Origin of the sequence: Pedobacter sp. AK013 (assembly GCF_014205835.1) — a bacterium.
Lineage (GTDB): Bacteria > Bacteroidota > Bacteroidia > Sphingobacteriales > Sphingobacteriaceae > Pedobacter.
On record NZ_JACHCQ010000027.1, the window covers coordinates 1 to 101,016 of the forward strand.

Annotated in this window: 93 protein-coding genes; 62 read left to right on the plus strand and 31 right to left on the minus strand. The window is 38.6% G+C overall.

Annotated features, from left to right (window positions below; translation table 11 throughout):
- The 7 genes from HDC90_RS17370 to hemB form a co-directional block, all read left to right on the plus strand.
- The coding region (locus HDC90_RS17370; RefSeq protein ID WP_221451883.1) for an RHS repeat domain-containing protein at positions 1–1,501 on the plus strand (1,501 nt) is incomplete at its 5' end.
- Between the two features lie 2 nt (positions 1,502–1,503).
- A complete protein-coding gene (locus HDC90_RS17375) occupies positions 1,504–1,800 on the plus strand; it encodes an immunity 53 family protein (protein WP_184468635.1) in 297 nt (98 codons plus the stop codon).
- A gap of 219 nt (positions 1,801–2,019) precedes the next feature.
- Complete coding sequence (locus tag HDC90_RS17380) at positions 2,020–2,535, plus strand: hypothetical protein (protein WP_184468637.1); 516 nt, start codon at positions 2,020–2,022, stop codon at positions 2,533–2,535.
- Positions 2,536–2,787: 252 nt separating this feature from the next.
- Positions 2,788–3,057, plus strand: a complete 270-nt coding sequence (locus tag HDC90_RS17385; protein ID WP_184468639.1) for a hypothetical protein — start codon at positions 2,788–2,790, stop codon at positions 3,055–3,057.
- A gap of 269 nt (positions 3,058–3,326) precedes the next feature.
- Complete coding sequence (locus HDC90_RS25770; RefSeq protein ID WP_370576643.1) at positions 3,327–4,235, plus strand: RHS repeat-associated core domain-containing protein; 909 nt, start codon at positions 3,327–3,329, stop codon at positions 4,233–4,235.
- Positions 4,232–4,678, plus strand: coding sequence for a hypothetical protein (locus HDC90_RS17395; protein ID WP_184468641.1), 447 nt, complete (start codon positions 4,232–4,234; stop codon positions 4,676–4,678). Before HDC90_RS25770 ends, HDC90_RS17395 begins: the two co-directional genes overlap by 4 nt.
- Positions 4,679–5,253: 575 nt before the next feature.
- The gene (gene hemB / locus HDC90_RS17400) at positions 5,254–6,243 is read left to right on the plus strand and encodes a porphobilinogen synthase (protein WP_184468643.1); all 990 of its coding nucleotides are present in this window, start codon (positions 5,254–5,256) and stop codon (positions 6,241–6,243) included.
- A 107-nt stretch (positions 6,244–6,350) separates the two neighbouring features.
- Here the strand turns inward: hemB and HDC90_RS17405 are convergent, their stop codons facing one another.
- Complete coding sequence (locus HDC90_RS17405) at positions 6,351–6,770, minus strand: helix-turn-helix domain-containing protein (protein ID WP_304622238.1); 420 nt, start codon at positions 6,768–6,770, stop codon at positions 6,351–6,353.
- 278 nt (positions 6,771–7,048) lie between these two features.
- On the opposite strand from HDC90_RS17405, the gene HDC90_RS17410 reads away from it, so the two are divergent.
- The 16 genes from HDC90_RS17410 to HDC90_RS17485 all read left to right on the plus strand — a co-directional run bounded on the left by HDC90_RS17410 (position 7,049) and on the right by HDC90_RS17485 (position 21,549).
- Positions 7,049–7,984 (plus strand): aromatic alcohol reductase, encoded by a 936-nt coding sequence (locus HDC90_RS17410; protein WP_184468645.1) that lies wholly within the window; start codon positions 7,049–7,051, stop codon positions 7,982–7,984.
- Positions 7,985–8,392: 408 nt separating this feature from the next.
- Positions 8,393–9,259, plus strand: a complete 867-nt coding sequence (locus HDC90_RS17415; RefSeq protein ID WP_184468647.1) for a helix-turn-helix transcriptional regulator — start codon at positions 8,393–8,395, stop codon at positions 9,257–9,259.
- Between the two features lie 69 nt (positions 9,260–9,328).
- Positions 9,329–10,384 carry a hypothetical protein gene (locus tag HDC90_RS17420; protein ID WP_184468649.1) on the plus strand — a complete coding sequence of 352 codons (1,056 nt, stop codon included), beginning with the start codon at positions 9,329–9,331 and terminating at the stop codon, positions 10,382–10,384.
- Between the two features lie 12 nt (positions 10,385–10,396).
- Complete coding sequence (locus HDC90_RS17425) at positions 10,397–10,798, plus strand: DUF4345 domain-containing protein (RefSeq protein WP_184468651.1); 402 nt, start codon at positions 10,397–10,399, stop codon at positions 10,796–10,798.
- A 69-nt stretch (positions 10,799–10,867) separates the two neighbouring features.
- Positions 10,868–11,353, plus strand: a complete 486-nt coding sequence (locus tag HDC90_RS17430; protein WP_184468653.1) for a hypothetical protein — start codon at positions 10,868–10,870, stop codon at positions 11,351–11,353.
- A 209-nt stretch (positions 11,354–11,562) separates the two neighbouring features.
- Positions 11,563–12,327: a hypothetical protein gene (locus HDC90_RS17435; protein WP_184468655.1), complete on the plus strand. Its 765-nt coding sequence runs from the start codon at positions 11,563–11,565 to the stop codon at positions 12,325–12,327.
- 494 nt (positions 12,328–12,821) lie between these two features.
- Complete coding sequence (locus HDC90_RS17440) at positions 12,822–14,459, plus strand: hypothetical protein (RefSeq protein WP_184468657.1); 1,638 nt, start codon at positions 12,822–12,824, stop codon at positions 14,457–14,459.
- Positions 14,460–14,604: 145 nt separating this feature from the next.
- Complete coding sequence (locus HDC90_RS17445) at positions 14,605–15,282, plus strand: response regulator transcription factor (protein ID WP_184468659.1); 678 nt, start codon at positions 14,605–14,607, stop codon at positions 15,280–15,282.
- Positions 15,279–16,532 carry a cell wall metabolism sensor histidine kinase WalK gene (locus HDC90_RS17450; RefSeq protein WP_184468661.1) on the plus strand — a complete coding sequence of 418 codons (1,254 nt, stop codon included), beginning with the start codon at positions 15,279–15,281 and terminating at the stop codon, positions 16,530–16,532. The genes HDC90_RS17445 and HDC90_RS17450 overlap by 4 nt, the downstream gene beginning before the upstream one ends.
- 1 nt (position 16,533) lies before the next feature.
- Positions 16,534–17,196 carry a cytochrome b/b6 domain-containing protein gene (locus HDC90_RS17455; RefSeq protein ID WP_184468663.1) on the plus strand — a complete coding sequence of 221 codons (663 nt, stop codon included), beginning with the start codon at positions 16,534–16,536 and terminating at the stop codon, positions 17,194–17,196.
- Positions 17,197–17,232: 36 nt separating this feature from the next.
- Positions 17,233–17,925, plus strand: coding sequence for a VIT1/CCC1 transporter family protein (locus HDC90_RS17460; RefSeq protein WP_184468665.1), 693 nt, complete (start codon positions 17,233–17,235; stop codon positions 17,923–17,925).
- Positions 17,926–18,195: 270 nt separating this feature from the next.
- A complete protein-coding gene (locus HDC90_RS17465; RefSeq protein ID WP_184468667.1) occupies positions 18,196–18,621 on the plus strand; it encodes a ubiquinol-cytochrome c reductase iron-sulfur subunit in 426 nt (141 codons plus the stop codon).
- Between the two features lie 4 nt (positions 18,622–18,625).
- Positions 18,626–19,054, plus strand: coding sequence for a thioredoxin family protein (locus HDC90_RS17470; protein WP_184468669.1), 429 nt, complete (start codon positions 18,626–18,628; stop codon positions 19,052–19,054).
- Positions 19,055–19,103: 49 nt separating this feature from the next.
- Positions 19,104–19,997 carry an FAD:protein FMN transferase gene (locus HDC90_RS17475; protein ID WP_255497735.1) on the plus strand — a complete coding sequence of 298 codons (894 nt, stop codon included), beginning with the start codon at positions 19,104–19,106 and terminating at the stop codon, positions 19,995–19,997.
- Between the two features lie 94 nt (positions 19,998–20,091).
- The gene (locus tag HDC90_RS17480; protein WP_184468674.1) at positions 20,092–20,322 is read left to right on the plus strand and encodes a DUF4266 domain-containing protein; all 231 of its coding nucleotides are present in this window, start codon (positions 20,092–20,094) and stop codon (positions 20,320–20,322) included.
- A gap of 15 nt (positions 20,323–20,337) precedes the next feature.
- Positions 20,338–21,549 (plus strand): DUF3570 domain-containing protein, encoded by a 1,212-nt coding sequence (locus tag HDC90_RS17485; protein WP_184468675.1) that lies wholly within the window; start codon positions 20,338–20,340, stop codon positions 21,547–21,549.
- Between the two features lie 264 nt (positions 21,550–21,813).
- Here HDC90_RS17485 and HDC90_RS17490 read toward each other — a convergent pair whose 3' ends face one another.
- Positions 21,814–22,167, minus strand: a complete 354-nt coding sequence (locus HDC90_RS17490; RefSeq protein WP_184468677.1) for a helix-turn-helix domain-containing protein — start codon at positions 22,165–22,167, stop codon at positions 21,814–21,816.
- Positions 22,168–22,263: 96 nt separating this feature from the next.
- Here HDC90_RS17490 and HDC90_RS17495 point away from each other — a divergent pair, with 96 nt between their 5' ends.
- Together HDC90_RS17495 and HDC90_RS17500 are read left to right on the plus strand one after the other, a co-directional pair.
- Positions 22,264–22,794, plus strand: coding sequence for an NAD(P)H-dependent oxidoreductase (locus HDC90_RS17495; RefSeq protein ID WP_184468679.1), 531 nt, complete (start codon positions 22,264–22,266; stop codon positions 22,792–22,794).
- 334 nt (positions 22,795–23,128) lie between these two features.
- Complete coding sequence (locus tag HDC90_RS17500) at positions 23,129–25,903, plus strand: outer membrane beta-barrel protein (protein WP_184468681.1); 2,775 nt, start codon at positions 23,129–23,131, stop codon at positions 25,901–25,903.
- Between the two features lie 248 nt (positions 25,904–26,151).
- Here the strand turns inward: HDC90_RS17500 and HDC90_RS17505 are convergent, their stop codons facing one another.
- From HDC90_RS17505 to HDC90_RS17520, 4 genes are all read right to left on the minus strand, one after another.
- On the minus strand, positions 26,152–27,162 hold the full coding sequence (locus HDC90_RS17505) for an NAD-dependent epimerase/dehydratase family protein (RefSeq protein WP_184468683.1): 1,011 nt from the start codon (positions 27,160–27,162) through the stop codon (positions 26,152–26,154).
- Positions 27,163–27,226: 64 nt separating this feature from the next.
- The gene (locus tag HDC90_RS17510) at positions 27,227–27,802 is read right to left on the minus strand and encodes a Crp/Fnr family transcriptional regulator (protein ID WP_184468685.1); all 576 of its coding nucleotides are present in this window, start codon (positions 27,800–27,802) and stop codon (positions 27,227–27,229) included.
- A gap of 88 nt (positions 27,803–27,890) precedes the next feature.
- Complete coding sequence (locus HDC90_RS17515) at positions 27,891–28,829, minus strand: DMT family transporter (RefSeq protein WP_184468687.1); 939 nt, start codon at positions 28,827–28,829, stop codon at positions 27,891–27,893.
- Positions 28,829–29,374 (minus strand): GNAT family N-acetyltransferase, encoded by a 546-nt coding sequence (locus HDC90_RS17520; protein ID WP_184468689.1) that lies wholly within the window; start codon positions 29,372–29,374, stop codon positions 28,829–28,831. Before HDC90_RS17520 ends, HDC90_RS17515 begins: the two co-directional genes overlap by 1 nt.
- A 72-nt stretch (positions 29,375–29,446) precedes the next feature.
- Here HDC90_RS17520 and HDC90_RS17525 point away from each other — a divergent pair, with 72 nt between their 5' ends.
- The gene (locus HDC90_RS17525; protein WP_184468691.1) at positions 29,447–30,313 is read left to right on the plus strand and encodes a LysR family transcriptional regulator; all 867 of its coding nucleotides are present in this window, start codon (positions 29,447–29,449) and stop codon (positions 30,311–30,313) included.
- Positions 30,314–30,426: 113 nt separating this feature from the next.
- On the opposite strand, the gene HDC90_RS17530 is transcribed toward HDC90_RS17525, so the two are convergent.
- The gene (locus HDC90_RS17530; protein WP_184468694.1) at positions 30,427–30,972 is read right to left on the minus strand and encodes a hypothetical protein; all 546 of its coding nucleotides are present in this window, start codon (positions 30,970–30,972) and stop codon (positions 30,427–30,429) included.
- Between the two features lie 209 nt (positions 30,973–31,181).
- On the opposite strand from HDC90_RS17530, the gene HDC90_RS17535 reads away from it, so the two are divergent.
- From HDC90_RS17535 to HDC90_RS17575, 9 genes are all read left to right on the plus strand, one after another.
- The gene (locus HDC90_RS17535) at positions 31,182–32,093 is read left to right on the plus strand and encodes a helix-turn-helix domain-containing protein (RefSeq protein ID WP_184468696.1); all 912 of its coding nucleotides are present in this window, start codon (positions 31,182–31,184) and stop codon (positions 32,091–32,093) included.
- 113 nt (positions 32,094–32,206) lie between these two features.
- Entirely contained in the window at positions 32,207–33,076 is an 870-nt protein-coding gene (locus HDC90_RS17540; protein WP_370576644.1) for an alpha/beta hydrolase, read from the plus strand.
- A gap of 210 nt (positions 33,077–33,286) precedes the next feature.
- Positions 33,287–33,667, plus strand: coding sequence for a transmembrane 220 family protein (locus HDC90_RS17545; protein ID WP_167293666.1), 381 nt, complete (start codon positions 33,287–33,289; stop codon positions 33,665–33,667).
- 21 nt (positions 33,668–33,688) lie between these two features.
- The gene (locus tag HDC90_RS17550) at positions 33,689–34,546 is read left to right on the plus strand and encodes an EboA domain-containing protein (RefSeq protein WP_184468700.1); all 858 of its coding nucleotides are present in this window, start codon (positions 33,689–33,691) and stop codon (positions 34,544–34,546) included.
- Positions 34,547–34,572: 26 nt separating this feature from the next.
- Positions 34,573–35,559, plus strand: a complete 987-nt coding sequence (locus HDC90_RS17555) for a TatD family hydrolase (RefSeq protein WP_184468702.1) — start codon at positions 34,573–34,575, stop codon at positions 35,557–35,559.
- Between the two features lie 4 nt (positions 35,560–35,563).
- Positions 35,564–36,448 (plus strand): UbiA-like protein EboC, encoded by an 885-nt coding sequence (eboC, locus tag HDC90_RS17560; protein ID WP_255497737.1) that lies wholly within the window; start codon positions 35,564–35,566, stop codon positions 36,446–36,448.
- 26 nt (positions 36,449–36,474) lie between these two features.
- Positions 36,475–37,638: a 3-dehydroquinate synthase gene (locus HDC90_RS17565; RefSeq protein WP_184468703.1), complete on the plus strand. Its 1,164-nt coding sequence runs from the start codon at positions 36,475–36,477 to the stop codon at positions 37,636–37,638.
- A gap of 3 nt (positions 37,639–37,641) precedes the next feature.
- Positions 37,642–38,814, plus strand: a complete 1,173-nt coding sequence (gene eboE, locus HDC90_RS17570; RefSeq protein ID WP_184468705.1) for a metabolite traffic protein EboE — start codon at positions 37,642–37,644, stop codon at positions 38,812–38,814.
- Between the two features lie 3 nt (positions 38,815–38,817).
- Positions 38,818–40,167, plus strand: coding sequence for an alkaline phosphatase family protein (locus tag HDC90_RS17575; RefSeq protein WP_184468707.1), 1,350 nt, complete (start codon positions 38,818–38,820; stop codon positions 40,165–40,167).
- A gap of 375 nt (positions 40,168–40,542) precedes the next feature.
- Here HDC90_RS17575 and HDC90_RS17580 read toward each other — a convergent pair whose 3' ends face one another.
- From HDC90_RS17580 to HDC90_RS17590, 3 genes are all read right to left on the minus strand, one after another.
- Entirely contained in the window at positions 40,543–40,941 is a 399-nt protein-coding gene (locus tag HDC90_RS17580; RefSeq protein WP_184468709.1) for a hypothetical protein, read from the minus strand.
- Between the two features lie 64 nt (positions 40,942–41,005).
- Complete coding sequence (locus HDC90_RS17585; protein WP_184468711.1) at positions 41,006–41,929, minus strand: AraC family transcriptional regulator; 924 nt, start codon at positions 41,927–41,929, stop codon at positions 41,006–41,008.
- Positions 41,930–41,988: 59 nt separating this feature from the next.
- On the minus strand, positions 41,989–42,849 hold the full coding sequence (locus HDC90_RS17590) for an SDR family NAD(P)-dependent oxidoreductase (RefSeq protein ID WP_184468713.1): 861 nt from the start codon (positions 42,847–42,849) through the stop codon (positions 41,989–41,991).
- 170 nt (positions 42,850–43,019) lie between these two features.
- Here HDC90_RS17590 and HDC90_RS17595 point away from each other — a divergent pair, with 170 nt between their 5' ends.
- Genes HDC90_RS17595 through HDC90_RS17610 form a run of 4 tightly spaced genes read left to right on the plus strand, consistent with a single transcriptional unit; the run spans position 43,020 to position 45,460 of the window.
- On the plus strand, positions 43,020–43,604 hold the full coding sequence (locus HDC90_RS17595; RefSeq protein ID WP_184468715.1) for a TetR/AcrR family transcriptional regulator: 585 nt from the start codon (positions 43,020–43,022) through the stop codon (positions 43,602–43,604).
- Between the two features lie 50 nt (positions 43,605–43,654).
- On the plus strand, positions 43,655–44,119 hold the full coding sequence (locus HDC90_RS17600; protein ID WP_184468718.1) for a hypothetical protein: 465 nt from the start codon (positions 43,655–43,657) through the stop codon (positions 44,117–44,119).
- A 12-nt stretch (positions 44,120–44,131) separates the two neighbouring features.
- On the plus strand, positions 44,132–44,467 hold the full coding sequence (locus HDC90_RS17605; RefSeq protein WP_184468720.1) for a DUF3817 domain-containing protein: 336 nt from the start codon (positions 44,132–44,134) through the stop codon (positions 44,465–44,467).
- A 9-nt stretch (positions 44,468–44,476) separates the two neighbouring features.
- A complete protein-coding gene (locus tag HDC90_RS17610) occupies positions 44,477–45,460 on the plus strand; it encodes a hypothetical protein (protein WP_184468722.1) in 984 nt (327 codons plus the stop codon).
- 751 nt (positions 45,461–46,211) lie between these two features.
- Here HDC90_RS17610 and HDC90_RS17615 read toward each other — a convergent pair.
- The 8 genes from HDC90_RS17615 to fucP all read right to left on the minus strand — a co-directional run bounded on the left by HDC90_RS17615 (position 46,212) and on the right by fucP (position 58,157).
- Positions 46,212–49,340 (minus strand): efflux RND transporter permease subunit, encoded by a 3,129-nt coding sequence (locus tag HDC90_RS17615; RefSeq protein WP_184468724.1) that lies wholly within the window; start codon positions 49,338–49,340, stop codon positions 46,212–46,214.
- A 28-nt stretch (positions 49,341–49,368) separates the two neighbouring features.
- Entirely contained in the window at positions 49,369–50,457 is a 1,089-nt protein-coding gene (locus HDC90_RS17620; RefSeq protein ID WP_184468726.1) for an efflux RND transporter periplasmic adaptor subunit, read from the minus strand.
- A gap of 5 nt (positions 50,458–50,462) precedes the next feature.
- Positions 50,463–51,728 (minus strand): TolC family protein, encoded by a 1,266-nt coding sequence (locus HDC90_RS17625; RefSeq protein ID WP_184468728.1) that lies wholly within the window; start codon positions 51,726–51,728, stop codon positions 50,463–50,465.
- A gap of 221 nt (positions 51,729–51,949) precedes the next feature.
- The gene (locus HDC90_RS17630) at positions 51,950–53,302 is read right to left on the minus strand and encodes a HAMP domain-containing sensor histidine kinase (protein WP_184468730.1); all 1,353 of its coding nucleotides are present in this window, start codon (positions 53,300–53,302) and stop codon (positions 51,950–51,952) included.
- Positions 53,303–53,980, minus strand: coding sequence for a response regulator transcription factor (locus HDC90_RS17635; RefSeq protein WP_184468732.1), 678 nt, complete (start codon positions 53,978–53,980; stop codon positions 53,303–53,305). It lies immediately after the preceding gene.
- A 219-nt stretch (positions 53,981–54,199) separates the two neighbouring features.
- Positions 54,200–54,982, minus strand: a complete 783-nt coding sequence (locus tag HDC90_RS17640; protein WP_184468734.1) for an SDR family oxidoreductase — start codon at positions 54,980–54,982, stop codon at positions 54,200–54,202.
- A gap of 219 nt (positions 54,983–55,201) precedes the next feature.
- Entirely contained in the window at positions 55,202–56,839 is a 1,638-nt protein-coding gene (locus HDC90_RS17645) for a UxaA family hydrolase (protein WP_184468736.1), read from the minus strand.
- Positions 56,840–56,846: 7 nt separating this feature from the next.
- Positions 56,847–58,157 carry an L-fucose:H+ symporter permease gene (gene fucP / locus HDC90_RS17650; protein ID WP_184468738.1) on the minus strand — a complete coding sequence of 437 codons (1,311 nt, stop codon included), beginning with the start codon at positions 58,155–58,157 and terminating at the stop codon, positions 56,847–56,849.
- 349 nt (positions 58,158–58,506) lie between these two features.
- Here fucP and HDC90_RS17655 point away from each other — a divergent pair, with 349 nt between their 5' ends.
- Positions 58,507–59,376, plus strand: a complete 870-nt coding sequence (locus tag HDC90_RS17655) for an AraC family transcriptional regulator (protein ID WP_184468740.1) — start codon at positions 58,507–58,509, stop codon at positions 59,374–59,376.
- Positions 59,377–59,583: 207 nt separating this feature from the next.
- Here the strand turns inward: HDC90_RS17655 and HDC90_RS17660 are convergent, their stop codons facing one another.
- A complete protein-coding gene (locus HDC90_RS17660) occupies positions 59,584–60,543 on the minus strand; it encodes a GlxA family transcriptional regulator (RefSeq protein WP_184468742.1) in 960 nt (319 codons plus the stop codon).
- A 134-nt stretch (positions 60,544–60,677) separates the two neighbouring features.
- Between HDC90_RS17660 and HDC90_RS17665 the strand changes: the two genes are divergently transcribed.
- The 14 genes from HDC90_RS17665 (at position 60,678) to HDC90_RS17730 (ending at position 70,692) form a co-directional block, all read left to right on the plus strand.
- Positions 60,678–61,172, plus strand: coding sequence for a DinB family protein (locus HDC90_RS17665; protein WP_184468744.1), 495 nt, complete (start codon positions 60,678–60,680; stop codon positions 61,170–61,172).
- Positions 61,173–61,175: 3 nt separating this feature from the next.
- Positions 61,176–61,682: a DinB family protein gene (locus tag HDC90_RS17670; protein WP_184468747.1), complete on the plus strand. Its 507-nt coding sequence runs from the start codon at positions 61,176–61,178 to the stop codon at positions 61,680–61,682.
- 14 nt (positions 61,683–61,696) lie between these two features.
- Entirely contained in the window at positions 61,697–62,110 is a 414-nt protein-coding gene (locus tag HDC90_RS17675) for a hypothetical protein (protein ID WP_184468749.1), read from the plus strand.
- Between the two features lie 212 nt (positions 62,111–62,322).
- Positions 62,323–62,745: a VOC family protein gene (locus tag HDC90_RS17680; RefSeq protein WP_184468751.1), complete on the plus strand. Its 423-nt coding sequence runs from the start codon at positions 62,323–62,325 to the stop codon at positions 62,743–62,745.
- A gap of 153 nt (positions 62,746–62,898) precedes the next feature.
- Positions 62,899–63,279, plus strand: a complete 381-nt coding sequence (locus tag HDC90_RS17685) for a DoxX family membrane protein (RefSeq protein ID WP_184468753.1) — start codon at positions 62,899–62,901, stop codon at positions 63,277–63,279.
- A gap of 100 nt (positions 63,280–63,379) precedes the next feature.
- Entirely contained in the window at positions 63,380–63,811 is a 432-nt protein-coding gene (locus HDC90_RS17690; protein WP_184468755.1) for a DUF2147 domain-containing protein, read from the plus strand.
- Between the two features lie 7 nt (positions 63,812–63,818).
- Positions 63,819–64,838, plus strand: coding sequence for a YCF48-related protein (locus tag HDC90_RS17695; RefSeq protein WP_184468757.1), 1,020 nt, complete (start codon positions 63,819–63,821; stop codon positions 64,836–64,838).
- A 151-nt stretch (positions 64,839–64,989) separates the two neighbouring features.
- Entirely contained in the window at positions 64,990–65,805 is an 816-nt protein-coding gene (locus HDC90_RS17700; protein ID WP_184468759.1) for a DUF475 domain-containing protein, read from the plus strand.
- Between the two features lie 89 nt (positions 65,806–65,894).
- Positions 65,895–66,599, plus strand: a complete 705-nt coding sequence (locus tag HDC90_RS17705) for an HAD family hydrolase (protein WP_184468761.1) — start codon at positions 65,895–65,897, stop codon at positions 66,597–66,599.
- Entirely contained in the window at positions 66,586–67,422 is an 837-nt protein-coding gene (locus HDC90_RS17710) for a phosphoribosyltransferase family protein (RefSeq protein ID WP_184468763.1), read from the plus strand. The genes HDC90_RS17705 and HDC90_RS17710 overlap by 14 nt, the downstream gene beginning before the upstream one ends.
- Before the next feature lie 2 nt (positions 67,423–67,424).
- On the plus strand, positions 67,425–67,979 hold the full coding sequence (locus tag HDC90_RS17715; protein ID WP_184468765.1) for a TerD family protein: 555 nt from the start codon (positions 67,425–67,427) through the stop codon (positions 67,977–67,979).
- A 4-nt stretch (positions 67,980–67,983) separates the two neighbouring features.
- Complete coding sequence (locus tag HDC90_RS17720; RefSeq protein WP_184468767.1) at positions 67,984–68,598, plus strand: TerD family protein; 615 nt, start codon at positions 67,984–67,986, stop codon at positions 68,596–68,598.
- Between the two features lie 26 nt (positions 68,599–68,624).
- Positions 68,625–69,722, plus strand: coding sequence for a toxic anion resistance protein (locus tag HDC90_RS17725; protein ID WP_184468769.1), 1,098 nt, complete (start codon positions 68,625–68,627; stop codon positions 69,720–69,722).
- A 7-nt stretch (positions 69,723–69,729) separates the two neighbouring features.
- Positions 69,730–70,692 carry a hypothetical protein gene (locus HDC90_RS17730; protein WP_184468771.1) on the plus strand — a complete coding sequence of 321 codons (963 nt, stop codon included), beginning with the start codon at positions 69,730–69,732 and terminating at the stop codon, positions 70,690–70,692.
- Positions 70,693–71,030: 338 nt separating this feature from the next.
- On the opposite strand, the gene HDC90_RS17735 is transcribed toward HDC90_RS17730, so the two are convergent.
- From HDC90_RS17735 to HDC90_RS17755, 5 genes are all read right to left on the minus strand, one after another.
- Positions 71,031–71,336, minus strand: coding sequence for a GIY-YIG nuclease family protein (locus tag HDC90_RS17735; protein WP_184468773.1), 306 nt, complete (start codon positions 71,334–71,336; stop codon positions 71,031–71,033).
- Positions 71,337–71,576: 240 nt separating this feature from the next.
- Entirely contained in the window at positions 71,577–72,440 is an 864-nt protein-coding gene (locus HDC90_RS17740) for a dienelactone hydrolase family protein (RefSeq protein ID WP_184468775.1), read from the minus strand.
- Positions 72,441–72,503: 63 nt separating this feature from the next.
- Positions 72,504–73,508: a phosphotransferase gene (locus HDC90_RS17745; RefSeq protein WP_184468776.1), complete on the minus strand. Its 1,005-nt coding sequence runs from the start codon at positions 73,506–73,508 to the stop codon at positions 72,504–72,506.
- 178 nt (positions 73,509–73,686) lie between these two features.
- Complete coding sequence (locus HDC90_RS17750; protein WP_184468778.1) at positions 73,687–74,415, minus strand: LytTR family DNA-binding domain-containing protein; 729 nt, start codon at positions 74,413–74,415, stop codon at positions 73,687–73,689.
- Positions 74,412–75,899, minus strand: coding sequence for a sensor histidine kinase (locus HDC90_RS17755; protein WP_184468780.1), 1,488 nt, complete (start codon positions 75,897–75,899; stop codon positions 74,412–74,414). Before HDC90_RS17755 ends, HDC90_RS17750 begins: the two co-directional genes overlap by 4 nt.
- A 321-nt stretch (positions 75,900–76,220) precedes the next feature.
- Between HDC90_RS17755 and HDC90_RS17760 the strand changes: the two genes are divergently transcribed.
- Both HDC90_RS17760 and HDC90_RS17765 read left to right on the plus strand, forming a co-directional pair.
- Positions 76,221–77,120: an ABC transporter ATP-binding protein gene (locus HDC90_RS17760; protein ID WP_184468782.1), complete on the plus strand. Its 900-nt coding sequence runs from the start codon at positions 76,221–76,223 to the stop codon at positions 77,118–77,120.
- Positions 77,117–80,635 carry a M1 family aminopeptidase gene (locus HDC90_RS17765; RefSeq protein ID WP_184468784.1) on the plus strand — a complete coding sequence of 1,173 codons (3,519 nt, stop codon included), beginning with the start codon at positions 77,117–77,119 and terminating at the stop codon, positions 80,633–80,635. Before HDC90_RS17760 ends, HDC90_RS17765 begins: the two co-directional genes overlap by 4 nt.
- A gap of 216 nt (positions 80,636–80,851) precedes the next feature.
- Here the strand turns inward: HDC90_RS17765 and HDC90_RS17770 are convergent, their stop codons facing one another.
- From HDC90_RS17770 to HDC90_RS17800, 7 genes are all read right to left on the minus strand, one after another.
- Positions 80,852–81,793 (minus strand): AraC family transcriptional regulator, encoded by a 942-nt coding sequence (locus tag HDC90_RS17770; protein ID WP_184468786.1) that lies wholly within the window; start codon positions 81,791–81,793, stop codon positions 80,852–80,854.
- A gap of 26 nt (positions 81,794–81,819) precedes the next feature.
- Positions 81,820–82,920, minus strand: a complete 1,101-nt coding sequence (locus HDC90_RS17775; protein WP_184468788.1) for an efflux RND transporter periplasmic adaptor subunit — start codon at positions 82,918–82,920, stop codon at positions 81,820–81,822.
- Between the two features lie 13 nt (positions 82,921–82,933).
- Positions 82,934–86,218, minus strand: a complete 3,285-nt coding sequence (locus HDC90_RS17780) for an efflux RND transporter permease subunit (protein ID WP_184468790.1) — start codon at positions 86,216–86,218, stop codon at positions 82,934–82,936.
- Positions 86,219–86,231: 13 nt separating this feature from the next.
- Positions 86,232–87,623 carry a TolC family protein gene (locus tag HDC90_RS17785; protein WP_184468792.1) on the minus strand — a complete coding sequence of 464 codons (1,392 nt, stop codon included), beginning with the start codon at positions 87,621–87,623 and terminating at the stop codon, positions 86,232–86,234.
- A gap of 319 nt (positions 87,624–87,942) precedes the next feature.
- The gene (locus HDC90_RS17790; protein WP_184468794.1) at positions 87,943–88,362 is read right to left on the minus strand and encodes an SRPBCC family protein; all 420 of its coding nucleotides are present in this window, start codon (positions 88,360–88,362) and stop codon (positions 87,943–87,945) included.
- Positions 88,363–88,576: 214 nt separating this feature from the next.
- Entirely contained in the window at positions 88,577–88,828 is a 252-nt protein-coding gene (locus HDC90_RS17795; RefSeq protein WP_184468796.1) for a CPCC family cysteine-rich protein, read from the minus strand.
- Positions 88,829–89,350: 522 nt separating this feature from the next.
- Positions 89,351–90,442 carry an AI-2E family transporter gene (locus HDC90_RS17800; RefSeq protein WP_184468799.1) on the minus strand — a complete coding sequence of 364 codons (1,092 nt, stop codon included), beginning with the start codon at positions 90,440–90,442 and terminating at the stop codon, positions 89,351–89,353.
- Between the two features lie 183 nt (positions 90,443–90,625).
- On the opposite strand from HDC90_RS17800, the gene HDC90_RS17805 reads away from it, so the two are divergent.
- The 6 genes from HDC90_RS17805 to HDC90_RS17830 all read left to right on the plus strand — a co-directional run bounded on the left by HDC90_RS17805 (position 90,626) and on the right by HDC90_RS17830 (position 100,355).
- Positions 90,626–91,444: an alpha/beta hydrolase family protein gene (locus HDC90_RS17805; RefSeq protein ID WP_184468800.1), complete on the plus strand. Its 819-nt coding sequence runs from the start codon at positions 90,626–90,628 to the stop codon at positions 91,442–91,444.
- 246 nt (positions 91,445–91,690) lie between these two features.
- Complete coding sequence (locus tag HDC90_RS17810; RefSeq protein ID WP_184468802.1) at positions 91,691–91,945, plus strand: hypothetical protein; 255 nt, start codon at positions 91,691–91,693, stop codon at positions 91,943–91,945.
- 727 nt (positions 91,946–92,672) lie between these two features.
- A complete protein-coding gene (locus HDC90_RS17815; protein WP_221451884.1) occupies positions 92,673–95,912 on the plus strand; it encodes a TonB-dependent receptor in 3,240 nt (1,079 codons plus the stop codon).
- 17 nt (positions 95,913–95,929) lie between these two features.
- The gene (locus tag HDC90_RS17820; protein ID WP_184468805.1) at positions 95,930–97,876 is read left to right on the plus strand and encodes a RagB/SusD family nutrient uptake outer membrane protein; all 1,947 of its coding nucleotides are present in this window, start codon (positions 95,930–95,932) and stop codon (positions 97,874–97,876) included.
- A 22-nt stretch (positions 97,877–97,898) separates the two neighbouring features.
- On the plus strand, positions 97,899–99,101 hold the full coding sequence (locus HDC90_RS17825) for a DUF4959 domain-containing protein (protein ID WP_184468807.1): 1,203 nt from the start codon (positions 97,899–97,901) through the stop codon (positions 99,099–99,101).
- Positions 99,102–99,131: 30 nt separating this feature from the next.
- Positions 99,132–100,355: a DUF4998 domain-containing protein gene (locus tag HDC90_RS17830; protein ID WP_184468809.1), complete on the plus strand. Its 1,224-nt coding sequence runs from the start codon at positions 99,132–99,134 to the stop codon at positions 100,353–100,355.
- The last annotated feature ends 661 nt before the right edge of the window (positions 100,356–101,016 follow it).

The window sequence follows — 101,016 nt, forward strand, 5'->3', positions numbered from 1 at the left end:
TAGCCAGGCCACTACCTTTGCCTACAACGAGCGTGGCTGGATGAAGAACAGTACCTCCGATCAGTTCAGTATGGAATTGAAATATAACGATGGTACCCTTGCGCAGTTCAATGGCAATATCTCTGGCCAGAGTTATACCAACGGTACGGCCAATACATTCAGTTATAGTTACGACAGGCTGAACCGTTTGACCAATGCCACAGCAGGCAACAACCTTGGCGAAGCCATTAGTTACGATATAATGGGCAATATTGCCAGTTTAACCCGAGATGGTTTTAGTACCAACAGCTATACCGGTTATGATGGTAACCGATTAACAGCTATCAATGGTTTTATCAACAGCAGTTATGGTTACGATGCCAATGGCAACCTCACCAGCGATAGCCAGAAGAACATCACTCTGGGATACAACTTCCTTAATCTGCCGCAAACGATAAGTGGGAGTCAGAATTTAAGCTATACTTACAGTGCTGCTGGCGAAAAACTACAAAAACAGGCAGGTGGTACTACCACTAATTATATTGATGGTATCCAGTATACGAATAACAGCATTGATTTTATTCAGACGGAAGAAGGGATTGCAAGAAACAGTTCAGGAAATTACAGCTATGAATATAATCTAAGTGATCATTTGGGCAATATAAGGGTTACTTTTTATAAAAACCCCAATACAAACCAGTTAGAGGTATTGCAGCGTGATGATTACTATGCATTTGGCTTAAGAAAAGTTGCAACTGGGGGAACAAATAAATATCTTTACAATGGCAAGGAGTTGCAGGAAGAGTTGGGACAGTATGATTACGGTGCTAGGTTCTATGACCCGGTGATTGGGAGGTGGAATGTGGTGGATCCGTTGGCGGAATCTGATCGAATGACAACACCATATGCTTATGCCTTTGATAACCCAATACGCCATACAGATCCAGATGGAATGTTCGGTGAAGATGTTGTGGAAGATCTTGATGGGCCAAAGCCAAAACCAAAACAGACAGCATCAGTGCCTGGAGTGTTAACTGTTGGAGGAACAATTCTAAAAACATTAGCGACAGCAATTGAAGGTGTAGAAATTGTAGGAACGGCAGTATCAACTGCAGTTGCAGGTGTTGTTGTAGGTGTTTTTCTGCCTCAAAATGGTAATGATAGCGGTGTTGATGATATAAACAATTGGAATCTTAAACCGGTACTTCCACCCCCAATAATCCCTAAAAGCGCAGAAAAGGAAACGAAAGTTGATAAAAGTGTCAAGAATAAACTAGAACCAGACAAAGATGCTGAAGGCGATCATTCGGCACTCAAAAGGGATAAAGATGGAAAGATTACCGGAACAGCTACATACGAAAGGAATACTAAAAATCCGACCGGATGGGATGAGAAGAAAAGAGTAGATGTTGAGGGAAAACCTCACTATGATAAAAAAAGTGGTAAAAGCATTCCGACACCGCATGTAAAAGAGGGGAAAAATGTTAGGCCAGCAAAACCAGATGAACTACCTAAACAATAAAAATGGAAATATTAAAATGGCTTACAGATTGGTATAAATCAAACTGTGATGGAGATTGGGAACATAGCTATGGTGTTAAGATAGATACCCTGGATAATCCAGGATGGTTTGTTAATATAGATTTAATTGATACCAAACAAGATGGAAAAATGATTTCTATAAAAGTTGAGAATACTGATGATGATTGGTATTCAATTAAATCAGATGGGAGTGTTTTTGAAGCCTATGGTGATTTTAGTAAACTACCCTTTTTAATATCAAAATTCAAAGAATTTGTAGAGTCCACAAATGTTCCCTAAGCTGGCGTACGCGTGTCGCGTGTGCGAAATGCCATAATTATAGCGCAAGCCCAGCAATATAAAATTTGTTGGGCTTGCTGTTTTATTTAGCGAAAGCTTTTTGGTCTTGGAGTTCTGTATGTAGGTATCGATTACGTTGAACAGGACAGATTGTGTATCTGCATCCATCACCTTATAATTATGGTTTTGATATCCGATTAATTTACTGATCCGTATGGGATGTGGCCAGACCCGATGTTTGGTTCGCTTCTTCCTAGCTTGTTCGTTGCAGTGTCAGCTAAAGTACAATTAATTGTTAATCATGTTAGCAATACCGCTCTGAAAATGGAGAAGCCTCAAAGTACATGGACGGGGCAAGATATTTTAAGAGTTGGGGCTGGAGGAAAAGCTGAACATAAGTTAGCTGGAGCAAAGGTTGAAGCAGGGGTTAGTTCAGCAATAAACTCAAAGAAGAGACTTGTTACTGGAGCTGGAGTTTCTGGAGAAATAAAGAATGTTGTAAAAGGAGAATTATCTGGTAAAGTCTATCAAGATCAAACGACTGGCGAAACAAAATTTGAAGGAAAAGCCGATCTTAAGATTGGAAAAGCAAATGAACGCAAGGTCATTCAACCAAGCGAGGAACGTACAATTACAGGAGATGGTGTTTCTGTAACGGGGAATGTTAAAGAACTTGGGCGCACCTTTTCGGATGCTGTTGATGGAGTGAAAAAATATAAAGGCAGAGGTCGATGATATCAAAAAAACAATTAAATATGGAAGCAATTAATAAATTAAATAATATCCGGTATCTGTCTGATAATCAGTGGTATTTATAGTTTGTTTTTTTTAGGCATTGTCTTAATTCAAAATAATATTGATGGCATTTTTTGGATATCGATGCCCTTATGTATAGGTGCTGTAGTGATAACAATTATAAACAACTATAAAATACTTAAGTCATTATCAAGAATAAACAAGAATAATCTTTTGATAAATATTGTTATAATGGCACTTCAAGTTATAAATGTTTCTTTAAATGGATTCCAGTTTAAATATAACCAAGGCTTGGAAATTGTTGTTTATGCGAATATGGAAAATATAAGTAGAAAAGTTAACTGTGGTGCTTATGTTTCAAACTTTAATTACTTTTTAAATGAAAAGTTTATAGAATCAGATTATTCAGTCATTGGTTTAAATCTGTTAGCTCTGGCTTTATTCTTGTTTTACCTATATCAGTATAAGGCAAAACTAGCAGTGGACTTTGGAGTATCTTGAACACTAACCTTCACTGGTACATGCTTGTGGCGTTGAGAAATGAATTACATCAAAGTCTAGCAGTTTAAAACTGTTGGACTTCGTTATTTCTGTAGGAGTTCGAGTTTAAGCAATCCGGCTTTTATTGCTCCATAAATACGGGAATGTAGTTTAGTGAGTTCGGTAATCTTGATGTCCTCGGTAAAACGTTGGGGGACAAGCTATTTTAGTGGTAATAATGACTTTGGAGATGCTGCTCCGAGCAATTTAGGAGCTATCTGTTCGTAGTCTTGAGCCTGAGAGTAAAGAGTAAGGAGACTACGTACCAATTAATAGAAGAGCATTTTGGGTTGAGGAAAGTGCCCGTTGCCAAAGCTGGGCTTAACAAGTATCTTTACAATGGTAAGGAGTTGGGGCAGTATGATTACGGCGCTAGGTTCTATGATCCGGTGATTGGAAGGTGGAATGTAATAGACCCGCTGGTGGAGAAGATGAGAAGGTATTCTCCTTATACTTTTGTATTCAATAACCCGATTAGGTTTGTGGATCCCGATGGAATGGAAGGTACAGATTGGGTGATGGGTAAGAATAAAAAACCTTATTGGGACGAAAAAGCCACTTCTCAAGAAACAACAAAAGCAGGCGAAACATATCTAGGTAAATCGGTTCAATATGAAACTAAAGAAGGATATGGTGTAAGCTTAAACCCAGATAAAAGCTGGAACTATCAACTTGCAGATGTGACTGATAAAACACCTGTTGGTTCTAGATGGAGTGATTTTCAAAGTGCCCTTGGTGGTATGCTTCCAGCGCTTAAAGCAGCAGAGGTTGGAGGAGAAATAGGTGCTGCATTTGCCTCGGGAGGTATTGCTGCAGGAGAGATTGGCGGGAGCTACCTTTTGGGACAGGCTGCCAGAAGGGCTGACTTGTTAAGCTCTCTATCCGAAATCAGTTTTTCTACAGGAAGAACTGTCGCCACAACACTTACAGAACAACTATCTATGGCTGAAGTAACATCCAATCCTACAATAGGAAAAGTAGTAATGAACTCTATGAAAGACACAAGATGGTTAGGCTGGGATAAAATGCAATACACTCATGAAGCATTGGATGGTGGCAAAACAACGATTCATTATGTAGGTAAATGGATTGATGGTGTACTAAAGGCTGTTGATGACTTTAAATTTATGGGGAAATGAAAGTAAAATGTATATATAACACAGGCATGGATTTACGCTCTTATGAGAATAAACCTATGTTGGATGAACAATTGGGACGATTTGGTGCAAGCGGACTTTCTCAATATGGAGAGATAAGTATTGGTAAAGAGTATTTTGTAATGGGCATTGTTGTTTTCGAAACCTACCAAGCTTATTTAATTGATGACGGATTAATTTCTGTCTGTCCTTGTCAATTGTTTGATATAATTGATGCAAAGGTAAGTGCTAATTGGGATGTTAGAACGATTGAGAAAGATGAAAATATTTATCCCTATATACAAATGATGATTGGTTATCCTGAATTTTGTTCTGATAAAATGGCTTATGAAAAATTAATTGTAGAAAAAGAGGAAGAAGCACAACGAATTTACTTTAGGAGAAAAATTGAATTGGAGCGAGAGTTGTTAGACAAATGGGAATGACCCTATTTAGTCTTAGCGAGACGCTAAGACTAAATGTAACTTAGATAACAAAGCCTGGCAGTTTAAAAGCTTGCCGGGCTTTGTTATTTCTGTAGGTGTCCAAGTTTGATTAGCCTTGCTTTGATGGCTCCATAGGTTCTGGAGTGTAGTTTGGCGAGTTGTGTAATCTTGGTGCCTTCTGCAAAGCGTTGGGAAAGCAATTCATCTCCTTGTTCACTCCAGGCTAAACCTTGATTTCCTTTTTCGTTTACGGTTTAAGCAATAAAAAGCGTTTTGAATGTTCAAAGTATTACCGCTGATTCTCATTTTTTGGACATTATAAGCGGGCATTCTTTGAACCAAATTATTGCATTTTTATTTATCTCGATCGGTATAACATAAATTCCCCTTAATATAAATGTTTTGGGCATACGTTTTCATACCGAGTTTATTTATTGTATTTTTTGTCATTTTATGAATTCCTTTCCTTTTGAACTCTACTTATTGGGCAATTTGATTTAATTGACTCGGCGATAACTTTTTTTTATATGGGTTATAGTAGATTCGCGCTAAATTTTGTTCAAAAGTATTCCAAGATGATATATTCAAGAAATAGAAGGCTGAGAGTAAACGAATCTATGAGAAGTCTGGTAAAAGAATGCACGCTTACCACCAATGATTTTGTGATGCCGATTTTCGTAATGGAAGGCGAAAATAAGCAAGAACCGATCCTGTCTATGCCTGGAATTTTCAGGAGAAGCATCGATCTGACGGTTAAGGAGTGTAAGGAGTTGTTTGCTTTGGGCATAAAAGCAGTAAATCTTTATATGAAGGTTTCGGATGACTTGAAAGACAATACAGGCAAAGAGGCATGGAATAAAGACGGACTAATGCAGAATACCATCAGGGCCATCAAAGACGCAGTTCCTGAAATCATCATCATGTCTGATGTGGCACTTGATCCGTATTCGATGTATGGCCATGATGGAATTATTGAAAATGGGAAGATCGTAAATGACGCCACCAATGAGGCATTGGCTAGGATGTCTGTTTCACACGCAGAAGCAGGCGCTGACGTTGTGGCGCCCAGCGATATGATGGACGGGAGGGTTAAGATTATCCGCGAGGCACTTGAAGAAAATGGATTTATCAACGTCGGTATACTGAGCTATGCGGCAAAGTATGCCAGCTCATTCTACGGACCGTTTAGAAGTGCCCTGGACAGCGCTCCAAAAGACGACATGGAAATTCCGAAAGATAAAAAGACCTATCAGATGGACTTCCACAATTCTAGGGAAGCCATGAACGAAGTGTTTAAAGACATTGAAGAAGGAGCGGACATCATTATGATCAAACCGGGACTTCCTTACCTTGATATTGTTACTAAAGTTCGTGAAGCGATTGACCTTCCAGTTGCGGTATATAACGTAAGTGGGGAATATGCGATGGTAAAAGCCGCCGCAAAGGAAGGATGGCTGGATAATGATAAAACGATCATTGAAAGTTTAACCTGCATCAAAAGAGCTGGAGCAGACATGATTTTTACTTATTTCGCCAAAGAAGCCGCCATGATTCTAAACAGATAGTTAGCAAAGCTGGCTAGCTACATCATGAGGAATGAAGCTAACACCCCCGGTCAAATTGTTAATTGCATTAAAACTGCTGGCTGGGCAGCTAAACTTATAAAGGTGTTTTACTGCATCCCTCTGGATTTTGCGTATTCTTCCCTTGCATTTTTAAGTTCATCAGCATGTTTAGCAATCCAAAACCAAAGCGGAGTAACCTGCACCAATAAGCCCCTTCCTAAAGATGTGAGTTCATATTCAACTTTTGGTGGAACTTCGGCATATACAGCTCTTGAAACCAGACCGTCTCTTTCCAATTCCCGCAAACATTTAGTTAACATCCGCTGACTAATTCCATTAACATGGCTTTCTAAATTTGAAAAGCGCATTTTGCCATCTATTCCCCAAGCGTGAATCACAAACAACGACCATTTATTACCGATATGACTCAATATATCACCTTTAAGCTCATCCTGATCTTTGTTCAGGACTTTGCAGATATCAGACCAAGCTGCTGTGATTTCGGCATCTGTCATCAGTCTTTCCATATATTATAAATCATATTATTGATGTATAAAGATATGTCTTTCTGACAAATGGGCTTGTATAGATAAGGTGATTTTTGGTTATTCTCTCCCAAGCTATGTTAAATATTTGTAATTATTATAATCAATGAGGTTCAAAATCAAAAAACTAACACGCAGGTTAGTAACCCACACGCAGCTGCCTCATTGATTCCGCAGACTGCACGCATTAACTTTGTTCAAAATACAGGACCTAATTTTAGCAGTTTACATGAGGGGTCCGAAATTTAAATGACTTGAAAATGGAAAAGACATCAATATTAATTTTAGGAGCGGGTGAATTAGGTATGCCTGTCATTCTAAATCTGGCAAAAAAAACTAAGGATTACAGTAGTGTAATGGTTACGGTTCTGTTGAGAGAAGCGACAATTCATTCTGAAGATACCGATAAAAAAAAGAATATCACAGAGATTAGGGAAGCGGGAGTGGAATTGCTTGCGGGTGACCTTTCTGCTCCATCTTCTGAACTTATTGCTATTTTCAAAAACTACGATGCCATTGTTTCCTGCACAGGTTATGGAAGTGGTGCCGGGGGCTTTCAGCTTAAATTGGCAAATGCTGTGCTGGATGCCGGGGTTAAAAGATATTTCCCTTGGCAATTTGGAGTGGATTTTGAAGTTATAGGACGAGGAAGCGCGCAGGATCTCTTTGATGAACAGCTTGATGTAAGGGAGCTTTTGAGGTCGCAAACGCTCACAAAATGGGTCATTATTTCAACTGGGATGTTTACTAGTTATCTTTTTGAACCTTTCTTTGGTGTTTTGGATATGGAAAAAAAGGCAATAAATGCTATTGGCGGCTGGGATACTGCAGTTACAGTAACCACACCAGAAGATATCGGTAAGTTAACGGCTGAGATATTTTTTGCAGAACCACCTATTGAGAATGAGATCGTGTATATAGGCGGTGACACGATTACCTATGAGCAATTAGCTGATATTGCAGAGGAGTTGTCAGGACAAAAGTATGAGCGTACGCTTTCTGATATGACAGAGATAACTAATGATCTTAAAAATGATCCCACTAACTTTGTTAAAAAGTACCGTTCAATATTCGGAGCAGGCCGAGGCGTCTCCTGGCCGATGGAAACAACCTTTAATTTAAAAAATGGTATCACCACAACTTCTGCCAAACAATGGGCAAGAGATAATATTGACTGGAAATCTATGAACAAATAGTGTAGCTGTCGGATTTTTGGTGCGAGAATTATGTCTTATATTATTTTGGAAGTATCATAGGAAATTGTTCCTTTACTTTAAAGATCAATAGTGAAATTTTTTACAGTTGCCAACTTTTTGTTCCATTATAATCTGGTCAAGGTGGTTTAATTAAAAATCACCTTGAATTTAGCCTTGGGCTTAAATGATTTTTTCCCTTTTCCAAATCTTCGATTATAAGCGCTTATGGCAATTATTTGCTGCATTTAAGCAAAAGCTCATCTGCAGTTTTATAATCAAGGTTTGTATTTGAGTCCAGTCGGTACATGCTCCTTTAAATTGCCAGTGCATGTTTGTAGACTTCCTGGCAGTCTAGGTTTTCTAAGTCGTCTGTATTAACTTTAGCGCGAGAAGAAATTGTAAAAAGAAATGGCAGCAGCTCCAAAAATTAGTACTTATCATTTTCTCCCATATAAATATGGTTCGGAACTGTTATTGGATATTGGACGTATTGAAACATTGAATCATTATGTATTAGATCGTACGTTACATCAACTTAGTTTTTACGAAATTATTTTCATCGAAAAAGGAGCGGGCACTTTTACATTAGACGAAAATAAGACATCAATAACACCACGAACTATCATTTTCACAAGTCCCGGACAGGTGCGCTGTTGGGAAATTGAGCAGGATGTAAGTGGTTATGTATTGTTCTTTGAAAAAGACTTTCTCCATCTTTTTTTTTCAGACGAACTATTCCTATATCGGTTTCAATATTTTCATCAATATTCACGCCCAAACGATATGCAGCTATCCGAGATGCCATTTGTAAAATGTTTGGAGCTTTTATATGGAATAGAAGGAGAGTTCGGACAGCTTCAGAATGATAGCAATCATTTGATCAGGGCACTTTTATATCAATTGCTTGTACTGCTCAATCGATATTATGCGGGTGTCTACAACGTTCAAAGAGATACTTTTGTTCATCCAGATTTTTATAGGTTTCGATCTTTGCTGGAGAAGAAATTTGCGAATGACCAGCGTGTTGAAGCCTATACAAAAATGCTTAATGTCAGCTCAGGATTCCTTAATAAAATCTGCAGGCAATTTAGCGGATTATCTGCTCAACAAATGATCCACTACAAGCTGATTTCAGAAATAAAGAAACAACTTTATCAAAACAAATCTGCAAAAGAGATTTCCTACGCGTTTGGTTTTTCAGACCCGTCTAATTTTAACCGTTTCTTCAAAAAATTTACAGGTACCACACCTCAGGAATACCGAAGGAAGATTTAAATGACCATTTTAAAGGTAAAATGACCATTTTAATAGGATAGGCATGTTCTAATTTTACAAAAAAAGAACATGATAAAATATACATTTAGTCTTCTCCTATTCATAATAAGCGTACTGGTTGCACAGGCAGAACAATTATATGTTAACCCTCAGGCCGGTAATGACACAAACTCAGGAATAAAGACACATCCCCTAAAGACAATTATTGAGGCAGCTAAGCGCGTAAACTTAAACAAAGAGCAGGGAGCGACCACAATCTTCCTATCAGCAGGTGTACACTTGCTAACCCAAACCGTTGTATTCAACAATGACAAGTATACCTTTAAAAACCGTCTTGTCATTTGTGCGGATGTTATGCCTGACGATGCAGACTGGACCCCTCAAAAAATGCCTGTTGTGGTAACAGCAGTACCGCTTGTACCAGGTGTTGGCGGAGAGGAATCGAAAGGCATACAACCAGAGGTTAATCATGTGACCATTGAAGGCCTGAGATTTACCGGCAGTCCGGATTACACCTATATAGATGGAAATAATTTACGTCGTTCCTATCCAATATGGCGTGATGGAAAAAGATTGGACGATTTACTTGTGACACAATGCCTGTTTGCCGGAGATGTTGATGTATTGCCATTACATGTGGGGGTTATAGCCAATGGTTATGGCCTGGTTATCGATCATTGTGTTTTCTTCAACTGTAAAATTCCAGTTGTTTTTTGGAAAAACGATGGTGAGGCTGGCAGTCGTAGTGCAATGCGTTATTCGCTGGTATATGGGGGCTATTTCTGTGGCGTTTGGACTACCCTGGGTACCAATGGAGACGATTTCGACTTTCACCATAACATCATAGCAAACACCACTACCATATGGATCAGAGAAAAAGGAAGTAAAATCCGATATAAAGTTTCTGATTGCATTTTTACCAACTATACCAAACTGGCAGGATACGGAAGTGGCCCGTTAAGCGACAGTAATGCAACTTCGACAGATTTTCTGGAAATGAAAAACGTACAAACTACCGGAACTGTAAAAATTGAAAAAGATCAGCGTAAACGCAATTACCTGCAATTAGCAGAAGGTTCGATAGGTTCGAACATACAGGCAGGACTTTTTAAAAAGAACCGATAGTTTAAATTAATCATGAATACACAGAAAATCATCAAGATCGGTAGTCAAATTTATATTGGTCTTTCAATTTTCAGTATAGCTTATGTTAGTGTTTTGTCGGTATATAGTCCTCAGGCAACTATGGATTTGGTCGCTACGCGATTATCTAATACAGATGCAATAAGTTCTATAAGAGGTATATACGGTGGCGTTGGTTTAGTGATCTGCTTTTCTTTAGTTTACCTTTTATTAAACGACGTAAAAAAAGCACTCATTTTCCTTTCACTGTTTTGGCTAGCCTATTCTATCTCTAGATTGATAACAATTTTAGTTGATGGCCCTTTGGGCGAATTTGGTTTGCAATGGTTAGTGATAGAGTCTACCTTAGGCATTTTGGCTTTAGTGTTATTACTGCTTTATAGGCGCTTTAGATAATGGGTTAACATGCTTCTACTACAAATGAAAAACAATTAAATAATAACAAATTTTAAATGAAAAACAATTATGAAATCAATCTCGAAAAAATCTTTATTAACAGTTATGGTCATATCACTAGGTATTTTGTTTTTAGCATCGTGTAAGAAGCCTAACGATAACCCAGATAACAATAAAATTTCAATGAAAATAACTGTTACAGTAACTGGAGCTAATCAAAATGATCAGGTAGATTTTCAGGTAAGTGCCGGAAACCACGATGCCAGTCAGTACGGGGCTCCTGTTTGGAAAATAAATGGCACATCACAAGGTAATCAAGACAATATTATTATAGATGAGGGAGGTTTTACAGGCACCACAAAAACTTATGTGTTCGAAACCGTAAAACCATTTGATTTTGGTGAATTGAGCATTAATGTTGTTAATTTAGAAGGTGGGCCAATAACTGCTAGCTATAAAACCGAAGTTAATGGTAAGGTAGAGACGAATGAAAATGTGGTGGTTGCAGTAGATCAATCTTACAGTAAAATGTTCACATATAGATCAAATAAATAAGTCTAACTGATAAATTCGGCTCATCGATTAAAAGGGTTTGTAGCATAAATCATGACCAGGTGCCTTTTTGCCTTTGTTTTTGGTTGATTTTTAACCTTATAAGTTTTGTGTATTTCAGTAAAAGAACGGGAAACTACTTTTTAGCGGGATTGAAAAACAACCCTTATCATACTAGTTGTAAACAAGAATTTTTTAAAATCAAATATCTTATGAAGATACTCATGTTCGTTACCACATTTTTTTTCTCTTGTACCTGCGTTTCTGCCATTGAAACAAAAATAATAATAAGAGCAAAAGCAAAAGATGCAAAGTTCATCGGTAGCTCTCTCGGCGGTGCTTACGTAATCATCAGGAACAAGGTAAATCAACAGATTTTAGCTGAGGGTAAGACCACTGGCAGCACGGGTAATACAGATCTGATCATGAAAGGACCAAAAATGAGAGGAAGTTCCATTGTAGATGCCCAAACAGCGGGTTTCCTGGCGAATATTGATATTGACGAACCCACATTCATTAACATCGAGGTGGTCTCTCCAATTAATCATAAACAAGCTCAAGCAAAAGTAAGCACAGAGTTATGGTTAATTCCCGGACGGGATATTTTAGGAGAAGGAATTATTTTAGAAATACCGGGGTTTATTATCGACATATTGAAACCGCGAACCCACCAATATATAGCCCTGAATGCCATTAAAGATAAGCTACTCGAAATTCAGGCTAATGTTGTAATGATGTGCGGATGCGTTATTGATAAAGGTGGGATTTGGAATGCTGATGAAATCGAGGTGAAAGGCATACTTAAAAAAGACGGAAAATATATTAAGGACATTAAAATGTCATTAATCTTGACAAATCTATTTGAGGGCAGTTACCTAATTGACGCTGCCGGAAACTACGAACTGATCTTGTATGCTTATCATGAAAAAACAGGTAATACAGGTGTTGATAAGGTAAACTATGTGATTTATGAGTAGCGAAAGATTATTCAGGCCTGTAAAAATCTAATTAGTTTTGTTGGGGCATCTTGTTTATTAACAAGATTCAATAGTTTCTGCAAAACGTTTAAATGAATTTTTTCCCCTTTTCAAATCCTCAATTATAGGCCCAATAAGCAATAAAAAGCGATTTAACTGTTCAAAGTATTCCTGCTGATCGGTATACAAGCAGATAGAGTGTATTTTCTGACACCCCATCTGCTTTTTTTGTTTTTTACTGTGCTGTTAATCTGGTAAACAGGTAAAAATGTTTCGTTCGTTTTTACCGTTCCATTATCAACCTCACCTGCATCTTTTAGACTGGTATCCTTTAGTGCTGCCGCTAGTTTATCTAACCTTTTTCCAGCCTTTTATACCTCGTAAATAAATCAAACATATATTGAGCAAGTTGTTGAAAACGAAGAAAAACTGTATTCATTATTTCACGCTGCAACAATTGGCCATTTTTGCAGTCTTATGGTTTTAGACTAAATATGATACGCAGCTATTTCTCATTTCTTTTGATATTTCTGATTCTATTATTCTCGTCCGGTGTTTTTGCTTTTACCTATGGTGAGCATAAAAGGCTGGGAGACGAGGCTTTCTTGCATTTTCGTAGCGCTATGGCCGGTCTTTCCGGAGGTGATTTCTTTTTCAATTCACTCACTGCGCGAGAAAGTCAGGTATTTGGTTTTCTTTCGCCGAAGGGTGGTAACACAATCAGTTACGGGGTGCTGAACGGATTGAGCGGGGATCATGAAGACGACCCCTTGCTTTTGGAAAAAGCGCTGACAGACAAAGCCTCGATTGTGCAGCAGATCATCAGTATGCATGAGGAATTTATCGCTAAGGGTTTTTCTGCTGCGCCGGATAGCAAATTGGCCGGTCTGAACTTTAGGTATGCGCTATTGGCTATGGTTAATATGTCTCATTTTTATGTATACGGAAAAGACCTGCACAGTCAATTGAACAGTTTTGACCCAAGCTGGATCAAGAAACTACAGGACCCTTCAAAGACCAAAGAACTTTTTAAAAAACTGAGCCGTACTAATGCATTGACCATCTACACTACGGTTCACTTATTGGCTGTGGATCTGGCACGCGAAGCAGGAGAAATAAAAGCTACCGATCCGCCGAAAGCGGAAACTTTGATTCGCCATGCCGTGCTGTTCAATGGTTTTGCAGATCATTTCTTAGAAGATGCCTTTTCTTCAGGGCATTTGGTGGTAAACAGGAGTCCTTTGGCTTCTTTTACGAATAATAAGGCATTGCATGATTTTTATTCTGCGCACGGAAGTGTAGTGGTTAACAGGCAAGGAGAGGTATGGAGGGCTTACGGTGATGGAAAGTTGGATCAAAGTGAACCAGACAGGATCGTTTTGGCTGTGGCCCTGTCTTTGCAGGAAGTGTTTGAAGCCTACGCTGGCGCTAAGCCATTGAAAATGGATACCCAATCGCTGCTTGATGGGATAAAGCCTTTATCCCTGATCCCAATTCCCTATAATACCGATTTGAAAAAAGGGGTACTTGCCGATAGCTTGATAAACACAGAAGCGGAAAAAGCCAGCCAGATCTTGCCCCTACGTAATTTCGTGCGAAGCCGCGTAGGAAACTCTATGGTGTTTGGTTTCAATTCCAGGGCTTTTCGAGGACAGTATTTAGATGGCGGGGAGTTTAGGCTAAAGTTTGGCCTCTTTGGACAACGTTATGAATACAATAACCAAGGAACTAAACGCGGTATGCTGGACAGATGGAATGGCTATACGCTAAGTTATGGTTTTGGAACAGTTGGCAGGTTTGCAGAAAAAGACTACAGGAGCGATGTGTATTTGTTAAAAGGAGGGATCAGGAGTAATTTTGACTATTGGATTTCTGATAGCCGTTTTTTGGGGTTTACGAGTTATATGGAGGCTGGTTTGCAGTTTTCTAATGGCAAAAGCTCACCGGTTTTTGTACCTTCGGCTGGCCTCCAGTTGGGACCATTGTTCAAGGTCAATTACTACAATATGCCCCTGTGGTTGAGGATTCCTGCACAGTTATTTTTACCACTGGAGGTCAGAATAGGGAGCGTTATAGATGGAAAGTCTAAGCCTGCTTTTTTCTCGGGGCTAGACCTAACTTATGCTTTTTAATATTCCACTCCTACAATTTTATATTGTTCACTATCAGGGTGTTATTGGATGTGTATTTTGGGCGGGACGGCAATTGAAATTGTTCTTTCCATTTTATGCCAAAACTTCAACATGTCTTCAGTATCTTATACCATATTTGTTTATCATGAAGATTCTAATTATTGAAGACGAAGCTGGTTTGCAACGAAGCATTGCGCAATACCTGATGTCAGAAGGTAACCAGTGTAGCATGGCCTCCACTTATGCGCAGGCACTTGAGCGGCTCGGAGCATATGATTACGATTGCATACTGCTCGATCTTACTCTTCCTGATGGAGAAGGTCTTCAATTGTTAAACTATTTGAAACGGTTGAACAGAACAGAAGGGGTAATCATTATTTCAGCAAGAAATTCGATTGATCAAAAAATAGAAGGATTAAGTCTTGGTGCGGATGATTATCTAATAAAACCTTTTCATCTTTCAGAACTCAATGCAAGAATATTAGCTGTTGTACGCCGGAAAAGTGCACGGGGCGAGCGCCATATCGAATTCAAAGAAATCCGGATTGATTTGGACGCAAAAGAAGTTCTGGTAAATGGTAAGTTAGTTTACATGACCAAAAAAGAATTTGATCTCCTGCTTTATTTCGTTTCCAATAAAGGTAAGGTAATTTCTAAGTCTGCAGCGGTAGAGCATATCTGGGGAGATAATTCTGATATGGCCGATAGTTTTGATTTTATTTATACACATATTAAGAACATCAGGAAAAAACTGACTGATGCGGGGAGCGATGATTACTTTCAATCTGTATATGGCATTGGGTATAAATTTACCGAAGTATGAAGGTATTTACCAGATATAACAGGATACTCGTGATTATCAGTCTTTTCGGGCTACTGCTGATCGGTTTTCTTTTTTATCAAATGCTGGCCTATTATCTCGATCAGCAGATCGACCATGATCTGGTAGAAGAGATCATGGAAGTAAAAGAATACGCTTCAAAAGGGAATTTTTATCAGCCACATGAATTTGAGGATCTTATTGTTCAATACAAAAAGATAGAAAAGGCCTTTCCTTCCAGCAACTACGCTGATACGATATTCTATAACCCTATAAAGCACCGTAAGGAGACCGCAAGATACCTTAAAACAGAACTCGAACTTGTAGGGCAGCCCTACCAGGTGTTGGTTATCGCCTCAAAACTTGAACGTCAGGAACAAATTCGGAACATCTGCTTGATTATTCTGATTCCTGTAATGCTGCTTTTTGCTTTGGTTCTTCTGGTGAACCGGATTTTGCTTAGAAAAATCTGGACACCCTTCGAGCAGCTCCTGAAAAATATTACCGCATTCAATATTAATCATGAAAGGCCCTACGAACCTGTTGAAATGCCTGTTTCAGAATTCAGGCAACTTAACCAGGTATTGGTTGAGCTTTCTGGTAAAGTCAAATCTGACTATAACGAGATTAAGCTATTTACTGAAAATGCATCGCATGAGATGATGACACCCCTCGCGGTGATCAATTCAAAGCTTGATAATATGCTCCAGTCAAATGTTCTGAGTAAAGAGGATGGAGAAACATTGATTGAACTGTATAAGGCTACTTCACGCTTAACTAAACTTAATCAGTCGCTATTGCTCTTGGTTAAAATCGATAATAATTTATTGCAAGATGAAGAAAATATCAATCTAAAGGCACTTGTTGAAGAAAAAAGTGTTTACTTCCAAGAGCTTATAAATGAACGGAATATAAATGTAGAATCTGTTCTAGCCGATGTAACCATTTCTGCAAGCCGGCAACTTTTAGAAATACTGATCAATAATTTATTTAGTAATGTTATCCGACATAATTATGATGGCGGAAAGATAGAGATTAGTTTAGATGCAGAGAAAATTGTATTTGCCAATACCGGCCATAACCCAGCGCTTGATCCTGAACGAATATTTGATCGTTTTTATAAGGACAATGCTTCTGAAGGTACAGGTTTAGGGCTTGCCATACTTAAACAGATCTGTAACCGTCAGCATTACTGGCTAAATTATGCCTATCATCACGATTTGCACACTTTCACCATAACATTTAAACATTAACATGGCCATTATCGAACCTACCAATCATGAAATAGGAGAAATCAAAAAAGGGAAGAAATATGCCTCTTCTACACGTTTCTGGCACTGGGTAAATTTCATTGTCATCTCCGGATCGCTATTCACTGTGCTCATTAATTCAACGCTGTTTGATCGTGCCCAGCGTAGTTTTGTAAAGAATGAACTGATGAATGCAGGGGCATCTGTAAGCGATAAGCAGGCAGGTGCGGTAACCCATGGACTGGAGGATCAGGTTTGGGGTATACATATTTATTTTGGTTATGCCCTTGCTGTACTTTTTCTTTTTAGGTTGGTTGCAGAATTTTTTCTTCCTCCTGCACAAAGAATAATGCCGAAGATAAAAAAAGCTTACCAGGCTTATTTTATATTAAAAAAAGCGCGCGAGGAAGCAAAGCACGAATTGGTAGTAAAAGGGCTTTATCTTATTTTTTATCTTTTGTTATTAATTATGGTTGTTACCGGTTTATTGCTTGCCTTCGAAGATTATACTGGTATCCCTAGAAATATTAACCACAGTATAAAAGAATTCCATGGTTTTTGCATGTACCTGATACTTGGCTTTATTATGCTCCATTTAGCTGGGGTTTTCCTGGCCGAACGGAAAGATGGTAAAGGAATTGTTTCGGATATGATTAATGGGGGCTGAACAGAAATAAGGCATTAATTTATTCAATGATAAAAAATGAGCAAGTTCCATAAAGAAGAGCACCTGAAAAGCTCAGCGTTTATTTCAGATACAGTAATTGGAATGAGCGACGGATTAACAGTTCCCTTTGCACTTGCCGCAGGCCTTAGTGCCGCTGTGAGCAGCAATTCGATTATTATTACCGCGGGCATTGCCGAGATCATTGCAGGTTGTATTGCCATGGGATTGGGTGGCTATCTTGCAGGAAAGACCGAACAGGAACATTACGAAAGTGAGCTGAAAAGGGAATACCTAGAGGTTGAAAATGTACCTGAGCTGGAAAAAGAAGAGGTGAAGGGAATTTTTGCCGAATATGGGCTAGACCGTAATGCACAAGATCTCCTAGTTGATCAACTGAGTAAGAATAAAGACCATTGGGTAGATTTTATGATGAAATTTGAACTGGGCTTGGAAAAACCAGACATCAACAGGGCGCGCAACAGTGCACTTACCATAGGGTTTTCTTACTGTGTGGGTGGTATGCTACCCCTTTCGGCATATTTTTTCACTTCAATGCCGCAGGATGGGCTGGTGCTCTCTGCGGTGCTAACCACTATCTGTCTGTTTGTATTTGGCTATTTCAAAAGCAAGGTAACGGGGCAGCCCCCGGTAAAGGGTGCTTTAAAAGTTACTGCTACCGGGCTTATTGCAGCGGGGGCGGCATTCCTGATCGCTAGATTGATTGCTTAATGAGTATTCTTTCTATGTTTTTTAACTAAACTGTTTAACAAATATTTAACAAATTTTCTTTTAAAACTTCAGAATGTCTTCAGACTTGATCAATAGTTTTGTTACAATCAGTCTTTCAATTAAATGAAGATTGTGAACCAGAAAACTTTAGCCCTTTTTATAGATAGAATTTTACACAGATTTTTTTAGCATTTCCCCGTCAATACTAAGTGCTTGTACATCGGGGCATTGTCTGAATATTTCATTGCTCATTTTAACTATAAAAAGAACATGGACAGAAAAGATTTTCTTAACAGTATTGGGATGAGTGCTGCGGCCTTTGCGCTTATCAATTGTATCGGTTGCAAAAAAAACGATGGCAGCAATTCTGCCGATACTACAGGGCCAACAGGTATAAATTTCTCGCTCGATTTAAGCTTAGCTGCAAATGCAGCATTACTCAGCAATGGAGGATCTTTAATATCAAATGGAGTTATTGTAGCCAGAACGAAGACAGGAGCTTATATTGCTGTGCAACGTTCATGCACTCATGAAAGTTATACACTAACTTATCAATCTGCAAATAGTCGCTTTTATTGCCCTAATCATGGTGCAACTTTTTCTGAAAGCGGAGCAGTAACCAATGGTCTGGTTTCTAGGTCTTTAACCGTGTATAATACCCAGCTTACTGGCACTACTTTAAAAGTTTATTCTTAAGATTATGAAACTACTTTTTGTTGCCCTATTGGGGCTATTTACTATTCCTGCATCGTGGATGGGAAATTTTACAGAAGCACAAAAACAAGCAAAAGCCACACATAAACAGATCCTGATTAATTTTTCAGGTTCAGACTGGTGTGGTCCATGTATTCGTCTACGGAAAGAAATCCTAGAATCTGAAAGCTTTGAGCAGTATGCCACGACCAATCTTATATTGGTAAGGGCAGATTTTCCAAGACAGAAAAAAAACCAGCTAACAAAAGAACAGATTAAGCTTAATGAATCATTAGCAGAGGTATATAACAAGGATGGTAAGTTTCCATACACCCTTCTTGTTGATGAAAATGGGAAGGTGCTTAAAACCTGGGATGGATTCCCTGATGAAAGTCCTTTGACCTTTGTATCTGAACTCAATAAACTAAAAAAATAACCTTAACAAGATGGCCAAACCTGTTTCTGTAAACCGGATACTAAAACTTATGGGAAACCGGTTTGAGTTTACTGTGATCGCTGAGAATGAACAGGAAGGGAATGCGGCGATAGATTCGGCAATAGAAGAGGTGAGACGGATAGAATATCTGCTCACTACTTTCAGCGATCTTAGCCAAACAAGCGTGATAAACGAAAATGCAGGTTTGCAACCTGTAAAAGTTGATGAGGAAGTGATTAGCCTAATTGAGCGCTCCATTAGGATATCAGAAATTACGGATGGGGCTTTTGACATTACCTATGGTTCGATAGATAAACGCCTTTGGAACTTTGATGCGAATATGACGAGCTTACCTGATGAACAAACTGCATTGGCATCTGTTGGACTGATAGATTATAGGAATGTAATATTGAACAAAGAGCAGTCTACTGTTCTACTCAAAAATAAAGGCATGAGGATTGGCTTTGGTGGAATTGGAAAGGGTTACGCTGCCGATAAGGCAAAATTAACGCTACAGCAGTTGGGGATTAAAAGTGGAATTGTAAATGCAGCTGGTGATTTGGTTACCTGGGGCACTCAGATAGGCGGCCATGCATGGACAGTAGGTATTGCCGATCCGGAACAAACTGATAGGCCATTTTCTGCGCTGAAGATCAGTGATATGGCCATTGCAACTTCGGGCAGTTATGAGAAATATGTTACCATTGGAGGGAAACGCTATTCGCATACGATAGACCCCAAAACCGGACTTCCGGTAAGGGGGGTAAAAAGTGTTAGCATTATTTGCCCCAGTGCAGAATTAGCCGATGCCCTGGCTACACCAGTAGTAGTGATGGGTGTAAAAGTAGGGCTGGAGCTGATCAACCAGATTAAACAGGTAGCCTGTATAATCATAGATGATTATGATCGGGTATTTACCACAAACAATATTAATGTGATATAATTATGAAACCATCATGATTTTACCAAAACCCGCAGGGGAATAAATATTTAAAATCATGATCGCTTCATCACCTTTAAAAACAAATAATATATAGATGAAAACTTCCAGAACAATTTTCCTTTCGATGGTTACCGCATTTTCATTAACCAGCATGCTTAGTGCTTGTAGTAGCGTAAAACCTTATCAAAAAAACAAGATTAATGATGCTGATATGATTCTTTCGGCCAGAAAGGTCCAGAAATTTGAACAGAGTTTTCAGCTTTACCGCGAAGGCGCTTCAGGTGCGAACGGAGGCAAAAGTGGTGGTGGTTGTGGCTGTAATTAATTTAAGCATCAAAAAATGAGAAAAATATATCTCCATGTGCTTTTTATGTATTTCGGTATATTGAGCACATACGCACAAACTAAACCAGAACCTGCAAAAATAGATAGCAGCAAATACCAGTCGAGGAAGCTAAAAATTGATGAAATTAACCTGGTTTCAGCTTATTATCATCAGAATGGTAATAATTCTGCAGTGACGGGCGGTATTGGCACCGAGAAACTGAGCGATTTTGCGAACACGATTGATCTTCAGCTGTCTAAGTTCAATAAAAGAGGTAAAAAAAATACCTTTCTTTTTGAGCTTGGTGTTGATCATTACACTTCTGCCTCTTCAGATAAGATTGATCCAAGTACTATCTCCTCAGCTTCTTCAGCAGATACACGTATTTATCCTTCACTAAACTGGACGCACTCCAATGAAGAGACTGGTAATTCTTTTGGCTTTACAGGATCGTATTCAACAGAATTTGATTACCAGTCGATAGGAGCTGCCTTTAATTTAACCCGTTTATCAAAAGACAAAAATACCCAGTTTGACTTTAAGCTTCAGGCATTTTTAGATCAGTGGACAGTGATTCTGCCAATAGAACTGCGAACGGGCAATACAGGCAAGGGGCACGAACAATATGATACCGCACCAAGAAATTCATTTAGTGCATCCTTCTCGTTATCGCAGGTTATTACCCAAAAGTTTCAGGCAGCGCTGATCCTGGAGCCGTCTTATCAGAAGGGCTTGCTGGCCACGAAATACCAGCGCGATTATTTTACCGATGGTTCACTACGTTCGGAAACATTACCCGATAAACGGTATAAGCTTCCCATTGGGCTGCGGATGAACTACTTTTTGGACGACCATTTTGTAATTCGTACTTTTTACCGTTACTACATGGATAATTGGGGCATTAGGGCGCACACCGCAGAACTTGAAATTCCAGTTAAGATCAATTCATTCTTTTCGGTCAGTCCTTTCTATCGCTATAACAATCAGGTGGGGACTAAATATTTTGCACCTTATGGACAGCATTCGCCATCAGAACAATATTTTACAAGTGATTATGATTTATCTACGCTTACCAGTGATTTTTATGGGGCAGGTATCCGGTTTTCTCCGCCCAAAGGCGTTTTTGGTTGGCAAAGATTAAATATGCTCGAATTGAGGTATGGCCATTATTCACGGTCGACAAGCTTGGTTTCCAATATTGTCTCATTAAACCTTAAATTTAAATAAGATTGTTTAATTATTCAGATCACTAATCAAAAATACAATTTACCATATATGGCAACTTTTTTGTTCCAGATATAACTTGGCCAAGGTAACCTAATCAAAAATCACTTTGTTTTTGATACATATTTAAATTTCTTGGGGAAATTATTAAAGAGACTGCGAATTATATTTGCAGTCTCTTTAGTTTGATCTTTAAACAGAATTCATATTTTTATTACCCCTTGTGTTTCCTTATCAAAGGCCAGTATTCAAAATGGATATAAGAAATTAAAGTGCCTTGTGTTTTTTACCCCACTTTTCCAGTTCTTTAATAATTGGTTTCAAATCATCCCCGATCGGTGTTAGCTCGTATTCAACACGGGGAGGCACTTCGGCATAAACCGTACGTTTTACAATTTTGTTTTCTTCCAGTTTTCGGAGTTGCAGTGTAAGCATCCGCTCAGTGATATTTGGCAGACACTTTTTCAGTTCTCCAAATCGGCGCTTTCCGTTTATCAGATAACAGCAAATAGCCAATGCCCACTGGCCGCCGATGATATTGGAAGCATAAACCTCTAAACAGTCATTGGCTAATGCCTGCTTATTCACATAGTTTGTGGAGGCTTCTTTTATCTTGGTCATTACTTACATTTTTTATAGTACCATACAATGGGTAGCTAACATGCAAAATTAATGTTTCGTCAATACTTTTGTGCAACGATTTTAAATTTACTTGATATGAAAACATTGGTGATTGTTGTTCACCCCGATATGGAGGGTTCAGTAATTAATAAAAGATGGATACAGGAATTGAATAAACACCCTAATCAATATCACGTCCATCAATTACACGCTGTTTATCCCGATGAGAAAATTGATGTGGTTGCAGAGCAAAAATTGATTGAGCAATATGGCAAAATTGTATTTCAATTTCCATTTTATTGGTTCAATTGCCCACCGTTACTTAAGAAATGGCTGGATAATGTTCTTACCTATGGGTGGGCGTATGGAAGCAATAGCGGTTATAAAATTTCGGGTAAGAAAATTGCCCTGGCCATGTCTGTAGGAATAGATGAAGACCAATACGAACCAATGGGAAAGTATAAATATACTTTGGCCGAATTAACCCGGCCGTTTGAACTAACTTTTGAATATGTGAAGGCTGACTACAGGCCGTTTTTTGCTTACTACGGCATTGAGCGGAACAGTTCAAAGCAATGGATTGAAAAAAGTATAGTTCCTTTTATGGATTTCATGGATAGTTTATAAAAGCTTGCTCCATTAGTGAAACAATTGTAATGGACAAATAATGATCTGGTTTTTATTGGTTAATGATGTAGCCTGGTGTTTTTTACCTGGCCGACCAGCCGTCTGGCTACTGCGCGCCTTATGCTTCAGTTGGCCCCGGTAATTAATGCTTTTTTCATCATTTTAAAAGGGGTTATGCTATGTGACATTTTGATTGAATTTCTACTCCCAAAGATTGAAATTAACAATTCTATTCAGTTCGAGTTTTTTGAAGGTACCTGTTCAAAGTATCTCTATTATGCAACTTTTATTAAAACAAGGGGTCTTTTAGAACAGAAAACTTTAACCAAACCGAATGAAACTATCTCTACTTATTTTAATATTTTGTACGTTATTCATTTTTTCAAAGGCCCAAAGTCAAAGGGCAATCATACAAGGGGTATTAATAGATGCCAAAACAGCGCAAGCCATGCCATATGCTACGGTAAGTATTTTCAGGGCTAGCGATACTACACTGATAAGCTATCGCTTAAGCGATGAAAAAGGCGGTTTTAAGGTTGCCGCCGTACCTGTTGGCATAAAATTGCGGATTATAATTACGTATATGGGTTTCACCATTTATCGTAAAGCGCTCGAAGTACAAAACGGTCAGCAATTATTAGACTTGGGGAAACTATCTTTGATAACATCAGCTGTTGATCTGACAGAGGTGACGATAAACGCAGAACGGCCACCAGTTGTAGTACGAAAAGACACTATTGAATTTAATGCGGCTGCTTTTAAGACCCTGCCTGATGCATTGGTAGAAGACCTGCTTCGAAAATTACCCGGGGTGCATGTAGACAAGGATGGGAATATTATGGTAAATGGCCGTAAGGTAACAACCATTTATGTGGATGGGAAAGAGTTTTTTGGGGGTGATGTGCATATTGCGTCTAAAAATCTGCCTGCCAATACCATTGATAAAATACAGGTAACAAATGATAAAGAGGCGCTTAAATTTAATCCTTTAATGCCGGAGGCTGATATACCACAAGTAATAAACCTGAAACTAAAGCCTGGTATTAAGAAAGGCATGTTTGGTAAGGTTTATGCAGGTGCCGGTGTTAAAAATAAAGGGGAAGCTGGCGCTTTACTTAATTTTTTCAGAGACACCACACAGATAAGCATTTTGGGTTACGGAAACAATTTAAACAAATCTTCTTTCTCTTTTACAGATATCCGGTCGGTTGGCGGGTTTAACAGAAGTGGTTGGGGCAATGCCAATGGCAACGGTAATGGTGGGCTTTCTATCGATAAAGTATCTTTTGGTGGTTATGGTAACGGGATAATGACATCAAGTGGTGGCGGTGGCAATTTCAACACCATCATCAACAAAAAAGTAGATTTTAGCCTTAACTATTTTTATGGCGCGGTAGTTTCTGATTATGACGAACTGCGCAACACACAGCAATTGTACAGCGATACTGTATTAACCAGCCTACAAAATACAAACCAGCATAATAACCAATATGCGCATTTAATAGGTACCAGAATAGGGTTTGATATTGCCCCAAAACTGCATATAGATTTTAAGCCACAGCTAATTTTTGTAAAAGAAAATAACGACCAGTTTTTTAACCTTAATACCAGCTCCAGCATTAAAGGTACATTAAGCACAAGCGACAATAAGCAGGATGAACGCAATAATTCTACAACCTTTATGTCGTGGTTAAAGGTTATACCAACTTTTACTAAAAAGGGGCGCAGTATGTTTTTTGTTGACGCTTTAACGGTTGATAACTCAAAAAATAACCTCTATAATTTAATCCAGAACTCGTTTTTTCAGCCGCCTGCGCAAAGCACTGTCAACCAATTGCGTAAAAATGATGTGGTAGATACCCGCAATTTTATAATGTTGGTTTATTCAGATCTGCTTGCTCCGTCGTTGAATTTCAGCGCAAACGTGACGTCTAACTATTTTAAAAATAAGAACGATCTGGACACTTTTTTTCCTGATCTGTTTGACCAGTACGTTATTGGTGTACCTGCCCTTACACAGGATTATGAACGTACTGGGCACCGTGCAGATGCAACAGCCGGCCTAAAATGGAAATTAAATAAATGGAGCTTTGGGCCGGGTATAACATTGGCCGTTTTTGATGCTAAAAACGTTTTCTCTACCGGTAGCCCTGTTAACCAGCATTATCGCCTTTTATTACCTAGTTTTGATTTGGGTTACAATATTTTCAACCTAACTTACAAACGCAATTTCAGCGAGCCTGCACTGGCAAACATACAGCCTATCATTAACAATACTAACTCTTTATTTATTCGTAACGGTAACCCCAACCTTAAACCAGCAGTTAGTAATTCATTAAGCCTGGGGGTGCGTAAATACGATACCAAAAACCTGCTTACCTACAATTTTAATGTTAGCGGTACTGTTATAGACGACGCAACCATTTTATCCAGAACCATTAATGGCGCAGCCGTGCAAACCACCATTCCCATTAATGCTAACGGAATCTGGACGCTAAGCAACAATTTGGGCTTTCAAAAAGATTGGAAGATGGAGAATAACCGCCAGGTATCTTTTATAGCATCCAATAGCAGTTCGTTAAATAGTTCGTTCGTAATGCTTAATGGGATGAAAAGCGGGTTCAGGACACTAAATATCCGCCCAGCGGCTGAGGTAAGGGTTAACCTGAACGATAAGTTTGAACTCAATCAATCATACACTTTTACCCATTACCATAGTAATTATGAAAGCACTGAATTTAGTAGCCAGACACTAAATTATCACGATGCACGGAGCGAGGTAATATATCGCCTTGGGCAGCATTGGGTTTGGGAAACACAGTTAGATTATCGTTATAACCCTAATGCTGTACCGGGCCTGCTGCAAAGCTATTATAAGTGGAACGCTGCAATGACCTATGTGTTTTTGAAAGGCAACAGGGGGCAGTTAAAATTTGCTGTAAATGATATCCTTGATCAAAATGTTTTAGCTTCACGGATGATCCGCGAAAACCTTATTGAGGACATGCAGGGGAGCACCATCAGGCGATACGGACTGCTTACATTTACTTACAATATCCGCAGTTTCGGAGATAAAATTGGCGGAAGAAATCAGTTGTTTAAATTTTAAAAAGAGCCAATTCAGGTAATAGTAACTGTTATTTAAAAACCTGGTATAATGATAAATTTATGTCCGTCCGGCAAATGATAACCTAATTTTGGAAAGGTTATAATATTCTTGAGCACCATTAAAATAATAACTAAAAAAACTCAAACGCCATTGCTTTTAATCGGTTTCCGGGTTTTTATGGGAAAAGTAGGTTAGAAGACATGCAAATTCGTGCTCACTCATCTGCATGCCTTATTATCTGTTAAATTTTACAAAAGTTCCTTGTGCTCCATCAGATAAGCCATTGCTTCTTTTACTGCCTGTTCTGGTTTTATTGGATTAAAGCCCAATTCAGTCCTTGATTTGGAAATATCAAAATCCTGTTGAAGCCCCGAAAACATAGCAATATCTTTTGTGGTGATAATAGGTGGTGCCCCTTTTATTTTGGCTGAAAATTCCATCAAACCTGCTATTACATATAATAGAAATTTAGGGACTGTACCAGGCACTTTGAGTTTCAATTCCGGATAAAGTGTTTGCGCTAACTTGGTGGTATCTGTTATGGTCATGCATTTTTCATTGGCCAGGATATAACGTTCACCTGAACGGCCTTTTTGTGCCGCAAGATAGCAGCCTTCGGCAACATCTTTCACATCTACCCAATTGAGTGTAATTTTGGTGTCTATTGGAATTTGCTTATTCAAAATCAATTTCAATATGCCATAAGAAACATTCAAAGGAAAAAACGCTTCACCGCCTATCATGGCACTGGGCATTACTGAAATTAATTCGACACCTAATCTTTCAGCTAATTGAAAAGCAAGCTTTTCACCATCATTTTTAGAATTGTAATACATATCCCTGCGGTTAGGGTTATAGCCATTACTTTCTTTTGTGGGGAGATGGGTATAATCCAGCGCTGCAATAGAACTCACATAAACAATCTTTTTTACGCCAGCTTCTGCTGCGGCTTCTATTGTATTACGCGTTCCCTGCATATTTACATCGTAAATTTCTTTTTTCGGGTCTTTGGCCCACAATTTAAAAGCTGCACCTACTGCATAAAATATATCAACGCCTTCTAAGGCTTTAACAAATGAAGCTTTATCGGTAATATCTGCTTGCACAACTTCACAATCCAGACCTTTAAAGCAGTCTTTATTTTTTATGTTGCGAACGGATGCGCGAACCCTAAACCCTTTATTTATTAATAATCTTACCAGATTGTTGCCCAAGTGTCCGTTAGCACCAGACACGAGTACTAAATTTTTATTTACCATATCCATCGATTTTAAATGATGATGCAAAATTCAATTTTGCCCATTTAAAACCACTTCACAAATGTTACCTAATGATTTGTTTTCGGATACGGCTCAAACTTTTTGCGTTCATTCCCAGAAAAGAAGCGATATACTGCATCGGTACATTTTGTAGCACTTCGGGGTGTTCATTCAGCAGTTTTAAATATCGTTGTTCTGCACTAAGCGTTGCCAGTTCCCTGGAACGTTTTTCATTGTAAGACAAAGATTGCTGAAATACAAAAAAACTGAACGCCTTAAATGCAGGACTTTGTTGTACAAGCCAGTCAAGATCAATTTTGTTAATACGTAAAAGCTCACATGCTGTAATGCATTCCATGTTTTCGTCAGATTTACATTGGTTTGCAAAATTAGAATACGAAGTAATGAAGCCCGGAGGGCAATTGATATGTGTTGTTACCTCATCGCCTTTGTCATTATAATGAAATAAACGTACAAAACCCGATACGACAAAATATAGATAAGCCGGGATTTTTCCTTCCTCTTCAACTATCCTGGTTTTCGGATACAACACCGGTTCGAAGTATTGAATGCATAGGTCTTTTTCCGAATCAGAAATTTTCACATTTTGTGCAATAAGTTGAATAAGGTGGTTATGCATGTTGCAAACTTAAAAAAATATAGTCCTGCAACATCATAACTGTTTTATTAAATATATTTATTCAAACACTTTCAGCTTGAGTGATGGGTTAATTTTTTAATTTGAAAAAGCGTGTTGGGTTAGATCTAATATTTTTTTCTTTCGATATCTTAAGTATTGCAAATTGGTTTGGCATTTTCCACTTAAGTTCAGAGATAAGCGTTGCCAAAAATATCATTCCACCCCCAATCAATAACCTTGATGTAATTTCCTCTCCCAAAATAAAGTGGGCGGCAAATGCTCCGAATATGGGTTCGAAAAGATAGATGATAGATACCCTTTCGGCACTAATGTACTTCTGAGAAATATTTGATATGGTGTACATGTAGGCCGTTGAAAATAGTGCGCAAAAAATAATGCCAATCCAAAACGTTTCTTCCTGAGGAATCCAGGTAGGGTTTCCTTGGATAAATGTTAACAAGAAGGTTAGTATGGCACAAGTGGCAAACATAGGTACAATGGTGGGGATAATATTGCCCGCTGTTGATTCCTTTTCAACCTGGATTAAATATATTGCAAAACAAAAAGCACCTATAATAGTGTATAAATCGCCGGTTCCAATGCTCAATTTATCGGTAACTGATATTACAAAAAGCCCAATTAACGCCGTGAACGCGGCAATCCATATTTTAAGTGCTGCAGTTTTCCGGTAAATAAGAAGTTTAATGATTGGAATCATTACAACTGTTATGCCTGCCACAAACGAACATTGAGATGCTGAGGTGTGGGTAATGCCCAGTGTTTGTAAATAAATACCCAATACCAGCGGAATAGCCAAACCCGCACCTGTTTTAATAGCTGTTGAATCTAGTTTCTTTACATGCTTCCAGAAAATAACGGATAAAACTATTGTGGCGAGTAAAAAACGATAGCATAAAAACAGAACTGGCTGGTGCTGGCCAATAGCTAGTTTGGTAACTGAAAAGGAAATGCCCCAGAAAGCGGTACCCAATATCAATAAAATTAAAAAGAGGTTTCTTTTTTCCATTAGGATACTTTTAATTCGTTTTCGCTAACCAACACTTTTTTCATCATCAAATCTGTTTGTTCATCATCTCCAAGCCAGAACTTATGCTTGTTGAAAGCTATAAAACCATTTTTTTCATAGAACCTTAAAGCCCTGTGGTTTTCTTCCCATACGCCCAGCCATACATAACTGGCCCGTATTTCGTGCGCAATATCAATGGCTTTTTGATAAAGTAGCTGGCCAACTTTTCGACCATAAAATGCTTTCAAAATATAAATCCGCTCAATTTCAAGTGCATTCAGATTTAGTTTTTCGGTTTGCGCCAGGCCAGTATTGATTTTTAAATAGCCAATTGCTTTTCCGTCAAGCAGTGCAAAATAAAATTGAGAATCCTGATTACCCAGTTCCGTTTTCAGTTTTTCTTCTGAAAAGCTTTTTTCGAGATATTCTTTCATATTTTCCTCGCTATTTACTGCTGCGAAAGCTTCAGAAAATGTTGCTCTCCCGATTTCCTGTAATGTTCTGATACCTGTTATTGTTGCCCTTTCTATTATGATCTGCTCCATGGCACGAATGTAACAACTCTTTAAATGTGATAAAATGCTATTTTTTCATTTATTAATGCGTATTTTGCATTAATGGATCTTCAGCGAATCAAGTATTTTTTAGCCCTGGCAGAACAGCTTCATTATTGGAAAACGGCAGAAAAGGTAAATATCACACAATCAGCCCTTAGCCGTCAGATACAGTCGCTCGAAAGTGAACTGGGTTTACAGCTTTTCGAGCGTAACAAACGTAATGTAAAGCTTACTCCAGCGGGTAAATTCTTAAAAGAAAAGTGGGAGGTAGAGCTAAATGAACTCGAATATATCCACCAGTTTGCCAAGCAGCTTCACCTTGGTGAACGCGGAACCATTACCATCGCGCATCCTGATTCCATATCGGCTTCTATCATGCCCGATATTTTGGCGAAGATAACACAGGCATTTCCCAAGCTTCAAATTAAGTTGGTGCAGGTTTTATATGAAAATCAGCTGGATTTTCTAAAGAACTATAAGATAGACCTGGCCATTACAAGAGACATCACCAGTGAGCAAGGCATTCATGCAAAAAAAATATATTCCGACCACCTGGCTTTGGTGGTGCCATTAGCACATGCTTTTAAAAAATTTGAGGATTTATCTACAAAGCGCCTTAAAGCACAAAAGTTTATATTGCCTACCAAAGATGAGGGGAGCAGTTATAGCGAGATTATTCAGGCACTTTTCAAATCTTATGATTTTGTTCCTGATGTGTTTCTACATTCTGAATTTGGATCAACCATTATTGCACTCGTACGGAAAGGCTTGGGGATAGCTATTTTACCCGATTCTTATATGCACCATCAAAGTCCTGGCCTGCGGTTTATACCACTGCCTTTTAAAACCGATATATTAATCAATTGGCGGGCCGATGACCATAACCCTGTACTTGCCAATATTTTGAAACTTGTTTTCGAAAATTAGCAGTAAAGCTAAATAATTAAAACTTTATAGATTTAAGCGTTTTACATCCTTTCTTTATTTTGAACCATACCAGAATAAATAAAGGCTGTTTTAAGCTGATGTATGTGAAACAACTATTCTTCTGCTTCATCAAGGTAGCTTTCGATGACCTCCTTTATTTCTTTAAAGGCATCGATTCCTGGTAGCAATGTTTTTAAACTTCCGAGTAAATTATTAAGGTAAGTCAGAAATTTTTTCAATGCTTTAATAATAGGATTACTTGTAAAACTAATGATGCCATTACCTGCGGAAATTACACCATCCCAAAGCTTGTTGAGTAATCGCGCCTTTAGTTTTAATGAGGCGCCTGTAAATCCGATATCATTTAAAATATCATTTACTGTTTTCAGATTTTCTTGATAGCTGAGATTAATATGCGAAATCTGATCTTTCAAAATAGCAACATTATCTTTCAGTACTTTCTTTGCTTCATTAAAAGCTTCCTCAAATAACGAATAATCAACCTGATAGTGGTCCTTATCATTATTTAAGAGCGTTTTGAAGGTGTCAACTTCACAAATTTTTTCTAAGTTATCCGGTAACTTTTCAATAAAACTGATAACATTGTTGAGGTCGCTTGAATTTTCGTTTAATTCAAACCAAGGGTTTGGTAGAGGCATATTGGAGAGGTTTTTAATGAATGGCCTAAACCAAATATAAAAATAAAGTATTAGAATTATGGTATTTATTTGGATGTTAAGTTATTGAAGATGAGTGTATTGTTGTTTGATCGTGATGGCCATACGCTGGTGCTTTCGACTGCTTATTTGACCTTTCATGCAGCAATTAGTATCTTGTATTAACATTTAGTTCAAAAATAGGATCAATAATGTATTTAACTTCGTTACCAGATCATTCCAGTCCTGATTTTGATGAGGATCTTCATTTTGGAAGATTTAAAACACATAATGTTATTTTCAATACGCTTAGCAGTTACAGTTTTTGCGACGACCATGTGGGCTGCCTTTCTTTCAAAACCATATTAAAAGGAGAAGAGTGGTATGGGGTAAATGGGCGTCGGTTGGCCGTCAGGCAGGGGCAGTTCCTGATCCTCAATGATGAACAGAACTATTCTTGCAAGATCGATACCCATGATAAGGTAAGGGGGCTATCGGTTTTTTTTCAGAAAGATTTTGCTGCCCGGGTATTGGAGGATACCTTAAAAAGTGAAACGGAATTATTAGATAACCCATTTTACAGTAATAACAAGCAACCAGAGTTTTTTCAGACATTGAACGATATCAGTCCGGAACTACAGCTGCAACTGCTAACGCTTATTTCGGGGCTCGAAAATAACGGTTATGATGATGGTACTGATGAACAACTGGTGTTTTTACTCGGACACCTGATCAGTACCCTTAAAGCTGATACGAAAAAAATAAAAGAGGTGCAGGCCATAAAGCCATCCTCAAAAATCGAAATTTACAAGCGTTTGTGTATCGCGAAAGATTTTCTCCATTCAACTTTTATGGAGAAACCCGATTTAAAATTATTAGGTAGTGTAGCCTGTTTATCGGTTCCCCAACTCATCAGACAGTTTAAATCTGTATTTAAGGTTACGCCACATCAATACCTGATTCAGCTAAAACTTAAACAAGCTGTAGATTTACTTAAAAACACAGATAAACCTATCCATGAAATAACCTGGGGTAGTGGGTTTGAAAATGAGAGTGCTTTTTGCAGGGCCTTTAAATCTGCCTACGATCTTCAACCCTTAGTGTTCAGAAAAATGCATCGATAAATAGCGCATTTCTGCACATGTTTGCTGTTAAACAGGGCGTAATTTTAACCAGTTTATAAATTCAAGCCCTTTACATGAACCGCGCCTTAATTTTTTTCTTTTATATTTTGTCTGTGTCATTTTGTTATGCCCAGGATCTTACTATTCCACTTTACCAGGGCCAGGTGCCAAATGCAAAGAAAACGCCTGCAGATTATAGAGAAGAAACCGATAGCAGCGGTTTGATAAAAAATGTAAGCATACCTACTATGCAAGCCTATTTTCCAGCTAAACATAAAGCCAATGGAACAGCTATAATCATCTTTGCTGGTGGTGGCTATTTTGTTCTTGCTCAAAAAAAATGCGTTGAAATCGCTAAGGCATTTACTGAATTAGGCGTTGCTGCCTTTGTAGTGAAGTACCGGCTGCCTAGCGATAAAATTATGATCGACAAAGCAATTGGTCCGTTGCAAGATGCACAAACTGCCATTAAAACGGTACGCAGAAGAGCTGTTGAATGGAATATAAACCCGAACCGGATAGGAATGATGGGACTATCGGCAGGTGGTCATCTGGTCTCAACAGCAGGTACGCAGTTAAACAGGGTAGTGATCGATAATAAAGAAAATACATCGCTCAGGCCCGATTTCATGATTTTGCTTTATCCTGTTATCATTTATGATCCGGATATACCGCGCACCAGAGAAAATTTAATAGGAAAAAATCCTAACCCACAAACATTGGGATTATACAGCACCAATAAGTCTGTAAGCCAGGTTACACCACCAACGTTTTTGGTTCATGCGGCTGATGATGATGTAATCCCGGTGAAAAATAGCCTGCAGTTTTTCGATGCATTGCTAAAAGCAAAGGTTAAAAGTGAAATGCATATCCTACAAACGGGTGGCCATGGTTTTGGTATTTATGATGAAGAGAATAAAGATAGCTGGTTGGTAAGCTGCTACGAATGGATGAGAAAAAACGGTTTTGGATCTGCTGATTGATAAACAACCAGGTTTGAAAAGTTAGATACCATCATTCAAAATCGGCTGTGTCTTGAATTTTACACCAGCCACTTTTAATCAAAAAAAAAATTTATAGCAGTATATAATTTACATTTTTTAAGCAAAAAAAGCATTCAGTTTAAATAACTTTGTTTTTCAATGAAAAAATCGAGCAATCGATTCAGCCTGTTTTAAACCAAATAACTAAAAATGCTTTTAATTATTCTTAACATTATTTTCTGTATCTCATTTTTGGGTTTTGCTTATGTAAACCTTAACGATAATGATGCTTTTTTATGGGTGTCTATCTACCTAAGTGCTGCAATATGCTGTGGATTAGCTGCAGCAGGTAAATTTTATCCTTTTGCTTATCTATTTTTAACTGCTTTCTACCTGATCTATGCCGTTATACTTTTCTTCGCAAAAGATGGTGTCCGTGATTGGATTACCAAGTATAGGCGCGAAAGTCTGGTGCAGAGCATGCAGGCCACTAAGCCTTATATTGAGCAAACACGCGAATTTTTTGGCTTATTGATTATTGCAGGTGCACTGCTGATCAATTATTTTGTTTCTGCGGGCATTACGGCTTAAGTTCCTTTAACAGTTTTATTGATGAGAGATGATCATATGAAGGCGGTAAAAGAAATAATAGGGGCTGTAATTAAAAACAACATCAATTTAGCGGCCGAAAATTGGCTGGAAGATTTTATACAATCGGCAGACCAATCGGCACAGTTAGCCAAAGTATTTGTGATGCTGCCCCGTAAAACAGGTAAGTTGCTGGTTGCCATTAATGAAGACCAACAAAAAGTACTGGATACAGCAGGCTTTGGCTATATTCGTTATTGGACCATCGATAGGCTTAGTCGCGTGTGGTTGTTGTCCAATTTAAATCTGGATGACAAAGAACTGTTGTTGTCAACCATTAATCCTTTATTCCTGTCGGCAGAGGTGAATGAAGCTGTAGCTCTATATTCGGCATTGCCATTTTTAGCTCATCCTGAAATTTGGGTAAAGCGTTGTGCTGAAGGAATCAGGAGTAATATCGGATCGGTTTTGGAGGCGATTATGGAAAACAACCCTTATCCTTCAGAAAATCTGGATGAAGCCGCCTGGAACCAACTGGTGCTGAAAGCTTTTTTTACAGAGAAAAATATCAACCTCATTATTGGTTTAGATAAAAGAGCAAATCCTGATCTTGCATTAACGTTGATAGATTATGCAAAAGAACGCTGGGCTGCAGGGCGAAAGGTAAATCCACAGCTCTGGCGTTTAGTTGGAAAATTTATCAATGCCGAGATTTTTGATAACCTTAAGGGAGGTTTACAGCGTTACGATCAAATTGAACAACGCGCCATTGCGCTCGCTGTTTTTCAGTCTGATTATCAACCGGCAAAAGATTATATTAACACTTTTCCTGAACTTAAGTTGGCCCTTTCAGAAGGGAACTTAAACTGGGATTCATTTTAACCATTAGAAATTCAAAATAGAGATATATGTGTTGCAGTAGTTCAATTGAAAGAGATAAAGCATTGATGGGGGAGCCTGAAGCGTTCGATATTAGTGCCGTAAAGGGGATGAAATTCTTCGACCCACATGTTCACATGACTTCGAGAACAACAGACGATTACCAGGCGATGGCCGATGCAGGCGTTGTTGCTTTGATAGAGCCCGCATTTTGGTTGGGGCAGCCACGTACAGGCTTGGATAGTTTTAGAGATTATTATAGTAGCCTGATCGGTTGGGAGCGTTTCCGCTCTTCTCAATTTGGTATTAAACATTATTGTACCATTGGGCTTAACTCAAGAGAGGCTAATAACGAAAGCCTTGCAGAGCAGGTAATGGAAATATTGCCTTTGTTTATCTATAAAGAGGGTGTGGTTGGCGTAGGCGAAATCGGTTTTGATGACCAGACTGCTGCCGAAGAAAAATATTACAGATTACAGCTTCAACTTGCTAAAGAAGCGGGGTTGCCTGTGCAGGTGCATACACCACACCGTGATAAGAAAAAAGGTACACAACGCAGCATGGACATTGCTTTGGAGCTTGGCCTCGATCCTTATAGCGTAATTATCGATCACAATAATGAGGAGACGGTAAAAGAAGTATTAGATAGAGGCTTCTGGGCAGCTTTTACCATTTATCCATTTACTAAAATGGGTAATGAGCGTATGGTAGAAATTGTAAAACAATACGGCGCAGAGCGCATTATGGTAAATTCTGCTGCCGATTGGGGTATCAGCGATCCTTTGGCGGTACCAAAAACCGCTGCTTTGATGAAAATGCGTGGTTTAAGCGATGAGGATATTGAACTGGTTACTTACCGTAATGCGATTACTGCATTTGCGCAGAGCGGACAGCTAGATGAAGCCGATTTTAATGCACAAAAAAATGTTGACCTTACTGAAAAATTTGAAGGTAACACCATTTTACGTGGCGGACAGCAACCAAGAACAGATAAATCGTCTATTATCATCAGCTAAAGTATTGAAAAAAATAATTGTTTATCTGCGCATGATGCGCCCCGCCAATATTGTAACGTCTGTAGCCGATATTTTGGCAGGAATTGCCATTTCTGGAGTTTTAAGCAGTGGATTTTCCATTCCATGGTTGTCCATTGTATTTTTAGCCACATCAACAGCCTGTTTATATGGAGGAGGAATCGTTTTTAACGATGTTTTTGATGCCGATCTGGATAAAATAGAGCGTCCGGAGCGAGCTATTCCGAGTGGCGCAATCAGTTTAAAGCATGCAACTATTTTAGGAAGTTTGTTGCTCTTTGCCGGAATTGCTTTGGCTGCTTTAAATAGTTTAACCTCTGGATTATTAGCGCTGTTAGTGGCTATTTTTGCTTTGCTTTATAATAAATTTGGCAAACACCATTCTTTTTTCGGACCGTTGAATATGGGCTTGTGCCGTGGGTTTAACCTGCTGCTGGGTTTGAGTATTGTACCAGAAATGCTTTACAGCCATTATTATTTAGCTATTATTCCCGTAGTTTATATCTTCTCCATTACGATGACCAGCCGTGGCGAAGTTCATGGAGGGCATACTAAAAACTTATATTTGGCCGCATTTCTGTATGCAATTGTAATTTGTGCAATCGCTTATTTTGCTTTTGTAAACGATAGGTTGTTGTGGTCGCTGTTGTTCCTGGTTCCTTTTACCTTTATGATTTTCAGGCCGCTTTTAAAAGCCATAAAAGAACCTATTGGTAAAAATATTGGTGGGGCAGTAAAAGCTGGCGTAATTTCACTTATTTTGATGGATGCGGCCTGGGCCGTAACTTTCGATGCCCTTATTTTGGCTTTTATTATTGCAGCTTTATTGCCACTTTCTATATGGCTTTCTAAATTATTTGCCGTTACTTAACCATCAAACACACATTCCCAATTGATATGGAACATTTACATCAATCCTTTACTGTACAATATAATTACAATGTTTTCTTTACTTCATCGCTTTTTTTGCCTGAAAACGAACTGTTAAACAGTTTTTTAGTTAACCTAAATCCGGCTGTTGCCGTAAAGAAGATCTTATTTGTAATAGATGAAGGTGTAGCAAATGCACACAAAGAGCTTAATAAACAGATTAAAACCTATTTTGCAAAATACCCTCAAACGGAGTTAGTTCAGGATATCTTGGTTATTCCTGGGGGAGAACAGGTAAAAAACGATACTAGATATTTTGATCAGGTATTGGAAGCCATCCATATTCATGGTATAGACAGGCATTCGTTTGTTGCTGCAATTGGTGGTGGGGCAGTACTTGATATGGTAGGTTATGCGGCTACAGTAGCCCACAGGGGTATTAAACATATCAGAATCCCAAGCACTGTGCTTTCGCAGAACGACTCGGGTGTTGGGGTAAAAAACGGAATCAATTATTTTAATAAAAAGAACTTTTTGGGCACTTTTTCGCCACCTGTTGCCGTTTTTAACGATGAAATGTTTTTAAGCACTTTATCTGATCGTGATTGGCGTTCAGGCATAGCCGAAGCCATTAAAGTGGCACTGATTAAAGACCGAGAATTTTTTGAGTGGCTGGAAGTGAACGCCACTGCACTTGCAAATCGGGATACCACTGCCATGAACTACCAGATCTGGCAATGTGCAAAACTCCATATGGAGCATATCCGCAGTTCCGATCCTTTTGAAAATGGTTCAGCCCGACCTTTGGATTTTGGGCATTGGAGTGCACATAAATTAGAATATTTAACCAATTTCGAAGTGAGGCACGGTGAGGCTGTTGCCATGGGTATTGCTTTGGATACCGTATATTCCAATTTATCGGGCAGGATAAGTGCAGAAGATGCGCAAAGGGTAATCGCCCTGATTCAGCAACTTGGCTTCGAGTTAACACATCCTTTGTTACAGGTTACCGAAGGCAATAGCCCAATTTTGCAGGGACTGGAAGAATTTAGGGAGCATCTTGGTGGCGAACTCACCATTACTTTGCTTACAGGTCTGGGCAGTGGCGAGGAAGTGCATGAAATTGATGCCAATATTTTAAAACAAGCTGCAGAAAATTTAAATAACCAAACTGCCATTATTCAACATTAAGCTATGAAATTAACTTCTGGCCATTTAACGTTTTGTACCAATATTTACGCAGGCGAAAACTGGATGGCACATTTTGCCGTGCTGAAGGCTAGTTTTCCAATATTGAAAGAGCAGCTGTCGCCTAATGCCCCAATGGGCATCGGTTTACGGCTTTCCAATCTCGCCAGTATTGAGCTTTTGGAGGATAACCATTTAGCCGTTTTTAAACAATGGCTTCAGGATGAAGGAGGTTATGTTTTTACGATGAACGGTTTCCCCTACGGCGGTTTTCATCATACCAGGGTTAAAGATCAGGTACATGCACCCGATTGGACCACCGAAGACAGGGTGGCTTATACCCTGCGTTTGGCAAACATCCTTTCTCAGTTGCTTCCTGATGATATGGATGGGGGCATTTCTACTTCCCCTTTGAGTTATAAGCCATGGTTTACCGATGCAGCGGCAAGAGAAAATGCTACAAATGAGGCAACTGCTAATATTGTAAAAGTTGCCGAAGGCCTGCATGCCATACAGGAGCAGACCGGTAAGCTCATCCACCTGGATATTGAACCCGAACCAGATGGTTTTCTTGAATCTGGTCCAGAATTTATTGATTGGTATGAAAATGTACTTTTGCCTGCAGGGAATGATAAAAGCCTGATTAAAAATCACATCTGTTTGTGTTATGATGTTTGTCATTTTGCCATCGGTTACGAACCGCATATAGCCATTATAAACGAATTGCAGGAGAAAGGCATTAAAATTGGGAAAATCCAGATCAGTGCTGCATTAAAAGCTAAATTGCCAGCATCTATTTCGGAAAGATCCGCGGTATTGGATCAACTCGGTCGCTTTGATGAACCTACTTATCTTCATCAGGTAATTGCGCGTAAAAACAATGGTGCTTTATTGCGGTATCCCGATCTTGCAGAGGCTCTGGCAGCGGCTGAAGATTTATCGGTAGAGGAGTGGCGTGCCCATTTCCATGTACCTATTTTTGTTGAAGATATGGGCCTGATCCAATCTACACAGTCGGACATTGTCGAGGTACTAAACTTGCAAAAAAATAGTCCTTTTACCACACATTTGGAAGTAGAAACTTATACCTGGGAGGTTTTGCCAACAGCTTTGAAAGCACCTTTGAATGATTCCATTATTAGGGAACTGGCCTGGGTAAAAACATTATTAGAACAGTAGATTATGCATAAAACCGTTGTTATCGATATCGTAGCCTTATCTGCTTCCGTAATTGGAGCACATACGCCTTTTCTTCAGCAATATATTGCCGAAAACCATTTAACAACTATAGAACCTTTGTTGCCGGCAGTTACCACGGCGGTGCAATCGAGTTATGTAACAGGTAAATATCCTTCAGAAAATGGTATTGTAGGGAATGGCTGGTATGATGATGCGGATAGTGAAATTAAATTCTGGAAGCAGTCTAACAAACTGGTAAATGCCGAAAAAATATGGGATCAGGCTAAAAAGGAAGATCCTAATTTTACCTGTGCCAATATGTTCTGGTGGTACAATATGTATTCGACAGTCGATTTTTCGGTAACACCGCGCCCAAATTACCTGGCCGATGGACGCAAATTATCCGATTGTTATTCGCAACCGGCCGAACTGCGCGACCATTTACAGGCTAAACTGGGGCAGTTCCCTTTGTTTCAGTTCTGGGGTCCTGGTGCAAATATTAAATCAACGAGATGGATTGCAGATGCCTCAATGGAAACTGAAAAGCTGCATAACCCTACGCTTACTTTAATTTATTTGCCCCATTTAGACTATTGCCTGCAAAAGTTTGGCCCTGAGCTAGATAAAATCAGCGCAGAGTTGAAAGAAATTGATCAGGTGGTAGAAGAATTGGTGCATTTTTATGAAAGCAGGGGGGCGCGTATCATATTACTTTCCGAATATGGCATAGCCCCGGTAAATAATCCTGTCCATTTAAACCGCCTGTTCAGGGAAAACGGATTGATCCAGATCCGCGAAGAAAGAGGATTGGAACTGCTTGATGCTGGCGCTTCTAAAGCTTTTGTCGTAGCCGATCACCAGATTGCACACGTGTACATTAACGATAAAAGCGTAACGGAACAAGTGAAGGCTTTATTGGAAGATGTAGCCGGTGTTGAGCTGGTTTTAGATAAAGAAGAACAAAAAAAACACCACATCAACCATGAACGTTCAGGCGATCTGGTACTGATGGCCAATGAAAACAGCTGGTTTACCTATTATTTCTGGCTTGACGATGCCAAAGCACCTGATTATGCCAGGGTGGTAGATATCCATAAAAAACCAGGCTACGATCCTGTAGAAATGTTCATGACCTCTAAATTGCGGGCAGCTTACAAGCTTTTAAGAAAAAAAGCCGGCTTCCGTTACGTGATGGATGTAATTCCACTCGATGCTACCTTGGTTAAAGGATCGCATGGTAGCAATAAAGTAGCCGATAGGTTTAAACCTGTTCTGGTTACTTCAAAAGCAATAGATAAAACCTTAAAGGCACCAGACGTTTATCGAGTGATTTGGGATAGTTTGACTGTTTAAAAAAGATCGCCGGTTTTACTGACTGATCGCTATCGGATCAGCCGGATGATCGCATTTAAGAAAGATCTTGTTGAGTTCAAGTTCAAATAAATTAAGCTTTTAAGAACCTTACCTACAGATTTCAGTTCGATCAATTTATTCATACTGACTAATTTTAAGCCCGTGAAACTAGCGAGATCGTCATGCTGACCTGTAGCACAGCGGAAAGCTACGCAGTAAATTTATTTCAGCATCTTTAATGCTAAATAGACCCTGAAATAAATTACCTTCGGTGAGCTCGCTAAGGCTCGGTTCAGGGTGACGGCTATGAACGAAAAATGCCTGCAGTATACCTGTTAAAGTATATTAATAATAGAACTGAGGTAACAAATATTATTATTCCCGAACAAACCTATAGCCACACCCCTCAATACAAGGTGGATTAAGCTGCAGCGATTTTGCCGAAACTTTGTAATAATAAGTCAATGGCATTTTATAAGTGTTACTGAAAACTTCCATTTTTATGCTGTCTAAAATTTTGAATGAAAATAAGCCGGGCATGGCATTTCCTTCAAATTTACCGGCTTTGTCTGCCGATTTGCTTAGAATAAGGTATTTGGCCTCGCCAGTTACTTTCGTGTATTTACCATTTCCATTACCAATATCAAACATCGTTTCGGTCAGTTTCCATTTACCGTAAACTTCGCCCGGCCCGTCATTATTGTTGTTTGATTTTTTGCAGGATATATACAAAAGGCCTGTTGCAGCCAAGATGAGTAATAATATCTTTTTCATAAAGCTTTAATTTACAGCTTATACGATGGAGAGAATCAAAACGCTACATCAAAATTGTCTTTTGCTAATTAAACATTTTTCTAAATGCCAATGGCGATACCTTCGTTTTTGCTTTGAATAATTTATTAAATGATTGCGGATGTTCAAAGCCCAGTTCGTATGCCACTTCGCTCACCGATAAATTGGTGCCTGATAATTTTTCTTTTGCTTTTTCGATCAGTTTCTGGTGGATATGTTGTTGTGCATTCTGTCCGGTTAGCGAACGGAGTAGATCGCTTAAATAACTTGGCGAAACATTTAAACGATCGGAAAGGTATTGCACCGTAGGTAAACCTTTAAACATGGTTACTTTATCGTTAAAATATTCCTCTAACAATTCTTCAAGTTTTTGCAAAAGGTCGTTATTTAATACTTTGCGCGTAATAAACTGCCGTTTGTAAAAGCGGTTGCTGTAATTTAACAACAGTTCGATTTGTGTGATGATCACATCCTGGCTAAAATCGTCAATCCTGCTGTTCAGTTCTTCCTCAATATTCTTAAAAATAGTAATAATAGTGGTTTTTTCTTTTTCTGATAGGTGCAACGCCTCATTGGCCGAGTATGAAAAGAAACCATAACTTTTAATTTTTTTTGCTATTGGATAAGACAGTAAAAAATCGGGATGGATCAATAAAGTAAATAAGGAGCAAACACTTGAGCTTAAATCTTCATCATGACCAATAATCTGGTTGGGAGCAGCAAATAATAAACCGCCTTCATCAAAATCATAATAACTCTGGCCATATTTTAGCCTGCCACTTAATTTTGGTTTATACGAAATCTTATAAAAATTCAGGATATGCGAATTAGGCTGTCCGTTCATTTCAACCGGATGATCTTCATTGTTAATCAGGCTGATCAAGGGGTGTTTAGGCTGGGGCAGGCCCAACATCCGGTGTGCTTCTGTTAACGAATTGAATTTATAAGGGCTATTGTCTACCTTTTTCATACTGATATATACAAATATAACCGATAAGTCTGTGTTTATCGGTTATATGTTTGATTTAATTAACCCTGTGCTGCATTCGATACGGTTTCCCATTCTTCCCAGCTGGCTATACGCTCAGCATAAGCCGTACGTACCCAAGCCAGGTTATGGCTGCCAAGTGATAAACGTAAAGGTGGATTTTCTGTATCCACAACTTTAAAAATGGCCTCTGGTGTTGCCTCCGGATTACCTCTTTCCATTTGCTGCAAACCTTCAAAAAACTTTGCTTTAAAGTCGGTATATACCTCTAATCCATCTGCAAACTTTAAAGAAGCCTGACTTCCGAATTCGGTGGCGTAGGCGCCTGGTTCGATAATGGTTACTTTGATCCCAAACGATTTTACCTCTGCGGCCAGGCTTTCGTGAATGGCTTCAAATGCCCATTTAGATGAACAATAATACCCAATAACGGGTAAAACTACGTGGCCAAGATTGCTGGATGTACCTAAAATGTGGCCAAAGCCCTGCTTGCGTAATATGGGCAGCGCAGCTTGTATAACAGTCACCGCTCCAAAAATGTTGGTGTTGTACATAGCCTTAACCTGCTCAATAGTAGCTTCTTCAATAGTACCTACAAGCGAATAACCCGCATTGTTTAAAACAACGTCTAATCGCCCGAAATGTTCGTGCGCCTGTTGAACGGTTTTTGCTACCTGGTCGTAATCAGTTACGTCAAGTTCAAGGGGCAGTATATTTTCTTTATACTTTTCCTGAAGATCTGCAATGCCCGATAGGTTCCTTGCCGTTGCTGCCACCTTATCGCCGCGTTCTAAAGCTGCTATTGCCCATACGCGGCCAAATCCGCGAGATGCACCTGTAATAAACCAAACCTTATTAACTGTTTGGGTATTTGTACCCTGATGTTCTTGTTGATGTTCCATAATTTTTATCTGAATAAATGATAGATCAAAGGTGGGCAAGGTGTGAGGCCGATGTGTAGCCTAATTGAGGGCTTTTGTAGCCAAAATGAGAAAATACAAAATGATGACACATTAATTAAATTTTTAAATCGCAATCCATCTATATTTGTCAACATACCAATTAGTATGTTATGTCTAAAGCAGCCGATACGCGGATGATGATTTTACAGAAATCTTTTGAGTTGATATACCGGAAAGGATACCAGTCTACGAGTATTGATGAAATTATTGCCACTACACAGGTAACAAAAGGGGCCTTCTATTATCATTTCAAAACCAAAGATGATATGGGCCTAAGCCTGATTACTGAAGTATTGTATCCGGGAATGTACAACGTCATGATTAAACCTTTAGAAGAAGGAAAGAACCCTGCTAAAGACATTTACAACGTTATGGAAAACCTCCTGAACGATTTTGTGTTTTTTAATCCCGATTATGGTTGCCCGGCCATTAACCTGATTGAAGAAATGTCGCCAATGAACCCGGTATTTAAAAAAGCGCTTTCCAAATTGGTTAAACAATGGCAAAATGCAATTGTAGCCGCGCTCAATAAAGGAAAGGAAGCTCATATTTTTACGGGCACTTTTGTACCTGAAGAAGTGGCCATGGTGGTGATTTCAGGCTATGGTGGAGTAAGGAATATCGGCAAAGCACTAGGCAAATCGAGCTACAAAACTTACTTAAAAGGCCTTAAAACCTATTTAAATAAACTTTAAATTTTTTTATACCACAACATACTAATTAGTATGTTTCAACCTGTTTCAATATGCATCAAATTCTTCTCGGCCTGCATTCTATTAACCGCTGGTTTGTACTTCTATCATTGCTTTACAGCATCTACCTTGCTGCAAGGGGGCACTTTCAGCACCTTAAATTTACGGCTCATGCCAATTTTATGCGGCATACTACCGCCACCATTTCGCAGATTCAGCTCTTGCTGGGTTTAAGTTTGTATATGATCAGTCCGGTGGTGAAGTTTGCAATAGCAGAAAGTGATAACAGTCATTTAATTTCTGAACATGTATTTTTTAAATATATCCATATCTGGCTCATGGCCACATCTGTAGTGTTAATTACGCTCGGTTCTGCAAAGGCAAAAAGAATGGAAACCGATTCCCAAAAATTTTCAACCATGTTATTTTGGTTTTGCCTGGCGCTTTTGGTCATACTTATCGCTATTCCATGGCCATTTTCACCTCTTGTCAGTCGTCCATTTTTAAGATCTTTTTAAAATCAAATTGTTATGCTAAATCTGTTAAAAACCCCGATCGGAAGATTAAGAATTATCGGTTTCTTAGAAGGGACCTCATTATTGGTACTTGTATTTGTTGCCGTTCCGCTAAAATACATATTGCACAGACCTGAACTGGTAAAATTGATGGGGCCCATCCATGGATTACTTTTTTGTCTTTTTGTTTTCATTACTTTCAGCGTAGGCGTGGCCTATAAATGGGTATTTTCTAAAGTAACCTGGAAAGTACTATTGGCCTGCGTGATTCCTTTTGGTACTTTTTATATCGATAAATATATTCTGATACCACAATCACTTATTCACGAAGGAGACGATAACCTGAGTTAGTGATATAGCATGAAATATAAAAAGTACAGTATCATTATTGCCGTGTTGGTTTGCCCAATTGTTTATGTTTGGTCGTGTAACAGTTCAGGAAAGAAGAACATTGATAATGGAATCAGTTTTAAAGCTAAACTTTCGTCTTACCAGCTTTTTAAAGGGGAAATGGCCAAGCTTAAACCGAATGATGGTGTAGAAATTTTTGAACTTGCTTCCACTCTTTTTACGGATTATGCCGAAAAACAACGCCTTATTAAATTGCCGAAAGGGAAACAAATGGTGTTGAATGGAGCAGGTTTACCCATTTTTCCTGAAGGAACTATTATAGCCAAAACCTTTTATTATTCAAAAGTTGCTAAAAAAGGCAGAGCAATTATAGAAACACGTTTGCTGATCCTGCATCAATCAAAATGGAACGTGGCGACTTTCCGGTGGAATGCAGCTCAAAATGAAGCAGACCTGATTGCCGATGGTGCAGCTATTCCAATTGATTTTACGGGTTTAGATGGTGAAAGGAGAAAGATTTCTTATCATATTCCCTCCAAACAAGAATGTGGAAGCTGCCATAGGCAAAATAACGTCATTATTCCAATCGGACCGAAAGCTAGAAATCTGAATTTCAATGTTGAAAGAGGTGGCGAAAGTGTTAACCAATTAAGTTACCTGATGAAAAGAGGAGTGATAAAAAAGAGTAAAATCGATTCATTAACCCATCTTCCTAATGATCATGATACCTCCATACCTGTAGGGCAACGCGCGAGGGCCTATATGGATATCAACTGTGCACATTGCCATCAAGCCGGTGGATTTGCTGGTAATACCACGTTAAACCTCGATTACAGAACGGATTTGGAACATACAGGAATCAGGTTTAATAAAAGTAACATCATCATCAGAACAAACCAAATGGGGGAGTTTCATATGCCAAAACTGGGCACAACTGTTATCGATAAGGAAGGGGTAGCGTTAATGAGAAAATACATTAGCGGACTAAAGTAATGTGGTTTTAACCGCCAAGAACACAGAGAAAAAAGCGCAGGGTAAGCGAAGTGTTATCTGGACTGAAGCGTGACTAAGAGATCTATTTGTATGAAAGACCCTGAACCAAGTTCAGGGTAACGATATACAGGAGAGATCTATATCAATAGATTTTGCTTGGCAGAGCCAGAGGATTCTCAAGCCCATTACATCTTACTACCATTGACGATGTTTTTTAATGACGCAACTTAACATTTACGGTTGATCCTTCGACTCCGCTACCATTGATGTTTTTGATAACTCATTAATATTTAATATGTTACCTTGATGCCTGCATTTCCACCCCGCTACGCCATAGCACAGTATCTCCGTTTCACTTAAATCCGGCCTAACAAATTTTTCGGATTGCACTGTTCAAGCCGTGCCACTGGCTCTGAAAGAAAACGGCAAAGCCCTCATGAATGCAGCTGAAAGCTACAAAAACAAATGAATAAATTTTCAGCCGGTGTTTTATTAATGATTTTCTATTGCTTTCATTTGAATTAATGAGCTCGGCAATGCCTCGGTTTTGTTTCTTTTTGACACCAAAAAGAAAGAAGTCTGTCTGGCTAGGACTAATAAAACACCCCGTCCTGCGGACACCCCTCTGAAAGAGGGGAATTACATATCGCAAAAGACCGATAATTAAATGTCATTTATATTAAATTTTATACAATAAATTACCCCTCAGCATGACGGATCGCTTGGGTATTCCATCTCACATTTTCCATCCTTATACGCTTTCTGGCATCATTTTCTGTACTTTTTTATGGTTGGACCAGTAAAACACAATCGGATAAACGAAAAGGTTAAAAAGTGTGTCGGTAATTAATCCGCCTATTACCACTATAGCCAATGGCTTTGATGCTTCAGAACCTATTCCGGTAGATAATGCAGCAGGCATTAAGCCGATGGCAGCCATTAGAGCCGTCATTAATACTGGTCTGAATCTGCTGGTCACCGCGGCACGCATGGCATCGGTAAAGGTCCAGTTGGGGTGGTGTTTCAGTTCGGCAATGTTGGTTTTAAAACGGGTAATGAGTAGCACGCCGTTTTGTACACAGATTCCAAAAAGGGCGATAAAACCAATTCCTGCCGAAATGTTAAAGTTTACACCTGCAACCAAAAGGGCTAATATGCCACCAATCATTGCAAAAGGAACATTGTTTAGCACGAGTAAAGCATCTTTGATGTTCCCAAAAAGTACAAATAAGATGAAGAATATGAGTAATAAACTCACCGGAACTGCCTGCGTAAGCCTGGCAATTGCCCTTTGTTGATTTTCAAAATCTCCGGCCCATTCCAGTGTATATCCTGGTTGCAGATTGATCTTTGCATTTACTTTTTCTTGTGCTTCGGCAATTACGCTTCCCATATCGCGGCCCCTGACCGAAAATTTAATGGCCCCGTAACGTTTGTGCCTATCGCGGTAAATCATACTAGGCCCTGTAATTTTGTGGATGCTCGAAATTTCGCCCAATTGAACATTAGTGCCAGATATGGTTGGAACCCGTAATTTACTGATCGAATTCTCATCGTTTCTAAAATCTTCAGGATAGCGGATAATCAGGTCAAATTTTCGTTCGCCTTCATAAATCTGCGTAGCGGCTTTTCCACCAATAGCCATTTCGATTACGGCGTTGGCATCTGCTGTGCTTACCCCATATAAAGCCATTTTTTTCTGATCGAGGTTAATCTGTAATTCTGGCTGACCAAGATTTCTTAGAATTCCCAAATCTTCAATCCCATCAACCGTTTTTAAGATGCTTTCTATCTTTTCCTCTTCTTTTTCAATATAATCGAAGTTTTCGCCAAATAACTTTACTACAATTGAGCCTTTTACACCCGATACGGCTTCTTCTACATTATCAGAAATGGGCTGCGAAAAATTAAGATTGATGCCAGGGAAGCTTTTTAGTTTTTCTTGCATACGCTCGATCAGTTGTTCTTTAGTTTGCTTTCGTTTCCACTCTTTACGGGGGTAAATATCAACGTGAAACTCCATGTTGTAAAAACCTGTAGCATCGGTTCCATCATTGGGTCTGCCAGTTTGCGACATTACTTGTTTAACTTCTTCAAAACTTAAAAATATTTTTCTCATCTCATTCGAAAGCTTTTTAGTCTCATCTAAAGAAATACTCAACGGGCCAGTAGCGCGGACATAAATAGAGCCTTCATCTAAACTGGGCAGAAATTCTGTTCCCAAAAACCTGAAGCTAAAAACACCTAAAAGCAATACAATAATAGAAATGCTAAAAACGAGCTTCTTTTTTTTGAAACAGCGGTCGTAAAATTTAAGGGTCGTTTTGGTAACCCATTCCAAAAAGATATTGTGTTTTTCTTTTACATCTTTTTTTAAGAGCACACTGGCCATAGCAGGTACAAGCGTAAAGGTTAAGATGAGGGCGCCCAATAAGGCAAAACTTAATGTCCAGGCCAGGGGAGAGAACATTTTACCTTCTACCTTTTCGAAGGTGAAAATAGGTAGTAAACCTGTGATGATAATCAGTTTTGCAAATAAAATTCCTTTTCCATTTTCTACGCAGGCCTTTTTAATGAAGCCAAGTTTACTCATTTTGTTAAACCTATCCATTCCCAGTTTTTTTGCCCTTAAATCTAAGGTTACAAAAATCCCCTCAACCATTACTACGGCACCATCTATAATGATTCCGAAATCGATAGCTCCCATAGATAGCAGATTGGCGGACATGCCTTTTAATTTAAGGCAGATAAATGCAAAGAGCAAGGCCAATGGAATAACAACCGAAACAATTAAGGTGGTACGCCAATCGGCCATAAATAAGAATACGATTAAGGTTACAAACAATATCCCTTCAAGCATGTTGCCCATTACGGTATGTACAGAATAGTTCACCAGGTCTTCGCGATCGTAGAAGGGTTTTATTTTTACATCTTTTGGTAATATGCTGGTATTGATCGTATTTATCTTTTCTTTCAATCTGGCAATTACTTCGCTCGGATTGCCACCCTTTCTCATCACAATAATGCCTTCTACCACATCAGGATCTTGATCACGACCAACTTGCCCAAGCCTTGGTAATGCCGATTCGGCTACCTCGGCAATGGTTTTAACATATATGGGTGTGCCATTAACATTATCGACCACCACATTCCTGATTTCATCGATATTGTTGAGCACACCGATACCGCGTACTACATAAGCCTGGCCGCTTTGCACAATCACATCGCCACCCACATTGATATTGCTTTTAGATACTGCCTCGAAAAGCTCGGCTGCACTTACGCCATACTGTATAGCTTTTTGTGGATCGACGGTAATTTGATAGGTTTTTACCTCACCACCAAAACTCACAACATCGGCAATGCCAGAAACAGATAAAAGCTCCCTTTGTACTACCCAATCCTGAAGGGTTTTTAATTCGCGGACAGATTTTGTATCGCTTGTAAGGGTGTAACGGAATATCTCACCCGTAGGGCCATAAGGTGGCTGTACCTCTGGTTTGATCCCTTCGGGCAAATTCGCCTCATCAAGATGGTTGTTTACCTGTACGCGGGCTTCGGCATAATTTACATCATCCTCAAAATTTACTTTTACAATAGAAAGTCCAAATAGCGATGAAGAGCGGATACTGGTGCGTTTTTCGGTTGGATTCATGGCAATTTCGAGCGGCCTGCTCACAAATTTTTCTACCTCTTCGGCACTCCGGCCCGGCCATTGGGTAATAATGGTGATGTTGGTATTGGTTACATCGGGAAATGCATCAATGGCAGTGTGCTTAAAGCTTAAATAACCTGAAAGGATTAAAATAAAAGTAGCAAAAAAGATAAAGTATTTATTCTTCAGCGCAAAGCCAATGATGCCTTTAATGAATTTATTCATGATGTATAATCTAAGGGATGAGAAGAATTTATTGCGTTTTTAGGCTTTCGAATAAGAACACCTGTTTAGATGCAATAACGCGGTCGCCGGCATTTACGCCTTTGCTGATGTAGGCTTTATCGGCAGTTTTACGGCCAATTTCGATTTCCTGAATTTTTACTTTATGATCTTGATCAAGAACGAGCACATAATTCTTGTTTTCATCGAAAATTATGGCCCTTGAGTTTAAAACGGGGAGATCGATGGCCGAATTTGCTGAAACCTTTACCGTTCCGAGCATACCTGGTTTTAATAAAAAACCTGGATTTTGGATGACCACACGTGCATTTATTACCTTACTGTCTTGATCTACCTGATTGTAAAGTTTCTCTATTTTACCGCTAAAAATTTTATCTGGATAGGAGAGGGTTGATAGACTGACTTCATCGCCAGCCTTTACACGCGAAATATCTGATTCATAAATATTAATCATTGCCCAAACATTAGCGAGATCGGCAATGGTGAAAAGACTTTTGTCGTTATCGCCACGCAAATACATGTTCTGGGTAACATTTTTTTCGATCACAAAACCATTAATAGGAGATTTAATAGCATATAATCCTGCACTGCTGCCCCCATTAAGTTTTAATACGGAACTGGCCCTTTTTACCTCTGCTTTTTTGATCTGGTAATCATTTTTGGCTTCTTCCAGTTCTTTTGCAGATGATAAGCCGCTCTGAAAAAGTTGTTCAGCCTGTTTTACAGATCGCTCTGCATTTTTAAGCTCTGCATTGGCTGCAATAACTTCCTTGTCAAAACCTGCCATTTCAGAGCTGCTAAGGGTTGCTAAGGTCTGTCCGCTCGAGACCTGGTCGCCCAATCTTACCTTAACACTATTTACCGTTCCGCTTACCATGGGGAAAAGTTCAGAACGGCGCTCTTCATTTGCAGCAATTTTGGCCGAAAATACAATTTCGGTCTTGCTGTTAGCCTGCTGCACCGTGTCGATCAGCAAGCGGTTGATCAGCGAATCGGTGATGGCAAATTTATCACGAGGTGTAGCTGTTTTGTGTTCGGTACAAGCAAACAGTAAACTGGTTACTGCAATAATTAAAGTGTTTTTATAGAGATTTTGCATAAGATTTATTTAAAAATATTAGAACCGGTTACATAATTGAGTTCAGCACGTGTACTCATTCTTTCGAACTGGAGTTTGTTCAGTTGCAGCGTATTTTCTTTATAGGCATCGTAGAGGTCTAAAAATTCGATCAGGCTGATATTTCTTGCCTTGAAATTTTTGATCAATCCTGAAATGAGTGTGTTAAAGTCGGTACTGAAGGTGGGATCTATCTCTGTATAGCGTTTTTCGTTACGTAAAGCTGTTTTATAGCTGTTAAATACTTCGTTTTCGAGCAGGGCCTCCTGTTTTTTGATATTCGTATTGGCAGCTGTGATACCTACCTGCGCTTTTTTAATTTCGCCCTGGTTTCTGGAGAAAAGCGGAATGGGGATTTTTAAGCCTAAGCCGGTATATTTTTCAGGATAATTACCTTTTAGGTCGTAGCTTAATGCAATTTCTACGTCTGGGATAGCCATTGCTTTTTGAAGTTTTAAATTGCGTTCGTTATAAAGGAGATCGGTTTTGGCAACTTTAAGGTCGGCACGGTTGGCCCTGGCCGAATCGAGCAGTGTGCTGTAAGGAACTTTATCAGGCGATAATGGACTTGCCTGATCTAATACCAATGATATGGACGCTTCTGCCTTAATACCGCAGAGCAATTTTAAGTCTTTATAGTTGTCTTCCAGTTCATTTAATAGTCCGGCCTGCTCGGCTTTGAGGCTGATCAATAATGATTTGATCCTGATCATATCCTTTGCGGCAACATTGCCCATTTTTAACTGGAGATCGTAAGCTTTTAGTAACTGATCGGTAGAGCTGATCTGTTCTTGATAAACTTTTACGGATTGTGCAGCGAAATAGGTTTTGTAAAAGGTATTAACAAGCTCGAATTTCAGCGTCCTTAGCAGATCAAAATATTCATATTCGGCCAATTTAACCCCGGTTTGGGCCAGTTTGATGTTTTTATTACGTTTGCCTGCCAGTTTAAACAGCTGCGAAATTGATCCGGCATATTGGCCATGTGCATAAGAGGTTTGCAGGAATTTTTTTGTTTCGTGGTTGTAAAAAAGGTTTTCATACTCAAGCGTAGGGTTTTCGAAAAGTTTGGCCGTGATGATTTCGGCCTTTGCTTTATCAATTTCATAATTGCTGGCCAGGAGGTCGTAATTGTTTTTTAAAAACAAGCTTTCGGCCTGGTTCAGGTTTAAGATTAGGGTATCGGTTTGTGCTAAAGCTGCCTTGGTTGTTAAAGTCAGCATGAAAATGAGCAACGTATATATTCCTTTCATCCCGCAAAACTATTCTTGCCGAATTAAAGGGGGATTAAATAGGGCTTAAAAGGGAATTAAAGTTGGACACTAATCGTCATGCTGAATTTATTTTACAAGTAGAAATAGTGTTTTTAATTGCCTTGTAGCTACTGTGTGGTCTGCATCTATTCTGTTATTAAGACCCTGAAATGAATTCAGGACGATCAAGTTGTAAAATTAGAATGAAGTAATAATAGCTACTAAATCTTTGTTAAAATGACCGTAAAAGTACAGCCACCTTGTTCCAGGTTATTCACCGTTATTTCTCCTTTGAGCAGATCGATAATTTTTTGAGCCATATAAAGACCCATCCCTTCACCTTGGAGGCCAAAATCATTTGCCTGTGTATAAAAGGGCTTGAAAATATTTTCTTCTTCCCCAACAGAAATACCATTTCCATTATCGGTAATGTGTATGAGAAAATCATTTTTAGTAGCTTCGATGGTAATGTTAACTTGTTGATTATCAGAAAATTTAAAAGCATTAGAAATGATATTGTCCAAAGCAATCTGTAATAAAATAGCATTGGCCAATATTTCAGGTTTTGGATTAATAGAATTTTGATAAGTAATTTTTAGATCAAGGTTTTTCTGCGATTTCCATTCGGTTTGGATTTTGGATAACAGATGATCAAGTCTGATTGGAACAAGTTGCGAATTGATCAGGTTGAGATCCATTTTTGCCAGGGCCACTAACCCGGTAATAATGTGTTCCATTTTTTCTGCATCCTCGAGCATCGAAGCGATTACCTTTTGATAAGCAGTTTGATCCCTTTCTTTTGATAGGGCAAGTTCGGCGGTCATCATGATCCGTGTTACAGGTGTACGAAGTTCGTGCGAAGCATTGGCTACAAAGGTTTTTTGCAGAATAAAAGCCTGTTCGAGCTCTTCCATCAAATGGTTAAAACTTTGGGCAATAAGGTTGATTTCATCTTTGTTATTATTTTCCTCCACCCTAAATTCCATGTTTTGAGCGCTGGTCTGTTTCACTTCGAGCATAAACTTTTGCAGCGGTTTCAGCATTTTCTGTGCAATCAACCTGCTTAATAACAAAACGATAAGCGAAATAAGGATAAACACAAAAATCATGATCTTCAGTAGTTTATCTAACCTATTGTGGGAGCCCTGGTCGTCGGCTGAGGCAAGGATGACAAAGTCGCCCTGGTTATCTTTATAATAAATACCTACAACCTGTCGCTGACCGTCGGTATATTTTAATCGCCCTTTTTTACGCACTGCATCAATGGTAGCTGGGGTCCAGTATTGTGCGGTATCGCCGATGAAAGTTGCCCTGTTCTTTTTGTCGTAAACACGAATTACTTCGCTATTTAACTTTTGAAGGTATTTATGACGTACAGTGTTTAACGCATCCCGACTAATTTCATCAGCCTCGAGATACAGTTTTGCGGTAACCATAGTACGGTCGGTTAGGCGTTCGAAGAAATCGGCCTCCAAAAATTTCATAAAGGTAAAATATACAGTACAGAGCACAGCGAAGAGCATAGAAGTGCTGATCAGGGTAAAATACAGTGCTATGCGATCCTTTATTTTCATTTACTTCAGGATATAACCCATATTGATTTTGGTGTGAATGAGTTTCCGTTCAAAACCCTTTTCGATCTTTTTCCTCAAGAAATTGATATAAACGTCAATTACATTGGTTCCGGTTTCGAAGCTGATGTCCCAGGCTTGCTCTGCTATAAATTGCCGGGAGAGTAACCGATTGGGATTATGCATAAACAGTTCGAGCAGGATAAATTCTTTTGCGCTTAATTCAATGGTTTTTCCTGCACGGCTTACCTCTTTGCTGTAAGTATCAAGCACAAGATCTTCGAAATATAATTTGCTATCGGTTTGGGTAGTAACAGCAGGTTGCCTCCTTAAAAGTGCTGCAACTCTTGCCAAGAGTTCTTTCAGGTGGAAAGGTTTTACCAGATAATCATCTGCCCCAGCTTCCAGGCCCGTAACTTTGTCATCTATGGTACCCATGGCGGTAAGCATCAATATTGGTGTTTGTACAGTATTTTTCCTGATATGTTTACAAAGCTGGATACCATTAAGGCCAGGCATCATCACATCGATAATGAAAAGATTAAAGTTTTGTTCCAAGAAAAGCTCCAGCGCATCAGTTCCGTTGGCAACGGTAAGTACCTGATAATCGTTTTCTTCGAGCGCCGACTTTAAAAGTTCAGCAATTTTAGGGTCGTCTTCAGCTATTCCAATCTTTAGCATCCTACAAAAGTAACCATCCCATCTTAAAATGGGATTAAAATGGATGTCCTTTCTGTTATTTTGGGTGATTTTTGGTTTTTGACAGGAATTAGCTATTGCTTTTTGATTAAAATAATTTTAATGTGGCTAATCCTATGGTTTGTGTCTTCACAGACTATTTAAGCGTATTTTGTTTCGGTCTGTGAGGACACAGACCGAGTGACAGGACAGGGCCATATTTTACAGCAAAGCCCTATCCAAGTGTACATAACCGCCATCTACATGGATCAGTTGGCCTGTGGTATGGCTCGATTTATCTGATAATAAAAACACAGCGGTATTGGCAATTTCGTCCACTGTGGTCATCCGGTTTTCAAAAGGGATTTTATCTGTAATACTTTTCAGCTTTTCATCACGATCCTCAAAAGTGTTAATCCATTTCTCATATAACGGTGTCCAGGCTTCGGCCACAATAATGGCATTTACGCGTATGCTATAAGGTAATAATTCTACTGCCCATTCTCGGGTTAAGGCATTTCTGGCACCGTTCGATGCCGCATAACCAGATGTACCACCCTGACCCGTTTCTGCAGTTTTGCTACCAATATTTAAAATAGACCCCTTACTTTGTTTAAGCGAAGGCAGGGCATGCTTGGCTAAAAGATAATAATGCACTACATTTTTGTGTAACGATTCCATAAAACCTTCGTAAGTGCCACTTTCAAGGCCTACACCATCGTTAACCCCAGCATTATTCACTAAACCATCAATTCTACCGTATTTGGCCAGTATCGCATCAATAATGGCTTTACAGTGATCAGGAACAGTGAGTTCTGCCGTAAAATGATCTGCTTTTAAGCCTAAATCTGTTATTTCCTGAAGCATTTTCAGGTTATCGCTTTCATTACGGCCAATAATGATAGGGAAAGCATTTTCAATGGCCAGCGCTTTAACAATCGCCGCGCCAATGCCTTTTGCACCCCCACTCACCAAGATTATTTTGCCGTCTAAATTTAAATTCATATTTGGTTAATATTTTTGTTTTATTATTTGAACCACAGAGAACGCATTTTTTTCACAAAGTACACGGAGTATAAGTTGGAAAATTACATCATTCCTTACCAGATTGGGAATCTTAATGCCAAATACTGGTGCTTTAAGATTCTGTCCTGCACTGGAATGACGATTTTTAAATTGAGACCTTTCTATCCGTATCTTCTATTTTCTTTATATGCCATTACATTATAGGCTAACTCCTCTTTTCCATGGAATAAAGTCGTCTTGGTTAAGTTGTACAGCTTTGGGGATTTCTTCACCACTGGCTACTTTAATACAGTATTCTAATATATCCTCACCCATTTCATTAATCGTTTTTTCGCCATTAATTACTGCTCCTGTATCGATATCGATAATATCACTCATGCGTTTTGCCAGAATTGAATTGGTGGCTACTTTAATGGTGGGGCAAACCGGATTTCCTGTTGGTGTGCCCAAGCCGGTAGTAAATAAAATTAAGGTTGCGCCGGCAGCAGCTTTACCTGTGGTTGCTTCTACATCATTCCCCGGCGTACACACCAAACTTAAGCCTGGTTTAGTAGCAGGTTCGGTATAATCTAATACATCTACAACAGGAGAGGAGCCCGCTTTACGTGCTGCACCTGCCGATTTTATTGCATCGGTAATTAAACCATCCTTAATGTTGCCTGGAGAAGGATTCATGTAAAAGCCCGAGCCAACTTTATGCGCAAGATCATCATATTCAGTCATTAAGCGGATAAACTTTTCGGCAGTTGATTGATCGACAGATCTATCAATCATTTCCTGCTCTACACCACAAAGTTCGGGGAACTCTGCCAACAAAACCTTGGCACCTAATGCTACCAATAAATCGGCACAATAACCAACAGCTGGATTTGCTGAAATGCCACTAAAACCATCGCTCCCACCACATTTTACACCTACACACATTTGGCTTAGCGGTGCCGCTTTTCGCTCTTGTTTATTAATGAACATTAATCCTTCAAAAGTACTGCGGATTGAATTTTGGATCAATTGCTCTTCGCTTTGGGCTTTTTGCTGCTCGAAAATTAAAAGTGGTTTATCAAAATCAGGATCAAGTGCAAATAGATCGCGTTTAAAATCGGCTACCTGCAAATGCTGACAGCCCAAACTCAAGACTGTTATACCGGCCACATTGGGGTGGTGGGCATAGGCTGCCAATAATTTACTCAATGTATCAGCATCTTGGCGCGTTCCACCACAGCCACCATTATGGGTGAGGAATTTAATCCCATCTACATTTTTAAAGGTCCGGCTGGCTTTATCTACTTTAGGTTCAAAGCTAATATTATTAATGTCTTCTCCATTTTCAAAGGCCTGAACCAATTTGTGAGTGTAAGATTTATATTTATCATCTACCGCATAACCCAACTCACTATAAAGCGATTCTTTAATAATATCCAGATTTCTGTTTTCGCAAAATACAGTAGGGATAAACAACCAATAGTTTGCGGTACCTACTGCACCATTTTTACGGTGATAGCCATTAAAAGTGCGGTTGGCATATTTACTTACATCTGGTGCTTCCCATTTATAATTAACATTGCGATAAGCAAATGGCTCTGCGGCATGTTTGGTATTATCTACGCTCATCCGAATGCCTGCTTTTACATCAAACTGTACCTTTCCCACCAAAACACCATACATCATTACTTCATCGCCAGCTTTCATATCCCGCATAAAAAATTTATGCTTAGCGGGGATTTCATCAACAGTAACGTAAGTATTTCCCTCATGCAGTATTGGAGTGCCTGCTGGCAAATCTTGTAACGCAACTAAAACGTTATCGGCATTGTTAATCTTGATGACTAATTTTTTCATTGTCAATTTATACTTCTAAACTTATTTCTTTTTCAATATGATCGGGTTTCCATCCTTTCCACCCAAAGTAAAATACCACTAAAAAACATGCGAATGGCACCAAATATCCGTATTGTATATTGTGTGTTGCATCTGATATTAAACCTAAAACCGGTGGTAAAAAAGCACCACCAACAATAGACATTACAATTAATGATGAGCCCAATTTTGTATCCTTACCTAAACCGGCTATACCCAATGAGAATATGGTTGGGAACATGATCGACATAAAAAAGGCGACACCGATTAAAGCGTAAACGGTAATCATGCCGCTTGCAAAAATAGATATGAGGGTAAGTACAGCGCTGATTAATGCATAAAGCATTAATAGCTTATGTGGTGCTATAAATCTCATAAATACAGTGCCGATAAATCTACCAATCATAAAAGCCAAACCTGCTGCACCAGCGTACCATTTTGCTTCATCCTGACTTATGCTTGCCGATGAGGTTACAAAACTGATGAATAAACTCAATACGCAAACCTGGGCACCTACGTAAAAAAACTGACCGATAATTGCCCAGCGCAAATGGCTATGGCCTAATACATGGCGAAAACTGCTTTTCTCCTGGATATTCTCTTCTTCCTTAATATCTGGCAGCTTAGTGAAAATAAATAGAACAGCAACTACAATGATCAGGATGCCCAAAATTAAATAGGGCGCTTTTACGGTTGATGCCTCTTCGAGCATGTAAGCCTGTTTTTCTAAAGGCAACATTTTGGCCAATTGGGTATCAGTATATTTTACTTCGGTAAAAATAAATTTACCACCAAGTACAGGGGCTAAGAAGGCAGCGAAACCGTTAAAAGATTGAGAGAAGTTTAAGCGCTGTGTGGCTGTTTCTGGAGGTCCTAGTACAGTAACATAAGGATTTGCCGCCGTTTCGAGGAAGGTTAAACCACAGGCGATAATAAAAAGCGCGCCTAAGAAAAATATATATTGTGCGGTATTGGCTGCAGGTATAAACAATAAACAGCCTGCAGCGAATAAAACAAGACCTAATATAATACCACTTTTATAACCATACTTGCGCATAATGTAGCCTGCAGGTAGTGCCAATAAAAAATAAGCGATAAAAACAGACGAATCGACCAGGGTAGATTCGAAAACATTTAGTTGAAAAGCTTTGCGTAAATGCGGAATCAATATAGGATCGAGATTGTGGACAAAACCCCAGAAGAAAAATAGGCTGGTGACTAAAATTAATGGAAATAGATAACCCTTGCCATTTTTTGGCAGATTGGATGCTTTAAAGTTTGGAGGTGTAATTTGGCTCATGTTTGCTTGGTTATAAATGGTTTAAGTAGGTTCTGCTAAAATAAAAATAGTTAAACTTCTGGCACCTTGGGCACCTATTACCAATAATAGTTAGATATAGGCTGTTTTAGATGGCCCGGTGATGAATACTCCATACCCGTAACTGTATTTTAATACTAGCGTGATCATCTTATTTGGATGGCAATTAATCCAACTTTCATAAAATGTTTTTGCCTAGTTGTTGTGCTACAAATTAAACCGTTAAGCGTTAATAAAAATTTAGCTTTATTACCTAATTATTAAATGATATTGGCTCAGTTTTTTTCATTGCAAAATAATTTTGCATATTAGATTGATTTTTTGAGATTTTATGAAACCGCATTTACTTAATGTATCTACCAATTCGGTAGATTCTTTTAGCGCTCGAAGAGATATTATGCCCGATATAAACAACCGTTGGCATTACCACTCTGCATTAGAATTAATCTACGTTAAAAAAGGTAGAGGAACGCAGTTTATTGGCGATAGTATTAAGAATTTTAAGGATGGCGATGTTGTTTTACTTGGAAGCAATCTGCCTCATTACTGGCGCTTCGATCCTGAATTTTTTGATGAAAAAGCTGGTGAACCGGTTGATGTTTATGTGATTCATTTTAAGGAGGATTTTTTGGGTGCAGGATTTCTCGATCTTCCCGAAAACCAGGAGATTAAAAAAGTGTTGCTGCAATCGCGGCAGGGAATTCAGCTACAAGGAACCTCGAAAGAGAAAATAGCCAGTTTAATGCCACAGATTATTGATGCAACTGGTACGATGAGGATTATCAAAATACTTGAAGTATTAACAGAAATAGCCAATTGCGAAGAAAAAAACATATTGGTTTCGTTAGGATTTAAGCCAAATTTTTTAGAAAACGAAAAAGATAGAATCCAATCTATTTATAATTATACCATTAGTAACTACAAAAATAAAATAGAACTAAAAGAAATTGCGGCGGTTGCTAAAATTAGTCCTAATTCGTTTTGTAAATTCTTTAAAACTAAAAGTAGAAAAACATATACGCAGTTTCTGAACGAGATTAGGGTAGGGCAAGCCTGTAAATTATTGATCGAAAATGATCTAACTGTGAAAGAAATCTGCTACGACTGCGGATTTTATAACTTTACCAGTTTTCATAAATATTTTAGGGAGATAACTGGCAAAACCCCGTTAAAATATCAGCAGGCTTTTTCAAAGCAGTAGTGTTTTTAATTATTGGTGCAGATAATAACCATTTATAGCCCCGATTGCACGGAAAGCCCGGAGCGAAGCATGAGTGAGGACTTGGAGTAAAAGCGGGACAGCATTTTACCAAGAACCACAGGCTTTGCGCTTCAAAAATATAAGAAGAATATCCTGGAATTTTTTACGTCTTTAAATGGCCGTAATATGACAGATTGATATTCAAATCTACCTTGCCTGGAATTTGTCTCTATACTGCGTTGGTGTCATCCCGACCGATTTTCTGAATACTTTTCTAAATGCTTTTGGATCGTTATATCCGGAGTTATAAATCACCTCTGTCATTTGCTGTGCAGTTTGCTCTAATAACTTTTTAGCCGCTTCGATGCGGGTTTGTTGAAGATACTCGATAGGGGTAATGCCAATTACCTGTTTAAAGCGGCGCACAATATTTCTTCTGCTGGAAGGAATATCTTTAATCATCTCTTCAATGGTGGCCACATCCTGATAACTGTTTTCAATTTTTTCTTGTGCAGAGGCAACAATATCATCATTATGATGGCGGATAGGCTGGAAAGTACTAAAGTATAACTGGTTTACGCGGTCCATATCGATTGCAAAAATTTTAGCCACTTTAACGGCCATATCTTTCCCGCAATGAAGCTGTAAAAGATGTAATAATAGATGAAAAGTAGAGGTTGCACCACCACTAGTAAATAACCTGCCATCCTGGGTTACGGTTTTATCTGCCTTTAAATGAACCAAGGGGAATGCAGAAGAAAAAGCAGGACAGGCATCAACATGTGTGGTGGCAGCTTTACCATCCAATAGTCCTGATGCTGCAAGTAAAAAAGCTCCGGTACAAAAGGTAGCAATTTCGGCTCCTGCTGCATGTTGTTTGCTTAACCATGGGATGTAACCACTATTGGCTCCAATGCAATCTTTAATATCGTTAGTTGCAAATGATGGAACTAAAATAAGTTCAAACTGCCCGGCTTTTTGCAAAGGCACACAGGGATGGGTACTAAAATTATAATTTTTATCGTCGAGGGTAATTAAACTAATGTTAAATGGCGTTTCAAGCCCATCTTTTCTGTAAAAACCATTAACAGTATCAAATACATCTAAAATAGCGGCAATGCTTAATAATCTGAAATTTTGGGGCAATAAAACACCTACTTGTATCATTTGGCTAAAATTAAGGTATCGTAAATATATAAAAATTGTCTGAAATGCCCCTTAAGATTGACTTTTACGGCAAGGGTGTTCATTTGAATTAACAACTAACTTTATTTAAGTTAATTTACCTCATTAATAACGATATGAAAACTACACCAACAAGTAGCAGGATGTATGGCTTTATAGTACTATACGAAATGCATACAGAGTTTTTATTAAGGGCTTTAGCTGGTATAGACCAAAAAGATGCCCAAAAAAGATTAGATACTAAAGCAAACCATATTGCATGGATTACGGGCAGTGTTGTACATGGCCGCTATTTTTTAGCTAAATCATTCGGCATCGACCTCCCGTCTGTAACCGACGAACTTTTTGCCAACAATAAAGGTATTATTGATGATGCCACTTACCCATCGCTTGAAGATTTTATTAAAGATTGGAAAGAAATTTCTCCAAAGCTACAGGAAGCTTTGACAGAGGCTACCGACAACAAACTGGAAGAGAAGCTCAGTATTCCCGGAATGGAAATCACATTGTTTGAAATGATCGGTTTTAGTAGTTACCGGGAAGCTAATTGCATTGGGCAAATCGCCTTGTGGCGCCGATTATTAAACTATCCTGGAATGAATTATATGTAAGCTATGGAAAAAATAATTAGAGAAGCCGATGAAACCTTGTCGGCATTGGAACATGAGTTTTCAAGATTTAATGCCCCACAGATTAATGAGGTACCTTTTGAAGGGAGCTGGACCGCAGGCCAATTGGTTAAGCACCTGGTTTTGTCGAATTCGGGTTTCCTGGAAGTAATTAACGGGCCGGTAACCGAAACGGATAAACCTGCAGATTTAATGGTAAAAGAAATTAGAAAAGATTTTTTGAATTTCGGCGTGAAGTACAATTCTCCTAAAGAGATTTACCCTGAAGATAGGACATATAGCCAGCCAGAATTACTTAAAAGTTTAAAGCAGATCAGAGCGGGGATATCAGAAGCGGCAAGAGGCTTAGATTTAACTAAAACATGTACCGCTTACGAGCTACCTGGATATGGCTTTTTAACCCGGCTGGAGACAATTTATTTCGTGATTTACCATACACAAAGACATGTACATCAATTGAAAAATATTTACAGCGAGCTAGATATCACTTGATTTTAACTAAATTTATGAGAAACAACAGGCTTAATTTATTAAATCCTTATATCGGTAAATGGAAAACAGAAGGTTTAACAAAATCTGGTGATGTAATTACTGGGACTGATACCTACACGTGGGTTGATGGTGGGTTTTTCTTAACGCATCAGGTAGATGTCGTGTTCCGCGATAAAGCGGTCAGATCGTTAGAAATTACACATTATGATGATATGGAAGATGTTTTTAGGTCGCAATCTTTCGATAATGAAGGTCATATTTCAATATCTACCCTTAAAATTTATGATGACATCATTTTAATATTTGCTGATACGGAAAGATTTAAAGGTAATTTTAAAGCCAATACCATTGAAGGGACATGGGAACAATTTGATGGTAAAAACTGGGTACCATGGATGGACATAAAGTTGACGAAGATAAAAACTTAACTGAATTTGTCATTCTGAATGCAATGAAGAACCTTTGATAAAAAGTTGCAGAGAGATTGTAATAAGAATAAAGATTCTTCGCCTCGCTCAGAATGACAGCAAAGAGTCAGCTGTTATGTCTTTCGACTCCGCTCATGGTGACAATCCGTATAGAAATTAAACAATAAACAAATAATAATAACCAGCCCGAGAGGGATAAAAACAACAAAACAATGGCAACACTTAACACTTACTTAAATTTTAACGGTAATACCGAAGAAGCATTTAACTTTTATAAATCTGTTTTTGGGGGCGATTTTGCCGTATTACAACGTTTTAAAGACTCGCCTGAGTGCGAAGGTATGGCAGTAGGCGACCAGGAGAAAATTATGCATGTGGTTTTACCTATTGGTGGCAATGTACTCATGGGTACAGATATTACCGATCCAATGCCTGCATCTACTTTCGGAACTGGAATCTCACTATCTGTTGATGCGGGAAGCGAAGAAGAGGCAAACACACTTTTTAATAATCTTTCAGCTGGTGGTAAAGTAACCATGGCTTTAGAAAAAATGTTCTGGGGCGCACTTTTTGGTATGGCTACCGATAAATTCGGCATTCAGTGGATGGTGAATTACGATTATAACAAGAAATAGTTTGGCGTCTGAAGTTCAGTGTCCAAAGGCATAAGTCTTTAATCAATAGCTCATTGCGTGGTGTATTGTTGCAAAATAAGAGATGCTATTGCACTAATGGACTAATTAAAAACTTTTATTATTTTTAAATATAGAAACTAAAACCAATCTAATATGAAAATTGCAGTTATTATTGTACGCGTGCTTCTAGCCGCCATGTATCTTTTTGCTTCTGTAAGTTATTTTCTTAATATGATGCCGAAGGCACCAGAAATGACTGCGGCACAAACGAGTTTTATGACAGGTATAATGGCCTCCGTGTATCTTTTTCCCTTAATCAAAATCACAGAATTGATATGTGGTGTGATGTTATTGATCGGTAGAACAGCGCCCCTGGCCTCGATCATTATTTTCCCTGTTACTTTAAATATTTTTTTATATGGTGTATTTTTAGGGCAGCCAAAAGATATACCAATGGGGGCAGTAATGTTGTTGGTTAATTTGTTCTTACTTTTTGCCTATCGTTCAAAATACCTGCCCATCGTTTCAAAGTAAATTTTGTAATTTTTAAAAATTCTCACACTTTTTCTCTTTATTTAGTGTTTCGATATAAGGTGTAATGTTTATCTTTAAAAACTAACTAGAAATAAAAAATATGAGAAAGCTACCATTTTTAATGCTGCTCTTCATAGCAGTATCATTTTCTGCATTTGCACAGAACAAAGATGCTATTGTAGGCAAATGGCTTAATCCATCGGGTGAGGGTCAGATAGAAATTTATAAAAAAGGCGATAAATATTATGGTAAATTAGCGTGGATGAAGGAACCAAACCTAAATGGTAAACCTAAATTAGATGCTAAAAACCCTGATGCCAATCTGCAGAAACGTGCTTTGTTAAATCTCGAAATATTAAAAGATTTTGTTTATGATAATGGCAAGTGGACTGATGGAACGATTTACGATCCCAAAAGCGGTAAAACTTACAGCTGTAACATGACTTTAAAAAGTGCCGATGTGCTAAATGTTCGCGGTTATGTAGGTATTTCACTATTAGGACGATCAGAAACTTTTAGACGGGTAAAATAATCAATAGATGAAGAAAATTTTATGGTGCCTTTTATTGGCACCTTTTTTTTGCGCTGCGCAGTCGTATTCCTTTAAGCCCTTAAATGAGAATACCAAAACCAGTTTACGCGGATTAAGCGTAGTATCAGATCAGGTTATCTGGGCAAGTGGCAGTAATGGATCGGTAGGTAAAACCACTGATGGTGGTATAACCTGGAAATGGTTAAAACCAAAAGGGTACGAAAAAATCGATTTCAGGGATATTGAAGCTTTTGATGATAAGCAGGCCATTATTGTAGGTATTGCCTCGCCGGCCTATATCCTGAAAACCATTGATGGAGGCGAAACCTGGACAGAAAATTATAAAAATGTAGATTCAGCTATATTTTTAGATGGACTAAGTTTCTGGGATAAAAATAAAGGACTCATTTTCGGCGATCCTATAAATGATAAAATGCAGTTGCTTAAAACTGTAGATGCAGGTAAAAGCTGGCAGGATATTTCTGCAAACCTCAAAGCTAAATTAACCAAAGGTGAAGCTAGTTTCGCGGCCAGTGGTACAACCATTAAAACATTACCTGGTGGTAAAACCTGGATTGCATCAGGAGGAACAATATCTAATATTTACTTTTCTCCAGATTATGGGCAAACCTGGCAGGTATTTAAATGCCCGATTTTGCAAGGCGAAGGGAGTACTGGTCCTTTCTCAACAGATTTTTTTAATGAAAAAATAGGGGTAACTGTTGGTGGAAACTACTTAAAAGATAAAGAAAATTCGAATAATGTGCTTTTAACGCGTGATGGAGGCAAAACCTGGCAAAAGCCAGCCACTCCTGTTTTTGGTTTCCGATCGGGTGTAACCTATGTTAATGCCAAAACCTTAATTGTTACGGGTACTTCTGGAACTGATATTTCTACTGATGGCGGTCAGCACTGGAAACACATTTCTGATAAAAGCTTTAACGCTATTCAAAAAGCCAAAAAAGGTAAACAGATTATTTTGGCAGGAGAAAAGGGTAATATCTATCAATTGGAGATCAATAAATAAAATTTCAATCCTATTACGTAACAGTTTTATCGATTAAGTATCTAATCAATAAAACGATATCATAAATAAAAAGATTGAAGCATTGGGATTGATAAAATTTTGTTTCTTTGCTGTCAACTAAAACTTTAATTTAAACACACATACTCGCTCGATGGATTTTTTGCACACGATTTTAGGTGACGATATACAGGCCGGATTATTAATTATTTTGAATTTAATTGTGATCGAAAGTTTACTTTCGGTAGATAATGCAGCTGTTTTGGCAACCATGGTAATGGATCTGCCAAAATCGCAAAGGGAAAAAGCCTTAAAATACGGTATTATTGGTGCCTATATATTTAGAGGGATTTGTTTGTTCCTGGCAGCGTGGCTGGTGAAAATCTGGTGGCTAAAACCACTTGGTGGCTTGTATTTGTTATACCTGGCTTTCGATTATTTTAGAAAAAAGAATAGCAAAGGTAAAGAGGAAGAAGAGGAAGTAGATAAAAGCAAAAGTTGGATTTACAAATCTACCGTTGGTTTGGTAGGTACTTTTTGGGCTACCGTTGCTTTGGTAGAGGTAATGGATTTAGCTTTCTCTATTGATAATGTTTTTGCTGCGGTAGCTTTTACCGATCATATCTGGTTAATCTATATCGGTGTTTTTATTGGGATTTTAGCTATGCGTTTTGTGGCACAGGCCTTTGTAAAACTGATGGAAAAATTTACCTTTTTAGAAACGGTGGCATTCATTGTAATAGGTGTTTTAGGTATTAAACTTACTTCTTCATTAGTAACGCATTTCTATCCTGAATCGCCAATTTCGCACGCTATTGAAGGTGAAAAAACAGATCTCTTTGTTTCAATTTTTACGGTTGCCATTTTCATCATCCCCGTATTAACGTCCTTATTGTTTAACTATCCCAAAAAGCACAAAAGCGATATCATCATTTCGGACGATGCCGAAAAGGTATTGGATAAGTCTTAATTTAAGGCTTATCTGTGATAAATCTTACAATTAAACGTTGCTGATCTTACAATCATATTTGTAATATTAGAATTTATAAACAAGGTGCAATGGCTTTTTACAAACATTACTCATTCGATCTTTGGTTAACGTTGATTAAATCTAATCCAACTTACAAGCAGGAACGGGTACAGTATTTTTTTAGGAATTTTAATGGCAAGAATAAAAGCATTGATGAAATAGCCATCATTTTCCGTCAGGTAGATTTAATGGTAAACGCTATTAATGAAAAAGTAGGTAAAAATGTTGATGCTGAAGAAATGTATTTAATGATCATTAGTATGATCAATGATTACGATTTCAACTTTAGTGATGTGGATCTTAAAATGCTCGATCAGGATATGGAGCAGATCGTATTTAACCATATGCCAAAACTTTACTGTGATGATTGTTTAGGTGTATTGGCAAAAATTAAAGAGTCGGGCAAAAGCTCTACCAACATACTGAGTAATACGGGTTTTATTAAAGGTAAAACCTTAAAAAAAGTAATCGAACATCTTGGTATCGGTCAGTTTATCGATTTTCAGCTCTATTCTGATGAAGTGCGCTTGTCGAAACCCAATACAGGTTTTTTTCAGTTGATGTTGGATCGCATCGACAGAACCAAACACCCTGAATTATTATTAACAGATGTTATCCATGTTGGAGATAACCCCCATGCCGATGTTCGAGGAGCAGAAGCAATGGGAATTAACAGTATGCTCATCAATTCCAACAATTTATCTATCTCAAACCTACTCTATGATACCGTATAATTTCTCACTTCATAAAATAGATAATACAGTCGATTTTGGCTTTAGTGCCGACGATTACAGCCGTTTTAAATTTGGCGACGATCTGGTAGCCAGATCTTTTGGAAAAGATTTAGCCGACGGTTTTATCCGGTATTATTTAGCTGATAATGTGATTACCGATCAGATTGTGGTTATTTCTAGTCCTTATAGCTTTATCCCTACGGCAACTTTTGCCATGAAAAACTATTTCGTTTGCCAGCTTAATCGTTGGTTGGTCGAAAATGGTAGATTAGCTGTACAGGAAACCAAAGTGCACAGAACCATTACCTATAAAGAAGATTATGGAGAGTTAAGTGCAGAAGAAAGACTATCGTTAATTGGTAACGATTCGTTCCATATCGATAAAGATTTTCTGGCAGGTAAAACACTTTTATTTCTGGATGATATCAGGATTACCGGAAGCCATGAGCGGATGATCTTAAAAATGGCAAAAGAATATGGTTTAAAAAACGAAATGCATATGCTTTATTTTGCCGAACTGGTTAATAAAAACATCCATCCCAATGTAGAAAACTTCCTGAATTACCATCAGGTAAAATCTATTTTTGACCTGGAAGAAATTATCGATAGTGGCAATTTCAGGTTTAATACCCGTATTGTAAAATACATTTTAAATACTACTTCGAATAGTTTTACCATCTTTTTAGAGCGTCGTAGTACTGATTTTATCAACCAGCTTTACGATCTATCCTTGGGAAATAATTACCATACGATAGAAGCATATTCGAAAAATTTACATCTTATAAAAGACTATATCAAAAACAATAATTATAAATTAATTTAAATATGGCTATTAATTTGCAAAAGGGGCAGAGAGAAAATATTGATGCTCCTAAATTTACAATAGGTTTAGGTTGGGATACCAACAGCTCTTCAACTGGTTCTGCATTCGATTTAGATGCTTCAATTTTTATGCTAAACGATCAGAAAAAACTGATTTCAGACGAGAATTTTGTGTTTTATAACAACCTGGTTTCTCCAGATGGTTCGGTAGAACATACAGGCGATAATTTAACCGGAGATGGTGATGGCGATGATGAACAGATCAAAATTGATTTAACCAAAACTGATGCTAAAGTAAATGAAATCTGCATTGTGGTAACCATTCATGAGGCAGAAAGCAGAAGACAGAATTTTGGCCAGGTTAGAAACTCTTTCATCCGTATTTTTGATGCGGTAAGCAACGAGGTAATCTTAAAATATGAATTAGAAGAAGATTTCTCTATTGAAACCGCTGTAGAATTCGGAAGGATTTACAAACGCGAAGGCAAATGGAAATTTGAAGCAGTTGGCGTAGGCATGAAAGGTGGTTTACAGGATTATTTAAACAAATATCAATAATATTATGGCAATCAATCTTCAAAAAGGACAGCGTATCAGTCTGGAAAAAAACAATGGAAGCAAACTTCAGCAGGCTTGTGTTGGGATAAACTGGGGGGCAATCGAAAAGAAGGGCTTATTCGGATTCGGATCATCAAAAGAAGCGGTAGATTTAGATGCAAGCTGCGCTTTATATAACGAAAACAAACAGCTTTTAGAAGTAGTGTATTTTGGTAATCTTAAATCTAAAAATGGCTCGGTAAAACACAGTGGCGATGATTTAACTGGCGATATGGGTGGCGATGATGGTTTAGATAATGAGATCATCACACTTGATTTTTCACAGTTGGATGCTAATGTAAACTATGTTGCCTTTGTACTGAACAGTTTTAGAGGTCACGATTTTGCTACAATTCCTTTTGCCTCCATCCGCATTTATGAAGGCACAACCAAACGGGTTAATGAGGTTTTTGCCAAATTCGATATTGCTAACGGAGCCAATTTTGCAGGGCACGTATCGATGGTAATGGGCGTTTTTTACAAGAAAAATGGCGAATGGAAATTTAATGCCATTGGCGAACCAACCAAAGATAGAAAACTGGAAGATACCGTTAAAACCGTAACTCAAAACTATTTATAAGCCGTAAAGCTGATAATTAACAAACTATGGAAACCAACCCAAATGTTACCCAAGCCCTTACTCCGGTTAAGCTGGATAAAGATGGCAATGTGGATCTTGAGAAAATAACCTCGGCGGAAACGCTTAAATACAATGAGATTGGAAAATCGCTAGAACCATCAGATGTAAATTCTATACTGAATTACGGAAGCGATGCCCAAAACTCAATGGAGAAATACAGTAACGAGTTTTTATCGTCTGTACGTACCTATAACAGCGGTGAAGTTGGTGGTTTAATTAACGAACTGTTAACAGAACTCAATTATATCGATGTTTCTGAACTGGAACAGAGCGGCTTTAAGAGTTTCATCTCTAAAATTCCGTTCTTAAAAAGTTTAGTGGTTGATGTGAAGAAACTTTTTCAGAAATACGATGTGGTGGTTAATAATATCGATAAAATTACCAACAAAATTAAGGCTGGAAGGTTAAATTCAATTAAAGATAACAGTTCGCTGCAAACCATGTTCGATAGCAATGTTGGTTATATCCACCAGATGGAAGAACTGATTATTGCCGGACAGCTAAAATACAACGAGCTGAGTATTAAACTTGCAGAGATGGAAGGTCGCCCGGCTGACTATCAGGATTATGAAATCGCCGATTTAAGGGATTTTATTAGCCGTTTGGATAAAAGACTGGCTGATATGAAGATTGTGCGTTTCATTATGTTGCAATCTTTGGCACAGATCCGTGTAGTGCAGAACAACAATACTTCAATTGCAGAAAAAGCACAGTCGATTGTTACTACAACTATTCCGGTTTGGAAAAACCAATTAACCATTGCGGTTGCTTTACAAAGGCAGAAAGCCAACGTAGAGATGCAGAAGAAAATTTCGGATACCACGAATACCATTTTACAGAAAAATGCAGAGATGCTGAAACAAAACAGCATTGATGTAGCCAAAGAGAATGAAAAAACAGTAGTATCTTTGGAAACCTTGAAACGAACTACTTCTTCGTTGATTGAAACGCTTAATGAGGTGAAACAGATCCATGAAGCGGGTGCGCAGAGCAGAAGAGTGTTAGATGGAGAACTTAAAACTTTGGAAACAGAGTTGAAAAAGAACGTGACGAGGGTGAATTAATTAAAATATGGATGAATACCGTTTAAATATTCTCAAAAAATCAAACGCAGAGATCAACCGTTTACAGTTGCTCTCTGTGTTTTTTGATGATGAGGTGATTTATAAAATTTACCTGAGAAGCCAGGTTATTCATCAACTTTTTGCCAATAATGAAGAGTTAGAGATCGAAAAATTAGATCTTTTTCATCTCCAGTTTACCGATAGCGTGATTGAATTGCTCAGAAAGATTAAAAAGAGCAATGAGAAAAACGTATCACTCCTATACGATGAAATTGACCTGAACGAAGAATTGATTGGTAGAATGGCCGATATGCTTGTTGATCAGAAAAGTTTTCAGCAGGATAAACAGAAACAATCGCTTAAAATTAACTTATCGCTGCGGAAGCTGTTCAGTGTATTGTCTGAGCTCAGTTCCGATTTTCCTTTTTCAAAAAACATCAACGTTTTTAGCTCCAAATACGCCAACGATTTTTATTTCGATCTCAAACCGGATCAATTTGCTAAACTGATTGATTTTCAAAGTAAAGAGGTGTATGCCAATGTTTATGCAACAATTGAAAAAAAGTTGATGGGTAAGTTGTGTAAGAACGATTTCCGGACCGAATTTTATATTGGTTTAAAATCGGGCGAACTGGTTATTGAAGTATATAAATTTTTAGATATAGACAGTTATTACCTGTTTTTTCCAAGCCGAAACCTGTTTTTGTTCTGCGATTTAACCATTTTGAAAGATTTGGATATGTCTAACAATCTTTCAGAACGGGAACGGATTGTACAAGAACTGCAATATAAAAACGATAAGTTAAAAAGTAATGCTGCGGTTTTAAAAACAGCCATTCCGAATGAAGTTATTAATTTATTGGAAGACAGTTACAGTAAAATATCAGATATCAATTTCCTGAACCACCTCAATAATTTTGATGTTCAATCGAATATTTTGAAGACGATGTTAAAGACGGATTTGTTTTAAGGTAATAATGCGATCGTCATTTCGACTGAAGCCTACCAATTTTTCATTGGTAGCGGAATGGAGAAATCTTTGAACCAGGTTTAGCTATATCTTTAAAAGATTTCTCCGTTTCGCTGCGCTCCAGTCGAAATGACGGAACTATTGTAAACTTCCTAAAGAAAAACTAATAATGCGATCGTCATTTCGACTGAAGCTTACCAATTTTTCATTGGTAGTAGAATGGAGAAATCTTTGAACCAAATTTAGCTGCATCTTTAAAAGATTTCTCCATATCGCTACGCTCCAGTCGAAATGACGGTACGAGTGGTATTCCGCTCGAAACATCGAGTTTATAAATCTTATTCGTCCCAATCATTTATTGTTTCAGTTAAATCTACCCAACTCTTATTAAAACTATCAATTAGCGCATCTTTTTTCGCTCTATTCCACTTTTTTATTTGCTTTTCCCGATCAATGGCCTCTTCTATTGATGTATGAACTTCGTAATACACACAGAGCATGAGGTTGTACTTTGCAGTAAAGGATTTGGGACGAATTTTATTTTGATGCTCATAAATACGGCTCCTTAAGTCAGAAGTTACACCAATATATAAAGTTGTTCTTTGATAATTGGTCATAATGTAAATACATCCTCCGCGTTCCATATTTAATGAATTTAAGGAGAAAAATTATCGTTTCTATTATAAAATCGTCATTTCGACTGGAGCTTACCAATTTTTCATTGGTAGCGGAATGGAGAAATCTTTGAACCAGGATTCACTGTATCTTTTAAGTTTGGCTTTATAGTACTTTAAAAGATTTCTCCGTTTCGCTCCGTTTCGCTCCGTTTCGCTCCGTTTCGCTCCGCTCCGCTCGAAATGACGGATTTACGATGGTTTAACTTACTACCTCGTCAACACCGCCAATTTCTGTTTAAACATATCAATTGTTCTGCTCCAGGCTAGTTTTGCTGCGGCTTCGTTATATCTGGTAGGAGATGTGTTGTTGTTAAACGCATGGTTTACCCCATCATAGATGTAAATTTTGTAATCAATTTTATTCTCTTTTAAAGCCTGCTCATAAGCAGGAATTCCGGCATTAATCCTTTCGTCTAAACCGCCATAGTGTAGCATTAAACTCGCTTTAATTTTAGGAACATCGGCCGCATTGGCCTGTGCGCCATAATAAGCCACAGCTGCCTGTAGTTTCGGATCGTTAACCGCTAATTTATTGGCCATTCCACCGCCCCAGCAAAAACCAACACAACCTACTTTACCATTTCCGTCTTTTCTTTGGCGTAAATAATCCAGGCCCTTCAAGTAGTTCTGTAAATTTTTTTCAGGATCTAATTTGCCAATTAATTCGCGCCCTTTATCTTCATCAACTGGTGTTCCACCAAATGGCGAAAGGGCATCAACACCCAGGACCAGAAAACCTTCAGCAGCAATACGTTTGGTTACATCAATAATATGTGGATTTAAACCTCTATTTTCATGAATAACCAGTACACAGCCCAAACTCTTTTTACCTTTCGGCTTGGCCAGTACAGCTTTCATTTCACCATCAACACCAGCATAGGTAATATTTTCAACTTCGATGTCATCACTGTTAAAATCTGCTGCTGCGGCATAATTATTTTCCAGCATAGGCAGAATAGTCATAGCCAAAGCGGTGCTACCAGCCAGGATAGCCAGTTTTCCCATAAAATCTTTTCTGCTTAGCCGACTGTGGGTATATTCATCATACAGGTTAATTATTTTCTGATCCATCTTATTGATTTTTGAATTACCATACAAGATAAAAAAGCATGACGAAATTTAAGGCAGTATTACCTAAAAGTTACAATACATTTCTTCCCATTTTTTAATGAGTGTTACACGGTGTTTCGTATATCGTGGGGTTAAAAAAATATTAGACCAATCATCGTAATTATCATAAAAGAATTTCAAGAAGAAAATATGGAAGGTAATGCCCAGGTAGGGAATGGCTTTTAATTCATCATCAGTTAACGGCCTGACTTGCTGATACGCATTTATAAAGATGTCGAAATCCTTTTCGGCTTGTTCTTTGGAAATTAAGTTGTTCAATTGGTGGAAGAAATAATGGTTAAGGAACGACATTAAATCGTTAATCAGGTAACCTTCTCCTGCAAAATCAAAATCAAAGAAAGTAATTTTTCCTTGCTCATCAAAATGGAAATTTTTAGGGAAGAAATCATAGTGGCAATAGCCATAACTGAATTTTGATGTGTCGAATTCTTTAAACTTTTTAACTACTTTTTCTGAAATGTTGCTCAAATATTCATATTCTTCTTTCATTTCCGAAAAATGAGGTTTGAGATCTTTTAAGGGCTCAAATAAAGTGGTTTCAAAATCGAATGTGGGCCTAGGATTGTTCAGTTTTATTGATGATGTGGTTTGATGCAATTTAGCTATATCGTATCCTAACCGAATAAGGTGCTGTTCTTCGAGGTCTAAAATTACTTTCCCGTCTGCAAAAGAAAACAATATGCCATTTCGTAAGCCCTCAATGGCATTAAACTGTTGAATCTGTTTTCCTTCTTTATCAGTTATTGGATAAGAAACCGAATTTCCGTTTGCTTTTAAAATGTTAAGTAATTCTACTTCAGCTTCAATTTCGTTACGTTTACGGTGGGCATTGCGGTAAATTTTGAAGATGTATTTCTGGTTCAGATTTTCCAGGATATAAGTATCGCTTACATTTCTGATGAGTAATCGGCATGTTGTAGCCTGATCTAAATCATAAGTTTCAATTAAATAATCTTTTAATGCAGCGGCTGATAAAGTAGTGTATTGCGCGGGGAAGAAATTTTGCATCGGGATATAAGGTTTGGGGTTTTAAATATAAAATTTTAAATCGACATCTTACCTTACCCGGTAAATCAGACTATATTACATCCCAGGTGCCAACCATTTGAAAGCTAATCGGATCGGTTAGCGAAACATTAATGGACTTATGGTTATCATAAGAAGCCCTGCCCAATTATTTGGTCTTCTAATCCGCTATGTTGAGCAGCTGCTTAATTGTGCTCTTATAATTTTTGCCAATTGGAACCTCCTGGCCATTCTTGAGTACAATGGTATTGCCTTCTAAATAGTCTACATATTTTTTATTGAGAATAAAAGATTTATGAATTCGGATAAAATAATCGGCTGGTAACTGATCTTCAAAACTGGCCAATGTTCTGGGGGTTAATAGAAAATCACCGTTTTTCCAAACCTTTACATAATTACCCAGGCTTTCTAAATATTGTATTTCTTGGGTTTTTACCAGGATGTATTTTTTGTCTGCTTTAATAGAGATTTGTCCATAACTTTTGGCCTCTGTTTTTTCGGTTTCAATAGGGCCTGTAGTTTGTTTTTTAAGGTTGTACAATTCCAGTGCGCGGTGAACCGCTTTTACAAAACGATCGAGCCTAAAAGGTTTTAACAGATAATCGCAAACGGCCAGATCAAAACTCTCTAAAGCGTATTCTTCATAAGCAGAGGTAATAATTACAAGAGGTTTATGGGGTAAGGTCCTCAAAAAATCCAAACCATTGAGTTTTGGCATCCGAATATCCAGGAAAATTAAATCTACTTGCTGTTTACTCAAAAAATCTAAGGCCTCTGTAGCGCGATAACAATCGCCAATTATGCTAATAAAAGGAATATCTTTTGCATACTCGGTAATTACGCCGTGTGCAAGCGGTTCATCATCTACTATTAAGCAACGTAAGCTCATGTTAGCTGGAGTTTGAGTTCTGCCTTAAAGATATTACCATCAGAGGTAATATGCAATGTATAACGGTTAGGATAAAGCAAATCAAGCCTCTTTTTCAAATTGTCAATCCCAATCCCCTTATAACCAGTGCTTTCTTCAGGATCGAAAGAGTTTTCACAGCAGAAAACAATTGCTTTATGGTTACTGATTAGAGAAAGTTTTAGAATGGCTTCCTCTTCAGCACGTTCAATGCCATGTTTAAATGCATTCTCTACAAACACAATTAGCAGGAGTGGGGCAATATCAATCTGATCATCCACAACCTGTTTATTAAATTCAAAATCTAAGGTTTTCTGTAAACGGATTTGCTGCAATTGGATGTAATCATGAATATAATCCAGTTCCTGGGAAAGTTTAACTGTTTTTTCCTGTCCCCTGTAAATCGTATAACGCATCAGTTCTGATAATTGCAAAATACTTTCAGGCGTTTTATCCGATTTCTGCAAACTTAATGCATAAAGGTTGTTAAGGGTATTAAAGAAGAAATGAGGATTAAGCTGTTGCTTTAGCAGGTCGAGTTCATTCTGCGATTTTTCTTTCTCTAGCAAGAGGATTTTATTGTTCTGCTTTCCCCATTGTAGCGCCAAAACTACAGGTAAACTGACCAACATAATGGCAAAGGCCCCAAATGCATTTTCAAGCTCAAAGGGGTTAGTTACGAATATTCTCCGACCAAAAACCGTGTTAATGGGTAGCGAAATTAATAATTGTGCCAACAGGGGATAAAGAACTGCAATGGTAGCAGAAAGTGTTAAAAGGTAAATTAGTAGTCCTTTTTCTTTGAGGATTTTAGATACCAGAAAACGGCTATTGATCAGGAAAAGCAGGTATCCGCATAAATACATGATCAAAAATTGTGAAAAGAAGCCTAAAAATGTTCCAAAATTAAACAATAGCATTTTGATATTGAATTCGAAGCCAATCAAACGGAAGCCATTTCTTTGATAAATTGGATTCTCCAAGCTCGAAACGGCCATTACGGAGATGGTTGCAGCAAGTAAGATGATGGTAATGAGTACGGCATTCTCCAGACCAATTTTTTTTATCCATTTAATGTGCTGCACTTTTTTCTGGTAATACTGATTAGCAATCAACATCATTTCGAGGGCGACTGCCGCCAAAGCTGTTGAAATAAAAACAGCATGATCAAGCTTCGCGATTTGCAGGTAAGATGCAATATCGGTAAAAAGCGGAAGCAGGATAAAGAAACAAGTGCACCAGTGAGTAATGTATTGATTTTTACTTAGAACGTTTTTTAGCCTGGTTTTAAGAAAAGAAAAAACAAGTACAGGGAGCAAACAAAAAACCAAAGCTAAAATGCAGCTGGCATAGCCAAGCCAAATTTTGCTGCTTAAGTTGTGCGTATTAAATATGGCTATCCACAACAAAAGACCAACAAATATGAAAAAGTCTTGGTATTTATAATTAAAATTCTTGTTGAGCATTTTGTTAAATAGAATAATATGAATTAAAAAAGATGTCACCCTAAGCATAGTCCAATGTTAATCTTTTTTAAATGATCTAATTATAAGGGGCTTCGACTATGCTCAGCCTGACAATACCAGGATGATAATCTTTGAAGCCATTTTTAAAGTTATGAAAGTTTGAAGTTTGTGAAAAATTTAGATGATGAAGGGCATGTTTTTCATGATGAAAGGAACATCACTGTTATTATTTCCTTTCATCATCATTTCACCTTCTTTCGTCACTTATATTTAACAGATCGGTTTAATCGGTCTAATTTGCGTCCATCTTAATTATTTAATATGGTACGGCTTAAAATACAGCAACTTACAAAATCTTACCAAAATGGTGTAAAGGCCCTTGATGGTATTACCCTGAATATTGCAAATGGCATGTTTGGCTTATTGGGGCCTAATGGAGCTGGTAAATCTTCACTTATGCGTACACTTGCTACCTTACAGCTACCAGACGCAGGCCAGGTTCATTTTGATGGAAGCGATGTGCTGCAAAATTCTCAGGAAATGCGCAATAAACTGGGGTATTTGCCACAGGATTTTGGCGTATATCCTAAAGTTTCAGCTATAGATTTACTCAATCATCTTGCAGTTTTAAAAGGATTGCAAAATAAGAATGAACGCAAGGAGCAGGTGACTTCATTGCTGCAACAGACCAATTTATTTGAAGTGAGAAAAAGATATGTCAGCACTTTTTCGGGTGGTATGCGGCAGCGTTTCGGCATTGCGCAGGCTTTGTTGGGCAACCCGCAGTTAATTATTGTAGATGAGCCTACCGCAGGGCTTGATCCACAGGAAAGAAACCGGTTCCATGATCTGTTGAGTGAAATTGGTGCCAATCGTGTGGTTATCTTGTCTACCCATATTGTAGAGGATGTGAATGATCTTTGTGCTGAAATGGCAGTAATGGCCAATGGGAAGTTGATTTTACAGGGTAAACCATCAGACTTAACCCAAAAGTTAGATGGGAAAATCTGGCGAAGGGTGATCGATAAGGCAGATCTGGCTCAATACTCATCCGTTTTTAATGTAATTTCTACGAAAATTATTTCGGGTAAGCTTCACATTTTTATACTGGCTGATGAATGTCCTGCACATGTTTTCGAACGGGTTTATCCTAGACTTGAAGAGGTATATTTTTCTTCATTATTTGGCGCTGCCAATCAAAATTTGGAGGTTATGCTATGATTATAGATTTACTAAAATTTGAGCTTAAATATCATTTCGGGCAGATATCGTTCAAAGTGGCTGCCCTTTTGTTTTTTATCCTGGGGTATTTCTGTGTGGTACAGGGTGGGTTTGGTTCTGAAGATGTGCATAAAAATTCACCATATGTCATTACCAACATCATCGTCCTGCTTTCGCTTTTCTCTATCTTTTCGGGTACATTATTTAGTGCTAATGTGGTGCTGAGAGACAATCTGTATAAAATGGAAGCAGTTGTTTTTACTACTTCGATCAAAAAACGCCCTTATTTTGTTATCAGGCTTTTAGGCCTGATTATTTCGGTTTTTAGTTTACTGTTGCTGGTTGCCCTGGGTATTTACTTGGGTACTTTCTTTATAGCGGCCGATCGGTTAGGTGACTTCCGCATTACTTATTTCTTACAGCCACTTTTAGTTTTTGCACTGCCAAATGTGCTGTTCTCCGCAGGTATTTTATTTTGTACTACTGTATTAACGAAAAATGTGCGGGCAATTTATGTGGTTGGCGTGCTGATGTACATTTTGTATATGCTCGCTTCGATATTTGGCAATTCGCCATTGTTGGCTACTTCGACAATGAAAGCAGGTAGCCCCGATATTTTACCACTACTTTTAGATCCTTTTGCATTAGCCTCATTTTTTGGCGAAACCAGAACATGGACTGATCTACAGCGCAATAAACAGCTATTTCCATTCGACGGCGCCTTTTTACTCAACAGGTTGCTTTGGCTTGGTTTTACAGCCTTACTGGTGCTGATTACCTATCGTTTATTCAATTTTCGTTTGCAGCAACAACAACAAGCTAAAATAAAGGCAGCTAAAGCAGAACCAGTTGAGTTGGTTCCTTATCGTGCTTTTGTAGTATTTTCAAATGGCTCTCGTTATTACCTTAATACGTTCTTCGCACAGTTTAAACTCGAAATGATATTCTTGTTTAAAAATATCCCCATTATGGTAATGTTATTATTGTGGGTTTTTCTTTTCGGGGTAGAGTTAAAAGACAAGCTGTTCAGTGGTATTTATGGTATTCATAGCTATCCGGCAACAGGTATCATTATCGAAGAAATACGTTCCATGAAATTCGGTCTGATTTTAATTGTTTTTTACGCGGCAGAAACCATTGGCAAAGAAAAATCAGTAAATATTCACTCCTTGATTTATAGTACACCTGTTCAGTATTCAGCATTATGGATGGCAAAAAACCTGAGTCTTTTTGCGCTCGTTTTCATCCTCGTAACGCTAAATATTGGAATCGGTATTGTTCTTCAGCTTACACATGGCTATTTCCAGATTGAGTTACCCATGTATTTATCCTTGTACTATTATAGCGCATTCCCTTTATTACTTTTTGTAGTACTCGTCGTTTTTATCCAGAATTTAAGTGCAAACAAGTATCTCGGTATGTTGCTGAGCATGATCGTTATTTTCCTGGTTTCGTATGCAGAAAGGTTTGGCTTAGCACACTATCTTTTCCGATTTGCAACAGTTCCTGATTTATTACATTCTTATTTTAATGGCTTTGGATATTATGCCAACGCATTTAACTGGTATATGCTGTATTGGTCGGCTTTTGTAATTGTTATTGCCGTTTTAACCATTGGAATGTGGCAGCGTTTAGTTGAAATTAAGATTAAAACAAGATTCAGATCAATCGGTTTAACATTGAAGCAATATAAATGGACTACAGTTTTAGCATTATTGCTATGGATTTCTTGTGCTGCATTTATTTATCATCAAACCAATACCATTGGGAAATATAAAAATAAACAGGATCAATTAAACTGGAGTTTGGCTTACGAGCAGAAATATAAAGCGTTGGCAGGCCTGCCTCAACCAGTAATTAAAGACGTTAAAATGAGTGTAGATTTATATCCTAATGAAGGAAAATACACCATTAAGGGCACTTACCGTTTAAAAAATGAATCAAAATTACCTATTGCCAAAATATGGACTTACGTTAGCCCTGCTGTAAATTCATTTTCCATAACCATTATAGAAAGTGAAAAAAGCAAAAGAGATGAAGCATTTAATCAACAGTTTATCACTTTAAAAACACCATTGCAACCTAATGAAGAGATCATGATGGATTTTTCTGTTGAAGTAATCCGCTCTGGATTTATTCCTTTTAATAGCGAAAACTCAGTTGTAAAAAATGGATCTTATATTGAATTGGAGAAAATTGTACCTCAATTTGATTATTGCTATAATTTTGAGAGCGAAGACAAACGCGAACGGAAAAGGGCAGGTTTACCAGAAATAGCCAGCAAACCTAATCTTAACAACACTTATGAGCTGATCCATTTAGAAACCACAATTTCTACAGCTATTGATCAGCAGGTGATTACCGTTGGCGAATTGCAAAAAAACTGGATAGCCAATAACCGAAGCTATTTCAGGTACAAAACTTCGATCCCTATAAATTTTATGTTTGCCCTGAGCAGTGCGAGGTATAGGGTAAAAAAGGAAAAGTACAAGGGAGTAGATCTTAGGGTGTATTATCAATCTGGGCAAGAATATAATTTGAAAAGTATGTTTAAGGCCGTTAGGGATGCCTTAGATTACGGTAATGCGCATTTCGCAAAATACCCCCTTAAACACTTAACCATTGCAGAAATTCCTCAATATAAAGGTGCTGCAACAGCCTATCCGGGAGTGGTTTTTAGTGCAGAGAACATTAATTTTCTAGGAAATTATAGTCAGAAAGATGCTATTGATCAGAGTTATGCCATCGCTGCGCACGAAACTGCACACCAATGGTGGGCAAATATATTGGCTCCTGCAAATGTTGCAGGTTATGCCATGCTAACCGAATCGTTGGCTAAATACACCGAAAATGTGTTGATTGAAAAGACTTTTGGCAAAATGTATTTAAGGAAGTATTTGGCTTACGATAATAACCTCTATTTTTTAAACCGGAATAATAACGAAAGGGAGCTACCCTTGGCCAAAACTTTAGATCAACCTTATGTACATTACCAAAAAGGAGGAATAACGATGTATGCGGTGAAAGAATTAATTGGAGAAAAGAAATTCAATACAATATTGAGTCAGCTTATTATCGATCATGAAAATCCCAAACCTAAAGCTACAGCGGCCGATTTGGTAAATGCACTCTTAAAGCAGGTTTTGCCTAAACACAAAAAGTTTATTAACGATTGTTTTAATGAGGTAGTTACTTATGATTTAGATATTAAATTAATCAATTGTAAAAAACTCATGAACGGGAAATTTAAAATTGACCTGGAAATTGATGCAGAAAGGTTAGCTAATGGCGATAAACAATTGCCGGATCTTGAAGTGGATCTAGCCTGTTTTGACCAATTGGAAATGGATTGGGAACCTGATATTAAACCTGTATATACCCAAAAGCTTCAAGTAAGCCAGCGTAAAACCAAACTTTCAATTATTGTTGCTCATCAACCAAAAACGGTAGTTATTGATCCTTATGGGTATGTATTGGATGTTGATAAAGGCGATCATGTAGCTGTGGTGGAGTAAAAGATCCTTGTAGAAAGATCGTTTCGACCGCAGTGGAGAAATCTTTGGACTTTAGCAACTTTAAAAGATTTCTCGACTTCGCTGTACTCCGCTCGAAATGACGAAACGATTGGAGATAGCACATTACTTAGCTTTGATCAATAAAAAAAGCGCCATTTCCTTATTTCAGGACTGGCGCTTCGAATATTTAAACGACTAGGTTTAATACGATTCTTATCAATTTGCCCTAAAACCTTTTGGTGTACATTGCATCTGACGTTTAAAAAATATGTTAAAATTGGCAGGGTATTCAAAACCCAAACAATAAGCAATTTGTGCGATATTCCATTCAGTATGTTTTAGCAAGGCCACCGCTTCTGTTGCTATCCTTCTCGAAATGTGCTCTGAAGTGGTTTTACCAGTTACTTCTTTTACCGCATGGTTTAAGTGATTTACATGTACCAATAAGCGGAAAGCAAAATCGTGGGCTGTTTTTAACTCCAAAATATGCTCAGTAGAGCCGATTGGGAACTGCCTTTCTAACAATTCGATAAACAATGAAGTTAAACGTGCCGATGCATTATTCTGTTTAAAAACAACATCCTGAGGTTTAACCTTTAATGCTTCATGAACAATAAGTTGCACATAGTTTCTTAACAGATCGTATTTATGGATGTAATCGCCATCCATTTCTTTCATCATTTTAGTGAATATATCAGTTAAAATGACCTCTTGCTCTTCGCTAATGTGGATTACCGGACTATCGTTAATGCGCCACAATAAAGAATCGCGGAGGGTTTCGTTACGGTTATGGATAAAATTCTCGGTAAATAGACAGAAGAATCCGGCGGGTTTCGGTGAGGTACTTTCCCAGGAATATGGAATATTAGGATTGGTAAACAGTAAGGCCCGTCCTTTAATTTCAATCTGTGCATCGGGGTAATGCAAAATGCCGTTACCAATGATTAGCGAAATCTTATAAAAATCTCTGCGGCTAAAAACAGACGGTACATTGCTGCAAACGATAGTTCTATTAAATACATTAAAATGCCCGATATCATTAATCATCCCTAGGCTTGGCGTAGGAATTTCAGGCCGGGTGATTTTTAATTTATTATAAAAATCCTCTAATGTTTCCTTCTTTTGAAGGGTAGAAAGCTCTTGATTTTTTGATAACATACTTTAAGTGCTTAATACAGGTAAAGTTAAGGTTTAATCGTCATTCCCTCATGTATTTCCTCGGTCGGTTCTGCCACTAATTTGTCACCTTCTGTTAAATCACCAAAAATTTCTACCTGATCATCGGTTTCCCTGCCTTTTTTTACACTTACTTTAACCGCTTTGTTATCGGCTACTTTTAAAACAAATAATCCTTCACTGGTATCCAATAAAGCTTTTTTGGAAATGATAAAGGTGCTGGCATTGGCCGGAAGCGGAATATTCACTTCTGCAACCATGCCAGGTAACAAAACTTTCGAGGTATTGGGTACATCCATTTCAATACGCTCAGAACGTAAGCGTAAATCTAAGGCACCTGATAAACGTTTCACTTTAGCTTTAAAAGTCTGATTAGGCAAAGATTTAACTGTGAAACTAATTTCATCGCCAGCTTTTAAATAACCCGTATAAACCTCTGGAATGGAAACGGCCAAACGCAGATTTTTCTGGTCCTGTAGCGTGAACAGGGGTAAATCTGAGCCTTTGCCTGTAGGACCAACGTAGGCACCTAAATTCACATTTCTGGCCGAAATAATGCCACTAAAAGGTGCCCTGATGGTTAAATAATCCTGAACCGAACTTACTTCTTTGTAGGCCGCTTTTGCTGCTTCGAGCTGTGCTAAATCCGAGTTCTTTTTTGCCATCGCCTGGTCTAGATCATTTGTTGAAATCGTTCCAGGGGTTTTGCTGGTTTCGTATAAACGGTTGTAATTCGCTTTGCTCGCCGTATAAATTGCTTCTTGTGCCTTTATCCGCGATTGTGTTGCGGCCAGTTGCGAACTCATTTCGGGTGCTTCCAAAGTCATCAATAACTGCCCTTTGCTTACTTCTGAGCCAATATCAACTTTTAAGGTTTTTACAAAACTGCTTACTTTGGCATATAAATCAACTTGTTGCAAAGCAATTAATTCGCCTGGTAAACTCAGTTTGGTTGATAATTTCTCTTTTTTAAGGTCGAATGTAGCTATCGCTGCTTCTTTTTCTTTCCTAGGTGTTACTTTCGATTCGGAGTGCCTACAGCCATATATAGCCGTTAGTACTAAAAATCCTGTACTCAATAATCGTGTTGAAAATATCTTTGTATTCATTTGTAATGATGATTTATTCGTTTTCTTGTAAACCTTTAATGTAATGGATGCTTTCTTCATCTTCCGGATCAAGCGATATCGAATCGGTAGTCTGTTTGCCCTGAACCCATGCAAATACCAACGGCAATATAATGAGTACGGCAAATGTTGAGGCCAATAATCCACCAATAACTGCTCTGCCCAATGGTGAAACAGCGCCACCACCTTCACCATGACCAATGGCCATTGGTAACATACCCGCAATCATCGCAATGCTCGTCATAATAATTGGGCGTAAACGTAATGCAGCAGCTTCGCGTGCCGATTCGAGCGCATTGCCATTGTGCTTTCTTAATTGCTCTGCATTGGTAATGAGTAACACGGCATTGGCAATGGAAACTCCAACCGACATGATAATCCCCATATACGATTGCAGGTTTAAGGTTGATCCGGTGATGGTTAATAATAGTAAGGAGCCTAAAATAACCGCGGGTACAGTGGCTAAAATAACCAATGGTACCTTAAAAGATTGAAAATTCGCCGCCAGCATTAAGAAAATTACCACAATAGCTACAAATAAACCCGATTGTAAGCTATCTAAAGTATCAGTTAGCACCTTACTCAGACCTATAGCAGTAACATTTAATCCACGCGGCAGTTCGCCAACGTTTTTAATGGCTTTTTCTACATCTTTAGATGCTGTGCCCAAATCGGTATGGTAAAGGTTTGCCGTTACGGACAGGAAGGGCATGGCACCAATGTTATCGTTTTCTCCTGCTGTGGTATCGGGAGTAATTTTTGCAACATCGCTCAATACTGGTCGTGCCGAGTTTTTCAATAAAGGAATTTCTCCAATATCATCTTTACTGGTCATTTGATTGAGTGGTACCTGGACCTGAACACTATAAGGCAGCGCCGCTTTTTCGTCTAACCAGATGTTTTTATCTGTATAACGTGATGATGAAGTGGAAGCAATTAATGATCTCGAAATATCGGCCATATCAACCCCAATCTGCGCCGCACGTGTTCTGTCGATATCGATATTTAATGATGGATATTTAATGGGCTGTGCCAGCTGAACATCCCTCATATACGGGATTTCCTTCAATTCTGCGAGGATTTTATTGGCATATTTTTCATTCAGTTTTTTGCTTTTGCCTGCAATACGCACTTCAATAGGGGTAGGAGAGCCTTGGCTCAATACTTTATCCGTTAGTTCTATCGGCTCGAACGAAAGTTTAACATCAGGCAATACTTTTTTGATTTGCTCCCTGAACTGATCTTTAAAATCGTCCATGTCTTCTTCAAAATCTTTTAAGCTTACCTGAAAAACAGCTTCGTGCGGACCAGCCATAAACTGGTAGATCGGGTTTACTGAAAACTGGGCAGGGTGCTGACCAACATAAACGGAAGAAATACCAACGTGTTCTTCGCCAACCATTTTTTTCAGCTCAGCCAAAACCACATTTGCTTTTTCTTCGGTCCGTTCTAAGCGTGTCCCATCAGGTGCACGTAAACGCAATTGAAACTGGCTCGAATTCACCCTTGGTAAAACATCGCGACCAATATTAGCCAATAGCAACGCTGCCAGGCCGATAATTACTACCAAATAAACCAGAACAACAGCTTTTCGGTAAGGAAGTATACGATCAAGGAAACGCATAAAACGGTTTCTGAACCTATCGAAGAAACCAATTTTACCATTGCCACTAAAATCTTCACGTTCAACCAGCACTCTTTTTTGGTTCAGGGTGTCTTTTTCCGATTCGAGTGTAATACCAGTTGCCGCAAAATCGGCCTCGTCTTGTGTAATGCCCGGGTGATGTTTACTGCCTTTTTTAGGATGTGCAATCATCAGCCAATTGGCCATAATCGGAACAAAAGTTTGTGATAACAAGAATGAAACCACCATCGAAAAACCAATTGCCAATGCCAAAGGTAAGAATAACGCCCCAGGGATACCGGTCATGGTAAAAGCTGGTGCAAATACAGCAAGGATACAAAACAGGATTAACAGTTTAGGGAAAGCAATTTCCTTACAGGCATCCCAAATAGCCAGGGCCTTGGGTTTGCCCATATCAAAATGCTGGTGGATGTTTTCTATCGTTACAGTCGATTCATCTACCAGGATACCAATTGCCAACGCCAATCCACTTAGTGTCATAATGTTGATGGTTTGTCCGAATAACTTTAGGAACAGTACCCCGGCAATAATAGAGGTAGGAATCGTCAGGATTACAATCAGTGCGGCTCGTTTATCGCCAAGGAAAAGCAATACCATCAAACCTGTTAATATTGCACCAATGGCACCTTCGCTGATCAGACTTTTTACGGCGTTGATTACGTAAACAGATTGGTCGAACTCATAAGAGAGCTTAACATCTTCTGGTAAGGTATTTTGAATGTTTGGCAGGTTTTTCTTCAGGTTTTTAACTACTTCCCAGGTAGAGGCATCTCCAGATTTGGCTATACTTAAATATACGGATCGTTTACCATTAATTAAGGCATAACCGGCTACTAAATCGGCTCCATCTTTAACGGTAGCCACATCGCGGAGCTGTAAATTTTGTACACTACCTTTAAACAGGGGGATATTTTCAAAATCTTTTACCTTTTTAACGGTATAGTTGGTTGGTGTAATATAGTTTTTATCGCCAATCCTCACATTTCCCGAAGGTGCGGTCTGATTATTTAGCCTAATGGCTTCAACCACTTGATCTACCGTTAGGTTATGAGAACGCAAAAGTGACGGATTTACGTTAATTTCTATTGTTCTTGGGCTACCACCAAAAGGGGCGGGAGAGAGTAAGCCGGGTATAGCCGAAAAACTAGGGCGTACATAAGTATTGGCCAGATCTTGCAATTCGTTGTTGGTGCGGATAGGGCTGCTTAGTACCAATTGCCCTACAGGAAGCGACGAAGCGTCGAAACGGATCACGAATGGCGGTTGCGAACCTGGCGGGAAAATGGCTTGCGCCCTTGTGGATAGTGCACTTAACTCTGCTGCTGCCTGGGCCATATTGGTACCTTCGTAATAGGTAAGCTTCATGAGCATTAAACCCTGCGTATTTTTGGTTTCGATGCTTTTAATGCCGTTTGCAAAAAGTAGGATGTTAACATATTGTTTACCAAAATAAGCCTCCATTTGGTCGGGTGTGTAACCGCCAAAGGGGTGCGCAATATAAATTACCGGAAGATTCATCTGCGGCAGGATATCAACCTTGATCTGGTTGATGGCCCCTATACCGAAAAAGAACAACCCGGCCACTAGAACTAAGATGGATATGGGTTTGCGGAGTGCGAAACGTATTAAATTCATTTATATAGCCAGATTAAAATTCGTTGATAAATATGTCGTAATTGCCCAACGCAGCCGATTTGAGCAATAAGGCCTGCCAAACATTGGTAAAGGCAATATCCCGGTCGGTTTCGGCACGGTTTAGGGTAAAAAGCGCCTGTGTGAGGTCTACCAATGTAGTGAGTCCGTTTTTGTAGAGCGTGCTTTTTTGTAGATAAGCATCCGATGCTGCCTTTACCTGAATAGGTGCTTCCTTGTAATTGGCCAAAGCATTGGTTAGTTTGGTTTCAGCAAGGGCCAACTGTGCTTTCAGCTGCTGATCAACAAGGTTATATTCTTCCTTTAAGCCTTGGCTAATGTATTCCTGCGCACGCACTTGCGGACGGTTTTTTAGCAATGTAGATAGATTCCAGGTCATTCCTATGCCAATCAAATAGTTTCCGCGGGTGGGGTTTATTCCATCGGCATAACTGGTAGAATAAGCAGTTTGATCTAAGGCATAACCAGAACTAAAACCCGAACCTTTACCCTGCATTACGCCAAAAAAAGTAAACGTTGGGTAATATAATTTTTTGAAATAATTAACCTGTTGCTGGCTAACATCTACCCGGTTCTGATAAAACTTTAAAAGTGGATGTGAACTTTTGATTACCGTATCTTCGAGCAGGTTGCCTGGAATTCGGGTGATAGAAGCGGTATCTAGCATATACGATGTTTCGGTTTGCCCCATTAAAACGCCCAAACGGTTGGCTTGTTCCTGTTCCAGATCTTTGGCTTTTGTTAGTGCGATTTTAGCATTAGAAACTTCGGCCTTTGCGAATGAAGAATCTACCCCGGCAATTAATCCGTTTTTGGCCCTGATAACGGCCGTATTTTTAAAAGTAATGGCGCGATCGAGATTTTTCTGTTGCGATTTGCTTAACCTTTGCGCGGCGAGCAAATTTAAATATGCTGCAGAAACCCGGATTTCCTGTTGGAATTTTTCCTGCTCCAGATCGTTTTTGTCTCTTTGGTAAGTAGCATCAGCAATTTTAATGCGATCTTTGATTTTTCCAAAAGTGAAGAAATCCCAGTTGATGTTGGCCAGATAGAGTCCGCCAAATGCAGCATTCCAATTTTGTTTGTTTAAAGCAGGACCAGCGGAAGCTGTTCCCAAACCACCCAGACCATATTGTGGGCCGTTTTGGCCGTTAATGGTTCCATAATCTTGTTGGGCACTTAGACTGAAATTTGGCAAATACTCTCTTTTAGCCTGATGGATAGATGATTTTGATGCATTTGCATAATTATCCTTGGCCTTTATGGTGCCATAATTGCTTAATGCGGTATTAACAGCCTGTTTAAGGCTAAGCGTTTGCGCATTTACACCGATAGATAGACTGATAAATAATAATAGCGAAAAATAAAATAAAGATATACGAGGCATAGTGTATAATTTACACGGCAAATGTAAATTATGAACGCTATATCAAAGTATTTGGTTCAAATCAAAAATTATGCGAATCAAATAATAATCGAATTGTTACTTAAGTGGCCAAGAGGGCAATTCTATTACTGAAAATAACAACTCTCAGATTATCGTCATTGCTGTAAAGGTTTTTCAGCCGGCGAAGCCATCTTACAACTATCGCTAGTAGCAAGTGCTTTAAGATTATTCATTTTTGCAGTTGCTTTTAAAGGCATTCATGAGCTCGCTCCGCTCGGTTATCTTTGTGCCCCGCAATGACGATCTTTCTATTTGGAGGTTATGATTCCTCTGTATAACTTTTAAAATTATCCAGAATGGCCTGCCATCCGCCACGTTGCATTTCGATAGGGTTGGTAGATTCTGCATCGAAAGTTTCAGTTACCCTGGTCTGTTCGCTCAATGCATCAAAAACAATGCTTACAGTTCTGCCATCGCCCATGGTATATTCGATTTTTTTATGCTCATCAACCGTGGTATAAGTTCCTCCGAAATCAAAACTCATGCTACCATCTTTTGCAGCCATGGTACTTTTAAATTTACCACCAACTTTTAAATCGTTTTCTGAATAAGGGGTATGCCAATCTGGTGAGGCAAATGCCCATTTAGTAATATGGTCCGGATTATTCCAAAATTCCCAAACTTTTTCTATTGGTGCATTTACTGTTGTTTCTACAGTAATTGATGTTTTATTTTCCATGTTTTAAGGTGTTTAATTTTTCAATAAAGTTATAGGAACTTTAATAACTCATAAAGAGTAAATACGACAAAATAGGGGTGGAATACCCTTGTTGGATTGACAGATTCTAGTTTATCCTGACCGCGTTCAGATTTTGATTAATTGTAGGTACACAATTTTAGCATGTTTTTGTTTCTCTATTGTCTGAAAAGATCTTTTATTTTTTAAGGTCACGCTATTCTACGATCTCGTCTTCTTTAGGTGGTCTTACAAAATCTAAAACCCTCCTCTCTTTAGCCCCAAAAGACTTAAAATTCACTTTTGATTCTCGCAAAGATACTGAATTCGGTCCGCCATCATCATCAATATGTTCCTCCTGATAAAAATCTTTTTGCCAAAAACAAACTGGGCAGATCATTGAAATCGCATCTTTGTCGATCGTATAAAAACTGCAGCAAGCACATTTAATTTTATTTTCTGTATCCATTATTTATCGTAGTTATAGGTTTGTTTTACCCGGTAAGTCTGCTCAAGGAAGGAAGATAATGAATTCCGATCAATAGGTAAAACCTTCTAACACTTAGATCATGTATAATTTACATCAATTTTTTTTCGGCTTCTTCCGGACTGCAAATCAATACCAACAAATAAATTAAATAACCAATGCGGCAGACATAACCCTGATTTAAGCATTGGTTTTGGTGCGCTTGCTTGTTTTAAAGTCTTTTATCGGGTTAAAGCGGATAACGGGGCTGCTGCTACCGAAGTACTACTAAGCATTCATTTCCAAAAAAATATAAAGGATATTAAATTATATTGTGGCCAGTTTTTTTCACAGACTCTTTATCTAAGCCTTAATATAAATGGGAGCGCAATTCGGTACTATTATCAAGGTTTCTTCCCGCTTTCCGTTTTACTTCGTGCTCACTGCAATCGGGGCTACGTGGCGTAACCTGTAATAAGATTATAGGCTGGGTGTCGGTTTTCAAAAAAGAATAAATAGGAATTATTAATCTGTCGCCAGTTTTTTCTTTTTCCTAAACCTTTTCATCTGCCCCATGTGCACTGTGGGGATATTATCGCCGAGTAATTTACCCCAGGGTTTAAGTCCATCAATCCGATCAAAGATAATTTTCAATACCGCAATAAATGGAATGGATAGGAACATGCCCGGTATGCCCCAAAGCGCGGCATCCATTAACACAATTATGATAGAAATAAGGGCATTGATCTGTACTTTGCTCGAAACAATTCGCGGTACAAGGATATTGTTATCAATAAACTGGATCAGTGCATAAGCACCTATAATTAAGAGCTGGGTAGTAAAGCCATCTTTGGTAAGGGTAGCCATTAATACGGGCAAAGCAATGGCTATAATGCCGCCAATGTAAGGGAGCAGGTTTAGTATTGCCCCTATAACACCAATGAGGATGGCATTTGGTACACCAAGAAGAAGCAGGGCTGCAGCGTTCATTACGGCAACAATAGAAGTTTCGATCAATAAACCGATAATATAGCTTTGGACTGCCGCTTTCGTTTCGCCTAAAATCTCGGCAACTTTTTTTGTGTTTTCTTCTGAAAAAACTTCGTAAATAAAATTAAGGATCAATGTTTTATATAGTAAGATCAGAAAGGTATAAACCGGGATTAGGAAAACCACACTGAGCACACCCATTAGGCCACTTAAAGTTTGACCAATTAAGGCTTTGCTGCCGTTTGCCGCATCATTAAGCATTTGCATCTGCTTCTGCGTGGAGATACCAAAGGTGCTTTGTAACCAACTCCTGATCTGCTCAAGCAATTGCGATAATTTTTGTTTAATGCTGTCCAGGTCATCAAAGAAGTGGGCCACTTGTGAGGATAGAAAATAGACTATGGCAATAACAACCACAATACCGATAATCATCGCAAGTATAATGCTGACTATTTTGGGCATTTTTCTTTCGAAACGATTGGTAAGCGGGTTGAGCAATATCGCAATCAGGGCTGCGAAAGCAAGTGGCACAAGAATATCTCTCAGCACACTCATCATAAATACTGTAATTACTAATCCTAAAAGAATTACAGGTGCTTTGATGTAAAATGGGTATGTTTTAAGCATTTTTAGATAGGTTCATCGTTCAAGAACCAAAAGATAATAAAATTGTTTTAAAATTTTTCAGCTGTTTAATGATTAGAAAAGCAAGACATCATTATTTTTGGTTTCAATTCTCAGAAATGGCAAACAATATCCAGTTATTTTATAAATTTAGCACCGCATTATAATAATAATTAAAAACTGCCCATGAAAAATAGCTTTTTAATAACCGCCTGTTTGTTTTTGTTTAACCATGTTTTAAGTGCTGCTGAAGTAGATACCGCTTTAACCTATAGTAAATCGATGAACAAAAATATTAAAGCAGTGGTAATTAAGCCCGATAGCTATAAAACTGGAAAAACTTTTCCGGTGGTTTACCTGCTCCATGGCGCAGGAGGTAACTATGCAGAATGGGCCAAAAAAGTACCGGCGATTAAAAACCTTGTCGATCAATATCAATTTATTGTGGTATGCCCTGATGGTAATGTAACCAGTTGGTATTTCGATAGTCCGGTAGATGCTAAATGGAAATATGAAACCTATGTGGCTAAAGAGTTGGTGGGTTATATAGATGAACATTATAAAACCATTGCCGAAAAAAGAGGTAGAGGCATTACGGGGTTGAGTATGGGTGGCCATGGTGCATTATACCTGGCTATTAAACACCAGGATGTATATGGGGCTGTAGGCAGCATGAGTGGCGGTGTAGATATTAAACCTTTCCCGAACGGCTGGGATATTTCAAAAAGATTAGGTGAACAGGACGAGTTTCCGGAGCGCTGGAAACAGAACAGTGTAATTGATATGGTTTACCTGATTAAACCCGGATCGCTGGCTATTGCTTTTGAATGTGGCATAGACGACTTTTTTTATAAAATGAATGTACGCCTGCATGATGAACTATTGTATAACAATATTCCGCATGATTTTACCACCAGACCCGGTGTACACAATTGGGATTATTGGGCGAATGCCATTAAGTTTCAAAGCGTTTTTTTTGATAATTATTTTAACCGTAAACCTTAGAATTGGTTATTGGCTGCTGGTTTAAGTAGTTGTTCTCTTTTTTCTTATTGATAAACAGTGATTTGTAGAATTGTTTAAAATTGAAATTTTGATCTGTGGTTGAAATCATACATTTTGAATTAAAATTGATACGTGATTTAGTCTAAAAATTAACTTTTAGATTACATACAAAATAAAGACTTACCATATTTTTGGCCGTTCTCGAAATCTTATTTATAAAACAGGAAACGAAGATTTAAAACCAAAATGAAATACTTAGTCAAAGAAATCAGTGACGGAAACTGCGATATCACGTTATTGCCAGAAAACCTGAATGATAGAAATCTTTTAGCAGAAACAACGAAAAGCCTTCAGCACGATTACCAAGAAACTATCCAATCGCATTACGAACATGCATTGAAAAATGAAGTTCATGATAATGCTACATTTGTTTCCTTAAATAAAGAAGAAAGTAATTATCCGAAAAGAGTAAATGTAAATTACCAGATTATGCTAAGTTAAATCGATAATTTCTGGCCAAGTAACTGCCAAAGGAGAAAACTAAAGCTTGAGAAATTGACTGTAAAAAATTCTCCATCAGGCAACCGAATAAAAGGGCTGTTCGATTTTTTCGAGCAGCCCTTTTTATTTTGTCGTAAAAAGGACAGATGCTTTATGTAACATATGGTGCAAGTAATCTGAAAGACTTCTAAAGCGTTTGAGGGATAATTTAGCACCTAGAATGATTTGGGTTAAAATATGGTTGTTTTGTGTTAAGATACGGTGCTTATTGTAGCGAGATAGTATATATATTTAATAAACGTTGATTAGACGTTTATTGAATGCTTATTATCTTTAAGGGTGAGAATAAGTATCACTAGCCATTAACCAAATAAAACTAATATGAGTAACAGTCCAATCCGCTATAGGCAAGCGCCTATTTAAAAGTCTTTTAAAATCAGCAGTATCATTTATTCAGATAAGGGATATGTTTAAACGGAAAAGGTTTAAGGCTTCGCTTTATGCCACATTTCCTTGCTTATTTTAATAAACGTTGTTTTGACGTTTATGATTGATCTTGAAAAGGAAAGGGAATGTTATGTCCGTTTAAAACCATCTAAAAACTATTAAACCAAATAATATTATGAGCAACAAACAAGGGTTAAATCCAAAAATTCGTAATCTGCCTGATTTACTGACCGGTTCTCTCAAAATTATGATATCACCAGTTATGAACAGACAGCAAAAAATGAAGAAAATTAAATCCGGCTTTAACAATAGGGGATTAGCAAAATACTTGATGCTTTTTCTCACCTTTTTAAGTATTAATGCCATGGCCCAGAATTCGATAACGGTTAAAGGTATTGTTAGGGATACAACAAGCGGACTCCCGGGTGCCGTGATCAAAATTGTGGGGGCTGCAAATCAAGGAACCGCTACAGATAATTTTGGCCGATTCGAAATTAGGGCTGCAAAGTCGGCCACACTTTCCATTACCTGTATAGGATTTAAGCCAAGGCAAATTTCACTTGCCTCGCAATCAGTTAATGCAAGCAATGTAATTACTTTGGACATCAAGCTTGAAAGCGCTACCACAGAATTACAGGAAGTTGCAGTAACCGGATTTGGTAATACACAGAAAAAAGCGAGTATGGTTAGTTCGATCACCACCGTAAATGTGAAAGATTTGAAAACTCCTTCATCGAACCTGACCAATGCTCTTGCCGGGCGTATTGCCGGAATAATTGCTTTTCAGAGCAGTGGCGAACCGGGATTGGGTACTGATAACTCTACTTTCTATATCCGTGGTTTATCTACGTTTGGGGCTGGTAAAAGAGACCCGCTTATTCTGATTGATGGGGTAGAATCAACACCTACCGATATGGCACGCCTGCAACCAGATGATATCTCAGATTTTTCTGTATTGAAAGACGCTGCGGCCTCTTCGGTTTACGGCGCAAGGGGAGCAAATGGCGTTGTGCTTATTAATACCAAAATGGGAATGAACGCAAAGCCACAGTTTAATTTCAGGGTAGAGAATAGAATATCGAGGAATACGAGGGATTATGAGTTTGCTGATAATATTACCTACATGAGAATGGCCAATGAGGCTTCAATAACACGTACGCCAAACGGCATTGAGCCCTATTCCCAAAATAAAATCAACAGCACTGCTGCCGGCGAAGATCCTTATCTGTACCCGAATAATAATTGGTTAGACCAGCTTATCAAAAAGCAAACGGTTAACCAGGGCTACAACTTGAATATAGCAGGGGGCTCTAATCGTGCCAGGTATTACATAGCAGGTACCTTAAACCGCGATAACGGTAATTTAAAAGTGAACCCGATTAATAATTTTAATAATAATATTAGTCTGACCAACTATTCTATCCGGTCTAACATAGATTTCGATCTCACCAAGTCTACAGTATTGATTATCCGTATGTATGGCCAATTTGATGATTATCAGGGCCCAATAGGTGGAATGGATGGTAACAGACGTATCTCTGGTGGCGAGCAAACTTTCAGGAATGCGTTAAATGCAAATCCGGTTATGTTCCCAGCCGTGTATCCATCAGACAAGTTGCCTTTCATTGAGCATCCGCTTTTTGGTTCTGCTCAGACACGTAATACCGACTTGAGTCTAAGTTCTACCTTGTATACAAATCCTTATGCGGAGATGGTAAAAGGCTATCAGGTTTATAAAACCTCGAATCTGCAGCCCCAGTTGGAATTAAAACAGGATTTGGCTAGTCTAACAAAAGGCTTAAGTGCACGGGCAATGGGGTATTTGCGTAGGACTTCTTATTACAGGGTAAATAGAAATTACAACCCGTTTTTTTATTCTGCAGTGATCAATCCTCAGGATCAATCGTATAATTTAACCGCATTAAATGATGGCGGACAAAATTCAATAGGTACGGTTGGGACAGAAGTGTTGAATTTTACCAGGGATGCAAAGGATATTGATTCCAGGATGTGGCTGGAAGGTTCGGTGAATTACAATAGGACTTTTAAGGATAAACATGCGGTTGGAGGTATGCTTGTTTCTTATCTTTCAGATTATGAAAACGCCAATGTTGATGAGCTGATCCAGTCTTTACCTTCAAGAAATGCTGGTGTTTCAGGAAGGTTCTCTTATGGTTATGACGACCGGTATCTTGCAGAGTTTAACTTCGGTTACAATGGGTCAGAGCGTTTCGACATCCGTAACCGTTGGGGTTTCTTCCCATCAATCGGTGTTGGCTATAGGATTTCGAATGAAAAGTTTTTCGAACCGCTGAGGGGTGTGATCTCTAATCTTAAATTTAGGGCTACATACGGTGTTGCCGGAAATGATGCCATTGGGAATGTGGGAGACCGTTTCTTTTATATGTCGAGGGTAAGTTTAAACGATAATAGTTATGGCGCCTCTTTTGGCCGAAATGACGGAGCCCCGATCTATAGCCGTCCTGGTGTTTCCATATCCAGGTATGCAAATGCTGACATTTCTTGGGAAAGGTCTACCCAGTTAAATATTGGAATGGATTTGACAGTAGGAAAGGGAGTTGATGTAGTAGTTGATGTTTTCAAGCAGAAACGAACCAACATTTTGCAGCCTGTTGCAAATATTGATAATGCAGCAGGTTTAATGGCAACAACTTTTTCCAACTTCGGAGATGGTACATCCAAAGGTGTAGATATGTCTGGTAGCTATAGGGCAAATATTTCCCGCGATTTTTCAATCAATGCCAGAGGTACTTTTACCTACGCTACAACCAAGATCGGTAAGATTGATGAATTGCCTTATCCTGCATCGCTATCTTATCTATCCAGAAAAGGAACAGCATTTAATCAGGCCTTTGGCTATATAGCTGAAAGGTTGTTTATTGATGATGAAGAAGTTGCCAATTCTCCCGTTCAGTTTGGCGATCGCGGCCTTAAGGCAGGAGATATCAAATATAGAGATATAAATGGCGATGGGGTTATCAATACTGATGATCAGGTTCCACTGGGTTACCCTACAGAACCAGAAATTACCTATGGTTTCGGATCTAGTTTCAGGTATAAGAAATTTGATTTCAGTTTTTATTTTCAGGGATCTGCCCGCTTTTCGTTTTTCATAAACTCGAACCAGGTTCAGCCATTTTATCAGAATGGTGGTTATCAGACAGGTTTGCTAAAGGCAATTGCCGACAATTATTGGACTGAGACAAATCCTAATCTTTATGCCTTTTGGCCAAGATTGAGCACCTGGAGGGTGCCTAGCAATAATGTCACATCAACCTGGTGGATGAGGAATGGCAATTTTCTTAGATTAAAAAATGTGGAATTTGGATATACCTCGGAGATTAAAAAACTGAATGTGAGAAGTGTCCGCCTTTATTTGTCGGCAACCAACCTTTTCATATTGAGTAAGTTCAAGATGTGGGATGCAGAAATGCGTGGCAACGGAATGAACTACCCACTCCAATCGCTTTATAACCTAGGCTTGCAGGTAAGTTTATAATATAATATCTAACGGAAATGAATAAGAAAAAAATAATTGCATTAGCTGTCGTTTTCACAGTCTTTTGTAGCATAACATCCTGCAAAAAGTATCTGGATATTGTTCCAGACAATGTTGCCGTGATCGAAAATGCGTTCAAACTTCGCATCGAAGCTGAAAAATACCTCTTTACCTGTTATTCTTACTTACCTAAAAATGGCGATGGCTGGTTCAATGCCGGCATGATGGCGGGTGATGAAATCTGGTTGCCCCAAACAGACAAGGCCCATTGGCATCCAGCCTTTCAGATAGCCCAGGGCGAGCAAAATAGAAGCAGACCCTTATTTAACGAATGGGGTGGAGACTTAAAAGGAGGGGATGGAAGATATAATTATCTCATGATGTTCAGGGCCATCCGCCATTGCAACATCTTTCTTCAAAACATCAAAGACCCAACAAAGGCCCCCGATCTGGGAATAGCTGAAAGGGAAAGATGGATCGGAGAAGTAGAATTTTTGAAAGCCTATTACCACTATTATCTGATGAGGATGTACGGCCCTATACCGCTTATTGATGTAAATGCACCAGAATCCTCAGATCCTGAAGGGCTTTATTATAAACGCGCCCCAATAGATGAGACGGTAAATTACCTCTCTGCTCTTTTAGATGCGGCAACTGAAAAGCTACCACAACGGATTTCTGATGAGAATAAAGAGCTGGGTAGAATAACCAAACCCATTGCGCTTGCTGTTAAAGCAAAACTCCTTTTGATGGCAGCAAGCCCGCTATTTAATGGGAATTCGGATTATGCAGGCTTTAAGGATAAGGAAAATACGACATTTTTCAACCCGGTGTTTGATCTTAAAAAATGGGAAAAGGCAAGGGATGCAGCCAAAGCAGCAATAGCGTCTGCGGAGTTAAATGGCAATGCCCTTTACACTTATACTAATGATTCCTATGCCTTAAGCGCAGAAACAAAAACTCAATTGAACATCCGCAATTCGGTAACCACCAGATGGAGTACGGAGCACGTTTGGGCACTTTCAAACAGTTATTTTGTGAATGAAGCCCTTTGTATGCCACCGATGGCAGGCATCGCTAATGTAGATAGGTTCCAGTTACAGGGTGTTTGGGGAGCTCCGTTAAAAATTGCGAAAATGTTCTACAGCAAAAACGGTGTGCCCATTGATGAAGATAAAACACTTGATTTTGCCAATTATATGCAAACCAGGGTAGCAACCACTGCCGAGCGTTTTACAATTGAACCTGGATTTGCAACAGCAAGACTTAATTATGATCGTGAACCAAGATTTTATGCAGATCTGGGCTTTGATGGAAGTAAATGGTATATGAAGGATGCGACCAGCACAAGTAGCGATGTAAACTCGGTATACGTTCAATCAAAAAATGCAGAGCGATCTGGATTCGGCCACTTTACCAATTGGAACGAAACGGGTTATTTTATTAAAAAACTCGTTCATTGGGAGTCAACTACAAATACCAACAATGCCCCAAGCTGGAAGACTTACCCTTGGCCGGAAATAAGACTGGCTGATCTCTATTTGATGTATGCTGAGGCTTTAAATGAACTGGAACCCGGTTCTGCTACTGCAATCAGCTATATAGATCGTGTGAGGACCAGGGCAGGATTAAAAGGTGTTGTAGAATCATGGACCAATTATTCTAAGAATCCGGCCAAATATACCAGCCAAAATGGCCTCCGCGAAATTATTCGAAGGGAGCGCCTGATCGAACTTGCATTTGAAGGTCAACGTTTCTGGGATCTCCGCAGATGGAAACTGGCTGCCGAGGAGCTTAATAAGGATATCACTGGCCTAAGTGTTTTGGGCAAGACAACTGAGAGTTATAATATCGAACGAACTATTTTCAACCAAACATTTATAGCGCCAAGGGACTATTTATGGCCGATTGGAGACAATGAAATCAGAAAGAATCCAAAACTGGTAGAAAACCCGGGATGGTAGTATTTATTTAAAGATAAGAATCATGAAATCAAAGAAAATAATTAATTACTTATTACTGCTTACATTGATAGCGGCACTGTTCTCCTGTAAGGAAGAAGAACTTGGTGGGCCCACAGAGCATGATGGAACTGTTCCGCAAATGGTAAGCAACATTCAGGTCGAAAATTTGAATGGTAAAGCGAGAATTACCTATAAACTGCCTAACGACAAAAATTTATTATATGTCAAAGCGGTTTTTAAGCTAGCCAACGGAACTAATTTTGAAGCTAAATCGTCCTTTTATAAAGATACGGTTGTAGTTGAAGGATTTGCCGATACGCTGGAACATCAGGTCTCCCTATATTCTGTAAGTAGGAGCGAAGTGCTTTCGCAACCAATTTTAGTAAAGGTAAAACCCCTTGAAGCCCCATTTCGGAAAGTATTTAAGAGTATCAAGGTAATCAATGCCTTTGGTGGATATAATCTGTCGGCTACAAATCCAACACGAGATAATATTTCGATCATGGTAATGAAAAAAAATGTTTTTAAGCAATTTGAAGTAGATAATTTCAGGAGCATATTTACCCGTACCGACGAAATTTTATCTAAGATCAGGGGGCTTGACACCACGAGGCAGGAATTGGCAATTTTTGTTAAAGACAAATGGGGAAACAGTTCAGATACCCTTTACAAAGCCATAAATCCGATATTTGAAGCCAAACTTAATCCTTCACTTTTCCGGGCTTTAGTATTACCTGGCGACGCGCCGCAGGTTACCAACGGCGCTGCACTGGTTTATGCCTGGGATGGTAGGCTCGGATGGCCTTACACAAGTTTTACCCACCAGATTAATGGCGGTAATGGGCCACATATGATCAGCTTTGATACCGGTGTGTCGGCAAAATTAAGCCGTGTTTGGATTCGCCCGTTCCCTGAAGGAACAAGGTATTACTACCTCTCTACCATGAAAAGGTTCGAAATATATGGTTCCAGTAACCCTAATCTAAACGGGGCTTTAGATTCAAGCTGGATTCTTCTGGGCAGCTACGAGGTGAAAAAGCCTTCAGGATTGCCTTATGGAAACGATAATGCAGAAGATCAGGCCACTGCGGCGGCAGGTTTTAGTTGGGATATTGATCTAGCTGCACCTAAAGTGCGCTACCTGAGGATCAGATGTTTGGAGAACTGGGCAGGCGGAACCGCGCAAAGTATCAATGAAATAGAGGTTTATGGCGCGCTACAATAAGCAATAAGATTCATTAATTAGCTTAAAAAGATGAAAAATAAAATAAAGAAAACCATCCTCCTATCTTTCGTAACCATACTGTTGTTTGGTTGCTCTAAACCGGATGATTATAAAAAATACCTGGAAGGAGGAGATATCCTTTACTCGGGTAAATTAGACTCTGTTAAAATTAACCCGGGTAACAACCGTGTACAGTTAACCGGTCTTTTAAAAGCCGATCCAAAAATCAACAGGATTAAAATCTATTGGAATGATAAAAAAGATTCAATTGAGTATCCCGTAAATATGAATACAGATCCAAGGAGATTCAACAAAATATTTAATGTAGAAGAAGGGATCCGGAGTTTTTTAGTGTATACTTTCGATGTTGAAGGAAACCGCTCCATTGCTGTTAATGCAGTAGGACGGGTTTATGGTCCACGTTATGCTGCATCTTTGAACAATCGGACAATTGGCAGCGCAACCCAAGTTAATGGCGAAACTGTTATAGATTGGCTGACCATTGATCTCTCAGCCGGGCCTTTTGCTACCGAAATTCGATATACATCCACAACCGGATTAAAAACGCTAAGGGTGCCAATAGCCACAGAACGCACCAAGTTGAATGACCTTGCAGGCACGGCATCTACAATTAGTACCAGGACCCTGTACCTGCCAACTAAAACCAGTATAGATACTTTTTACACGGAATTTGCCCAGGTAGGAGTTTTAAAGGATGTTACTGCCCAGTATTTGTCAAACACAAAGATACCTTTTACTACCAGTGTGAAAGGCGACAGATGGGGAATCCCAACTGCCTGGACAACCAATGATGCCGTACGAAATTTCAGGCAGGCTGCAGGTGTATTTTATGGTGGTGTAGACGCCTGGTTTGACGGCCCCCAACTGGCCATGGAAGCAGGATGGTCAGCAGATAATATGGCTACAATTACTGACGGTAAAATCTATCAAGGTGCTATTCTGCCTCCAGGACAATATACCTTCGAAATAGATATTCCTGATTGTACCGCAGGCGGAGACTTCTATACTGTGGCCGCCGAAGGAGATGGCATACCCAATACAGGCAACATCGCATCTTCATTGGCCTATGCCAAGACTAACGCAAAAGGTACACATAAGATCACCTTTACACTAGCTGCCGAAAAGAAAGTATCGCTTGGTTTCGTTGGCAATGTTCCAAATAAAGGGGCCGGAGATGGGACATTCTGGAGAATTAGTCAGGTTCGACTGAAATATTTGCCCAAAACCAATTAATCTGGTTTTTAACTGAGCGTCAGGATGTTTCTGGCGCTCTTTTTAGCTTTCTTGATTTTTTTTGTTTACAGGCCCCGTTCAGAAGATGTAAACTAATTCTGTTTTTGAGTTATCAAAAACAACTAGTCTTTCGCGAACATTGTACAGTAAACAAGAAATTGCCAGAATACTTTTCTGGCTTTTTAGGGGAGGCTTAAATGCAGAACAGTTGGTTGTTTTTTAGAAATTAAATAGATAAAAATGAGGTTGTATCATTAATCAAAATCATAATTCGTGAACAGAATTTAATTTCGAACAAACTCCATTAAGAATGATAAGGCAATAAAAAACGGCAATTTTCGCTAGTGAAAATTGCCGTTTTTTATTAAAATTATGGTCACCATAAAATATTATTTGGCGGCTTCGAGGTCAAATTGAATTATGATACAGCCTCATTTGAAAGTGCTGTAAGGCTTATGCTGTATTGAAAAAAAGAGAATTGCTTGGTTCGATATTTTGTGAAATGCTTCGTTTTGACGGATCGACTTATAGAACCGCCAGATTGAATGAAGCATCGGAGCTTATTTGGATCAAGCGGAAAAGTTGGGGGGGATGTTTTAAGCATATATTTTCGACAATCTGAATAAGAAGAATTTAATATCCCTTACACCTCTAGAGGTTG

Coding starts and splice junctions, on each gene's coding strand:
- HDC90_RS17545 (WP_167293666.1), top strand. CDS start 33,287: ATGCTTTTAATTATTCTTAACATTATTTTCTGTATCTCATTTTTGGGT.
- HDC90_RS17425 (WP_184468651.1), top strand. CDS start 10,397: ATGAATACACAGAAAATCATCAAGATCGGTAGTCAAATTTATATTGGT.
- HDC90_RS17395 (WP_184468641.1), top strand. CDS start 4,232: ATGAAAGTAAAATGTATATATAACACAGGCATGGATTTACGCTCTTAT.
- HDC90_RS17665 (WP_184468744.1), top strand. CDS start 60,678: ATGAAAACTACACCAACAAGTAGCAGGATGTATGGCTTTATAGTACTA.
- HDC90_RS17460 (WP_184468665.1), top strand. CDS start 17,233: ATGAGCAAGTTCCATAAAGAAGAGCACCTGAAAAGCTCAGCGTTTATT.
- HDC90_RS17760 (WP_184468782.1), top strand. CDS start 76,221: ATGGTACGGCTTAAAATACAGCAACTTACAAAATCTTACCAAAATGGT.
- HDC90_RS17485 (WP_184468675.1), top strand. CDS start 20,338: ATGAGAAAAATATATCTCCATGTGCTTTTTATGTATTTCGGTATATTG.
- HDC90_RS17765 (WP_184468784.1), top strand. CDS start 77,117: ATGATTATAGATTTACTAAAATTTGAGCTTAAATATCATTTCGGGCAG.
- HDC90_RS17470 (WP_184468669.1), top strand. CDS start 18,626: ATGAAACTACTTTTTGTTGCCCTATTGGGGCTATTTACTATTCCTGCA.
- HDC90_RS17750 (WP_184468778.1), bottom strand. CDS start 74,415: ATGAGCTTACGTTGCTTAATAGTAGATGATGAACCGCTTGCACACGGC.
- HDC90_RS17745 (WP_184468776.1), bottom strand. CDS start 73,508: ATGCAAAATTTCTTCCCCGCGCAATACACTACTTTATCAGCCGCTGCA.
- HDC90_RS17785 (WP_184468792.1), bottom strand. CDS start 87,623: ATGCCTCGTATATCTTTATTTTATTTTTCGCTATTATTATTTATCAGT.
- HDC90_RS17590 (WP_184468713.1), bottom strand. CDS start 42,849: ATGGAACATCAACAAGAACATCAGGGTACAAATACCCAAACAGTTAAT.
- HDC90_RS17740 (WP_184468775.1), bottom strand. CDS start 72,440: ATGGATCAGAAAATAATTAACCTGTATGATGAATATACCCACAGTCGG.
- HDC90_RS17825 (WP_184468807.1), top strand. CDS start 97,899: ATGAAATCAAAGAAAATAATTAATTACTTATTACTGCTTACATTGATA.
- HDC90_RS17780 (WP_184468790.1), bottom strand. CDS start 86,218: ATGAATTTAATACGTTTCGCACTCCGCAAACCCATATCCATCTTAGTT.
- HDC90_RS17775 (WP_184468788.1), bottom strand. CDS start 82,920: ATGAATACAAAGATATTTTCAACACGATTATTGAGTACAGGATTTTTA.
- HDC90_RS17515 (WP_184468687.1), bottom strand. CDS start 28,829: ATGGAAAAAAGAAACCTCTTTTTAATTTTATTGATATTGGGTACCGCT.
- HDC90_RS17770 (WP_184468786.1), bottom strand. CDS start 81,793: ATGTTATCAAAAAATCAAGAGCTTTCTACCCTTCAAAAGAAGGAAACA.
- fucP (WP_184468738.1), bottom strand. CDS start 58,157: ATGAGCCAAATTACACCTCCAAACTTTAAAGCATCCAATCTGCCAAAA.
- HDC90_RS17605 (WP_184468720.1), top strand. CDS start 44,132: ATGCTAAATCTGTTAAAAACCCCGATCGGAAGATTAAGAATTATCGGT.
- HDC90_RS17755 (WP_184468780.1), bottom strand. CDS start 75,899: ATGCTCAACAAGAATTTTAATTATAAATACCAAGACTTTTTCATATTT.
- HDC90_RS17580 (WP_184468709.1), bottom strand. CDS start 40,941: ATGAAAAAGATATTATTACTCATCTTGGCTGCAACAGGCCTTTTGTAT.
- HDC90_RS17405 (WP_304622238.1), bottom strand. CDS start 6,770: ATGGAAAGACTGATGACAGATGCCGAAATCACAGCAGCTTGGTCTGAT.
- HDC90_RS17640 (WP_184468734.1), bottom strand. CDS start 54,982: ATGAATTTAAATTTAGACGGCAAAATAATCTTGGTGAGTGGGGGTGCA.
- HDC90_RS17420 (WP_184468649.1), top strand. CDS start 9,329: ATGATAAAATATACATTTAGTCTTCTCCTATTCATAATAAGCGTACTG.
- HDC90_RS17585 (WP_184468711.1), bottom strand. CDS start 41,929: ATGAAAAAGGTAGACAATAGCCCTTATAAATTCAATTCGTTAACAGAA.
- HDC90_RS17710 (WP_184468763.1), top strand. CDS start 66,586: ATGATACCGTATAATTTCTCACTTCATAAAATAGATAATACAGTCGAT.
- HDC90_RS17670 (WP_184468747.1), top strand. CDS start 61,176: ATGGAAAAAATAATTAGAGAAGCCGATGAAACCTTGTCGGCATTGGAA.
- HDC90_RS17475 (WP_255497735.1), top strand. CDS start 19,104: ATGGGAAACCGGTTTGAGTTTACTGTGATCGCTGAGAATGAACAGGAA.
- HDC90_RS17500 (WP_184468681.1), top strand. CDS start 23,129: ATGAAACTATCTCTACTTATTTTAATATTTTGTACGTTATTCATTTTT.
- HDC90_RS17635 (WP_184468732.1), bottom strand. CDS start 53,980: ATGCTAAAGATTGGAATAGCTGAAGACGACCCTAAAATTGCTGAACTT.
- HDC90_RS17720 (WP_184468767.1), top strand. CDS start 67,984: ATGGCAATCAATCTTCAAAAAGGACAGCGTATCAGTCTGGAAAAAAAC.
- HDC90_RS17715 (WP_184468765.1), top strand. CDS start 67,425: ATGGCTATTAATTTGCAAAAGGGGCAGAGAGAAAATATTGATGCTCCT.
- HDC90_RS17725 (WP_184468769.1), top strand. CDS start 68,625: ATGGAAACCAACCCAAATGTTACCCAAGCCCTTACTCCGGTTAAGCTG.
- HDC90_RS17575 (WP_184468707.1), top strand. CDS start 38,818: ATGCATAAAACCGTTGTTATCGATATCGTAGCCTTATCTGCTTCCGTA.
- HDC90_RS17630 (WP_184468730.1), bottom strand. CDS start 53,302: ATGAAAATAAAGGATCGCATAGCACTGTATTTTACCCTGATCAGCACT.
- HDC90_RS17375 (WP_184468635.1), top strand. CDS start 1,504: ATGGAAATATTAAAATGGCTTACAGATTGGTATAAATCAAACTGTGAT.
- HDC90_RS17465 (WP_184468667.1), top strand. CDS start 18,196: ATGGACAGAAAAGATTTTCTTAACAGTATTGGGATGAGTGCTGCGGCC.
- HDC90_RS17730 (WP_184468771.1), top strand. CDS start 69,730: ATGGATGAATACCGTTTAAATATTCTCAAAAAATCAAACGCAGAGATC.
- HDC90_RS17530 (WP_184468694.1), bottom strand. CDS start 30,972: ATGCCTCTACCAAACCCTTGGTTTGAATTAAACGAAAATTCAAGCGAC.
- HDC90_RS17600 (WP_184468718.1), top strand. CDS start 43,655: ATGCATCAAATTCTTCTCGGCCTGCATTCTATTAACCGCTGGTTTGTA.
- HDC90_RS17625 (WP_184468728.1), bottom strand. CDS start 51,728: ATGAAAGGAATATATACGTTGCTCATTTTCATGCTGACTTTAACAACC.
- HDC90_RS17565 (WP_184468703.1), top strand. CDS start 36,475: ATGGAACATTTACATCAATCCTTTACTGTACAATATAATTACAATGTT.
- HDC90_RS17430 (WP_184468653.1), top strand. CDS start 10,868: ATGAAATCAATCTCGAAAAAATCTTTATTAACAGTTATGGTCATATCA.
- HDC90_RS17810 (WP_184468802.1), top strand. CDS start 91,691: ATGAAATACTTAGTCAAAGAAATCAGTGACGGAAACTGCGATATCACG.
- HDC90_RS17820 (WP_184468805.1), top strand. CDS start 95,930: ATGAATAAGAAAAAAATAATTGCATTAGCTGTCGTTTTCACAGTCTTT.
- HDC90_RS17735 (WP_184468773.1), bottom strand. CDS start 71,336: ATGGAACGCGGAGGATGTATTTACATTATGACCAATTATCAAAGAACA.
- HDC90_RS17450 (WP_184468661.1), top strand. CDS start 15,279: ATGAAGGTATTTACCAGATATAACAGGATACTCGTGATTATCAGTCTT.
- HDC90_RS17510 (WP_184468685.1), bottom strand. CDS start 27,802: ATGCATAACCACCTTATTCAACTTATTGCACAAAATGTGAAAATTTCT.
- HDC90_RS17660 (WP_184468742.1), bottom strand. CDS start 60,543: ATGATACAAGTAGGTGTTTTATTGCCCCAAAATTTCAGATTATTAAGC.
- HDC90_RS17525 (WP_184468691.1), top strand. CDS start 29,447: ATGGATCTTCAGCGAATCAAGTATTTTTTAGCCCTGGCAGAACAGCTT.
- HDC90_RS17380 (WP_184468637.1), top strand. CDS start 2,020: ATGTGGCCAGACCCGATGTTTGGTTCGCTTCTTCCTAGCTTGTTCGTT.
- HDC90_RS17675 (WP_184468749.1), top strand. CDS start 61,697: ATGAGAAACAACAGGCTTAATTTATTAAATCCTTATATCGGTAAATGG.
- HDC90_RS17520 (WP_184468689.1), bottom strand. CDS start 29,374: ATGGAGCAGATCATAATAGAAAGGGCAACAATAACAGGTATCAGAACA.
- HDC90_RS17690 (WP_184468755.1), top strand. CDS start 63,380: ATGAGAAAGCTACCATTTTTAATGCTGCTCTTCATAGCAGTATCATTT.
- HDC90_RS17645 (WP_184468736.1), bottom strand. CDS start 56,839: ATGAAAAAATTAGTCATCAAGATTAACAATGCCGATAACGTTTTAGTT.
- HDC90_RS17505 (WP_184468683.1), bottom strand. CDS start 27,162: ATGGTAAATAAAAATTTAGTACTCGTGTCTGGTGCTAACGGACACTTG.
- HDC90_RS17455 (WP_184468663.1), top strand. CDS start 16,534: ATGGCCATTATCGAACCTACCAATCATGAAATAGGAGAAATCAAAAAA.
- HDC90_RS17445 (WP_184468659.1), top strand. CDS start 14,605: ATGAAGATTCTAATTATTGAAGACGAAGCTGGTTTGCAACGAAGCATT.
- HDC90_RS17680 (WP_184468751.1), top strand. CDS start 62,323: ATGGCAACACTTAACACTTACTTAAATTTTAACGGTAATACCGAAGAA.
- HDC90_RS17615 (WP_184468724.1), bottom strand. CDS start 49,340: ATGAATAAATTCATTAAAGGCATCATTGGCTTTGCGCTGAAGAATAAA.
- HDC90_RS17800 (WP_184468799.1), bottom strand. CDS start 90,442: ATGCTTAAAACATACCCATTTTACATCAAAGCACCTGTAATTCTTTTA.
- HDC90_RS17815 (WP_221451884.1), top strand. CDS start 92,673: ATGAAGAAAATTAAATCCGGCTTTAACAATAGGGGATTAGCAAAATAC.
- HDC90_RS17655 (WP_184468740.1), top strand. CDS start 58,507: ATGAAACCGCATTTACTTAATGTATCTACCAATTCGGTAGATTCTTTT.
- HDC90_RS17610 (WP_184468722.1), top strand. CDS start 44,477: ATGAAATATAAAAAGTACAGTATCATTATTGCCGTGTTGGTTTGCCCA.
- HDC90_RS17830 (WP_184468809.1), top strand. CDS start 99,132: ATGAAAAATAAAATAAAGAAAACCATCCTCCTATCTTTCGTAACCATA.
- HDC90_RS17440 (WP_184468657.1), top strand. CDS start 12,822: ATGATACGCAGCTATTTCTCATTTCTTTTGATATTTCTGATTCTATTA.
- HDC90_RS17695 (WP_184468757.1), top strand. CDS start 63,819: ATGAAGAAAATTTTATGGTGCCTTTTATTGGCACCTTTTTTTTGCGCT.
- HDC90_RS17555 (WP_184468702.1), top strand. CDS start 34,573: ATGTGTTGCAGTAGTTCAATTGAAAGAGATAAAGCATTGATGGGGGAG.
- HDC90_RS17495 (WP_184468679.1), top strand. CDS start 22,264: ATGAAAACATTGGTGATTGTTGTTCACCCCGATATGGAGGGTTCAGTA.
- HDC90_RS17685 (WP_184468753.1), top strand. CDS start 62,899: ATGAAAATTGCAGTTATTATTGTACGCGTGCTTCTAGCCGCCATGTAT.
- HDC90_RS17805 (WP_184468800.1), top strand. CDS start 90,626: ATGAAAAATAGCTTTTTAATAACCGCCTGTTTGTTTTTGTTTAACCAT.
- HDC90_RS17490 (WP_184468677.1), bottom strand. CDS start 22,167: ATGACCAAGATAAAAGAAGCCTCCACAAACTATGTGAATAAGCAGGCA.
- HDC90_RS17385 (WP_184468639.1), top strand. CDS start 2,788: ATGGCACTTCAAGTTATAAATGTTTCTTTAAATGGATTCCAGTTTAAA.
- HDC90_RS17410 (WP_184468645.1), top strand. CDS start 7,049: ATGGAAAAGACATCAATATTAATTTTAGGAGCGGGTGAATTAGGTATG.
- HDC90_RS17705 (WP_184468761.1), top strand. CDS start 65,895: ATGGCTTTTTACAAACATTACTCATTCGATCTTTGGTTAACGTTGATT.
- eboE (WP_184468705.1), top strand. CDS start 37,642: ATGAAATTAACTTCTGGCCATTTAACGTTTTGTACCAATATTTACGCA.
- HDC90_RS17595 (WP_184468715.1), top strand. CDS start 43,020: ATGTCTAAAGCAGCCGATACGCGGATGATGATTTTACAGAAATCTTTT.
- HDC90_RS17480 (WP_184468674.1), top strand. CDS start 20,092: ATGAAAACTTCCAGAACAATTTTCCTTTCGATGGTTACCGCATTTTCA.
- HDC90_RS17535 (WP_184468696.1), top strand. CDS start 31,182: ATGTATTTAACTTCGTTACCAGATCATTCCAGTCCTGATTTTGATGAG.
- HDC90_RS17700 (WP_184468759.1), top strand. CDS start 64,990: ATGGATTTTTTGCACACGATTTTAGGTGACGATATACAGGCCGGATTA.
- HDC90_RS17620 (WP_184468726.1), bottom strand. CDS start 50,457: ATGCAAAATCTCTATAAAAACACTTTAATTATTGCAGTAACCAGTTTA.
- HDC90_RS17790 (WP_184468794.1), bottom strand. CDS start 88,362: ATGGAAAATAAAACATCAATTACTGTAGAAACAACAGTAAATGCACCA.
- HDC90_RS17415 (WP_184468647.1), top strand. CDS start 8,393: ATGGCAGCAGCTCCAAAAATTAGTACTTATCATTTTCTCCCATATAAA.
- HDC90_RS17435 (WP_184468655.1), top strand. CDS start 11,563: ATGAAGATACTCATGTTCGTTACCACATTTTTTTTCTCTTGTACCTGC.
- HDC90_RS17795 (WP_184468796.1), bottom strand. CDS start 88,828: ATGGATACAGAAAATAAAATTAAATGTGCTTGCTGCAGTTTTTATACG.
- hemB (WP_184468643.1), top strand. CDS start 5,254: ATGATATATTCAAGAAATAGAAGGCTGAGAGTAAACGAATCTATGAGA.
- HDC90_RS17550 (WP_184468700.1), top strand. CDS start 33,689: ATGAGAGATGATCATATGAAGGCGGTAAAAGAAATAATAGGGGCTGTA.